The sequence below is a fragment of the Microbacterium sp. Mcb102 genome, from assembly GCF_024519805.1.
Classification (GTDB): domain Bacteria; phylum Actinomycetota; class Actinomycetes; order Actinomycetales; family Microbacteriaceae; genus Microbacterium.
On sequence record NZ_JALJRG010000006.1, the window covers coordinates 170830 to 282825 of the forward strand.

General features: G+C 69.0%; 115 protein-coding genes, 1 tRNA gene and 1 riboswitch (2 of these 117 cut by a window edge). Of the genes, 74 read left to right on the plus strand and 42 right to left on the minus strand.

Annotated elements, in window-relative coordinates; genetic code table 11:
• Both gndA and OC372_RS15195 read right to left on the minus strand, forming a co-directional pair.
• Positions 1–373: the start of an NADP-dependent phosphogluconate dehydrogenase gene (gene gndA, locus OC372_RS15190; protein WP_105710899.1), read on the minus strand. 1076 nt of this gene lie to the left of the window's left edge; 373 of the gene's 1449 nt are visible here — the first part of the coding sequence; the start codon lies at positions 371–373; its stop codon lies off the left edge, out of view.
• A gap of 56 nt (positions 374–429) precedes the next feature.
• A complete protein-coding gene (locus tag OC372_RS15195; protein WP_105710898.1) occupies positions 430–1320 on the minus strand; it encodes an NAD(P)-dependent oxidoreductase in 891 nt (296 codons plus the stop codon).
• A 99-nt stretch (positions 1321–1419) separates the two neighbouring features.
• Here OC372_RS15195 and OC372_RS15200 point away from each other — a divergent pair, with 99 nt between their 5' ends.
• The 7 genes from OC372_RS15200 to OC372_RS15230 all read left to right on the plus strand — a co-directional run bounded on the left by OC372_RS15200 (position 1420) and on the right by OC372_RS15230 (position 7933).
• Entirely contained in the window at positions 1420–2478 is a 1059-nt protein-coding gene (locus OC372_RS15200) for a D-2-hydroxyacid dehydrogenase (protein ID WP_262002581.1), read from the plus strand.
• Between the two features lie 55 nt (positions 2479–2533).
• On the plus strand, positions 2534–3322 hold the full coding sequence (locus OC372_RS15205; protein ID WP_105710896.1) for an IclR family transcriptional regulator: 789 nt from the start codon (positions 2534–2536) through the stop codon (positions 3320–3322).
• 131 nt (positions 3323–3453) lie between these two features.
• On the plus strand, positions 3454–4872 hold the full coding sequence (locus OC372_RS15210) for an MFS transporter (RefSeq protein ID WP_105710895.1): 1419 nt from the start codon (positions 3454–3456) through the stop codon (positions 4870–4872).
• Positions 4869–5654: an SDR family NAD(P)-dependent oxidoreductase gene (locus OC372_RS15215; RefSeq protein WP_262002582.1), complete on the plus strand. Its 786-nt coding sequence runs from the start codon at positions 4869–4871 to the stop codon at positions 5652–5654. The genes OC372_RS15210 and OC372_RS15215 overlap by 4 nt, the downstream gene beginning before the upstream one ends.
• Before the next feature lie 41 nt (positions 5655–5695).
• Positions 5696–6385 carry a fumarylacetoacetate hydrolase family protein gene (locus tag OC372_RS15220; protein WP_262002583.1) on the plus strand — a complete coding sequence of 230 codons (690 nt, stop codon included), beginning with the start codon at positions 5696–5698 and terminating at the stop codon, positions 6383–6385.
• Between the two features lie 13 nt (positions 6386–6398).
• Positions 6399–7439: an alcohol dehydrogenase catalytic domain-containing protein gene (locus tag OC372_RS15225; RefSeq protein ID WP_262002584.1), complete on the plus strand. Its 1041-nt coding sequence runs from the start codon at positions 6399–6401 to the stop codon at positions 7437–7439.
• Complete coding sequence (locus tag OC372_RS15230) at positions 7436–7933, plus strand: gluconokinase (RefSeq protein WP_262002585.1); 498 nt, start codon at positions 7436–7438, stop codon at positions 7931–7933. The genes OC372_RS15225 and OC372_RS15230 overlap by 4 nt, the downstream gene beginning before the upstream one ends.
• 23 nt (positions 7934–7956) lie before the next feature.
• Here the strand turns inward: OC372_RS15230 and OC372_RS15235 are convergent, their stop codons facing one another.
• A complete protein-coding gene (locus tag OC372_RS15235) occupies positions 7957–8082 on the minus strand; it encodes a hypothetical protein (protein ID WP_258134167.1) in 126 nt (41 codons plus the stop codon).
• A 224-nt stretch (positions 8083–8306) separates the two neighbouring features.
• Between OC372_RS15235 and OC372_RS15240 the strand changes: the two genes are divergently transcribed.
• Both OC372_RS15240 and pth read left to right on the plus strand, forming a co-directional pair.
• Positions 8307–8918, plus strand: a complete 612-nt coding sequence (locus OC372_RS15240) for a 50S ribosomal protein L25/general stress protein Ctc (RefSeq protein ID WP_029262568.1) — start codon at positions 8307–8309, stop codon at positions 8916–8918.
• A gap of 97 nt (positions 8919–9015) precedes the next feature.
• A complete protein-coding gene (pth, locus tag OC372_RS15245) occupies positions 9016–9597 on the plus strand; it encodes an aminoacyl-tRNA hydrolase (RefSeq protein WP_262002586.1) in 582 nt (193 codons plus the stop codon).
• A gap of 36 nt (positions 9598–9633) precedes the next feature.
• Here pth and OC372_RS15250 read toward each other — a convergent pair whose 3' ends face one another.
• Positions 9634–10215, minus strand: coding sequence for a hypothetical protein (locus tag OC372_RS15250; RefSeq protein WP_105710889.1), 582 nt, complete (start codon positions 10213–10215; stop codon positions 9634–9636).
• A gap of 22 nt (positions 10216–10237) precedes the next feature.
• Positions 10238–11242 carry a tryptophan--tRNA ligase gene (gene trpS / locus OC372_RS15255; protein WP_081859884.1) on the minus strand — a complete coding sequence of 335 codons (1005 nt, stop codon included), beginning with the start codon at positions 11240–11242 and terminating at the stop codon, positions 10238–10240.
• Between the two features lie 45 nt (positions 11243–11287).
• On the opposite strand from trpS, the gene OC372_RS15260 reads away from it, so the two are divergent.
• Genes OC372_RS15260 through OC372_RS15270 form a run of 3 tightly spaced genes read left to right on the plus strand, consistent with a single transcriptional unit; the run spans position 11288 to position 13274 of the window.
• Positions 11288–11932: an SRPBCC family protein gene (locus OC372_RS15260; RefSeq protein ID WP_262002587.1), complete on the plus strand. Its 645-nt coding sequence runs from the start codon at positions 11288–11290 to the stop codon at positions 11930–11932.
• Positions 11929–12612 carry a DUF4166 domain-containing protein gene (locus OC372_RS15265; RefSeq protein WP_105710888.1) on the plus strand — a complete coding sequence of 228 codons (684 nt, stop codon included), beginning with the start codon at positions 11929–11931 and terminating at the stop codon, positions 12610–12612. Before OC372_RS15260 ends, OC372_RS15265 begins: the two co-directional genes overlap by 4 nt.
• Positions 12609–13274 carry a DUF4166 domain-containing protein gene (locus OC372_RS15270; RefSeq protein WP_262002588.1) on the plus strand — a complete coding sequence of 222 codons (666 nt, stop codon included), beginning with the start codon at positions 12609–12611 and terminating at the stop codon, positions 13272–13274. The genes OC372_RS15265 and OC372_RS15270 overlap by 4 nt, the downstream gene beginning before the upstream one ends.
• Here the strand turns inward: OC372_RS15270 and OC372_RS15275 are convergent.
• The 6 genes from OC372_RS15275 to sdhC form a co-directional block, all read right to left on the minus strand.
• A complete protein-coding gene (locus OC372_RS15275; RefSeq protein ID WP_181156274.1) occupies positions 13262–14101 on the minus strand; it encodes an exodeoxyribonuclease III in 840 nt (279 codons plus the stop codon). The genes OC372_RS15270 and OC372_RS15275 overlap by 13 nt on opposite strands.
• A 10-nt stretch (positions 14102–14111) precedes the next feature.
• Positions 14112–15320, minus strand: a complete 1209-nt coding sequence (locus OC372_RS15280) for a YihY/virulence factor BrkB family protein (RefSeq protein WP_262002589.1) — start codon at positions 15318–15320, stop codon at positions 14112–14114.
• A 144-nt stretch (positions 15321–15464) separates the two neighbouring features.
• Positions 15465–16232, minus strand: coding sequence for a succinate dehydrogenase iron-sulfur subunit (locus OC372_RS15285; RefSeq protein WP_105710885.1), 768 nt, complete (start codon positions 16230–16232; stop codon positions 15465–15467).
• A gap of 2 nt (positions 16233–16234) precedes the next feature.
• Positions 16235–18061, minus strand: a complete 1827-nt coding sequence (sdhA, locus tag OC372_RS15290; protein ID WP_262002590.1) for a succinate dehydrogenase flavoprotein subunit — start codon at positions 18059–18061, stop codon at positions 16235–16237.
• An 18-nt stretch (positions 18062–18079) separates the two neighbouring features.
• Positions 18080–18526, minus strand: coding sequence for a succinate dehydrogenase hydrophobic membrane anchor subunit (locus tag OC372_RS15295; RefSeq protein ID WP_029262557.1), 447 nt, complete (start codon positions 18524–18526; stop codon positions 18080–18082).
• Positions 18526–18960: a succinate dehydrogenase, cytochrome b556 subunit gene (gene sdhC / locus OC372_RS15300; protein WP_072591539.1), complete on the minus strand. Its 435-nt coding sequence runs from the start codon at positions 18958–18960 to the stop codon at positions 18526–18528. The genes OC372_RS15295 and sdhC overlap by 1 nt, the downstream gene beginning before the upstream one ends.
• Positions 18961–19139: 179 nt before the next feature.
• On the opposite strand from sdhC, the gene OC372_RS15305 reads away from it, so the two are divergent.
• From OC372_RS15305 to OC372_RS15350, 10 genes are all read left to right on the plus strand, one after another.
• Positions 19140–20255: a mannose-1-phosphate guanylyltransferase gene (locus OC372_RS15305; RefSeq protein ID WP_029262556.1), complete on the plus strand. Its 1116-nt coding sequence runs from the start codon at positions 19140–19142 to the stop codon at positions 20253–20255.
• Between the two features lie 160 nt (positions 20256–20415).
• A complete protein-coding gene (locus OC372_RS15310) occupies positions 20416–21528 on the plus strand; it encodes a BMP family protein (protein WP_029262555.1) in 1113 nt (370 codons plus the stop codon).
• A 120-nt stretch (positions 21529–21648) separates the two neighbouring features.
• Entirely contained in the window at positions 21649–23163 is a 1515-nt protein-coding gene (locus OC372_RS15315) for an ABC transporter ATP-binding protein (RefSeq protein WP_029262554.1), read from the plus strand.
• Positions 23160–24479 (plus strand): ABC transporter permease, encoded by a 1320-nt coding sequence (locus OC372_RS15320; protein WP_029262553.1) that lies wholly within the window; start codon positions 23160–23162, stop codon positions 24477–24479. Before OC372_RS15315 ends, OC372_RS15320 begins: the two co-directional genes overlap by 4 nt.
• Positions 24479–25762 (plus strand): ABC transporter permease subunit, encoded by a 1284-nt coding sequence (locus tag OC372_RS15325; protein WP_029262552.1) that lies wholly within the window; start codon positions 24479–24481, stop codon positions 25760–25762. The genes OC372_RS15320 and OC372_RS15325 overlap by 1 nt, the downstream gene beginning before the upstream one ends.
• Before the next feature lie 26 nt (positions 25763–25788).
• A complete protein-coding gene (locus OC372_RS15330) occupies positions 25789–26187 on the plus strand; it encodes a cytidine deaminase (RefSeq protein WP_029262551.1) in 399 nt (132 codons plus the stop codon).
• Positions 26184–27476: a thymidine phosphorylase gene (locus tag OC372_RS15335; RefSeq protein ID WP_262002591.1), complete on the plus strand. Its 1293-nt coding sequence runs from the start codon at positions 26184–26186 to the stop codon at positions 27474–27476. The genes OC372_RS15330 and OC372_RS15335 overlap by 4 nt, the downstream gene beginning before the upstream one ends.
• Before the next feature lie 50 nt (positions 27477–27526).
• Positions 27527–28642 (plus strand): adenosine deaminase, encoded by a 1116-nt coding sequence (locus OC372_RS15340; RefSeq protein ID WP_029262549.1) that lies wholly within the window; start codon positions 27527–27529, stop codon positions 28640–28642.
• Positions 28643–28698: 56 nt separating this feature from the next.
• Positions 28699–29760, plus strand: coding sequence for a polysaccharide deacetylase family protein (locus OC372_RS15345; protein ID WP_262002592.1), 1062 nt, complete (start codon positions 28699–28701; stop codon positions 29758–29760).
• Positions 29761–29786: 26 nt separating this feature from the next.
• Positions 29787–30650 carry a carbohydrate kinase family protein gene (locus tag OC372_RS15350; protein WP_262002593.1) on the plus strand — a complete coding sequence of 288 codons (864 nt, stop codon included), beginning with the start codon at positions 29787–29789 and terminating at the stop codon, positions 30648–30650.
• A 3-nt stretch (positions 30651–30653) separates the two neighbouring features.
• Here the strand turns inward: OC372_RS15350 and OC372_RS15355 are convergent, their stop codons facing one another.
• From OC372_RS15355 to OC372_RS15400, 10 genes are all read right to left on the minus strand, one after another.
• A complete protein-coding gene (locus OC372_RS15355; RefSeq protein WP_262002594.1) occupies positions 30654–31400 on the minus strand; it encodes an alpha/beta hydrolase in 747 nt (248 codons plus the stop codon).
• Positions 31401–31409: 9 nt separating this feature from the next.
• Positions 31410–32375 (minus strand): SDR family oxidoreductase, encoded by a 966-nt coding sequence (locus tag OC372_RS15360; RefSeq protein WP_262002595.1) that lies wholly within the window; start codon positions 32373–32375, stop codon positions 31410–31412.
• Positions 32375–33325, minus strand: coding sequence for a bile acid:sodium symporter family protein (locus OC372_RS15365; protein WP_105710878.1), 951 nt, complete (start codon positions 33323–33325; stop codon positions 32375–32377). Before OC372_RS15365 ends, OC372_RS15360 begins: the two co-directional genes overlap by 1 nt.
• On the minus strand, positions 33322–34614 hold the full coding sequence (locus OC372_RS15370; protein WP_262002596.1) for a flavin-containing monooxygenase: 1293 nt from the start codon (positions 34612–34614) through the stop codon (positions 33322–33324). Before OC372_RS15370 ends, OC372_RS15365 begins: the two co-directional genes overlap by 4 nt.
• A gap of 86 nt (positions 34615–34700) precedes the next feature.
• Positions 34701–35858, minus strand: coding sequence for a mannitol-1-phosphate 5-dehydrogenase (locus OC372_RS15375; RefSeq protein WP_262002597.1), 1158 nt, complete (start codon positions 35856–35858; stop codon positions 34701–34703).
• Positions 35855–36289 (minus strand): PTS sugar transporter subunit IIA, encoded by a 435-nt coding sequence (locus OC372_RS15380; protein ID WP_262002598.1) that lies wholly within the window; start codon positions 36287–36289, stop codon positions 35855–35857. Before OC372_RS15380 ends, OC372_RS15375 begins: the two co-directional genes overlap by 4 nt.
• Positions 36286–37914: a PTS mannitol transporter subunit IICB gene (locus OC372_RS15385; RefSeq protein ID WP_105710874.1), complete on the minus strand. Its 1629-nt coding sequence runs from the start codon at positions 37912–37914 to the stop codon at positions 36286–36288. Before OC372_RS15385 ends, OC372_RS15380 begins: the two co-directional genes overlap by 4 nt.
• Positions 37911–39596 carry a phosphoenolpyruvate--protein phosphotransferase gene (ptsP, locus tag OC372_RS15390; protein WP_262002599.1) on the minus strand — a complete coding sequence of 562 codons (1686 nt, stop codon included), beginning with the start codon at positions 39594–39596 and terminating at the stop codon, positions 37911–37913. The genes OC372_RS15385 and ptsP overlap by 4 nt, the downstream gene beginning before the upstream one ends.
• Positions 39593–39874, minus strand: a complete 282-nt coding sequence (locus OC372_RS15395; protein WP_262002600.1) for an HPr family phosphocarrier protein — start codon at positions 39872–39874, stop codon at positions 39593–39595. Before OC372_RS15395 ends, ptsP begins: the two co-directional genes overlap by 4 nt.
• Complete coding sequence (locus tag OC372_RS15400; protein ID WP_262002601.1) at positions 39871–40188, minus strand: PTS sugar transporter subunit IIB; 318 nt, start codon at positions 40186–40188, stop codon at positions 39871–39873. Before OC372_RS15400 ends, OC372_RS15395 begins: the two co-directional genes overlap by 4 nt.
• Positions 40189–40354: 166 nt before the next feature.
• Between OC372_RS15400 and OC372_RS15405 the strand changes: the two genes are divergently transcribed.
• Positions 40355–42277 carry a BglG family transcription antiterminator gene (locus OC372_RS15405; RefSeq protein ID WP_262002602.1) on the plus strand — a complete coding sequence of 641 codons (1923 nt, stop codon included), beginning with the start codon at positions 40355–40357 and terminating at the stop codon, positions 42275–42277.
• Between the two features lie 8 nt (positions 42278–42285).
• On the opposite strand, the gene OC372_RS15410 is transcribed toward OC372_RS15405, so the two are convergent.
• The 3 genes from OC372_RS15410 to OC372_RS15420 are packed head-to-tail and all read right to left on the minus strand — an operon-like array spanning position 42286 to position 45055.
• Positions 42286–42549 carry an HPr family phosphocarrier protein gene (locus OC372_RS15410; RefSeq protein WP_029262535.1) on the minus strand — a complete coding sequence of 88 codons (264 nt, stop codon included), beginning with the start codon at positions 42547–42549 and terminating at the stop codon, positions 42286–42288.
• Positions 42550–42551: 2 nt separating this feature from the next.
• On the minus strand, positions 42552–44225 hold the full coding sequence (locus OC372_RS15415; RefSeq protein WP_262002603.1) for a phospho-sugar mutase: 1674 nt from the start codon (positions 44223–44225) through the stop codon (positions 42552–42554).
• Positions 44222–45055, minus strand: a complete 834-nt coding sequence (locus OC372_RS15420) for a purine-nucleoside phosphorylase (RefSeq protein ID WP_029262533.1) — start codon at positions 45053–45055, stop codon at positions 44222–44224. Before OC372_RS15420 ends, OC372_RS15415 begins: the two co-directional genes overlap by 4 nt.
• Positions 45056–45103: 48 nt before the next feature.
• On the opposite strand from OC372_RS15420, the gene OC372_RS15425 reads away from it, so the two are divergent.
• Positions 45104–46552, plus strand: a complete 1449-nt coding sequence (locus OC372_RS15425) for an NAD(P)H-quinone dehydrogenase (protein ID WP_029262532.1) — start codon at positions 45104–45106, stop codon at positions 46550–46552.
• A gap of 70 nt (positions 46553–46622) precedes the next feature.
• On the opposite strand, the gene OC372_RS15430 is transcribed toward OC372_RS15425, so the two are convergent.
• Both OC372_RS15430 and OC372_RS15435 read right to left on the minus strand, forming a co-directional pair.
• Positions 46623–48389 carry an acetyl/propionyl/methylcrotonyl-CoA carboxylase subunit alpha gene (locus tag OC372_RS15430; RefSeq protein WP_105710870.1) on the minus strand — a complete coding sequence of 589 codons (1767 nt, stop codon included), beginning with the start codon at positions 48387–48389 and terminating at the stop codon, positions 46623–46625.
• Between the two features lie 78 nt (positions 48390–48467).
• Complete coding sequence (locus OC372_RS15435; protein ID WP_262002674.1) at positions 48468–49106, minus strand: Maf family protein; 639 nt, start codon at positions 49104–49106, stop codon at positions 48468–48470.
• Positions 49107–49129: 23 nt separating this feature from the next.
• Here OC372_RS15435 and OC372_RS15440 point away from each other — a divergent pair, with 23 nt between their 5' ends.
• The 5 genes from OC372_RS15440 to OC372_RS15460 all read left to right on the plus strand — a co-directional run bounded on the left by OC372_RS15440 (position 49130) and on the right by OC372_RS15460 (position 54815).
• Positions 49130–50374: a class I SAM-dependent RNA methyltransferase gene (locus OC372_RS15440; RefSeq protein WP_262002604.1), complete on the plus strand. Its 1245-nt coding sequence runs from the start codon at positions 49130–49132 to the stop codon at positions 50372–50374.
• A gap of 40 nt (positions 50375–50414) precedes the next feature.
• Positions 50415–51074, plus strand: a complete 660-nt coding sequence (locus tag OC372_RS15445; RefSeq protein ID WP_029262528.1) for a response regulator transcription factor — start codon at positions 50415–50417, stop codon at positions 51072–51074.
• On the plus strand, positions 51064–52299 hold the full coding sequence (locus OC372_RS15450; protein ID WP_029273921.1) for a hypothetical protein: 1236 nt from the start codon (positions 51064–51066) through the stop codon (positions 52297–52299). Before OC372_RS15445 ends, OC372_RS15450 begins: the two co-directional genes overlap by 11 nt.
• Positions 52296–53303, plus strand: a complete 1008-nt coding sequence (locus tag OC372_RS15455; RefSeq protein ID WP_262002605.1) for a hypothetical protein — start codon at positions 52296–52298, stop codon at positions 53301–53303. The genes OC372_RS15450 and OC372_RS15455 overlap by 4 nt, the downstream gene beginning before the upstream one ends.
• A gap of 312 nt (positions 53304–53615) precedes the next feature.
• The gene (locus OC372_RS15460; RefSeq protein WP_262002676.1) at positions 53616–54815 is read left to right on the plus strand and encodes an ROK family transcriptional regulator; all 1200 of its coding nucleotides are present in this window, start codon (positions 53616–53618) and stop codon (positions 54813–54815) included.
• 6 nt (positions 54816–54821) lie between these two features.
• Here the strand turns inward: OC372_RS15460 and OC372_RS15465 are convergent, their stop codons facing one another.
• The 4 genes from OC372_RS15465 to OC372_RS15480 form a co-directional block, all read right to left on the minus strand.
• Positions 54822–55064, minus strand: coding sequence for an acyl-CoA carboxylase subunit epsilon (locus OC372_RS15465; RefSeq protein WP_029262524.1), 243 nt, complete (start codon positions 55062–55064; stop codon positions 54822–54824).
• Positions 55061–56650 (minus strand): acyl-CoA carboxylase subunit beta, encoded by a 1590-nt coding sequence (locus OC372_RS15470; RefSeq protein ID WP_372466447.1) that lies wholly within the window; start codon positions 56648–56650, stop codon positions 55061–55063. The genes OC372_RS15465 and OC372_RS15470 overlap by 4 nt, the downstream gene beginning before the upstream one ends.
• 87 nt (positions 56651–56737) lie before the next feature.
• Positions 56738–57697 carry a hypothetical protein gene (locus OC372_RS15475; RefSeq protein ID WP_262002606.1) on the minus strand — a complete coding sequence of 320 codons (960 nt, stop codon included), beginning with the start codon at positions 57695–57697 and terminating at the stop codon, positions 56738–56740.
• 79 nt (positions 57698–57776) lie between these two features.
• Positions 57777–58469 (minus strand): NTP transferase domain-containing protein, encoded by a 693-nt coding sequence (locus OC372_RS15480; RefSeq protein WP_029262521.1) that lies wholly within the window; start codon positions 58467–58469, stop codon positions 57777–57779.
• Between the two features lie 247 nt (positions 58470–58716).
• Here OC372_RS15480 and OC372_RS15485 point away from each other — a divergent pair, with 247 nt between their 5' ends.
• From OC372_RS15485 to OC372_RS15495, 3 genes are read left to right on the plus strand one after another with little or no spacing between them, the layout of a single operon-like run.
• Positions 58717–60489 carry an ABC transporter ATP-binding protein gene (locus OC372_RS15485; protein ID WP_262002607.1) on the plus strand — a complete coding sequence of 591 codons (1773 nt, stop codon included), beginning with the start codon at positions 58717–58719 and terminating at the stop codon, positions 60487–60489.
• Positions 60465–62030, plus strand: coding sequence for a hypothetical protein (locus tag OC372_RS15490; RefSeq protein WP_262002608.1), 1566 nt, complete (start codon positions 60465–60467; stop codon positions 62028–62030). The genes OC372_RS15485 and OC372_RS15490 overlap by 25 nt, the downstream gene beginning before the upstream one ends.
• Positions 62031–62070: 40 nt before the next feature.
• Complete coding sequence (locus OC372_RS15495; RefSeq protein WP_026049764.1) at positions 62071–62337, plus strand: DUF3039 domain-containing protein; 267 nt, start codon at positions 62071–62073, stop codon at positions 62335–62337.
• A 2-nt stretch (positions 62338–62339) separates the two neighbouring features.
• Here OC372_RS15495 and OC372_RS15500 read toward each other — a convergent pair whose 3' ends face one another.
• Positions 62340–63665 (minus strand): nicotinate phosphoribosyltransferase, encoded by a 1326-nt coding sequence (locus OC372_RS15500; protein ID WP_262002609.1) that lies wholly within the window; start codon positions 63663–63665, stop codon positions 62340–62342.
• A gap of 63 nt (positions 63666–63728) precedes the next feature.
• On the opposite strand from OC372_RS15500, the gene murI reads away from it, so the two are divergent.
• The 4 genes from murI to OC372_RS15520 all read left to right on the plus strand — a co-directional run bounded on the left by murI (position 63729) and on the right by OC372_RS15520 (position 66973).
• Positions 63729–64559 carry a glutamate racemase gene (gene murI, locus OC372_RS15505; RefSeq protein ID WP_029262517.1) on the plus strand — a complete coding sequence of 277 codons (831 nt, stop codon included), beginning with the start codon at positions 63729–63731 and terminating at the stop codon, positions 64557–64559.
• Between the two features lie 53 nt (positions 64560–64612).
• A complete protein-coding gene (gene rph / locus OC372_RS15510) occupies positions 64613–65350 on the plus strand; it encodes a ribonuclease PH (protein ID WP_029262516.1) in 738 nt (245 codons plus the stop codon).
• A 2-nt stretch (positions 65351–65352) separates the two neighbouring features.
• Positions 65353–65946, plus strand: a complete 594-nt coding sequence (rdgB, locus tag OC372_RS15515; protein WP_029262515.1) for an RdgB/HAM1 family non-canonical purine NTP pyrophosphatase — start codon at positions 65353–65355, stop codon at positions 65944–65946.
• 106 nt (positions 65947–66052) lie between these two features.
• The gene (locus OC372_RS15520; RefSeq protein ID WP_262002610.1) at positions 66053–66973 is read left to right on the plus strand and encodes a cation diffusion facilitator family transporter; all 921 of its coding nucleotides are present in this window, start codon (positions 66053–66055) and stop codon (positions 66971–66973) included.
• Between the two features lie 21 nt (positions 66974–66994).
• Here OC372_RS15520 and ligD read toward each other — a convergent pair whose 3' ends face one another.
• On the minus strand, positions 66995–68971 hold the full coding sequence (gene ligD / locus OC372_RS15525; protein WP_262002611.1) for a non-homologous end-joining DNA ligase: 1977 nt from the start codon (positions 68969–68971) through the stop codon (positions 66995–66997).
• Positions 68972–69029: 58 nt separating this feature from the next.
• Here ligD and OC372_RS15530 point away from each other — a divergent pair, with 58 nt between their 5' ends.
• Positions 69030–69839: a Ku protein gene (locus OC372_RS15530; protein ID WP_029262512.1), complete on the plus strand. Its 810-nt coding sequence runs from the start codon at positions 69030–69032 to the stop codon at positions 69837–69839.
• Positions 69840–69871: 32 nt separating this feature from the next.
• Here OC372_RS15530 and OC372_RS15535 read toward each other — a convergent pair whose 3' ends face one another.
• From OC372_RS15535 to OC372_RS15545, 3 genes are all read right to left on the minus strand, one after another.
• Positions 69872–70636 carry a DedA family protein gene (locus OC372_RS15535; protein WP_262002680.1) on the minus strand — a complete coding sequence of 255 codons (765 nt, stop codon included), beginning with the start codon at positions 70634–70636 and terminating at the stop codon, positions 69872–69874.
• Between the two features lie 96 nt (positions 70637–70732).
• Positions 70733–70814, minus strand: a tRNA-Leu gene (locus OC372_RS15540).
• Between the two features lie 85 nt (positions 70815–70899).
• Complete coding sequence (locus OC372_RS15545) at positions 70900–71115, minus strand: hypothetical protein (protein ID WP_262002612.1); 216 nt, start codon at positions 71113–71115, stop codon at positions 70900–70902.
• Between the two features lie 189 nt (positions 71116–71304).
• Here OC372_RS15545 and OC372_RS15550 point away from each other — a divergent pair, with 189 nt between their 5' ends.
• The 7 genes from OC372_RS15550 to OC372_RS15580 are packed head-to-tail and all read left to right on the plus strand — an operon-like array spanning position 71305 to position 75764.
• Complete coding sequence (locus OC372_RS15550; protein ID WP_262002613.1) at positions 71305–72447, plus strand: CpaF family protein; 1143 nt, start codon at positions 71305–71307, stop codon at positions 72445–72447.
• Positions 72444–73301 (plus strand): type II secretion system F family protein, encoded by an 858-nt coding sequence (locus OC372_RS15555; RefSeq protein ID WP_262002614.1) that lies wholly within the window; start codon positions 72444–72446, stop codon positions 73299–73301. The genes OC372_RS15550 and OC372_RS15555 overlap by 4 nt, the downstream gene beginning before the upstream one ends.
• Positions 73298–74236 carry a type II secretion system F family protein gene (locus tag OC372_RS15560; protein WP_029262507.1) on the plus strand — a complete coding sequence of 313 codons (939 nt, stop codon included), beginning with the start codon at positions 73298–73300 and terminating at the stop codon, positions 74234–74236. The genes OC372_RS15555 and OC372_RS15560 overlap by 4 nt, the downstream gene beginning before the upstream one ends.
• Before the next feature lie 33 nt (positions 74237–74269).
• Positions 74270–74500 carry a hypothetical protein gene (locus tag OC372_RS15565; protein WP_262002615.1) on the plus strand — a complete coding sequence of 77 codons (231 nt, stop codon included), beginning with the start codon at positions 74270–74272 and terminating at the stop codon, positions 74498–74500.
• Between the two features lies 1 nt (position 74501).
• Positions 74502–74903, plus strand: coding sequence for a TadE/TadG family type IV pilus assembly protein (locus OC372_RS15570; RefSeq protein ID WP_262002616.1), 402 nt, complete (start codon positions 74502–74504; stop codon positions 74901–74903).
• A complete protein-coding gene (locus OC372_RS15575; protein ID WP_262002617.1) occupies positions 74872–75327 on the plus strand; it encodes a TadE family protein in 456 nt (151 codons plus the stop codon). The genes OC372_RS15570 and OC372_RS15575 overlap by 32 nt, the downstream gene beginning before the upstream one ends.
• Positions 75324–75764, plus strand: coding sequence for a pilus assembly protein TadG-related protein (locus OC372_RS15580; RefSeq protein WP_315985401.1), 441 nt, complete (start codon positions 75324–75326; stop codon positions 75762–75764). Before OC372_RS15575 ends, OC372_RS15580 begins: the two co-directional genes overlap by 4 nt.
• Positions 75765–75777: 13 nt before the next feature.
• Here OC372_RS15580 and OC372_RS15585 read toward each other — a convergent pair whose 3' ends face one another.
• Positions 75778–76338 carry an NUDIX hydrolase gene (locus tag OC372_RS15585; RefSeq protein WP_262002618.1) on the minus strand — a complete coding sequence of 187 codons (561 nt, stop codon included), beginning with the start codon at positions 76336–76338 and terminating at the stop codon, positions 75778–75780.
• On the minus strand, positions 76335–77588 hold the full coding sequence (locus OC372_RS15590) for an MFS transporter (protein WP_105710853.1): 1254 nt from the start codon (positions 77586–77588) through the stop codon (positions 76335–76337). The genes OC372_RS15585 and OC372_RS15590 overlap by 4 nt, the downstream gene beginning before the upstream one ends.
• 118 nt (positions 77589–77706) lie before the next feature.
• Here OC372_RS15590 and prfB point away from each other — a divergent pair, with 118 nt between their 5' ends.
• A complete protein-coding gene (prfB, locus tag OC372_RS15595) occupies positions 77707–78816 on the plus strand; it encodes a peptide chain release factor 2 (RefSeq protein WP_029262501.1) in 1110 nt (369 codons plus the stop codon).
• Between the two features lie 50 nt (positions 78817–78866).
• Here the strand turns inward: prfB and OC372_RS15600 are convergent, their stop codons facing one another.
• Positions 78867–79823 carry a DUF2510 domain-containing protein gene (locus tag OC372_RS15600; protein ID WP_262002619.1) on the minus strand — a complete coding sequence of 319 codons (957 nt, stop codon included), beginning with the start codon at positions 79821–79823 and terminating at the stop codon, positions 78867–78869.
• 25 nt (positions 79824–79848) lie between these two features.
• A complete protein-coding gene (locus OC372_RS15605; protein WP_262002620.1) occupies positions 79849–80901 on the minus strand; it encodes a DUF2510 domain-containing protein in 1053 nt (350 codons plus the stop codon).
• 184 nt (positions 80902–81085) lie between these two features.
• Between OC372_RS15605 and ftsE the strand changes: the two genes are divergently transcribed.
• From ftsE to smpB, 3 genes are all read left to right on the plus strand, one after another.
• A complete protein-coding gene (ftsE, locus tag OC372_RS15610; protein ID WP_105710850.1) occupies positions 81086–82228 on the plus strand; it encodes a cell division ATP-binding protein FtsE in 1143 nt (380 codons plus the stop codon).
• Positions 82225–83139, plus strand: a complete 915-nt coding sequence (gene ftsX / locus OC372_RS15615; protein WP_262002621.1) for a permease-like cell division protein FtsX — start codon at positions 82225–82227, stop codon at positions 83137–83139. The genes ftsE and ftsX overlap by 4 nt, the downstream gene beginning before the upstream one ends.
• Before the next feature lie 63 nt (positions 83140–83202).
• On the plus strand, positions 83203–83679 hold the full coding sequence (gene smpB, locus OC372_RS15620) for an SsrA-binding protein SmpB (protein WP_021199784.1): 477 nt from the start codon (positions 83203–83205) through the stop codon (positions 83677–83679).
• Between the two features lie 10 nt (positions 83680–83689).
• Here smpB and OC372_RS15625 read toward each other — a convergent pair whose 3' ends face one another.
• Together OC372_RS15625 and lexA are read right to left on the minus strand one after the other, a co-directional pair.
• Positions 83690–85555 carry a prolyl oligopeptidase family serine peptidase gene (locus OC372_RS15625; RefSeq protein ID WP_262002622.1) on the minus strand — a complete coding sequence of 622 codons (1866 nt, stop codon included), beginning with the start codon at positions 85553–85555 and terminating at the stop codon, positions 83690–83692.
• 22 nt (positions 85556–85577) lie between these two features.
• The gene (gene lexA / locus OC372_RS15630; RefSeq protein WP_029262496.1) at positions 85578–86264 is read right to left on the minus strand and encodes a transcriptional repressor LexA; all 687 of its coding nucleotides are present in this window, start codon (positions 86262–86264) and stop codon (positions 85578–85580) included.
• Between the two features lie 290 nt (positions 86265–86554).
• On the opposite strand from lexA, the gene OC372_RS15635 reads away from it, so the two are divergent.
• From OC372_RS15635 to OC372_RS15665, 7 genes are all read left to right on the plus strand, one after another.
• Positions 86555–86923, plus strand: coding sequence for a LysM peptidoglycan-binding domain-containing protein (locus OC372_RS15635; protein ID WP_029262495.1), 369 nt, complete (start codon positions 86555–86557; stop codon positions 86921–86923).
• A 57-nt stretch (positions 86924–86980) separates the two neighbouring features.
• On the plus strand, positions 86981–88063 hold the full coding sequence (locus tag OC372_RS15640) for a histidinol-phosphate transaminase (RefSeq protein WP_262002623.1): 1083 nt from the start codon (positions 86981–86983) through the stop codon (positions 88061–88063).
• A gap of 8 nt (positions 88064–88071) precedes the next feature.
• A complete protein-coding gene (gene hisB / locus OC372_RS15645) occupies positions 88072–88689 on the plus strand; it encodes an imidazoleglycerol-phosphate dehydratase HisB (protein WP_029262493.1) in 618 nt (205 codons plus the stop codon).
• Positions 88686–89321: an imidazole glycerol phosphate synthase subunit HisH gene (gene hisH / locus OC372_RS15650; RefSeq protein WP_262002624.1), complete on the plus strand. Its 636-nt coding sequence runs from the start codon at positions 88686–88688 to the stop codon at positions 89319–89321. Before hisB ends, hisH begins: the two co-directional genes overlap by 4 nt.
• Positions 89322–89424: 103 nt before the next feature.
• Positions 89425–90171, plus strand: a complete 747-nt coding sequence (gene priA / locus OC372_RS15655) for a bifunctional 1-(5-phosphoribosyl)-5-((5-phosphoribosylamino)methylideneamino)imidazole-4-carboxamide isomerase/phosphoribosylanthranilate isomerase PriA (RefSeq protein WP_029262491.1) — start codon at positions 89425–89427, stop codon at positions 90169–90171.
• Positions 90155–90952 carry an SseB family protein gene (locus OC372_RS15660; protein ID WP_029262490.1) on the plus strand — a complete coding sequence of 266 codons (798 nt, stop codon included), beginning with the start codon at positions 90155–90157 and terminating at the stop codon, positions 90950–90952. Before priA ends, OC372_RS15660 begins: the two co-directional genes overlap by 17 nt.
• 23 nt (positions 90953–90975) lie before the next feature.
• Positions 90976–91389, plus strand: a complete 414-nt coding sequence (locus OC372_RS15665; protein WP_262002625.1) for a hypothetical protein — start codon at positions 90976–90978, stop codon at positions 91387–91389.
• Position 91390: 1 nt separating this feature from the next.
• Here the strand turns inward: OC372_RS15665 and OC372_RS15670 are convergent, their stop codons facing one another.
• Positions 91391–91789: a DUF1844 domain-containing protein gene (locus OC372_RS15670; protein WP_029262488.1), complete on the minus strand. Its 399-nt coding sequence runs from the start codon at positions 91787–91789 to the stop codon at positions 91391–91393.
• 231 nt (positions 91790–92020) lie between these two features.
• Between OC372_RS15670 and infC the strand changes: the two genes are divergently transcribed.
• From infC to argB, 19 genes are all read left to right on the plus strand, one after another.
• Positions 92021–92671: a translation initiation factor IF-3 gene (infC, locus tag OC372_RS15675; protein WP_081860006.1), complete on the plus strand. Its 651-nt coding sequence runs from the start codon at positions 92021–92023 to the stop codon at positions 92669–92671.
• 71 nt (positions 92672–92742) lie between these two features.
• Entirely contained in the window at positions 92743–92937 is a 195-nt protein-coding gene (gene rpmI, locus OC372_RS15680; RefSeq protein ID WP_017828564.1) for a 50S ribosomal protein L35, read from the plus strand.
• Between the two features lie 35 nt (positions 92938–92972).
• On the plus strand, positions 92973–93359 hold the full coding sequence (gene rplT, locus OC372_RS15685; protein WP_029262486.1) for a 50S ribosomal protein L20: 387 nt from the start codon (positions 92973–92975) through the stop codon (positions 93357–93359).
• 84 nt (positions 93360–93443) lie between these two features.
• On the plus strand, positions 93444–94256 hold the full coding sequence (locus OC372_RS15690; protein ID WP_262002626.1) for a TrmH family RNA methyltransferase: 813 nt from the start codon (positions 93444–93446) through the stop codon (positions 94254–94256).
• Between the two features lie 35 nt (positions 94257–94291).
• Positions 94292–94963: a response regulator transcription factor gene (locus OC372_RS15695; protein WP_105710843.1), complete on the plus strand. Its 672-nt coding sequence runs from the start codon at positions 94292–94294 to the stop codon at positions 94961–94963.
• Between the two features lie 3 nt (positions 94964–94966).
• The gene (locus OC372_RS15700; RefSeq protein ID WP_262002627.1) at positions 94967–96343 is read left to right on the plus strand and encodes a sensor histidine kinase; all 1377 of its coding nucleotides are present in this window, start codon (positions 94967–94969) and stop codon (positions 96341–96343) included.
• A complete protein-coding gene (locus OC372_RS15705; protein ID WP_262002628.1) occupies positions 96340–97302 on the plus strand; it encodes a TAXI family TRAP transporter solute-binding subunit in 963 nt (320 codons plus the stop codon). The genes OC372_RS15700 and OC372_RS15705 overlap by 4 nt, the downstream gene beginning before the upstream one ends.
• Before the next feature lie 253 nt (positions 97303–97555).
• The gene (locus OC372_RS15710) at positions 97556–98305 is read left to right on the plus strand and encodes an amino acid ABC transporter ATP-binding protein (protein ID WP_372466466.1); all 750 of its coding nucleotides are present in this window, start codon (positions 97556–97558) and stop codon (positions 98303–98305) included.
• Positions 98306–98369: 64 nt separating this feature from the next.
• Entirely contained in the window at positions 98370–99284 is a 915-nt protein-coding gene (locus OC372_RS15715; protein WP_029262480.1) for a glutamate ABC transporter substrate-binding protein, read from the plus strand.
• Positions 99285–99366: 82 nt separating this feature from the next.
• A complete protein-coding gene (locus OC372_RS15720; protein WP_029262479.1) occupies positions 99367–100014 on the plus strand; it encodes an amino acid ABC transporter permease in 648 nt (215 codons plus the stop codon).
• On the plus strand, positions 100011–100913 hold the full coding sequence (locus OC372_RS15725; protein WP_029262478.1) for an amino acid ABC transporter permease: 903 nt from the start codon (positions 100011–100013) through the stop codon (positions 100911–100913). Before OC372_RS15720 ends, OC372_RS15725 begins: the two co-directional genes overlap by 4 nt.
• A gap of 42 nt (positions 100914–100955) precedes the next feature.
• On the plus strand, positions 100956–101996 hold the full coding sequence (pheS, locus tag OC372_RS15730) for a phenylalanine--tRNA ligase subunit alpha (protein ID WP_262002629.1): 1041 nt from the start codon (positions 100956–100958) through the stop codon (positions 101994–101996).
• Positions 101996–104506: a phenylalanine--tRNA ligase subunit beta gene (gene pheT / locus OC372_RS15735; protein ID WP_262002631.1), complete on the plus strand. Its 2511-nt coding sequence runs from the start codon at positions 101996–101998 to the stop codon at positions 104504–104506. Before pheS ends, pheT begins: the two co-directional genes overlap by 1 nt.
• A 77-nt stretch (positions 104507–104583) precedes the next feature.
• Entirely contained in the window at positions 104584–105546 is a 963-nt protein-coding gene (locus tag OC372_RS15740) for an NAD-dependent epimerase/dehydratase family protein (protein WP_262002633.1), read from the plus strand.
• A gap of 27 nt (positions 105547–105573) precedes the next feature.
• A riboswitch (TPP riboswitch) is annotated at positions 105574–105667 on the plus strand.
• Positions 105658–106506, plus strand: coding sequence for a hydroxyethylthiazole kinase (gene thiM / locus OC372_RS15745; RefSeq protein WP_262002635.1), 849 nt, complete (start codon positions 105658–105660; stop codon positions 106504–106506). Its footprint overlaps the riboswitch before it by 10 nt.
• Entirely contained in the window at positions 106503–108653 is a 2151-nt protein-coding gene (locus OC372_RS15750) for a bifunctional hydroxymethylpyrimidine kinase/phosphomethylpyrimidine kinase (protein ID WP_262002637.1), read from the plus strand. The genes thiM and OC372_RS15750 overlap by 4 nt, the downstream gene beginning before the upstream one ends.
• Before the next feature lie 240 nt (positions 108654–108893).
• Positions 108894–109946, plus strand: coding sequence for an N-acetyl-gamma-glutamyl-phosphate reductase (gene argC / locus OC372_RS15755; RefSeq protein WP_262002639.1), 1053 nt, complete (start codon positions 108894–108896; stop codon positions 109944–109946).
• A complete protein-coding gene (argJ, locus tag OC372_RS15760) occupies positions 109943–111100 on the plus strand; it encodes a bifunctional glutamate N-acetyltransferase/amino-acid acetyltransferase ArgJ (protein ID WP_262002641.1) in 1158 nt (385 codons plus the stop codon). The genes argC and argJ overlap by 4 nt, the downstream gene beginning before the upstream one ends.
• Positions 111097–111996 carry the 5' portion of an acetylglutamate kinase gene (gene argB / locus OC372_RS15765; protein ID WP_262002643.1) on the plus strand. Its footprint extends 18 nt past the window's final position, so 900 of the gene's 918 nt are visible here — the first part of the coding sequence; the start codon lies at positions 111097–111099; its stop codon lies beyond the right edge, outside the window. The genes argJ and argB overlap by 4 nt, the downstream gene beginning before the upstream one ends.

Consider the following 111996-nt stretch of genomic DNA (forward strand, 5'->3'; position numbering starts at 1 on the left):
AGTTGATGCCGGTCTCGCGGACCGCCTTCTCGCGGCGGATCGTGTCGGGGAAGTACGCGTTGCCGCCGTCGACGATGATGTCGCCCGGCTCGAAGACCTCGACCAGGGAGTCGATCACGGCGTCCGTCGGGCCGCCGGCCTTGACCATGATGATCGCGGTGCGCGGCTTCTGCAGCGAGTCCGCGAACTCCTGGTAGGTGCGGGCCGGGACGAAGCCGGCTTCGGGGTGCTCGTCGAGGAGCGTCTGGGTCTTCTCGTAGCTGCGGTTGAAGATCGCCACGGTGTTCCCCTCGCGGCTGGCGAGGTTGCGGGCGAGGTTCGATCCCATGACGGCGAGTCCGACGACTCCGATGTTCGCTGATGCTTCGGGCACAGAAGGCTCCTCGAGGGTGAAGAAGGGGTGGTTTCAGCGTATCGCTGTCCGGGAGGTCAGTGCTCGCCTGTGTCACGCGACGCGATGAACCGCCGGGACACGGCGATGTCGCGGTCTCCGAGGCCCGCGGCCACCAGCTCGTCGAACGCGGCGCGCAGGGTGGGAAGGAGCACGGGGGAGGTGCCGGTGGCCTCGGCGATGTCGGCGGCGAAGCCGAGATCCTTCACCATGTACTGCGCGACGCCACTAGGGGAGTCGTCGCCCGTGACGAGCTTCTCGCGTCGGCTGTCGAGCAGTCGCGAACCCGCATAGCCGCCGGAGAGCAGGGACCAGAGGGCATCGAGGTCGAGTCCGGAGCGGTCGGCGAGCACCGTGGCCTCTCCGAGGGCCAGGATCGTCGCGGACACCACCAGCTGGTTGCAGGCCTTCGCGACCTCGCCGGCGCCCAGCGGCCCGAGCAGGACGGGGGTGCCGCACGGGGCCAGCACCTCGGCCGCGAGGGCCGCATCCTCGGGATCGCCGCCGAGCATGATCGAGAGGGTCCCGGCGATGGCCCCGTCCTCGCCGCCCGAGACCGGGCAGTCCACGACTCGCACCCGTCCGTCGGTCTGCGCGCCGATGCGCTGCGCGAGCGCACGGACGGCCGGTGCCGACGAGGTGGATCCGATCATGATGAGCAGCTCGCCGGCGTCCGCGAGGAGTCCATCCGGGCCGTCGAGCATCGCCTCGAACGGGGGAAGATCCGGCAGCATCATCAGGAGGACGTCTACTCTGGAGGCGAGTTCGCGCGGCGTCTCCGCCCAGTCGGCTCCAGCTGTCAGCAGTTCCGGCTGCGGGCGGCGGGCGTGGATCACCAGTCGGCCGTGCGCGGCGAGCAGATGGTCGGCCATCGGGCGGCCCATGGCGCCGAGTCCGACGGCTCCGACGGTGACGGATGAGATGTCCATGGGCACACCGTAGCAACAATCCAACGGAGAGAACAGTGTCCAACGGGATGGATCTGAGCTAAAGTGAGGGATTCCAGATTTCCCGAGGAAGGGATCAGCATGACGGGGACCGAGAAGAAGCTGCGCGCCGTCGTGACGGTACCGCTGCGCGAAGACCTCTGCCGGCTCATCGAAGAGCTCGAGCCTCGCGTCGAGGTGGTCCGCGATCACTCGCTCCTCCCGCCGATGCGGGGGCCTGCGGATTGGTCCGGCGACCCGGACTTCGCACGCACCGCGAGCGAGCAGCAGGCCTTCGACGAACTGGTCGACTCCGCCGACGTGCTCTTCGGCATCCCCGATGTGGACGCCGCGGCGCTCGCCCGCACAGTGGCGGCGAACCCGCGACTGCGCTGGGTCATGACGACGGCGGCGGGCGGCGGGGCGGCGGTCAAGGCCGCAGGGCTCGACCGCGCAGACCTCGATCGGGTCGTCTTCACCACCAGTGCGGGCGTGCACGGCGGGCCGCTGGCCGAGTTCGCGGTGTTCGGCGTGATGGCGGGAGCGAAGAACCTCCCTCGCCTCCTCGCGGATCAGAGCACCCGCACCTGGCCCGACCGCTGGGAGATGCGGCAGCTCGACGAGATGACCGTGCTGATCGTCGGCCTCGGCGGCATCGGCGCGGAATGCGCGCGGCGCTTCCATGCCCTCGGTGCGAGGGTGTGGGGCACGACGAGGTCGGGCGAGCCGGTCGCCGGCGTCGATCGCCTGGTGCGGCTCGACGAGCTGCGCGACGCGGTGGCCCACGTCGATGCGATCGTGGTGACGCTGCCCGGCACCGCCCAGACCCATCACCTGATCGGTGCCGACGTCCTCGCTGCGGTGAAGCCGGGGGCGATCATCACCAACGTCGGTCGCGGCTCGGTCGTCGACGAGACCGCCCTGCTCGCGGCTCTCGACGACGGTCGGATCGCGTTCGCCGCTCTCGATGTCTTCGAGCAGGAACCGCTCGACGACGCGTCGCCGCTGTGGACGCACCCGCACGTGCTGGTGAGCCCTCACACCGCGGCGCTCAACTCGAAGGAGGAGGAGCGGATCGCCCGACGCTTCGCGGAGAACGCGGCGCGCCTGCTCGATGGCGAGCCGCTGACCGCCGTGGTCGATACGGTCGAGTTCTACTGATCCGCAGGCGGGTGCGCGTGCACCCGCGGCCCCACCGACGGCGGAAGGCGCAGCCATGGACGACGACACCCGCGAGGGGCGCGATCCCGCGCCTGCCGTCACCCGCAGCATCCGCCTGCTCGGCCTCCTCGCCGACGCCGGTGGCCCCCGGACACTGACCGAACTCGCCGGCGAACTCGGGCTGGCGAAGTCGTCGACCGCGAATCTGTGCCTCGCTCTCGAGGCCGGGGGCATGGTCGACCGCACGCCGCAGGGCTATCGTCTGGGAGTGCGCACCGCCGAGCTCGGGGGTGCGTTCGCGGCGCAGTTCAACCAGGTGCGCGAGTTCTACAGCGTGTGCGAGGCTTCGCCGCAGCTGGCTTCCGAGCTCGTGCAGGTCGCCATGCTCGACGGCACGGATGCGCTCTACCTCGCCAGGCACGAGGGGTCACGGTCGCTGCGACTGGGAACCCCGCTGGGCTCGCGGCTCCCCGCGCCGCTCTCGGCCACCGGGCGCGCGCTGCTCGCCGCCATGACCGATGCCGAGGTCATCGAGCTCCTCGGCGAGGACGCGGTCTTTCCGTCGCTGACGGAGCGGAGCGCGACGACCATGGCGGGGCTGCTGGAAGTGCTCGCCACCGCCCGTCGGCGGGGCTGGGCGCTGGATGCGGAGGAGTCCTTCCGCGGCATCGTCGGCGTCGCCGTCCCGCTCGAGGGCTGGGCGCCGACCGATCCGCCGCTGGCTCTCGGCGTCGCCATCCGCGCCGCCGAGGCGGACTACGAGCGCATCGAGCGCGTGGGCGAGGCGCTGCGCGCGGCTGCCGCGGCGTTGACGAACCCCTTCAGCACCGCCGTTCGTCGCTGACTCGTTCCGCGCTGCCGCGTCCTGCGCGCGGTCTGTCCTTCCGTGCGTCGAAACTCGGTCCAAAGGGTTGAACGCAATCCAACGGGCTGGTACAGTCGGGGTCACGCCGCAGGCGAAGCCGATCGAAGGAGATGGCAGTGACCGACCACCGCACCTCAGCACGCGCAGTGTCCGATGACCCGGAGTACGCGGCGAATCTGCGCCGCGCGACGCTCGCGTCCAGCATCGGCAGCGCGCTCGAATACTTCGACTTCGCGCTCTACGGGCTCTCGACGGCATTGATCTTCAACGTCCTGTTCTTCCCTCAGGACGACCCCGCCATGGCCACGGTCGCCGCGTTCGCGACCTTCGGCGTCGGCTTCCTCGCGCGACCGTTCGGAGGCCTATTCTTCGGCGTCCTGGGCGACAAGCTCGGGCGCAAGTGGGTCCTGGTCGCCACGATCGTCCTGATGGGCGGGGCATCGACCGCGATCGGTCTGCTGCCCACCTACGAGGCGATCGGGCTCTGGGCCCCGATCCTGCTGGTGCTGATGCGCCTCCTCCAGGGCTTCGGTGCCGGTGCCGAGCAGGCAGGCGCGACGGTGCTGATGGCCGAGTACGCGCCGGTCAAGCGACGTGGGTTCTTCTCGGCCCTGCCGTTCGTCGGCATCCAGGCCGGAACCCTGCTCGCCGCGGTCGTCTTCGGGCTGATCACGCTGCTCCCCGAGGACCAGCTGCTGAGCTGGGGATGGCGCGTGCCGTTCCTCGCCTCGTTCGCGCTGATCCTCCTCGCCCTGTTCATCCGGATGCGGTTGCGCGAGACGCCGACCTTCGTCGAGCTCGAGAAGCACGAGCAGATCGCCGATCGCCCCATCAAGGAGATCTTCACGCACGGCCTCCCCGGCGTCATCGTCGGCATCGGTCTGCGGATGGCCGAGAACGGCGGCTCCTACATGTTCCAGACCCTCGGTCTCGCCTTCTTCGTCACGGTGGTCGGGGACAGTGCCGACAAGAGCCTGCTCACGTGGGGCGTCACCCTCGGATCGCTGATCGGCGTCTTCTCCGTGCCGTTCACCGGACACCTCTCCGACCGCTTCGGGCGCCGTACGGTGTACCGGTTCGGAGCCGTCTTCATGCTCGTCTACACGTTCCCCGCGTGGTGGCTGCTGTCGCTCGGGAACTACGCCGTCGCCATCGGCGTGATCGCGATCGGCATCGGCGTCGCCGTGAACAGCATGCTCGGACCGCAGTGCGCCATGCTCCCCGAGCTCTTCGGCAACCGTCACCGCTACCTCGGCGTCGCGATGGCTCGTGAGATCTCGGCCGTGCTCGCCGGCGGCCTCGCCGGTGTCCTCGGTGCGTACCTGATCGCGGTGAGCGACGGGAACTGGGTGCTCCTGGCGATCTACATGGCCGTGCTCGCCATCATCACGACCGCCTCGACGTTCCTCGCTCCGGAGACGCTCCGCCGCGATCTCACCCGCATCGACGACGCGATCAAGGTCTCCCGCGAAGAGGGCGGCGACGACGTCTTCGCCACGACGGTCTCGATCAAGGCCGTCGGACGGTGAGCGCCGTGCCTGCGGGCCTCGCCCTCTTCGACCTCCGCGGCCGCACGGCGCTCGTGACCGGATCGAGCCAGGGCATCGGCCGGACCCTCGCGGAGGGACTCGCCGGAGCGGGTGCGACCGTCGTGGTCCACGGACGCGATGCCGCGAAGGCCGCGGCGGTCGCGGCCGAGATCACGCAGGGCACGGGGGTCGTGGCCCACAGCGTCGTCTTCGACGTGACCGACGCCGCGGCGGTGGATGCCGGGATGCGCGAGGTCGAGCAGCTCATCGGCACGCCGGACATCCTCGTGAACAACGCGGGAGTCCAGCGCCGGGCGCCGATCGCGGAGTTCGCGGACGAGGACTGGGATGCGCTCGTGCAGACCAACCTCTCCAGCGTCTTCCACCTGTCGCGCCGTGTCGCCGCCGGCATGATCGCCCGCGGTTCGGGGAAGATCATCCAGATCGGCAGCGTGCAGTCGCAGCTCGCGCGCCCCTCGATCGCCGCGTACTCGGCGACCAAGGGCGCGATCGTGATGTTCACGAAGGGGCTCTGCGCCGATCTCGCCCCGCACGGCATCCAGGCCAACGCCATCGCTCCCGGTTACTTCGCGACCGCTCTCACGCAGCCGCTCGTCGATGATGAGGAGTTCTCGGCATGGGTCCGCGGACGCACTCCGGCCGGACGCTGGGGCGACACCCGAGACCTCGTCGGCGCTCTGCTCTTCCTTGCCGGCGGGGCGAGTGACTTCGTCAACGGCCAGACGCTCTTCGTCGACGGCGGCATGACGGCGGTCGTCTGATGAGGCTCGGTCGAGTCGCGTCCGCCGCAGGCCCCCGGTGGGTGCGTGAGACGGACCACGGGCACATCCCGATCTCGGACCCGTTCCTCGCGTTCGCCGAGGGTCGCGCCCCGGATGACGAGGGTGACGCCGTCGAAGGAACCGTCGTCGCGCCGGTCGACCCCCTCGTCATCGTCGGGATCGCCCAGAACGGCCCCGACCACACCTCGCCGGTGCAGGCGTGGCTCAAGAGCCCGCGGACCGTGATCGGAAGCGGAGCGGAGGTCGCCCTGCGGCGCGATGCGGGCGCCCCGGTGGCCGAGGGCGAGATCGCCGTCGTGATCGGCCGGGCGACCCACGGATTGACGGCTCAGAATGCCCACGAGTATGTGCTCGGCGTCACGGCCGTGAACGATCTCTCCAGCCCCGACCGCGCGCACAGCGATCCCCGCAACTTCGAATCCAAGTCGGGGGAGGGATACACGCCACTCGGCCCGTGGATCGATACCGCGGTGGGGATCGACGACGTCGACCTCGACGTCGAGGTCGACGGGCTCCTCGTCGCCCGGACCGGGAGCCGGCAGCTGCCGATGCCGATCCGAGACTGCCTCGCGTATGTCGCGGCGTGGTCCGTGCTGGGGCCCGGCGACGTCGTGATGACCGGCGCCCCGCATTCGCAGGCGCCGGTGCATCCCGGCCAGCGCGTGACGATCAGGGTGGCCGGAGTCGAGCTCGTCACGGCGTTCGTCTGACCGAGGAGGAGACATGGTGGACAATCTCGCCGTGGTGGCCCACGCCGCCGACGATCTGCGGATCGAAGACATCGGTGCTCCCGCGCCCCGCTCCGACGAGGCGGTCGTCGACGTCGCCTACGGGGGCATCTGCGGCTCCGACCTGCACTACTTCCGGCACGGTGCAGCCGGGGCCTCCGTGCTGCGCGAGCCGATGGTCCTGGGGCACGAGGTCGCGGGCGTCGTGGCCGTCGCGGCGGCGGACGGGTCGGGTCCCGTCGTCGGAACGGCTGTCGCCGTGCATCCCCTCACCGCGCACGGCGACGGACGCACGCCCTGGCCGTCGGATCAGCCGAATCTCGCCCCGGCTTCGACGTACCTCGGCTCGGCGATGCACCTGCCGCACACGCAGGGAGCGTTCGCACGCCGGGTCGCGATGCCCACGCGCATGCTGCACCCCCTGCCCGCCGGACTCGATCTGAGAACCGCCGCGCTGGCCGAGCCTGCAGCCGTCGCCTGGCACGCCCTGCAGCGCGCCGGCGATGTGCGCGGGCGTCGTGTCGTGGTCATCGGCGCAGGGCCCATCGGTCAGCTGGTTGCCGCGGTCGCCCAGCGCGGCGGGGCGGCGTCCGTCACCGTCACCGACCTGCAGCAGCGTCCGCGCGAGATCGCCGAGGCGCGCGGCATCCGGTCGCTCGATGCGAGGGCCGAGGCGGAGATCGCTGAGCTCCACGCCGATGTCGTGGTCGAGTCCAGCGGCACCGTGCCCGGTCTCTCGGCCGCGGTCTCGGCGGCGATCCGTGGCGGAACCGTCGTGCTGCTCGGCCTGCAGCGCGGGGGAGACGTTCCGGCACCCCTGGCCACGGCGATCACCCGTGAACTGACGCTCCGCGGCTCGTTCCGCTTCGGTGACGAGTTCGACGACGTCATCGCCGCCCTCGCCGACGGCAGCCTCGACGTGCGCGGTATCATCAGCGAGGTGCTGCCGGTGGAGGATGCTCACGATGCCTTCGCGCTGGCGGCCGATCCCGCGAGCTCCTGCAAGGTGCTCATCGACTTCGGCCTGGAGATATGAGTGTGCGCATCGTCGTGATGGGTCCCAGCGGCTGCGGCAAGTCCACCGTCGGCAGTGCGCTCGCGGAGAGCATGGGGGCGCGCTTCATCGACGGCGATGACCTGCATCCGCTGACGAACGTCGAGAAGATGGCCGCCGGCATCCCGCTCGATGACGCCGATCGGATGCCGTGGCTTCGCACGGTCGGAGCGACGCTCCACGGCGAGGACCGGATCGTCATCGCCTGCTCCGCGCTGCGTCGTCGCTATCGGGATGCGATCCGCGAAGAGTCGCCGGATACGTTCTTCGTGGAGTTGGTGGTGGATCGCGCCACTCTGGAGGCGCGGCTGACGCAGCGCGCAGAGCACTTCATGCCCGCATCCCTGCTGGATTCCCAGCTGGAGACTCTGGAGTCGCTGCAGGACGGTGAAGTCGGAGTCCGCGTGTCTGCGTCACTCGCTCTGGATGAGGAGCTCCGCCTCATCCGCGATGCGGTGCAGGCGTCGGCTCTCTGAAACCGCGGCGGTCTGAGCCGCGTTCAGTCCTTGCGGTAGCTCGAGCGGCCCATGGCGAACAGTGCGATGAACGACGTGACGGCCGCGCACACGGTCATGGCGCCGATCAGCCAGAGGATTGCGTGCGAGAGGAAGGCGCCGTCGAGCATGGGGGTTCTCCGTGTTCTGCAGAAAAGGACCGGGTGTCCTCAGCCTATCGGGTCATCCGGTACCATTGAGGCTGTACCTCGGCGAGGGATGCTTCTGCGCGTGCGCGTTCATCCGTTATCGACGCGGCGAAGCAAGCCCGGTGGCTTTCCTCCTGCGTCAGCGAGTTCGACAATTCCAAGACCACCGCGCGGCGCCTTCGCTGCGTGCCCCGAAGGAGAACCCCATGTCTGAAGACACCAAGGTCCAGGCCGAGCTCCGCGAGAGCTTCGGCAAGGGCTTCGCCCGCCGCCTCCGCGCCGCCGGCAAGATCCCCGCCGTCATCTACGGCCACGGCACCGAGCCGGTGCACGTCGCGCTGCCGGGCCACCAGGTCTCGCTCATCATCCGCCGCGCCAACGCGCTGCTCGAGCTCGACATCGAGGGCAAGGGCCAGCTCGCCCTCGTCAAGGACGTCCAGCGCGACCCGGTGCACCAGATCATCGAGCACATCGACCTGCTCGTCGTGAAGAAGGGCGAGAAGGTCGCGATCGACGTGCCGATCATCGTCACCGGTGAGTCGGCTTCCGGCACCATCGTGAACCTCGACGCGACCACGCTCTCGATCGAGGCCGAGGCCACGCACATCCCGCAGAACATCGAGGTCTCGGTCGAGGGCCTGGAAGAGGGCGCGCACATCACCGGCGCCGACGTGAAGCTCCCCAAGGGCTCCACGCTGCTCTCCGATCCCGAGGTCCTCGTCGTCGCGATCTCCGTCCCGGCCGCACCCACCGAGGATGACGCCGAGGGCGAGAGCACCGAGGCCGCCGAGGCTGCCGAAGAGGCTGCCGCGGAGTGATCTCCGACTGATTCATCACAGAGGGGACGCGATCCGATCGCGTCCCCTCTGTCGTATCCTGACCGGGGCTCGCACCGGGCGGGGAGAGGACGACGACATGGCATCGACCTGGCTCGTGGTGGGACTCGGCAACCCGGGCCCGCGATATGAGACCACCCGGCACAACATCGGTCAGATGGTGGTCGATGAGCTGGCCTCGCGACGCAGCGAGGCGTTCCGGGAGCACAAGGGGGGAGCGCGCGTCGTCGAGACGTGGCTGCGTCCTGGCTCGGACAAGCTCGTCCTGGCCAAGCCGAACACCTTCATGAACGTCTCGGGCACCCCGGTCGCGGCATTGGCGCGCTTCTACTCGGTGCCCGCAGAGCAGGTCATCGTCGTGCACGACGAGCTCGACATCCCCTTCGACACGGTCAAGCTCAAGATCGGTGGGGGGCACGGGGGCCACAACGGCGTGCGCGACATCGCTCGGGCTCTCGGGACGGCAGAGTTCCCGCGTGTGCGCGTGGGGATCGGCCGTCCGGTCGGCCGCCAGGATCCGGCTGACTGGGTGCTCTCACCCTTCGGCAAAGAGGAACGGCCGAACCTGCCGATCCTCGTCGACGATGCGGCCGACGCGGTCGAGCTCCTCGTCGGTGAAGGACTTCTCGCGGCGCAGCAGAAGCACCACGCACCGCGCTGACGCCGCGGTGGCGCTCCCGCTGCTCCGAGAGCGTCGTCAGGACGTGTAGGTCGCGAAGCCTGCGGCGCTTCCTGCCGCGAGCGCGGCGACCAGCACGGTGAAGAAGATGACCGCGCCGAGCACGGCGACGACGACGGCCGCGATACCGGCGCCACGGCCCCTGCGCTTGGCGATGGCGATGATGCCGATCACGATCGCGGCGATCCCGAGGACCGTGCCGATCCAGAAGGACAGCTCGGCCCAGAGGACCTGATCCCGTGCAGGGGAGAGCACGCTGAGGTCTTCGGTGGTCGACGTCGTCACGCCCTGCGGGAGGACGCGCCCGATCTCGAAGGCCGCGATGCCGGCGATGATGGGGGTGACGACCGCGGCGAGGAGCGCGAGGATCAGCGCGATCGTCCCGAACAGGCCGGACGGGCGGACCGTGGTGTCGGGGGCCGTGTAGGCGCCTGCCGGGGAGGCGTAGCCGCCGACGGGAACCTGGTACGCGCCCGGAGGGGCTGCCGGATACGCGGCAGCCGGAGCATTCGGAATCGTTGCGTACGGCGGTGCGGCGGGCGGTGCCGGCGGCGCGAAGGGCTCGGCGCCGGAAGGGGGAGGCAGCTGTGGATCAGTCACGTCCCCCATCCTAGGGCGCGGCTCAGACGCGCCGGAGGAGCCCCACGCGGTCGTACACGTTCGAGAGGGTCGCATCGGCGACGGCGTCCGCGCGGCCGGCGTTCTCTGCCAGGATGCGGTCGAGTTCTGCAGGATCGTCGAGCAGTTCGAGTGCACGCGCGCGCACGGGCTCGAACTCGTTCACGACCACCTCGGCGAGGCCCTTCTTGAAGTCGCCGTAGCCGCGACCCGCGTACTCGTCCTCGATCGCGGCGACCTGGCGGCCGCTGAGGGCCGCGTAGATCGTGAGGAGGTTCGAGACACCGGGCTTGTTCTCCCGGTCGAAGCGCACGGAGCCCTCGTTGTCGGTCACCGCTCGCATGATCTTCTTCGCCGACTTCGCCGGGTCGTCGAGCATCCACAGGACTCCCGCGTCGCTCTCCGCCGACTTCGACATCTTGGCGGTCGGGTTCTGCAGGTCGTAGATGCGCGCGGTCTCCTTCTGGATGACCGGCATCGGCACCGTGAAGGTCTCGCCGAAGCGGGAGTTGAAGCGTTCGGCGAGATCACGGGTGAGCTCGACGTGCTGCTTCTGGTCGTCGCCCACCGGCACCACATCGGTCTGGTAGAGCAGGATGTCGGCGGCCATGAGGACCGGATACGTGAACAGGCCGACGCTGGTGGCATCGGCTCCGTACCGCGTCGACTTGTCCTTGAACTGCGTCATGCGGCCGGCTTCGCCGAAACCGGTGATCGTGCTGAGGATCCAAGCGAGCTCGGCGTGCGCGCGCACATGGGACTGCACGTACAGGGTCGACAGCGACGGCTCGATGCCCGCGGCGATGTACTGCGCGGCGGTGCGACGTGTCTTCTCACGGAGTTCTGCCGGGTCCTGTGCGACGGTGAGCGCGTGCAGGTCGACGACCGAGAAGTAGGCATCGTAGGAGCTCTGCAGGTCTCGCCACTGGAGCAGCGCGCCGATGTAGTTGCCGATCTGGAGGGAGTCGGCGGAGGGCTGCATTCCGGAGTAAAGGCGCGGTTTCGTCACATCCTCAATCCTATGGGGTGTGTGCGGGGCCCATACGATGGGCGCATGACGCCCGAATCCCCTCTCCGCCGCAGACGAGGGGACGAAGCCCTCTACGTCGAGGTCCTCATCCGCGCGCCGCTGGAGGAGGTCTGGCGGCTGACGCAGGATCCCGCCTCTCACGTGCGCTGGGATGCGCGATTCAGCGACATCGTTCCGCAGCGCACGCGATCGGACGGCGCACGGGAGTTCCGATACGAGCTCGACCTCGGGGTGCACACGATCCGCGGCACGGGAGTCTCCCTCGCCACCCGCGAGGGACCTGCCGGGGAGCGGACTTCGGCTCTGCTGTTCGACACGGAGGACGCCCTGTCCCCGCTGGGCGCGGGTCGCGGGTACTGGCGCTACATCCCGACGCCGGAGGGCGTGCGATTCCTGACCGGCTACGACTACGTGCCGGGATGGGGATGGCTCGGGCGCCTGTGCGACCCGCTCCTCATCCGCCCGTTCGTGTGGTGGCTGACCGCGCGGAGTTTCGACCGCCTGCGGATGTGGGCGGAAGAGGGGACCTCCCCGGAGCAAGCCAGCGGATGGCGGTCGCTGCGCCGCGGATATCGGCCCCGTGCGCGGAACTGTCGATCGCGACCTGCCCGCCGCGCCGGGCGCACGATCATGGACGACGCACCGAGATCGCTCGAGGAGATCGCATGACGACGTCGACCGGTATCTTCGAGCGCGCGCTCGGAGACGATTTCGCCCGGCTCCACCCGCAGCTCCAGCGTCGCTTCGGGGTCGGCGTCGAGGCCGGATACGGCTGCATCGGACGCGGCACGATGACGGAGGTGCGTCGTGGCCCCTGGTGGACGCTGCCCTTCCTGCTGATCGGGACGTTCCGGAACATCCTCTTCCCGGAGCGCGGACGCGATGTCCCGTTCCGGATAGACAACCATGCGTACCTCGATGATTTCGGCCGTGAGACCGTGACGTTCGTCCGGACGATGGAAGTGCGCCCCGGTCGTCGCCGACGCTTCGACGCCACCATGATCTACAGCGACGCCCGCCGTCGAGTGGTCGACTATCTGGGCACGCATCAGCACCTGGCGGTCGACCTCGACCTGGCCGTCACCGACGACGGCGCTCTGCAGCTGACCTCCGGCGAGCAGCGGTTCTACGAGGGGCCTCTCGCCTTCCGATTCCCGATGCTGTTCAGCGGGCGGGCGCGGCTGCGGGAGAGATACGACGATGAGCAGCAGCGGTTCCTGATCGATCTCGAGATCCACAACGACATCCTCGGATTCCTGTTCGGCTACCGCGGCGCGTTCACGTGCGAGTTCGTCGAAGGGCCGGCGCCTGCGACCGTCAAGCCCTATCGTGAGGAGCTTCGCGAATGACGGCCAGGGGCGCCGTCTTCCTCGCCGCGCTCGGCGACGACGCGGAGCGGCTGCACCCGGAGATCCTCGCGCAGATGCGGGTGGAGGCCGAGAGCGACAGCGCGGCCGGCGTGTTCTCGGTCGCCGGCAGCCGGTTCGGGCGGCTGACCGCTCTGGGGTACCCGGTGGTGGGCCCCGGACTGCTCGTCACACGTTTCGCCCGCGATGTCCCGTTCCGGATCGACACGGTGGCCGGCCGATCGAGATCGGGCCGGGCGACCCTCGCCGCCCGGCGGGAGTTCCGGTTTCCCGGGGCGATCGAGGACATCTCCGATCGCCTCACGGTGACCGAGCGCCCCGGGATCCTCCACAACGTACTGGGCGTTCGCGGACGCGTGGAGATGCTCGAGGAGTGCTCCGTCACGTCGGAGGGTGCCCTGCGGATGCGCTCCCGCGTGGTGGCCCTGCGGGTCGGCAGACACCGGATCACACTTCGCGGCATCCTGCGCCTCGATGTCGACCTCGTCGACGGCTGGGACGACGCCGAGCAGCGTCGCACCATCGCGATGCGCGCCACGAACCCCGTGCTCGGAACAGTCCTCGAGTACCGCGGTTGGTACCGTCATGCGGAGCGCACCGACCGCGACGCCGAGGCCGCCCCCGGATCGGGTCAGTACGAGTAGTCGACGACGACCGGAGCGTGATCGCTCCAGCGCTGGTCGTAGGCCGCCGCGCGGGCGACGTGATAGGTCGCGACGCGCTCGGCGAGTGCCGGCGTGGCGAGGTGGTAGTCGATGCGCCACCCCGAGTCGTTGTCGAATGCCTGACCGCGCATCGACCACCATGTGTACGGCCCGTCGATCTCGCCGTGGAAGCGGCGGCCGACGTCGACCCACCCGAGGCCCGTGCCGATCGTGCCGTCGACGGCGGTGATCTCTGCGCCCGACTCGCCGAGGAAGCGGTCGAAGTAGGCACGCTCACGGGGCAGGAATCCGGCCTTCTTGCGGTTGCCACGCCAGTTCTTGATGTCGAGCTCACGGTGCCCGACGTTGAGGTCCCCGGTGACGAGGGCGAGCGCACCGTCGGCGCCGAGTTCGCCGAGCCGCGTGCCGAACGCGTCGAGGAACTTCCACTTCTCGTCCTGCTTCGGGGTGTCGGCCTCGCCGGAGTGCACGTACGCGCTCACGACGGTGAGCGGACGGTCTCCGAGCAGGTAGTCAGCCTCGATCCAGCGGCCCTTCGAGTCGAAGTCCGCAGCACCGAACTCGGTGCGCGACGCGATGGCCGGCGTACGACTCGCGATGGCGACGCCCGCGCGACCCTTGGCGGTGGCCTCGTCGTGCACGAACGACCAGCCGGGCAGCGCGGCTTCGAGGTGCTCGTCCTGCCCGCGCACCTCCTGGAGCGTGAGGATGTCGATTCCGGCCTCGTCGAGCCAGCTGCTCATCCCGTTGCGAGCTGCGGCTCGGATTCCGTTGACATTGACCGTGGCGATACGCAGATGAGGCATGCTCACAAGCCTAACGAGCGCCGCCGACATCCCGATCCGGCCGGTGCAGGTCGGCGATGAGTCGCTGCGCGAAGGGGGTGGGGGAATCCACGGGCGGGGGAGGGGACGCCTCGAGAGCCGCGAGCTCGTTCTCCGCGGCGCGCAGCGCTCGTCCCGCCGTCCATGCCTGGAACCACGGGGCGGCGTCGCGGGCCTCGCGAGCCTCCCGCACACGGATCCGCGCCGCGGTGAGCAGGGTCTCGTACTCGATCAGGCGGCGCTCCGCCTCGGTCTGCTCCAGCAGGGGCTGATCCCGGTCCTGCGCGGCGACCGCGATCCACGACGAGGCCACCAGCATCACGACGCCGTTGACGCGGAACCACAGCAGGAGGCCGATGAAGATGGCGAAGGTCGCGAGCAGCGGATTCGACGGGGTATAGCTCAAAAGGAAACCGGCTCCGTACTGGAGAACGGTCATCGCGCCGCCGCCGAGAAGGGCACCGGGCCAGATGGTCCGCCACTGCAGGGACGTCCCTGTGAGGAAGCGGACCATGGCGGCCAGCGCCGTCGACATGATGGCGAACGACACGATGACGGTCGCGATGCGGATGCCGAGGTTCAGCCCGTCCGATCCGGAATCCCAGCCCAGCAGACTGAGGAGCCAGCTCAACACGGCGGCGCTGGCGGAGCTGAGGAGGGAGCCGACGATCAACGAGACGCCGAAGATCAGTGCGGCGAGCAGGTCCCGGGCCTTCAGGATGACGTAGCTGCGCCGGTCCGGAGGAAGGCCGAAGATGTCCCTGGTCGCTCGCCGCGAGAACGTCACCCAGCCGATGGCCGTCCAGATGACGGTTCCGAGGGCGATCAGGCCCGTGACGCCGAGGACATTGGCCGTGCTCGCGGCGACGTCCTGCACCTGTTCCGGCGTGAAGACGCCCCCCTCGGGGAGGATCAGGTTGGGGATGTACCTGTTGATCATGTCGATCAGACCGTTGACGGCTTCCTCGCTGCCGCCGAGCCAGAGCCCGGCGATGGCGAAGGCGAGGTAGATCGCCGCGAAGATCGCGAAGAGCGCCTGATAGCTCACGCCCGCAGCGAGCAGGAACCCGTTGCGCTGCAGGAAGTGTCGCCAGACGCGGACGGGAAACAGGCCGAGAGTGCGCTGCGTGAGTGCGGTCGCGCGCTCGACGGCCGCATCGAGGCGACCGGGCTCGGCCGCGGAGCCATCGGGTTCAGACACGTCCCCACCCTATCCAAGGGCCGCGCGATGCGAGAGCAGCCGGGGACGTGAGAACAGCCGGAGACGCGTGAACAGGCGGAGACATGAGAACAGGCGGCCCCGGAAGGGAACCGCCTGTTCTCGGATGATGGCCTGCGGGGCGCGTCAGGGACGGCCGCGAAGAACCGCCTGCTTGACCTCGGCGATGGCCTTGGTGACCTCGATGCCGCGCGGGCAGGCCTCGGAGCAGTTGAAGGTCGTGCGGCAGCGCCATACGCCTTCCTTGTCGTTGAGGATGTCCAGACGCACGGCCGCGTTGTCGTCGCGGGAGTCGAAGATGAAGCGGTGCGCGTTCACGATCGCGGCAGGGCCGAAGTACTGGCCGTCGGTCCAGAACACGGGGCAGGACGAGGTGCACGCGGCGCACAGGATGCACTTGGTGGTGTCGTCGAAGATCTCGCGGTCGGCGATCGTCTGGACGCGCTCCTTGCCCTTCTCCGGGACGGAGCTGGCGACGAGGAACGGCTGCACCTCGCGGTACGAGGCGAAGAACGGCTCCATGTCGACGACGAGGTCCTTCTCCAGCGGCAGGCCCTTGATGGCCTCGACGTAGATCGGCTTCGAGATGTCGAGGTCCTTGATCAGCGTCTTGCAGGCCAGGCGGTTCCGGCCGTTGATGCGCATGGCATCGGAACCGCAGATGCCGTGCGCGCAGGAGCGGCGGAAGGTAAGCGAGCCGTCGACCTCCCACTTGATCTTGTGCAGCGCGTCGAGGACACGATCGGTGGAGTACAGCTCCACGTCGTAGTCGACCCAGTGCGGCTCGGCATCGACCTCGGGGTCGAACCGGCGGATGTTGAACGTGACGATGAAGGACTGGATGCCGGTCTCTGCGGTCGTGTCCGCGGGTGCTTCGGCGATGGCGTTCGACATGCTCAGTACTTCCTCTCCATCGGCGGGTAGTTCAATTCGCCCTGATCGTTCTTCGTGAAGACGACGGGCTTCCAGTCGAGCTTGATGTGGTCGCTCGGGGTCGACGAGTGCGGGTCACCGGTGAGGTAGGCCATGGTGTGCTTCATGTACTTCTCGTCGTCGCGCGTCGGGAAGTCGTCGCGCATGTGGCCGCCGCGGCTCTCCTCGCGGTTCTGCGCGGCGTAGACCACGACCTCGGCGATGTCGAGAAGGAAGCCCAGCTCGACGGCCTCGAGCAGATCGGTGTTGAACCGCTTGCCCTTGTCGTCGACGTGCACGTTCTTGTAGCGCTCACGCAGCTCGGCGATCACTCCCAGCACGTGCTGCAGCGAGTCGTGCGTGCGGAACACCTGCGCGCCCTTGTCCATCTCGTCCTGCAGCGTCTTGCGCAGCACGGCGATGCGTTCGGTGCCCTGGTTGTTGCGCAGGTCCTCGAGCATGCCGGAGACGAAGCCGGCGGGGTTCTCGGGGAGGGGCACGAACTCGGCCGTCTTGACGTACTCCACGGCGTTGCGGCCGCTGCGCTTGCCGAACACGTTGATGTCGAGCAGGGAGTTGGTGCCGAGACGGTTGGCACCGTGCACCGAGACGCAGGCACACTCGCCGGCGGCGTACAGGCCGGGGACGATCGTGTCGTTGTCGGCCAGGACCTCGCCGTTGTTGTTGGTCGGGATGCCGCCCATGGCGTAGTGCGCCGTCGGCATCACCGGCACCGGCTCGACGACCGGGTCCACGCCCAGGTACGTGCGGGCGAACTCCGTGATGTCGGGCAACTTGGTCTCGAGGACCTCGGCGCCCAGGTGCGTGCAATCCAGCAGCACGTAGTCCTTGTGCGGGCCGGCGCCACGGCCTTCCGCGACCTCCTGCACCATGCAGCGGGCGACGATGTCACGTGGAGCGAGGTCCTTGATCGTCGGGGCGTAGCGCTCCATGAAGCGCTCTCCCGAGGCGTTGCGCAGGATCGCGCCCTCGCCTCGTGCGCCCTCGGTGAGGAGGATGCCGAGGCCGGCGAGCCCGGTCGGGTGGAACTGGAAGAACTCCAGGTCCTCGAGGGGGAGGCCCTTGCGCCAGACGATGCCGACGCCGTCGCCCGTGAGGGTGTGCGCGTTGGAGGTCGTCTTGAAGATCTTGCCGAAGCCGCCGGTCGCGAAGATCACGGCCTTGGCCTGGAACACGTGCAGCTCGCCGGTCGAGAGGTCGTAGGCGACGACTCCCGAGACCTGGGTCCTGCCGTCGGCGTCCTTCACCGTCAGCAGGTCGAGCACGTAGAACTCGTTGAAGAAGTTGATGCCGAGCTTGACGCAGTTCTGGAAGAGCGTCTGCAGGATCATGTGGCCGGTGCGGTCTGCGGCGTAGCAGGCGCGGCGGACCGGGGTCTTGCCGTGCTCTGCAGTGTGCCCGCCGAAACGGCGCTGGTCGATCTTGCCCTCGGGCGTGCGGTTGAAGGGGAGGCCCATGTTCTCGAGGTCGATGACCGCCTCGATGGCCTCCTTCGCGAGGATCTCCGCCGCGTCCTGGTCGACGAGGTAGTCGCCGCCCTTGACGGTGTCGAAGGTGTGCCACTCCCAGGAGTCCTCCTCGACGTTCGCGAGGGCTGCCGCCATGCCGCCCTGCGCCGCACCGGTGTGCGAGCGCGTGGGGTACAGCTTGGAGATCACGGCGGTCTTCGCGCCGGGGCCGGCCTCGATGGCCGCCCGCATGCCGGCGCCACCGGCACCAACGATCACGATGTCGAACTGGTGGTAATGCACGCCGTCACGGACGACGGAATCCTGCGTCTCGGTAGTCACTTCTTCTTAGCCTTCTTCTCAGTTCCCGACCAGTGCGGCGCATTCGCTCCACAGGACGCTGTCCTCGGTCACACCCAGGCACGGGTCGAACGTGAAGACGACGAGCGTGCCCAGGATGATGAGCAGACCGGCGGCGAGCCCGAGGGCCCAGGTGAGGGCCTTCCGGGCGGTGGTGTTCGTGACGTAGTCGTTCACGATCGTGCGCATGCCGTTGGCGCCGTGGATCAGTGCGAGCCACAGCATCAGCACGTCCCACCACTGCCAGAACGGCGTGGCGAACTTGCCGGCGATGAATGCGAAGTCGAGGGCGTGGATGCCCTCGCCGACCATGAGGTTGACGAAGAGGTGGCCGAAGATCAGCACGACGAGCACGACGCCCGAGGCGCGCATGAAGACCCAGCCCCACTTCTCGAGGTTGACTCCGCGCCGGCGGCGAGCCGGGGCTGCGATGGTCTGCGCGGTCATCAGTGTCCCCCTCCGAATCCGGCGAACGCGAGCATCAGGTGGCGGGGCACGAAGCCGGCCATGATGATGCCCCAGACCAGCAGCACGCCCCAGAAGAGCTGACGCTGGTACTTGGCGCCCTTCGACCAGAAGTCGACGGCGATGATGCGCAGCCCGTTCATCGCGTGGAACACGATGCCGGCCACGAGCACGACCTCGCCGAGCGCCATGATGGGGTTCTTGTACGTGCCGATCACGGCGTTGTACGCCTCCGGCGAGACCCTGATCAGTGCCGTGTCGAGCACGTGCACCAACAGGAAGAAGAAGATGGCGACTCCGGTGATGCGGTGAAGCACCCACGACCACATGCCTTCGCGGCCCCGATAGAGGGTGCCGCGGGGGGTCTTGGACGTGGTTTCCGAAATCGACGGTGTCAAGCGAGCGCTCGTGGACACGGTCGTCCTCCCTGATCGATGTGCGTCGGTCGCATGCGCTGCTCTCGTTCAAGTGTGAGCCTGTCGAAGTCAGGCACGCCCGATCGCTGTCCATCCTATTCCTGTCAGAAGACTGGGAGCGACGAAGGGGAGCCTAAGTATCTCGATGTCGAGAGGTCTCCTCGGGCTACCCTGGCAGGGTGAGCGCACCCATCAAGGATTTCTACGCAGTGATTCCCGCCGGCGGCATCGGCAGCAGGCTCTGGCCGCTCTCCCGGGCGGACGCGCCCAAGTTCCTGCACGACCTCACGGGTTCGGGGCATTCGCTGCTCCGCGACACCTGGGACCGCCTGGAACCGCTCAGCGGATCCGACCGGATCGCCGTGGTCACCGGACGCGCCCACCGCGCCGCGGTCGAGGCCGAGCTGCCGGGCATCGCGGACCTCAACGTCTTCCTCGAGTCGGAGCCGCGGGAGTCGGCCGCCGCGATCGGCCTCGCCGCAGCCATCCTGCACCGACGCGAGCCCGACGTGATCATCGGCTCATTCAGCGCGGACCATGTGATCCGTAGCACGCGCGTGTTCGAGTTCGCGGTGCGCGACGCCGTCGAGGTCGCCCGCGAGGGGTACATCTGCACGATAGGCATCTCACCCACCGAGCCGGCGATCGGCTTCGGCTACATCAAGAAGGGCCCGGAGCTCGTGGTCGACGGCGCGCGCGAGGCCGCGCTCGTGGAGAGCTTCGTCGAGAAGCCCGACCTGGAGACGGCGAAGGAGTACCTCGCCGATCGCGACTACCTGTGGAACGCCGGCATGTTCATCGCGAAGGCGAGCGTGCTGTTGGACGAGCTCGCCGCGAACGAGCCCGAGCTGCACGCCGGGCTCCTCGAACTCGCGGAGGCCTGGGACGACCGGGAGCTGCGCGGACCGGCGGTCGACCGCATCTGGCCGCGCCTGAAGAAGATCGCCATCGACTACGCGGTCGCGGAGCCCGCCGCCCGCCGCGGACGGCTCGCGGTGGTCCCCGGCCATTTCGACTGGGATGACGTGGGTGACTTCGCCTCGCTGACCAAGCTCATCAACAACGGACGTAAGAACGACCTCGCCGTCCTCGGGCCGAATGCCCGGGTGCTGACCGACGGCGCGAGCGGGATCCTCGTGAGTCAGACGTCTCGGGTGATCAGCCTGGTGGGCGTCCAGGACATCGTCGTCGTGGACACCCCCGACGCGCTCCTGGTCACCACGGTCGAGCACGCGCAGCGCGTGAAGGGCGTCGTCGAGTCCCTCAAGCTCACCGGCCGCGGAGACGTGCTCTGAACCCTGCGCCGATGAGCAGGCGTTCACGCTCATCGGGTGGCTTGATTTCAGCTTTGTAACCTTTGGCCAGCGCATCCGCCGCGCACGTGCGCAAAAGGCGAAACAGTAGGTAACTTTGATCGATCCGCGATGGCCGCGGTTTCGTTGAGGGAGGCATCAGTTGACCATCTCCACCACCAAGAAGCTGCTCGGCGCGACGGTCGCCGCGGGCGTCATCTTCGCGCTCGCCGGCTGCGGTCAGGCACCGACCGACAAGCCCGCGGGCTCCGAGAAGCCGGTCGACTCCGACTTCCTTCCCTGCCTCATCTCCGACGCGGGCGGCTGGAACGACAAGTCGTTCAACCAGTCGGCCAAGGAGGGTATGGACAGCGCGGCTGACGAGCTCGGCATCAAGCCCCTCGAGTTCGAGTCGGCGAACGACAACGACTACGCGCCGAACCTCGAGACCGCGGTCTCCGAAGGCTGCTCGCTCATCGTCGCCGTCGGCTTCAAGCTCTCCGCAGCCACGGTCGAGTCCGCGCTCGCGAACCCCGAGATCGACTACGCGATCATCGACGACTACGCCGACAACGACTTCGACGGCACCACCGATGCCCCGAACATCAAGCCCCTCGTCTTCGACACCGCGCAGGCGGCCTACCTCGGCGGTTACGCCGCGGCAGCCTGGTCCGCGCAGAGCGGCGTGAACAAGGTCGGCACCTTCGGCGGCATGCAGATTCCGTCGGTCGCCGTGTTCATGGACGGCTACCAGCTCGGCGTCGACAAGTACAACGAGGACAAGTCGGCTGCGGTCGAGGTCTTCGGGTGGGACGCCGCGACGCAGAAGGGCTCGTTCACGGGCGGCTTCGACGCGAACGACACCGCCAAGCAGACCGCACAGGGCGTGCTCGACCAGGGCGTCGACGTGATCCTCCCGGTCGGCGGTCCCGTCTACCAGAGCGCTGCTGCGGCGATCACCGACAGCGGCAAGGACACGCTGATGCTCGGCGTCGACAGCGACCTGGCCGTGGCCGACCCGAACGTGGCCGGCATGACGCTGGTCTCGATCATGAAGGCGATCGATGTCGCCGTGCATGACGCTACCGTCGCGGCCGCCGCCGGCGAGTTCGACGCAGCGCCGTACGTCGGCACGCTCGAGAACGAGGGCGTCAAGCTCTCCGGCTTCGGCGACTTCGAGGGTGAGCTGCCCGACGGCCTGCTCGATGAGCTGGCCGAGCTGCAGAAGCAGATCATCGCCGGTGACATCACGGTGGAGTCCGAGAACTCCCCGTAAGTCGTAACCGGTCCAGCACGGGGCGAGTGGTGAGCAGGCTGCCACTCGCCCCGTGCCGTGGACGGACGACGATTCTCCTGGATGACTCTTCTGGATAACTCTTCTGGATAAGGTGCAGATATGAAGCTCGAACTTCGCGGCATCACCAAGCGATTCGGTAGCCTCGTGGCCAACGACCACATCGATCTGGTGGTCGAGCCGGGGGAGATCCACGCGCTCCTCGGCGAGAACGGCGCGGGCAAGTCCACGCTCATGAACGTCCTCTACGGCCTGTACCAGGCCGATGAGGGAGAGATCCTCCTCGATGACGAGGTGCAGCGCTTCCGCGGTCCTGGCGACGCGATGGCTGCGGGGATCGGCATGGTCCACCAGCACTTCATGCTCGTCCCGGTCTTCACCGTGGCCGAGAACGTGATGCTCGGTCACGAGCAGACCAAGGCGCTCGGCAGGCTCGACATCGCGAAGGCGCGAGAGCACGTGCGCTCGGTCGCCGCCCGCTTCGGATTCGACATCGACCCGGATGCGCTCGTGGGCGACCTGCCCGTCGGCGTGCAGCAGCGCGTCGAGATCATCAAGGCCCTGTCGCGCGACGCGAAGGTGCTCGTCTTCGACGAGCCGACCGCGGTGCTCACCCCGCAGGAGACCGACGAGCTGATGAACATCATGCGTCAGCTGCGCGACGAGGGCACGGCGATCGTGTTCATCACGCACAAGCTGCGCGAGGTGCGCGAGGTGGCCGACAAGATCACCATCATCCGTCTGGGCAAGGTCGTCGGCGAGGCGTCTCCCACCGCGACGAACGCGGAGCTCGCCTCCCTCATGGTCGGTCGCGCGGTCGAGCTGACCGTGCACAAGGATCCGCCCCGCCTCGGCGAGGGCGGCTTCGAAGTCAAGGGACTGCGCGTCCTCACCGCCACGGGCGCGATCGTCGTCGACGGCGTCGACCTCGCCGTCCGTCCCGGCGAGGTCCTCGCGATCGCCGGTGTGCAGGGCAACGGCCAGACCGAACTGGTGGAGGCCATCGTCGGCCTCGCCGCCCGCGTCGAAGGCAGCATCGTGCTCGACGGGAAGGAACTCGTCGGCAAGAGCGTGCGCGCCATCCTCGACGCCGGCGTCGGCTTCGTCCCCGAGGACCGCACGGAGGACGGGCTGGTCGCCGGCTTCTCCGTCGCGGAGAACCTCATCCTCGACCGCTCGGACGACCCGGCGTTCAGCCGCGCCGGCACGCTGCGCCGTTCGGCTCTCGACGAGTTCGCCCGTGCGCGCATCACCGAGTACGACATCCGCACGCAGGGGCCGGAGACGCCGGCGGGCACGCTGTCGGGCGGCAACCAGCAGAAGGTCGTCATCGCCCGGGAGATGAGCCGCGACCTGCGGCTCCTCGTCGCCGCGCAGCCGACCCGTGGCGTGGACGTCGGCTCGATCGAGTTCATCCACAAGCGGATCATCGAGACGCGCGATGCGGGCATCCCCGTGATCGTCGTCTCCACGGAGCTCGACGAGGTCGCGGCTCTCGCCGACCGGATCGCGGTCATGTACCGCGGCACGATCGTCGGCATCGTCCCCGGAGACACGCCTCGGGAGACACTCGGACTCATGATGGCCGGAGCGGCCGAAGGGGAGGTGGCCGCGTGAGCGGAGCGACGCCCGGCGCAGGAGATGTGACCAAGGGGATCCCGCCGCAGGAGCTCGCCACGAGCACCGGCACCGTCCCGCGCGACCCCTCCGACGTGCCGCCGCCTCCGCGCGGAAACCTCATCCTCAAGGAGATCCTCCGCGGTAACGCCGTCACGACGATCCTCGCGATCGTCCTGGCACTGATCGTGGGCGGCATCCTCATCGCCTTCACGAATGAAGACGTGCAGACGGCCTCGGTGTATTTCTTCGCGCAGCCGGGCGACACGTTCGTCGCCGCCTGGAACGCCGTGTACAACGGCTACGAGGCGCTGTTCCGCGGAGCGATCTTCAACGCCCGTGGCGCGGACTTCGCGGCCCAGATCCGGCCGCTGACGAACACCCTCGGCTTCGCGGCTCCGCTGATCGCGGCCGGCCTCGGTGTCGCTCTGGCATTCCGCGTCGGCCTGTTCAACATCGGTGCCCGTGGGCAGATGCTCATCGGTGTCGCCGTCGCGGCGCTGCTGACCTTCTCGCTCGATCTGCCGATCTGGCTGCACATCCCGGTGACGCTGATCGCCGGTATCGCCGGCGGTGCTCTCTGGGGCGCCATCGCGGGGCTCATCAAGGCGCGCACCGGTGCGCACGAGGTGATCCTCACGATCATGCTCAACTACATCGCGTACTACCTGCTGCTGTGGATGATCCGCACGCCGGGCCTGCTGCAGAAGCCGGGCACCAACCAGGCACTCGGCTCGGCGACGCCGCAGAGCGCGCAGTTCCCGACCCTGCTCGGTCCGCAGTTCCCGCTGCTCGATCTCGGCTTCGTGATCGTGATCGTCGCGACGCTGTTCGTCTGGTGGCTGATCGAGCGCTCGTCGCTCGGCATGCGGATGCGCGCGGTGGGGGAGAACCCCCATGCGGCACGCGCCGCCGGCATCAGCGTGCAGCGCATCTACGTCTACGCGATGCTGTTCGCCGGAGGCCTGGCGGGTCTCGCCGGCATGAATCAGATCCAGGGCGCCGTCACCACCGGCGTGACCGAGACGATCGACGCCGGCATCGGCTTCGACGCGATCACGGTCGCGCTCCTCGGCCGCAGCCGTGCGTGGGGCACGTTCGCCGCCGGCATCCTGTTCGGGGCGCTCAAGGCGGGCTCGTTCTCGATGCAGGCGCAGGACATCCCGGTCGACATCGTGCTCGTGGTGCAGTCGCTCGTGGTGCTGTTCATCGCGGCGCCGCCGCTGCTGCGGACGGTGTTCTTCCTTCCGAAGACCGATGCGGAGAAGGCTGCCAAGGCAAGAGCCAAGGCCGCGAAGAAGGCGGTGATGGCATGATGTCCCTCGTTCAGACCCAGGCCGCCGACGGCACGGTGCAGCTCGCGACGGTCAAGGAGCGGCACCTCAAGGCGCCGATCGTCCTCGCCGCGGCGACCGCGCTGCTCGCGCTGCTGTTCCTCGCGGTGCCACGGTCGGGCACCAGCACCTTCCGTCTCTCCGACCAGTCCTCGGCGCTCTCGCTTCCCGATGTGGCGCTGCCGACCGCATCGACCTTCTGGGTCGTGTTCGGCATCCTCGTGGTCTTGACCGTCGGCGCCTTCCTCCGGGCGTGGACCTACCGCAAGCCCTCGCTGTGGCTGGTCGTGGCCTATGGCGTGCTCGCCGTCTTCGCTTTCCTCGTCTGGGCATCCGCGGGTGGACTCGTGCCGGTCACGAGCCTGCTGTTCGGAGCGGTGTCGCTGTCGGTACCGCTCGTGTTCGGTGCTCTGGGCGGCGTCATCGGCGAGCGTGCCGGTGTCGTGAACGTCGCGATCGAGGGTCAGCTCCTGCTCGGTGCCTTCTCCGCCGCCCTGCTCTCGAGCATCACCGGCAACCCGTTCGTCGGTCTGATCGGCGCGATGGTGGGTGGCGTGCTGGTGGCCAGCGTGCTGGCCGCGTTCGCGATCAAGTACCTCGTCGAGCAGGTCATCGTCGGTGTCGTGCTCAACGTGCTCGTCACGGGTCTCACCGGCTTCCTCTACGGCGCACTCCTCGCACCGAACGAGACGACCTTGAACACCCCCGTCCGGTTCCCGCGCGTCGAGATCCCGGTGCTCAGCGACATCCCGATCATCGGGCCCGTCCTGTTCAACCAGACGTTCATCGGATACCTGATGTTCATCACCGTCGCCGTGGTCGCGTGGGGGCTGTACCGCACCCGCTGGGGTCTGCGGCTCCGTGCCGTGGGTGAGCACCCGCAGGCCGCGGACACCGTCGGCATCAAGGTGAACCCGACCCGATTCTGGAACGTGCTGCTCGCGGGGGCGATCGCCGGCATGGGTGGTGCGTACTTCACGCTCGTCTCGGTGCCGCAGTTCGGCAAGGACATGACGGCGGGACTCGGCTTCATCGCCCTCGCCGCCGTGATCTTCGGCCGCTGGGACCCGATCCGTGCCACGCTCGCCGCGCTGCTGTTCGGCTTCGCGACCAACCTGCAGAACCTGCTGTCGATCCTGAAGACGCCGATCCCGGGTGAGTTCATGCTCATGCTGCCGTACCTGGTCACGCTGCTCGCCGTGGCCGGATTCGCCGGGCAGATCAAGGCGCCCGCCGCCGACGGCAAGCCCTACATAAAGTCCTAGCCCGGTCGGAAGAGGAAAGCATCGCAATGACAGACATCGACTGGGATGAACTGCGCCAGGTCGCCACGGATGCCATGACGAAGGCGTACGCGCCGTATTCGCGTTATCGCGTGGGGGCGGCGGCCCTCGTCGGTGACGGCCGCATCGTCGCCGGCTGCAACGTCGAGAACGCCTCCTACGGCGTGACCCTGTGCGCCGAGTGCGCCCTCGTCGGCGATCTGCACATGTCGGGCGGCGGCCAGCTCGTCGCCTTCGTGTGCGTGAACAACGACGGACAGACGATCATGCCGTGCGGACGCTGCCGGCAGCTGCTGTTCGAGCACGCGATGCCGGGCATGCTGCTGGAGACTGTCTCCGGCATCCGCACGATCGACGAGGTGCTGCCCGACGCGTTCGGGCCGCGCGACCTGGAGGAAGCACGATGACTGTTGAGCCCTTCGACGCGGTGGACGTGATCCGCTCCAAGCGCGACGGCGGTGCGGTCCCCGAGGCGGCGCTGCGGTGGATGATCGACGCGTACACCCGCGGCTACGTCTCCGACGCGCAGATGGCCTCGTTCGCGATGGCGATCTTCCAGCGCGGGATGGAGCGCGATGAGATCCGCGTACTGACCGACGCGATGATCGCATCGGGGGAGCGGATGAGCTTCGCCTCGCTCGGCAAGAAGACCGTCGACAAGCATTCCACCGGCGGCGTCGGCGACAAGATCACCCTGCCGCTCGCCCCGCTGGTCGCGTCGTTCGGCGTCGCCGTCCCGCAGCTCAGCGGTCGCGGACTCGGCCACACCGGCGGCACGCTCGACAAGCTCGAGTCGATCCCCGGCTGGCGCGCCGCCCTCAGCAACGAGGAGATGTTCGCGCAGATGCAGGGCGATGTCGGCGCGGTCATCTGCGCCGCGGGCTCGGGTCTCGCGCCTGCCGACAAGAAGCTGTACGCCCTCCGTGACGTCACCGGCACGGTCGAGGCGATCCCGCTGATCGCGTCGAGCATCATGTCGAAGAAGATCGCCGAGGGCACCGATGCGCTCGTGCTCGACGTGAAATTCGGCTCCGGCGCCTTCATGCAGGACATCGACCGCGCCCGCGAACTCGCGCGCACGATGGTCGCGCTCGGCACCGATTCCGGAGTGGCGACCACCGCGCTCCTCACTGACATGAACGTGCCTCTCGGGCTCGCGATCGGCAACGCCAACGAGGTCCGCGAATCCGTCGAGATCCTCGCCGGCGGCGGCCCGTCCGATGTGCGCGAACTCACCCTCGCCCTGGCACGGGAGATGCTCGCCCTCGCCGGACAGCCGGATGCCGACGTGGAGGCCGCGCTCGACGACGGCCGCGCGATGGACACCTGGAAGGCGATGATCCGCGCCCAGGACGGCGACCCCGATGCGGCGCTGCCGACCGCGCGGGAGACACATGTCGTGACCGCCCCGGCCGACGGCGTGATCACACGTATGGATGCGCTGCCCTTCGGCATCGCCGCGTGGCGGCTCGGAGCCGGTCGCGCCAGGGCCGAGGATCCGGTGATCTTCGAGGCGGGGATCGACCTGCACGCCAAGCCCGGTGACCGCGTCGTCGCGGGGCAGCCGCTGTTCACCCTCTCCGCTGCCGACGACGCACGCTTCGGCCGGGCTCTCGATGCTCTCGAGGGCTCGTGGGAGATCGGCGACGAGGCTCCGGCGGCCGGTCCCATCGTGCGCGAGCGCATCACGGCGTGACCCACGACCGCTAGCCTGAACTGAGCACATCCGCGACCGAGAGGATCACCATGTCGATCGATGCGAACGGCGACGTCACGCTGCAGGGCGTCTCCCTGCGGAGCCTCCCGAAGGTGTCGCTGCACGACCACCTCGACGGCGCTCTGCGCCCCTCGACGATCCTCGAGCTCGCGGACTCCATCGGCCTCGAGGTCCCGGAATCCACGCCCGCAGCCCTCGGGAAATGGTTCGCGAAGCAGAGTGACTCCGGTTCGCTGGTCGAGTACCTCAAGACGTTCGACCTGACCACCGCCGTGATGCAGACCCAGGAAGGGCTCACCCGCGTCGCGCGCGAGTTCGTCCAGGATCTCGCAGCCGACGGCGTGGTCTACGGCGAGGTGCGCTGGGCTCCGGAGCAGCATCAGGCGCAGGGCCTCACGCTCGAGCAGACCGTCGAAGCCGTGCAGCAGGGCATCGAGGAGGGCGAGGACGCGGCGGATCGCGATGGTCGCAGCATCCGCGTCGGCCAGCTCATCACGGCGATGCGCCACACCGACCGTGCACGGGAGATCGCGGAGCTCGCGGTCGCCTTCCGCGGTCGTGGCGCCGTCGGCTTCGACATCGCCGGCCCGGAAGACGGCTTCCCGCCGTCGAACCACCGCGCGGCGTTCGACTACCTCGCCGACAACTTCTTCCCCGTGACCGTGCACGCGGGTGAGGCCGCAGGGCTCGCGTCCATCCGCTCGGCGCTGATCGACGGTCGCGCGCTGCGCCTCGGCCACGGTGTGCGCATCGCCGAAGACCTCCAGGTCGTCACGCAGGAGGGCGACGAGGTGCAGGTGCAGTTCGGCGACCTGGCCCGTTGGGTGCGCGACCGCGAGATCCCGCTCGAGCTGTCGCCGTCGTCGAACCTGCAGACCGGTGCGATCGCCGCGTGGGGCGACACCCTGGCCGACCACCCGTTCGATCTGCTGTACCAGCTCGGGTTCTCGGTGACGGTGAACGTCGACAACCGCACGATGAGCGCCACCTCGCTGACCCGCGAGCTCGCCCTGCTCGTCGAGACCTTCGAGTACGACCTCGACGATCTCGAGACGTTCCAGTTCAATGCGGCTGCGGCCGCGTTCCTCCCCGTCGAGGAGCGGGAGGAGCTCGTCGAGTTGATCGCCGAGGGATTCGACATCTGACCGTGGCCTCCGGGGGGAGACGGCGCGGGGGCGTCGCGGGAATCATCATCGCTGCGGTGATCGTCGTCGTGGGCGGTGGCTTCACAACATACGTCTGGCTGAACCATGCACCGGCCGAGGCCGAAGCGAAGCCGACACGGACACCGACTCCGGTCGAGACCGCGGTCCCGCTGACACCGGCGGAGCAGCTCATCGCGGATGCCGATGATCCGCTCGCCTGCGCGGTGACGTTCACGGGCGAAGGGGTTCCGGCCGACCCCCAGCTGCAGCGGCAGGACGGTCTGTACCAGGCGCTCCCGATCCCGGCACTCGCCGGCCGCGTGTTCGCCGGCTGGTACGCGACGGCGGCGGATGCCGCGGCCTACACCGTCGCCGCACGGGTGAACGGCGCGGACCCCGTCGTCTGCGACCAGCAGCAGGTCGAGCTCTTCGCCGCCTGGAAGACGCCGGAGCAGAACGCGGCCGAGGGCGTGCAGGTCCCGATCCTCATGTACCACCAGTTCACGGCGAATCCCGAGGGGGAGTCCGGCTGGCTGCGCGGCAACTACGCCTACATCGGCGACTTCGACGCGCACATGAACCACATCGCGACGACGGGCTTCTACCTGCCCACCTGGGACGAGCTGAGCGCCTTCATCGACGGTCGGCTCTCGCTGCCCGCGCGGAGCGTGATCATCACGGATGACGATGCCGACCAGACCTGGTTCGACCTCGGGGCCCCCGTCGTGGCGAAGCAGAAGCTGCTCGCGACGTCGTTCATGGTGACCGCCTACCGCTCCGACCCGCCGCCGTCGATCCACGTGCTGCGCCGTTCGCACACGCACGACATGCACAAGGCGGGCGATAACGGTGACGGGCTGATGGTGAACTGGACCGCGGATCAGATCGCCGCCGACCTCAACCTCTCCGGCGACACTCTGGGCGTTCGCGAGGTCATCGCCTATCCGTTCGGGCACTACAACGACACCGCCAAGCAGGGCGTCCGGCAGGCCGGCTACGAGATGGCACGGACGATCGAACCCGGGTTCGTCACCATCGGCACCGACAAGCTCGCCCTCCCCGTGGTGCGCATCGACTACGGCATGGGCCTGGACGCCCTGGTGTCGCGCATCGGCTGACGGCGTCGAAGCGGCAGGATGGTCGCATGCCCGACTCCGTCTTCATCGCCGGTCCCGCCTCGTGGAACACGATCGTCGTTCTCGACCGGCTTCCCGAGCCGGTGCCCCACATGCAGTTCGCCGACGAGACGTGGGCGACCGTCGGCGGCACGAGCGCCGGTAAGGCCCTGACCCTCACCGGGCTCGGACGTGCGGCGCAGCTCTATGCCCTCGCCGGACCCGACGAGGAGGGCGGCCGCGTGCGTGCGGCCCTCGACCGTGCAGAAGTACGGGTGCGCTGGGGCGAAGGAGCCACCGAGCGGCATCTGAACCTCATGACCCGCGCGGGAGCCCGGGTCTCGCTGTACCTGTCGTCGCCGGAGGCGACCGCGGGCGAGGACGATGCCTGGGTGCGCGAGCGGATGGGGGAGGCGGCGGTGATCGTGCTCGACCTCGCCGCCGAACCGCTGCGGCTCCTGCCGATGGCGCGCGAGACCGGAGTCCCGATCTGGGTCGACGTGCACGACTACGACGGTGAGGCCGAGTTCCACCGCCCGTTCCTGGCGGCGGCGGACGCGGTGTTCTGCAATGCGGATCGCCTCCCGGACCCGGTCGCATTCCTGCACTCCCGCATCGCCGCCGGTGCCTCACTCGCCGTGTGCACGCTCGGGGCCGAGGGCGCAGTGGCCGTGGATGCGGAGGGGGTCGAGTATCGGGTGGCGGCCGTGCCCGTCGAGGTCGTCGACACGAACGGTGCGGGCGACGCTTTCCTCGCGGGCGTGCTCGACGCGCGCCTGGACGGCGCGGGAGTCGGCGCGGCACTCGAGGTGGGCGCCCGGACAGCCGCTACCGTCCTCCGTTCGCGACACCTGCATCCGCTGTTGGATGCGGTCATCGACGCGGGGGAGTGAGTCTCAGGGCGCGAGCGGCGCGAGGAACTCCTCGGTGAGTCGCGTGACCTCGTCGTGCATCTCGTCCGTCGAGATCGTCGGGGTGCCGTCGCCGTCCTGCGGGCCGTAATCCCCGAAAGATGCGTGCGACGCGCCGTCGATCTCCACCATCTCGGCGTCAGCGGGCAGCAGGTCGCGCGCGTCTGCGATCTTCTCCGGAGTGGAGAGGCCGTCTTCGCTGCCCGAGATGCTGAGGACCGGAAGGCCGCTGTCCGACACGTCGGTCGCGCAGTACGAGCCGAACAGCACCAGCGCGTCGGCATCCGCTGCGAGCTGGCAGGCACGGACGCCCCCGAGCGAGTGCCCGCCGACACCCCAGACATCGATATCCGGGGCGACCGAGGTGAAGGCGCCGAGTCCGCGCGGGTCGAAGAAGGCCAGGTTCAGCCAGGGGCGGGTGATCACGACCGTGGTTCCCTCCTCGGCGAGCCCTTGGAGGATGGCCGCGTAGGCCCACGGGTCGACCTTGGCGCCGGGGATGAAGACCAGGCCGAGATCCGAGTCGCCGTCGGCGGGGGCGAGCACGATGCCCTCGTCCGCGTCGGTGACGGTGATCGCGGGGTTCTCCCGTACGCTCGCGAGCGGCTCCGGCTCGGCGGCCATGACACCGATCTGCGTGTACGCGAGGACGCCGACCACCGCCAGCACCAGCACGATCGCGAGACTCCACAGCACACGTTTCAGGACCCGGCGGCCACGCTTCTTCTGCACGGATCAACGCTACCCCGCGTCACCACGCTTCCGGGCGACGGCCGGGTGCGTGCGGAGATACTCCTCGAAGGCCTCCCGCGTCGTGCGACGCGGGGTGTAGCCGAACTCCTCCTTCAGCCGACGGTTCGCCAGCACCGGGCGGTACCGGAGGAACGGGACCTTCTCCGGTCCGTGTGGGGTGAGGCGCAGCGTCCGTCCGATCCGCAGTGCCGTCGACAGCGCCCACGCGGGCAGCACGAGCTGCGGCTTGCCGAGACGAGCGGCGATCTCCGGCACCGTCATCCGCCCGTCACCCGCGACGTTGAAGATGCCGGCCGGGCCGTCGGTCGCCGCCCGCACCATCGCGGCCGCCACGTCGTCGACCCAGACGAAGACGAAGGGCGACTCCGAGCCGGCGATGCGAAGGATCCGCCGCCCGTGCCAGAGCGCGGTGATCTGGTTGCGCACGGTCGGACCGAGGATCGTGCCGATGCGGAAGATCACCTGGGCGAGCTCGGGGTGGGTACGCCGGTGCTCGGCCAGCATCTCCTCGACCAGCCGCTTGTGCCGGGCGTACGGGAACGCGTCGTTGCCGCGAAGCGGCTGGTTCTCGTCGATCCACTCCGGGTTGTCGGAGTGATAGCCGTACGCGGCGCCCGAGCTGGAGACCACGATGCGGCGGACTCCCGCCTCGACGCACGCGGCGAGGACGTTGGCGGAACCGGTCACATCGACGCGGTACTCCAGATCGACGTCGTGGCCGGGATTCACGATCGCCGCGAGGTGCACGACCGTGTCGATGCGGTGCTGCCGCAGCACCGGGGCGATCGCCGCCGCATCCGTCACATCCAGCGCGGCATCGATGATGCCCGCGCGGGGTGCGCCCGCTCGCAGATCCGCGGCGACCACGATATCGACGTCGTCTCGCGCAGCGAGCGCCAGCGCCACGTGCGAGCCGAGGAAGCCGCTGCCGCCCGTGATCAGAACCCGGGGCATCAGGCGGCCTCGACGGTCGTGCGGCCGCTCGCATCGCCGGTGCTCGATCCCGTGCGCTTCCTGGTGTGCCGAGCCCAGAGTCCGGCGAGGACGAGGCCGGCGACGATGTCCCAGATGCCCCACCACCCGGCCACGATCGCCATGCCGCCGAGGCCGTCGAAGAACAGGAACACCAGGCCCAGCCCGAGGCCGGCGTTGCGGATGCCGACTTCGAAGGTCATGGCCTTGCGCTCGCGGGTGCCGAGCCCGCCCACCACAGCAGTGCCGTAGCCGAGCGCGAGCGCCACCGCGTCGTGCACCGCGACCACCAGCAGGATGATGCCGAGCACCTGCACGAACACCGCCCAGTTGCCGACGAGGGCGGCGATGATGAAGCCGAGCAGGGCGATCAGGCTGAACCACTTCACGAACGGCTGCACGCGGGCGCTGAACCGGGGTGCCTTCGCACTGAGGAGCAGGCCGAGAGCGAAGGGGAGACCGACGATGAGGAGGATCTCCAGGAGCATCCGCCACGGGTCGAGCGTGATGTCGCGCAGCAGAGTGCGAGCGGTCGGATGCAGCGAGGCCCAGAAGGTGATGCTCAGCGGCATCGCGACGATGTAGATGAGGTTCCCCACCGCGGTGAGCGACACCGAGAGGGCGACGTTGCCCCCGGCGCGATGCGTCAGCACCTGGGAGATGTTCCCCGGCGGGCAGCAGGCCACGAGCAGCATCCCGAGCGCCATCGACGGCGGCACGGGGAGCACGAGCGTCAGCAGGAACGTCGCGATCGGCAGCAGGAGCAGCTGGGCGAGGATCGCGATCGCGAACGGCTTCGGATGCTTCGCCACGACGCGGAAGTCGCTCGGTGAGGTGTCCAGCGCGATGCCGAACATGATGAGGCCGAGGACCACGTTGAGGATCGTCAGCGTGCCGGGCGTGAACGAGAGGACGACGTCGTCGACGTTCATGCCGAGGCCTCCAGTGCACTCTTCTCGCGCCGCACGGCGCCCCGGTAGGCGTCTTTGTTGACGTAGTACGCCATCCGGTCGAGGCCCAGGTAGTGATAGCCGCCCGTGACATCGGGCCACGCCGTTCCCGTGACCCGGTCGCGGAAGCGGGCGGCGCGGGTGGGATCGATCTCCACCGCGTCGAGGTAGGCGGCGAGCAGCTCCGCCTGTTCGTAGCGACCCTGCCAGCCGATGCCGGACGCCTCGATCATGCCCATCACGTAGAGGCCGTTGAACGAGGCGGGGAAGACGTTCAGGAAGAGCCGTGGCGAGGCTCCCTGCCAGTGCAGGTGCTCCCGGTCGACGAACGGATAGTCCAGGGTGTAGCCGGTGGCGAGCAGCACGAGGTCGTACTCGTCGGCGCTGCCGCCGCGGAAGTGCACCGTCTGCCCGTCGAAGCGGTCGATGCCCGAGCGGATGCGCAGGTCGCCCTGGCCCAGGTGGTTGAGGATCAGGGTGTTCACGATCGGATGAGACTCGTAGATGCGGTAGTTCGGCTTCGGGAACCCGAACCGCACGGGGTCTCCCGTGAACGCCCGCAGGACGCGGCTGTCGACCGCCTGCTTGATGCGCGCCGGCAGCGGGCGGCCCTGGTTGAGGGTGTCGCTGGGCTTGCCGAACAGGTAGCGGGGCACGAAGTAGTACCCGCGTCGCACGCTCATGTCGACGGACACGGCGTGATGCACGGCATCCACAGCGATGTCGCAGCCCGAGTTCCCGGCGCCGATCAGGAGCACCCGCTTGCCGCGCAGCTGTTCCGGGGACTTGTACGCGCTGGTGTGCAGCAGTTCGCCCGAGAACTCCCCACGGAACGTCGGTACGTTCGGCTCGGCGAGGGTCCCGTTGGCGAGGACGACGCCGGCGTACCAGCGCGTTTCTGTGCCGTCGGGGCCCGAACTGGTCAGCTCCCAACCGCCGTCGCGAGGCTCGAGGCGGGTGACGCGCGTGTCGAACCGGAACAGCCCGGCGAGCCCGAAGTGATCGGCGAAGTCGTCGAAGTACTCCTTCAGCACCCGGTGCCCGGGGTAGTCGACCCGCGAGCGCATCGGGAACTCGGCGAACTCCGTCGTGGTGCGCGAGGAGATCAGGTGCGCGGACTCGTACATCGTGCTGCGGGGATTGGTGATGTCCCAGAGCCCACCCACGCCGTGCGAGGCCTCGTAGCCGTCGACCACGATTCCGCGCTTCTGCAGCGCACGCGCCGCGGCCAACCCCGATGGACCCGCGCCGATCACGGCGTATCTGTTCATGCTGCTCCCCGCACGTCAGTGTGCTCGAAAAAACGCCCCCGCCCACCGATCGTAACGGGTGAGCGGGGGCGTCGAGTTCCGAGGGGTCAGGCGGTCCCGAGGTGCTGCTGACGCGCTGCGACGGCCTCCCGGATGGCGGGGAACAGCGGATGCTCGGGATCCAGGCCCGTGGTGCGGGAGGTGAACGCGGCGGGCTCCTCCATGCGCAGCAGCTCCTGCATCTCGACCGACTGCTCGTCGGCCGGATCGTCGAACTCCAGTGCTGCCGACACGGCCGCCACGAGAGCCACGATCGGCAGGCCGCGCTCCGCAGCCATCGCCGCGGGTCCCACGAAGCGCTCGTGCCGCGAGATCTTGCGCAGCGGCTGCCTTCCCACGCGCTGCACCGTGTCGACGAGTGCGGGATTGCGGAACCGCTCGAGGATCGTGGCGCGGTACGCCGCGAGGTCGGCCGGATCCAGCCCGTGCTCGGCGACCAGCACGGCCGACGTCTCCTCCAGCGCGGCCGACACGCTCGCCGCGATGGTGGGATCGGCCAGCGCGTCCGAGATGCGGTCGATCCCGGCGCGGGCCCCGAAATACGCGGTGGCGGCGTGCCCCGTGTTCACCGTGAAGAGCTTGCGCTCGATGTACGGCGCCAGGTCGTCCACGAAGTGCGCGCCGGGGATGGTCGGCAGCGTGCCGCCGAACGGACCCGATTCGATCGCCCACTCGTAGTACGGCTCGACCGTGACGTCGACGCCGCCGTCTGCGGGCTGTGCCGGCACGATGCGGTCGACCGCGGTGTTCGCGAAGACCGCGCGGGCCAGCAGCGTCTCGGCATCCGCCCCTGCCGCCGTCGCGATCTCGTGGCGGAGCAGATCGGTGGCGCCGATCGCGTTCTCGCAAGCCATGACCTGCAGAGGCGCGGAATCGGGGGAACGAAGGGCGAGTCCGGCCACGATCGACGGCGCCACGAACCGCAGCACCGTCGGTCCGACCGCGGTCGTGACGACATCGGCCGTCGCGACCTCCTCCGCCACGGCGGCGGGATCGGTGCGGCTGTTGACGGCTCGGAAACCGGTGACGACATGGTCGGTCCCTCCGGGGCCGGCCTCGTGCACGGTGTACGAGTCGACCGCGTTGATCGCGTCCACCAGAGCATCGGCGACGTCGGAGAACACGACCTCGTATCCGCCCTGGCGGAGCAGCAGCCCGACGAAACCGCGCCCGATGTTGCCCGCCCCGAAGTGGACCGCCTTCATCCCTCGTTCACCTCCGAGAGGAGGGCGTAGAGCTCCTCCGGGGTCTGTGCTGCGGAGAGCCGGGCCACGTCGTCCTCCTCGGAGAACAGGATCGCGATCCGGGAGAGGATCTCCAGGTGCTCGTCACCGATCCCGGCGATGCCGATCACGAAGGTCGCGGGATCGCCTGCCCAGTCCACACCGCCGTCGTAGCGGACGACCGACAGGGCCGAGGCGAGGATGGCGTCCTTCGCGTCGTTGGTGCCGTGCGGAATCGCCAGGCCGTTGCCCATGAAGGTCGAGACCGTCTCCTCGCGCTGCCGCATCGCGTCGACGTAGGTGGGGGTCACGGCTCCGGCGGTGACGAGGATGTCCGTGGCCTCCTGGAGCGCCTCGTCCCGCGTCGCCCCGCCGGGGTGGATGCGGACCTGCTCGGGGGTGAGAACGCTCATTCTGTGTCCTTTCGCTGTGCCCGCACCATCTCGACGACCTCTTCGTAGCGGGGCGAGTTCATGAAGTTGTCCACCGACACATGGACCGAGTTCGGCGACTTCGCCGTGGCGCGCTCGGTGAGCTGCTGCTGCGTGATCACCACGTCGGCCGTTCCGTCGAGGTTCGCGATGGCCTGGTTGGTGACGTTCACGTCCTCGATGCCGGCCTTCTTGAGCTTGTTGCGGAGGACGCTGGCGCCCATCGCCGATGAGCCCATACCGGCGTCGCACGCGAACACGATCCGCTCGATCGGTGCGGCGGCGACGGCGGTCGCGCTCGGCACCGCATCCGTCGCAGCGGGCGCGGCCGATGCCGTCGAGGTTCGCAGCGCATCCATCGCCGCGGACGACTTGCCCTTGTTCGCCTCGGTCTGTGCGATCGCGTCGCCGAAGGTGTCGCCCTCGGCCTCGAGGTCGCGCTTGTGGGAGGCCCGCAGGAACGCGGCTGTGAGCAGGAAGGTCACGGTCGCGGCCAGCACGACCGACAGGTAGACCACCAGCAGGTTCGCGAATCCGCCCGCAGCCGGTGCGACGGCCGCGGCGGTGACCGCGATGATGCTGCCCGGCGCCGCGGGGAAGGCGAGTCCGCCGTTCAGCAGCATGTTCGTCGTCACGCCGGTGGCCCCACCCGCGATGAGCGCGATGATGGTGATCGGCTTGCTCAGCGCATACGGGAAGTAGATCTCGTGGATGCCGCCGAAGAACTGGATGATCGCCGCTCCCGGAGCGGACGCCTTCGCCGCACCGACGCCGAAGAAGCTGAACGCCAGCAGCAGTCCGATGCCGGGGCCGGGGTTCGCCTCGATGAGGAACAGGATCGACTTGCCGGTCTCCTCGACCTGCTGGAGACCGAGGGGGGTGAACACTCCGTGGTTGATGGCGTTGTTGAGGAACAGCACCTTGGCCGGCTCGACGACGACCGAGAGCAGCGGCAGCAGCTGAGCGTCGACGAGCCAATCGACGACCTTGCCCAGGAAGGTGCTCACACCGAGGATCACCGGACCGAACACGAAGAAGCCGATGATCGCGAGCAGCATTCCGAGGATGCCGGCGGAGAAGTTGTTCACCAGCATCTCGAAGCCCGGGCGGATCTTCCCTTCCCACAGCTTGTCCATCTGCTTGGTGATCCAGGCCGCGAGCGGGCCCATGATCATGGCGCCGAGGAACATCGGGATGTTGGTGCCGACGATCACGCCCATCGTGGCGATGACGGCGACCACGCCGCCGCGCTCGCCGTAGATCATGCGTCCGCCGGTGTTGGCGATCAGCAGGGGCAGCAGGTACGTGACCATCGGCCCGACCAGGCCCACGTACTGCGGGAAGGTGGCGCCGTCCTCGGTCTGTGCCAGGGTCGTCATCGCACCCTCCCAGCCGACGAGATCGGCGTTGCCGAAGCCGCCGAGCAGGTCGGAGACCGGGTGCCACCACCCGAGCCAGCCGACGGCGATGAAGAGCATCGTGATGAAGCCCCAGGCGATGAAGGCCGCGATGTTCGGCATGATCATGCCGGAGAGGAAGGTGCCGAAACGCTGCACTCCTACGCGGAGGCCACCGGGTTTGGTGGCGGCAGGTGACGTCGTCGTCATGATGTCGTCTCTTTCTTGTGAAGGGGGAGTTCCGCGGCGAGCATCGCCACGGCGGTTCGGGCGGAGGAGGCATCGTCGGCGGCCAGGGCGGCCTCGGCGAGGCTCCGCGCCTCGGACGGGGTGCGTTCGGAGAGCGCGTGTCGCACATCGGCCAGCGCTGGGGGCGCCATCGAGAGACTCGTGGCGCCGAGACCGACCAGCACGACGGCGAGGAGCGGATCGGCGGCGGCCTCGCCGCAGATGCCGATCGGCTTGCCCAGGCGGGCACCGGCATCGCCGACCTCGCGCACCAGGCGGAGCACGGCCGGATGCCAGGGGTCCTGGAAACCGGCGACCGAGCCGAGCATCCGGTCGGCCGCCATGGTGTACTGCGTGAGGTCGTTCGTGCCGATCGAGGCGAAGTCGGCATGCGCGAGCACCCGGTCGGCGAGCAGGGCGCTCGCCGGGATCTCGACCATGACGCCCGCGGTCTGCAGCCCGTACTCGCGGGCGAGACCGGTGAAGTAGATGGTCTCCTCGACGGTGGCCACCATCGGAGCCATCACCCAGAGATCGGCCTCGGTCTCGGCGTCGGCTTCGGCCAGCGCCGTCAGTTGCTCGCGCAGGATGTCTTCGCTCGCGCGCAGCGCCCGAAGACCCCGCAGCCCCAGCGCCGGGTTCTCCTCGTGCGCGTCGTTGAGGAATGCCAGCGGCTTGTCGGCGCCGGCATCGAGCATCCGGACCACGACCTTCTTGCCGGGAAAGGCCGCCAACAGTTCGCGGTACGACTCGCGTTGCTGGGCGATGGTCGGCGCCTGTGCCGAGGAGAGGAACAGGAACTCGGTGCGGAACAGCCCGACGCCCTCGGCCCCCCGAACGACCGCATCGGCCGCATCTGCGGGCTTCCCCAGGTTCGCGAGCAGCGCGACAGGTGTGCCGTCGGCGAGGGCGCCGGGAGTGGGAGGAGCGGTGTCGGCCGACTGGCGGGCGGCGGCGCGCTGAGCTGCGCGGTCCTTCTCGTCCTCCGTCGGCTCGCGGGTGACCACGCCGCTGGCGGCATCGACGATCACCGTCTCGCCCGTGACGAGCTGCGTGCCGACTCCGACGCCGACGATCGCGACGATGCCCTTCTCCCTCGCGAGGATCGCGGTGTGGGAGGTCGGCCCGCCGTCGGTCGTGATCAGGGCGAGCACCTGATCCAGGTCCAGGAGTGCGGTGTCGGCCGGGGCGAGGTCGCGGGCGACCAGGACGAACGGGTGTCCCGGGTTCGGGACGCCGGGCGCATCGACGCCGCGCAGGTGCGCCAGGACGCGCTGCGCGATGTCGTCGAGATCGGCGGCGCGCTCGCCGAGGTACCCTCCGACGGCCTCGAGTGTGGCGCGGAAGCCTGCGAACGCATCGTGTACCGCCCATTCGGCGGTCGCCCCGGCGTCGATCCGCTCGTCGACCTCCTCCTGGAGCGTCGGATCCTCGGCGATCATCGCCTGCGCTTCCAACACATCCTGTGCGGCACCGCCTGCCGCCTCACCGCGCTCGTTCAGTTCGCGGGCGACCGTCGCGACCGCCTCGCGTACTCGCGCGCGTTCGGTTTCGGCGCCCACCGTGCTCGGGGTGTTCTCCGGAGCCGGCATCGCCTCGGCCATGCGGACGACCGGTCCCTGGGCCACACCCAGACCGATGCCCACCCCGCGCAGCTCGCTCATCCGGCGGCGTCCTGGTCATGGTCGGTGGTGAGGAGCTCGGTGAGCGTGTCCAGCACGCCTTCGGCCCCGTCGCCGTCGGCCGTCAGGGTCACGTAGTCGCCGTACTCGATCGCGAGCGAGATCACGCCGAGGATGCTGGCGGCGTTGACCGGCTTGCCCGAGTCCTTCGCGATCGTCACGGCGAGGCGCGAGTCCTTGGCCGCCTGCGCGAAGAGCTTCGCGGGGCGGGCGTGCAGTCCGTGGGAGGAGCCGATCCGTACGGTGCGGGTGGCGGTCATGATGTTCCTTTCGGGGTGTCGCCGGCGGCGGCGAGGATCGATCGGGCGAAGTCGAGGGTGCGGGATCCGTCACGGTCGGAGAAGACGTCATCAGGAAGCACGGCGACGGGCGCTTCCACGCTGCGGCGTATCGCCTCGAGCCGGTCACCGAGATGCGGACCGACGAGGACGAGGTCGTGGTCGGAGCCGGCGACGGAACTCTCGGTGCCCGCCACGGCATCCCAGCCGAGACCGGCCGCTGTCGCGGCAGTGCGGAGCCGCAGCGCGACGAACGTGCTCGACGCGCCGGCGCCGCACACCACGAGGATCCTCATCGATTCCCACCTTCCTGAGAACAGTCTGGGAACCAGGAGGGGTGCCGCACCAACAGGTTCCTTTCCGCCCGGGCGGAACCCCGGTTTCCGCCCGGGGATGCCGGCATGCTGACATCATGGAGACCACGTCGAGACAGTGCGGTCACCAAGCGGGAAGGGGAGGATCATGTCGCGCCAGCGCCAGGACCAGCTCCTCACCGCTCTGCTGCGCCAGGAGGGGTGGGCGACGGCGGCCAGCCTCGCCGATCTGCTCGGCGTCACGCCCCGCAGCATCCGGTCGTACGTGGCAGCGCTGAACGCACGGACCCCGGGGGCCGGCGTGATCGAATCCGGCCCGGCCGGGTATCGCGCAGGATCCGGTGCCCGTGGTGCGCTCCGGATGCGCCAGACCGGCGAGTCCGCGCCCCGCGATCGTCTGCACACGCTGGTGCGGCTGCTGCTCGACGAGCCCGCCGGGATCGACGTGTTCGACACGGCTGACGAGCTGCACGTGAGTGAGGCGACTCTCGAGGCGGACCTGGTCAGGGTGCGCAGTCTGCTCGACGGCACCGAACTCGCGCTCGAGCGCGACCGCGAGAGGGTGCGACTGCGAGGGAACGAAGCCGCCCAGCGGCGCCTGCTCAGCAGACTCGCGCACGACGAGATGGATGACGCCTCCTTCCATCCGGAGACCTTCCGGCGTGCCCTGTCGAGGTCTGCGGTGGCCGCCAGCGCGGTCGGTCCGTTCAAGACGTCACTGGTGCGGGAACTCGGCGAGCTCGGCTACTACGTGAACGAGCTCGCGATCGCCGACGTGCTGCTGCACATCGCGATCGCCGCCGAGCGGGTGGCCGCGGGGTACGCCCTCGAGTCGTCGCCGGCGGGTGCCCGGGAGGAGATCCCGCGGGTGGGTGCCGTCATCGCCCGGCTCGCCGCCGAGCACTTCGACGTGGTCCTCGGCGACGGCGACAGCGGTCACCTCGCCTCCCTGGTCCTGACCCGGATCGTCGCGCCGGGGGAGGACGCGACGAGAGAGGTCGCGCGCAGCGGTGTGGACCCGGCCGTCGAAGCCGCGGTCCGGGCGGAGATCGCCCGCGCCGCCGAAGACTTCCAGGTCGATCTCGTGGACGAGACCTTCGTCCTCCGACTCGCCCTGCACGTGCAGAACCTGCTGCGGCGGGCCGAGGAGAGCGCACTGACGCGCAACCCGCTCACCCGCTCGCTCAAGACGACGTATCCGATGATCTTCGAGGTGGCGGTCTCGATTGCGAGCGGGCTCCACGACCGCGTCGGCACACCCATCCACGACGATGAGATCGCCTACATCGCCATGCACGTCGGCGGGCGACTCGAGCGCAGTCGCAAGGCGGAGTCGATCCTGACGGCCACGATCGTCTGCCCCGGCTACCAGGAGCTGCACGAGCTGCTGCGCTCGAGCGTCGACCGCTCACTCGGCTCGGCGATCGAGGTCACGACCGTCGTCACCAACGTCGATCCCGACTGGACCTCCTTCGACACCGATCTCGTCCTGAGCACGATCGAACCGGGGGATGCGGGCGACCGATTCGTCCGCATCCAGCCGTTCCTGACGGACGCCGACGTCGACCGCATCCAGCAGGCCGCCGCCCGCGTCCGACGCGGGCGACGCCTCACCCGCCTACGCGGCGAACTCGCGCGCTACTTCCTGGCCGACGCCTACGTCTTCCCGTTGCCGGATGAGGGGGAGGAGGCGATCATCAGGCGTCTCGGTGGTCTCCTGGTGCGGGCGGGACTGATCGGCGAGGACTACGTCGAGAACACGATCGTGCGCGAGCGGATGTCGTCGACCGCCTTCACGGATGCGCTCGCGGTGCCGCACGCGCTGCAGATGACGGCGACCCGCACGGCCATCGCGATCGGTGTGGCGGACGGCTCGGACGCGTGGGGCGGCGGACGCGTGCAGGTCGTCGCGCTCGCCGCGTTCAGCGAGAGCGATCGGGCGGCGTTCCAGACGGTTTTCGAGCAGCTGGTCGAGGTGTTCAGCGAGCGCGAGAGCGTGCAGCGCATCGTCCGCAGGGGCACCACGTTCGAGGCCTTCCTCGACGAGCTCGTCGCGGTGATCGACGGCTGATCCGCGTCTCACGCCCGAGGCGCGAGCACCTCGGCGAGCTGATCCAGCACGTCGTCCGCGGTGTCGGACGCCGCCGTCTCGAGCACGACCGCGTCACCGGACGAGATCCCGAGGTCCATGACCGCCAGCACGCTGCTCAGGTCGACGGTCGTGCCGTCGGCGGTGCGCAGGGTCACCGGGGCTCCGTGCGACTGCGCGAGTCGCACGAGCTCGGCCACCGGCCGGGCGTGCGCGCCGTTGTGCGCGCTGACGATCAGGCGTCGGGTGGGCATGCTCAGGAGCGCTCGTCGAGCAGGGCGCGCACTCCCGCCTCGAGCTCGGCCACGGCACCGCGTGCGGCGTCGGCGGAGTCCGCTCTGGCGTCGATGTAGACCTTGAGCTTCGGTTCGGTGCCGCTCGGCCGGACGATGACACGCGAGCCGTCGCCGAGGCGATACCGCAGCACGTCGCCGGAGGGCTGTCCCGGTGCCGCCTGCAGCAGGTCTTCGGCCGAGGTGATGCTGCGTCCGGCGATCTGGGTCGGCGGCAGCGAGCGCAGCGCGAGCATGACATTGCCGATGACGGCGAGATCCTCGACGCGCACCGAGACCTGGCCGCTGGCGAAGTGCCCGTACGTCTCGCCCAACTCATCGAGCAGATCGACGAGCGTGGCCCCGCGGTCTCGCGCCTCGGCGGCGAGTCCGAGCACGGCGACCGCCGCGGACACTCCGTCCTTGTCGCGCACGGTCTCGGGGTTCACGAGGTACCCGAGCGCCTCCTCGAATCCGAAGACGATGCCGGGGGCGCGGGAGATCCACTTGAATCCGGTCAGGGTCTCGTGGAAGTCGAGTCCGTGGTGCGCGGCGACGGCACCCAGTCCGGGCGACGACACGAGCGAGCAGGCGAGCGAGGCTCCGGGGGTGCCGGCCGCGGCGCGGGCGGCCCTCGCACCGAGCAGAAGTCCCACCTCGTTGCCCGTCAGGCGACGCCAGCCGTCCGCGGCGGAGTCGTCGGGAACAGCGACCGCCAGGCGGTCGGCGTCGGGGTCGTTGGCGAGGATGAAGTCCGCTTTCACACGGCGGGCCCGCGCGAAGGCGAGGTCCATCGCCCCCGGCTCCTCGGGATTCGGGAACGAGACGGTGCGGAAGGTCGCATCGGGCGTGAGCTGCTCGTCGACGACGAACGGCTGGGGGTAGCCGGCTTCCCGGACGATGCGCGACAGTGTCTCCCAGCCCACCCCGTGCATGGCGGTGTAGACCCACCGCATGCCGGAGGATCCGGCGGGTGCGGGAGCGACGGCGGCGGTGGCCGCGATGTAGGCCTCGACGACGTCCTCGCCGGCGGTCTCGTAGGCCGTGGAGCGGGGCAGCGCCGCCACGGAGCCGGTGTCGGCCGTGCGCTGGATGTGCGCGGCGATCTCGGCATCCGCGGGGGAGACGATCTGCGAGCCCTGGTCGGCGCCGCCGAGATACACCTTGTAGCCGTTGTCGTTCGGCGGGTTGTGGCTCGCCGTCACCATGACGCCGGCGTCGGCGCCGAAGTGGCGCACGGCGAAGGCGAGCACGGGGGTCGGCAGCAGGCGGGGCAGCAGGATCGCACGCAGACCGGCACCGGCGAAGAGTTCGGCGGAGTCCGTCGCGAACACCCGGGAGTTCCGGCGGCCGTCGTAGCCGATCACGACGGTCGCGGTGCGCCCTTCCGCCGCCTTCTCGCGCAAGTACGCGGCGAATCCCGCGGCCGCCTGCGCCACGAGGACGCGGTTCATCCGGTTGCTTCCCGCGCCGAGCTCGCCGCGGAGGCCGGCGGTTCCGAACTCGAGGCGCGCGCGGAACCGGTCGTCGAGTTCCGCGACAGCGGCGCCGTCCCCGCCGGAGGCTCGAGTGATCAGACCGGCGAGCTCGTCGCGGGTCTCGTGATCGGGGTCCTGTCGCAGCCAGGCGCGCGCCTGTGCGAGCCGCTCCTCGCTCACAGGGCCTCGACCACCCTGGCCAGGAGCGCCGAGATCACCGGTTCGGCCTCGCGGCCCGCCTCGATCACCTCGGCATGGCTGAGCGGGGTCTGCTGGATCCCGGCAGCCAGGTTCGTGATGAGGGAGAACCCGAGGATCTCCATGCCGGCCTCGCGGGCGGCGATCGCCTCGAGAGCGGTCGACATGCCGACGATGTGTCCACCGATGTGCTTCGCCATCTGCACCTCGGCCGGGGTCTCGTAGTGCGGGCCGCGGAACTGGGTGTACACGCCCTCGTCGAGCATCGGGTCGATGCTGCGCGCGATGTCGCGGAGGCGCTTCGCGTACAGGTCCGTCAGGTCGACGAAGGTCGCTCCCTCGAGCGGGGAGTCGGCGGTGAGGTTGATGTGGTCGCTGATCAGCACCGGCTGGCCGGGCGTCCACGTCTCGCGGATGCCTCCGGCGCCGTTCGTGAGCACCATGATCTTGGCCCCCGTGGCGGCGGCGGTGCGGACGCTGTGCACGACGCGACGGACGCCGTGGGCCTCGTAGTAGTGGGTGCGGGCGCCGATGACGAGGACGTTCTTGCCCCCGGGCGTGCGGATGCTGCGGAGCGTGCCGACGTGTCCCTCCAGCGCGGGCTTCGAGAACCCGGTCACCTCGGTGGCGGGGATCGTCGCGACGGTCTCGCCGATGATGTCGGCGGCCTTGCCCCAGCCGCTGCCGAGGGTGAGGGCGATGTCGTGATTCTCGACTCCGGTCAGACGCGCGATGTCGGCGGCGGCCTGGGCGGCGACCTCGAACGGGTTCGCGGTCGGGTCATCGAGAGGATTGCTGTGCGTTTCGGGCATGGATCCACTCTAGGAAGGTGCAGGCTCCGGGGCCAGGATTGCGGAAGAATGGGTTGCATGTCTTCCACCACTTTCGAGCGCACTCAGCGCGTCGCCGTCCTCGGCGGCGGTCCCGGCGGTTACGAGGCGGCTCTCGCGGCCGCTCAGCTCGGGGCGGAGGTGACCCTGGTCGAGCGGGTGGGAGTCGGCGGATCGGCCGTCCTCACCGACGTCGTGCCCTCCAAGAGCCTGATCGCGACGGCTGATGCCGCGGTGGCCATCTCCGAGGCGAGCGACCTCGGGGTGAACTTCTACGCGAAGGGGGAGAACGGCAAGCCGCTCAAGCCCGAGATCGCGATCAACCTCGCCGCCGTCAACAAGCGTCTCATCGCGCTCGCCGGGCAGCAGTCCGAGGACATGCGGGCGACTCTGCTCGAAGCCGGCGTCCGGATCCTCTCCGGGCACGGGCGCCTCGAGGGTCCCACCGCGATCGTGGTGTCGACGGGCGAGAAGGGCACCGACTTCGACCGCGTCGAGGCCGACACCATCGTCGTGGCCGTGGGGGCGTCGCCCCGTGAGCTCGATTCCGCGAAGCCCGACGGCAAGCGCATCCTCACGTGGACGCAGCTGTACGACATGAAAGCGCTGCCGGAACACCTCATCGTCGTGGGCTCCGGCGTGACCGGCGCGGAGTTCGCCTCCGCCTACATGAACCTCGGCGCCAAGGTCACGCTCATCTCCAGCCGCGAGCAGGTGCTTCCCGGTGAGGACAAGGATGCAGCGAGCGTCCTGGAGAAGGTGTTCAAGCGCGGCGGGATGCAGGTGCTCTCGAAGTCCCGTGCCGACAAGGTCGAGGCCACGAAGGAGGGCGTGACCGTCACGCTGTCCGACGGTCGCACGGTCGAGGGGAGCCACTGCCTCATGGCGGTGGGCTCGATCCCGAACACCGCGGGGATCGGCCTGGAGGAGGCCGGTGTCGAGCTCGACGACTCGGGTCACGTGCGGGTGAACAAGGTCGCGCGCACCTCGGTGCCCAACGTCTACGCGGTCGGGGACTGCACGAACTTCTTCCCGCTCGCCTCGGTCGCATCCATGCAGGGGCGCACGGCCGTCTTCCACGCGCTCGGTGACATCGTGATCCCGCTGGAACTCATCAAGATCACCTCGAACATCTTCACCGCTCCGGAGATCGCGACGGTCGGATACGGGGTGAAGGACGTCGAGGACGGCGTCGCGGACGGCATGGTCTACAAGCTCCCGCTCGCGGCCAACCCCCGCGCCAAGATGATGGGCATCAAGGACGGCTTCGTCAAGCTCATCGCCCGCAAGGGATCCGGCACCGTCATCGGCGGCGTGATCGTGGCCCCGAAGGCCTCCGAGCTGATCTATCCGATCGCTGTGGCGGTCGAGCGCCGCCTCACGGTCGACCAGGTCTCGCGGGTGTTCGCGGCATACCCGTCGCTCTCGAGCAGCATCACCGATGCCAGCCGGGCGATGCACCTCGTGAACATCTCCTGAGACACCGGACGACGAGAAAGGCGCCCCACCTCGGTGGGGCGCCTTTCTCGTAGGCGGGGGTAGGCGGGGATCAGCTGATCGTGAGCAGCTGGTGTCCGGCGGAGACCGTCAAACCGGCATCCGCGTTGATGTTGCCGATGATGCCGTCCTTGTGCGCCTGCAGCGGCTGCTCCATCTTCATCGCCTCGAGCACGACGACGAGATCGCCCTTGACGACCTGCTGACCGTCTTCGACGGCGATCTTGACGACCGTGGCCTGCATGGGCGACTTCACCGCGTCGCCCGATGCGCCCGCGTTGGCCGTGGTGGCGTGGCTGCGCCGCGACGGCGGCACGACGGCGGGGCGACCCGCGGTGCCCGGAGCGACCGCCACGCGGTCGGGCAGGCTCACCTCGAGGCGCTTGCCGGAGACCTCGACGACGACGGTGTGGCGCGACTCGCCGGCGGCCGGCGACTCGAGCTCGCCGTCCCACGCGGGGATGTCGTTGACGAACTCGGTCTCGATCCAGCGGGTGAAGATGCCGAACTCGCCGTTCTCGGCCGTGAATGCCGGGTCGCGGACGACCTTGCGGTGGAACGGGATGACGGTGGGGAGACCGGCGACCTCGAACTCGTCGAGTGCGCGGCGGGAGCGCTCCAGCGCCTCCGCCCTGTCCTTGCCCGTCACGATGATCTTCGCGAGCAGCGAGTCGAACGCGCCCGAGACCGAGTCGCCGGCGGTGACGCCGGAGTCGAGGCGGATGCCGGGACCCCCGAAGGTCTTGAAGACGTGGATCGGACCGGGCTGGGGGAGGAACCCGCGACCGGGGTCCTCACCGTTGATGCGGAACTCGATGGAGTGGCCCTGCGGCTTCGGGTCTTCGTAGTCGATGGTGCCGCCGGCCGCGATGCGGAACTGCTCGCGCACCAGGTCGATGCCGGTGACCTCTTCGGAGACCGGGTGCTCGACCTGCAGGCGGGTGTTCACCTCGAGGAATGAGACCGTGCCGTCGGCGCCGATCAGGAACTCGCAGGTGCCCGCGCCGACGTATCCGACCTCCTTGAGGATGGCCTTCGACGCCGAGTAGAGCAGGTCGTTCTGCTCCTCGGTCAGGAACGGTGCAGGAGCCTCTTCGACGAGCTTCTGGTGGCGGCGCTGCAGCGAGCAGTCGCGCGTGGAGATGACGACGACGTTGCCCTCGGCATCGGCCAGGCACTGCGTCTCGACGTGGCGCGGCTTGTCGAGGTACTTCTCGACGAAGCACTCGCCGCGACCGAAGGCGGCGACGGCCTCGCGGGTGGCCGACTCGAACAGCTCGGCGACCTCGTCGAGCTCGCGGGCGACCTTGAGGCCACGTCCGCCGCCGCCGTATGCCGCCTTGATGGCGATCGGGAGGCCGAACTCCTTCGCGAAGGCGATGACCTCGTCGGCTCCGGCCACGGGACCGGGGGTTCCGGGCGCGAGGGGAGCACCGACCTTCTCGGCGACGTGACGCGCGGTCACCTTGTCGCCGAGGGCCTCGATCGCCTCGGGCGACGGGCCGATCCAGGTCATCCCCGCGTCGATGATGGCGCGGGCGAACTCGGCGTTCTCGGCGAGGAACCCGTAGCCGGGGTGCACGGCGTCGGCACCGGCGCGGCGGGCGATGGAGAGGATCTTCTCGATCTGCAGGTACGTCTCGGCGCTGGTCGAGCCGCCGAGCGCGTACGCCTCGTCTGCGAGACGGGAGTGCAGGGCATCACGATCCTGGTCGGCGTAGACGGCGACCGACGCGATCCCGGAGTCTCGAGCGGCGCGGATGATGCGTACGGCGATCTCGCCGCGGTTGGCGACGAGCACCTTGGCGATAGCAGGCATGGTTGCCAGCCTAGCGAGAAGGCCCTCGATCCCTTTGACGACTCCCCACAAGAAAGTGGGGGAAACGTGGAGGGGAGTCTACGACCACAGATCCGTCCATCGGACGCCGAGCTCCGCGGCCAGGCGCCGCACGGTCGACAGGGACATGCCCACGACGGTCGAGGGATCGCCGTCGACCCGGGTGATGAAGGCGCCGCCCAGACTGTCCACGGTGAAGGCTCCGGCCACGTGCAGCGGCTCGCCCGAGGCCACGTAGGCCGCGATCTCCGCGTCGCTCACGTCTTCGGCGAAGGTCACCGCCGCCTCGGCGACGGCGGTCGCCTCGACGGGCTCCGCGCCGGGAACGACCCGGAACACCGAGTGCCCGGAGTGCAGGATGCCCGTCGCTCCGCGCATCTCCTCCCACCGCCGGGTGGCCTCCTCCGCGGTGTACGGCTTGCCGTAGACCCGCCCGCCGAGCGCGAACATCGAGTCACCGCCGATCACGAGACCGTCGAACTCGCCCTCCTCTGCGAGACTGCGGGCGACCGCTGCGGCCTTGGCGCGGGCGAGGAGCAGCACCAGCTCGGCGGGGGCGAGCGCGGCGCCGCGTTCGGCCTCGGCGGCTGCGGCGACGGCATCCTCGTCGACATCGGGAGAGAGGGTGAGCGGCTCGATCCCCGCCTGCCTCAGCAGCATCAGTCGGGCGGGAGAGGTGGAGGCGAGGCAGACGCGCATGTCCACCACCGTATCCTCGAAGAATGACTTCCTCCGCAGCCGACGTGCTCGAACTCGACATCACCGGCATCGCACACGGGGGCACCTTCGTCGCCCGCCATGAGGGCCGCGTGGTCTTCGTCTCCGATGCGATCCCCGGGGAGCGCGTGCGGGCCAGGGTGATCGCCCCGCAGGAAGGCGCGGACGCCTCCACCCGCAGCTTCTGGCGGGCCGAGACGATCGAGGTGCTCGACGCCTCGGAGCACCGCCGCCCGCACATCTGGGCCGAGGCCGATCTCTCCCGTGATCCGGACCGCCCGGGCGGAGCCGATCTCGGCCACATCGACCTCGGGCATCAGCGGGTGCTCAAGCGCCAGGTGCTGACGGAGGCGCTCGACCGATTCGCGGGCTCAGGTCTCGTCGCTCCCGAGATCGAGGCCGTCGACTCCGGTGACGGCACCGGCTGGCGCACCCGCGTCACCCTGCACGTCGACGAGTCGGGTGAGGTCGGTCCGTTCGCTGCGCGCAGCCACCGCGTCATCCCCGTCACCCGCTATCCACTCTCGCGTCCCGCCATCGCCGAGGCCGCACTCGCCCTCCACGGCGAGGCGCCGGGACGCATCGAACTCGTCGAACCGGCCGACGGTCGAGTCCGCGTCATCCGACGGGAAGAGACCGAGCGACCGGCGAAGGTCGCTCGCGGCTTCCGTCGCCGCCCGACACCGGAAGTGATCGAGGAGGTCGTCGGCGACCGCCGCTTCCAGGTCGATGCGACGGGCTTCTGGCAGGTGCACCCGCGCGCGGCGTCCGTGCTCGACGCCGCGGTCTACGGCGTGCTCGAGGGACACGTCGACGAGCAGAAGACGCACTACGACCTCTACGGCGGTGTCGGACTCTTCGCTGCGACCCTCGCCGACCTCGGCGGTTCCGACATCGTCACGGTCGAGTCGAGTGCGCGGGCCACCCAGCACGCAGCCGCCAACCTCGCCCCGCTCGATGTGAAGGCCGTGACCGCGCGCGTGGATCGCTTCCTCTCCACGCAGAAGAGCGGTGGGCGCACCGGAGCCGTCATCCTCGACCCGCCGCGTGCCGGGGCAGGGCGCCAGGTCGTCGACGCGGTGCACGCCCTCGCGCCGGAGGCCATCGCGTACGTCGCGTGCGACCCGGTGGCCCTCGCCAGAGACCTCGGGACGTTCCGGACCCTCGGGTGGAAGGTCGACCGGCTGCGCGGCTTCGACCTCTTCCCGCACTCGCACCACTTCGAGGTCGTCGCGCTCCTCACCCGGTGACCGATCCCGGCCGCCGCCGGGTACTCACTGGGCTGGGTGGATGAGCAGGGTCGCACTCATCGACGATCACGAGTCCGTTCGCCTCGGCCTCGAGGCCGCGTGCGCGCGTGATTCGCAGACGGTGGTGTTCTCCGGCAGCACGGTCGTCTCCTACCTCGAGTGGCGAGTGGCCTCCGCGTCCGCTCCGGCCGACGTGGTCGTGCTCGACCTCACTCTCGGTGACGGGTCGACCGTGACGGAGAACGTGACCTCGCTCGTGAACGACGGGGCGAGCGTCGTGATCCACAGCGTGGCCGACCGTCCCGCAGCAGTGCGCGAGGCGCTCTCGGCCGGCGCCGCCGGCGTCGTCAGCAAGTCATCCGCTCTCGACGACGTGTTGGATGCGATCCGCACCGTCGCCCAGGGCGAAGCGCTCAACAACGTCGAATGGGCCAGCGCCGTCGACGGCGATCGGGCGTTCGCCGACGCGCAGCTCTCCACTCGCGAGCGCGAGGTGCTCCGGCTCTATGCCACGGGACTGCCGCTGAAGGCGGTCGCCGAACGTCTCGGCGTCGCCTACTCCACGGCCAAGGAGAACATCACCCGCGTCCGCGTGAAGTACGTCGAGGTCGGTCGTCCGGCACCCACCAAGGTCGACCTCCTCCGTCGGGCGATGGAAGACGGGATCGTCGCGGCCGACGGGGCGGCGAGTGCCCGCTGATCCGCTCAGCATCCGCGATGCCTGGAGCAAGATCCCCTCGCCCGGCAGTGCGGACACCGAGTTCGAGCGCTTCACCGGCAAGCGAATGGAGCGGATCCTCGCGATCGTCGTGGCGATCGGCTCTGCTGCGCTCGGCGTGCAGGCTCTGATCGCCGCGCTGAGCTCTCCGTTGCGTACCGATGCGGCGGATGCCGTGATCCTGGCCGCGGTCTTCGTGCCCCTGGCGGCGATGCTCGCCGCGTGTCTGATCGGGCGCGGTGTCCGCCTCTTCTCCGGCGTCTTCGCCGTGATCTACGTCCTGGCCCTGGCCGCATGGCCGACCGTCGTCGATCCGACCGACAAGAGTGCGGGGGATCAGCCGTGGATATTCTTCCTCGTCAACGTCGGCGTGGTCGCGGCGATGCTCGCGTTCCCCCTGCGACTCCAGTTCGCCTGGGCGGCGGGGATGCCGTTCGTCTACGGGTACGTCCGACTCGTCCAGGGCGAGTTCTCGCGGGAGTTCTGGGTGACGACCGCGTTCGATGTGTCGTTCACGCTGATCCTGGGCGTGGTCATGATCTCGCTCGGCTGGATGTTCCGCTCGGTCGCGGCCGGCGTGGACGAGGCCAGAGGTCAGGCGGTCTCGTCGTACTCGACCGCCGCCGCTGCTGCTGCCGCAGAGGAGGAGCGGGTGGCCATGTCGGCACTCATGCACGACAGCGTCCTGGCTGCGCTGATCGCCGCGGAGCGCGCCGAAGGCGATCGGGCGAAGGAGCTCGCTGTCGCGATGGCGCGCGAAGCGCTCACCCGGCTGGCGAACACCGAAGCCGCGGTGGCGCAGGAGGGGAGTGATGAGCCGATCGGGACGGCGCAGATCGTGGTGGAGCTGCGTCGAGCGCTCTCCGAACTCGGCGCCGACGCGATCGTCGAGGAGCGGGGCGGGATCGGGCTGATTCCCGGTCGCGCGGCCCGGGCCCTGGTGCTCGCCGCGCGTCAGGCCATCGGCAACGCCGTCGCACATGCCGGCGGGCGCGGCCTGCACATCGTCGCCGAGGGGCACGGCGACGAGGGGATCGCCGTCACGGTGTCCGACGCCGGGCCGGGTTTCGACGTCGAGAGCATCGGGGCGGATCGTCTCGGCATCCGGGCGTCCATCCTCGCTCGCATGGCCGGCGTCGCGGGCACCGCGGAGATCCGATCCGACGAGCACGGCACGATCGTGGTCCTGGGCTGGGAGCGCTCGTGAACCGCACCGTCCGCAGCGTCGCCACCTCGCTCGCCGTCGGGTTCGCGCTGTACTTCGTCGCGCGCGGTATCTGGTGGATCGAGCAGCCGACCGCACCGCTGGCGATGGTCCTCGCGATCGGTCTCTACCTCGTCGTCGTCAACATCGCGATCCTCGGCAGCGCCACTACGGTGCGGATGCCGTTGTGGTCGGCCGTGCTCGCGCTGCTGGCCAGTGCCGTCATCCCGGCGCTGGTGACGTTCGCGCTCGACCCCGCCGACCGCACTGCACCGTTCGCCACCTGGTACATCGGCGCACTCGGCCTGCTCGGGGTCGTGTGCGTCGTCCGTCGTCGGTTCCTCGTCGGCTGGGCGACGCTGGCGGTCCTGGTGGCGGCGACGTCCGCCTATCTCGGCCTCGGTGTCGCGTTGAGCCTCGGTCTGGTGGGCTCGATCATGTGGGTCGTCGTCGCCCGTCTGCTCGTGATGTTCTGGGATCGCGCGGTCCGCGACACGGAACGCCTCGCCGAGATCCAGCAGGCGGTCTCGGCCTGGCACGCCACGCAACGGGTGCGTCAGCGTGAACGGCGCCTGCGCACGCAGTTCGCTCTGGCTGTCGCGGGGCCCGTCCTGAGCCGTGTGGTGGCGTCTCGCGGGTCGTTGGACGATCAGGAGCGCCTGGATGCCCGTCTGGCCGAGGGGCGACTGCGGGATGAGCTGCGCGGTGCGGATCTGCTCAACGATGCGGTGCGGAATGCGATCGACAGCGCGCGTCGACGGGGCGCGGTCGTGACGGTGTTCGACGAAGGCGGCTTCGACGGCATCGACGAGGCGCGACGGGTCGAGATCCGGGATGAGCTGGCCGCCGTGCTCATCCGTGCCCGGAGCGCTCGCCTCATCATCCGTTCGGCTCGTGATCCTCGCGTCGCCGTGACCGTGGTCGGCCGCGCCGGCACTCGCTCCTCCGGCGACGATGATTCCGTCGACCTGTGGCACGAGATCCTGCGGGACGCCGCCGCGGTCTGACCCCCACCGACGCGGCGCGCCGCCCCTCGGCTCCGGTGGGGGAGGAGACCGGAGTCGAGGCGGTAGAGAGTGGGCGAGGGGCGGCGTATCCGCCTGCCCCTCGCCGTGCGGACAGTTACCCGAAAACCGTCCGCTGGTGGCCGATCAGCGTCTGTCTACCCTGGGACAGAGAGACCAGCCGAACGCGAAGCGTCTCATTCAGTCTGAGGGTTCTTCCAATCGTTGTCTGTAGGTATTTTGGGGGACACGATTTCCCCGCCGATGGGGGATCATTGGACGATGGGAACGCGCCGGGGCACGAATCTTCCGCGGATGGGCGACTTCAATCAGTCCGTCGTGTTGGAGGCCATCCGTCAGTCCGGTGAGGGGTCGAGCCGGATCGAGCTCGCCGCAGCGACGGGTCTGTCGGCGCAGACCGTCACCAACATCACGCGGCGGCTGCTCGATGAAGGCCTCATCCGCGAGGCCGGGCGCACGATCAACGGACCGGGCAAGCCGCGCGTCACGCTGCGGCTCGTCGCGGACAGCCGCTTCTCGGTCGGTGTGCATCTGGATCCCGCCCTCATGACTTTCGTGCTCCTCGACCTGTCCGGTGCGGTCGTGCGGCGTGTCGGCGTGCGCACCCCGGCCATGGAACCTCCTCGGATCGTCCAGGCCATGGCGGCGACGGTCGACGCGCTCATCACGGTCTCGGGCATCGACAGGGCATCGATCGCCGGTGTCGGGGTCGCGGCGCCCGGCCCCCTCGATGCGGAGAAGGGCACCGTGATCGACCCGCCGAAGCTGCTCGGCTGGAAACGCGTGCCGCTTCGCTCCGTGCTGGCCGAGGCGATCGGCCTCCCGGTGGTACTCGAGAAGGACACGACCGCCGCCGCGGTGGGCGAGCTCTGGACGCGGAGGGCGTCGGCCGACGACTCCTTCGTGTTCGTGTATCTGGGCACGGGTATCGGGGCGGCGCTGGCCAGAGACGGGGAAGCCGTCCCCGGAAGCACCCGCAACATCGGAGAGATCGGACACCTCATCGTCGATCCGGACGGACCGCCGTGCACGTGCGGCTCCCGTGGGTGCGTCGAGGTCGTCTGCACGCCGCAGGCGATCGTCGCGCAGGCGGAGCGGGCGGGAGTGTTCCGCGACGATCGTGAGCTCAGCGATGTCGAGGCGGTGGACGCGCGTTTCACGGAGCTGTGTCAGCGGGCGGCTGACGGCGATGAGCTCGCCGACGGTGTGCTGACGCGGGCCGCGGCGCACATGGCGGTGCTGACGGCCGGGCTGACGAACATGCTCGACGTGGACCGTGTGGTCTTCGGTGGCCCATTCTGGTCGCGGCTGGCCGAGGTCTACCTGCGGGAGATCCCCGACCGGCTCGAACGGGCGAGCGCCACACGTGCGGTGCGCTCGCTGCCCGTGGACGGGACGGTCGTCGGTGACGATGTCGCCGCTGTGGGGGCCGGCTGCGTGGTACTCGACTCCGTGCTCAGCCCGCGAGCATCGGCGCTGCTGCTCGACCACTGATCCCGATCAGCCGGAGAATCGTCCCCAGGGGATGTCTCGACGCAGCGGACGACGGAGCGGGCGCTGCGTGCGGGTCCAGGCCGAGACCGACGGCTCCTCGACGACGGCGTCCGCCGCCTCGGCGGCGTACGCCTCGCTGATCACCGCGATGAGTGCGGCGAGTTCCTCTTCGGTGGCGGCTCCACGGGTGATCTCGAGCATCGGCGCGACGTCCCCTGATGCTGCGTCCTGCGTGTCGTGCGCGGTCACAGCGGGATGTTCCCGTGCTTCTTCGGCGGCAGCTCCGCACGCTTGCCGCGCAGAGCACGCAGCGCCTTCGCGATCGAGACGCGGGTGTTCGCGGGCTCGATGATGCCGTCGAGCTCGCCGCGCTCCGCCGCGAGGAACGGCGACGCCACGTCGTAGGTGTACTCGTTCGCGAGGCGGGTGCGCACGGCGGCGACGTCTTCGCCGGCCTCCTCCGCCCTCTTGATCTCACCGCGGTACAGGATGTTGACGGCACCCTGGCCGCCCATGACCGCGATCTCGGCGGTGGGCCAGGCGAGGTTCACGTCGGCGCCGAGCTGCTTGGATCCCATCACGATGTAGGCGCCGCCGTAGGCCTTGCGCAGGATGACGGTGACCAGCGGCACGGTGGCCTCGGCGTACGCGTAGAGGAGCTTCGCACCGCGCCGGATGACGCCTTCCCATTCCTGGTCGGTGCCCGGCAGGTATCCGGGCACATCGACGAGGGTGACGATCGGGATCGAGAACGCGTCGCAGAAGCGCACGAACCGGCTGGCCTTCTCTCCGGCCTCGATGTTGAGCGTTCCGGCCATCTGCGACGGCTGGTTGGCGATGATGCCGACCGAACGTCCCTCGATGCGGCCGAAGCCGATCACGATGTTCGGGGCGAACAGCGGCTGCACCTCGAGGAAGTCGCCTTCGTCGACGATGTGCTCGATCACCGTGTGGATGTCGTAGGGCTGGTTCGTCGAGTCCGGCACGATCGTGTTCAGCGTGCGGTCCGCGTCGGTGGTCTCGAACTCGAAGGTGCTCTCGTACGAGGGCAGCTCCGCCATGTTGTTGTCGGGGAGGAAGCTGAGGAGCGTGCGCGCGTAGTCGATCGCATCGTCCTCATCCTCGGCGAGATAGTGCGAGACGCCGGAGCGGGTGTTGTGCGTGTACGCGCCGCCGAGCTCCTCCATACCCACGTCCTCGCCGGTGACGGTCTTGATCACGTCGGGTCCGGTGACGAACATCTGGCTGGTCTTGTCGACCATGATGACGAAGTCGGTGAGTGCCGGCGAGTACACAGCTCCTCCGGCGGCCGGGCCCATGATGATGGAGATCTGCGGGATGACTCCGGAAGCGCGGGTGTTCAGGCGGAAGATCTCGCCGTACTTGCCGAGCGCGACGACGCCCTCCTGGATGCGTGCGCCGCCCGAATCGAGGATGCCGATGCACGGCATGCCTCCGGAGAGCGCGAACTCCATGATCTTGATGATCTTCTCGCCGGCGACCTCGCCAAGCGATCCGCCGAATGTCGAGAAGTCCTGGGAGTACACCGCGACGGTGCGTCCGTTGATCGTGCCGACGCCGGTGACGACCGAGTCGCCGTACGGACGGGAGCGGTCCATGCCGAACGCGGTCGTGCGGTGGCGCACATACTCGTCGAACTCGACGAAGCTCCCGGGGTCGACGAGCAGTTCGATGCGCTCGCGGGCGGTCATCTTGCCCTTGGCGTGCTGCTTCTCCTTCGCCTTCGCTTCCGCGTCGACGACGGCTTCCGTATAGCGAGCGCGCAGATCCGCGATCTTGCCGGCGGTGGTAAAGAGGTCGGGCTTGTCCGTCACGGATTCCACCCTAGCGTCGGGGCGACGCGCTCCGTTGGATGCTCGGCACAACGGGTCGGTCGATCCTTTGGCGATGAACGCGCGAGCTCAGTGCCCGCCGGGGTCCGGTTCCTGCTCGTGGTCGGTCTCCTCCAGTGCCGGATCGTTTTTGGGCGAGCGGCCGAGGGAGAGCGCTTTGCGACCGACCCACTCGACACCGCGGACTGTCGTCCCGGCAGCACCGGCCACCGCCGTGCCGGCGTACCGGGCGCCGCGCAGCACGCGCAGTTCGACCTTCTCGGCGCCGGGAACGGGCTCCAGCTCGAACGGGAGATCGATCGGAGCTGCACCGAACGCCCGATGCGATGTGGTGAGCACGCGACGACCGAGGATGTGGTTTCCGGCCCCGCCGATCGCCGCCCCGATGCCGAACGGCAACGCTTTGCCGATGATCGACGCTCCGCCCTTCGCGGCGAACTGCTTCACGAACATGCTCTTGAGCTGGTCGACCAGGGGGCCGACGGCGGCGCGGGGCAGCGACTTCGTGACCAGCTCGCCCCAGTAGGACGATCTGCTCCCGCCGCGCCCGGCCATCTGCCCCGCCAGTTGCCCGACCAGGTCGACGCCCTCCTTGCCCAGCATCAGGGTCATCACGAGAGCGCGTGCGCGATCGGGGTTGGCGACCGCGATGCCGTGCACCTCGGCGACCGACTGCGCGAAGAGCGCCGTCGACTCCACGAAACCCACGGTCTCGACGCCCGAGAGTGCCAGGGTCACGCCGGTACCGATGCCGGGGACGACCGCGGTCGCTCCCACTGCCGCCCCGCCCGTGGTCACGGCAGCGAGGTAGCGTCGCTCGAGGATGCGGATGATCTCGGCGGGCGTCGCGTGCGGGTTGCGCAGGCGGATGCTGCGGATGTGCGCGAGCACGAGCGGGCGCTGGATCGACAGCACGCGGTCGAGCCCCCGCACCATCATCGGATGCTCCGGGGATCCGGCGGGAGGCACGCCCTTGTCCCACGGAGCATCGTCCGGCAGGGAGTGGATCTTGTGCACCTTGGGGGTCATGCGGCGATCCTAGGGAGTCAGCCCGCGAAAACGCCGAAAGCCCGGCCCCACGACGGGGGCCGGGCTTTCGGGAACCGGGTCAGACGAAGAGGTTCGCCCGCTCGAGGTCTTCTGCGAAGTCGACCTCGACCGCGTACAGGTCAGAGACGTCCATCGGCTCGAGGAGGAGACCGTCCTCGGCGATGGCCAGCTCGAGACCGCGCTCGAAGTAGTCCTGATCCTCGACGCGCTGCAGCTGGCGCATGAACGCCTTCTTGTGCGCGGAGGAGATGTAGTTGATGCCCACGGCCTCGCCCAGACCGCCCTTGACGGTCTTGGACAGCTCGTTGATGAAGCCCTCGGCGGTGACCGTGTACTTCACCTCTTCGTCGCTGACCTTGGAGGTGTTGACGGTGACGAACGACTGATCGCGCTCGATGAAGGCGGCGGCACGACCGAGGATCATCGGGTCGAACACCACGTCGCCGTTCATCCACAGCACGCCACCCTTGCCGGTCGCGCCGAGGGCGCGCAGCAGGCTCTTCGACGTATTGGTCTCGTCGTAGCGCTCGTTGTGGACGTAGTTGACGGCGGGGAAGGCGTCGATGATGGTCTCGGCGCGATAGCCGACCACTGTGGTGATGCGCGCGTCCGAACCGAAGGCTGCGCGGATGTTGTCGTGCTGCTGGCCCATGATCGTGCGGCCGTCGCTCAGTTCGGTGAGCGGCTTCGGCAGCGCTCGGCCGAGGCGCGAGCCCATGCCGGCGGCGAGGATGACGGTCTGAAGAGTCACGAGTGCTCCTAAAGGAAGTTGTGTTCACGGTCGATTCACCGACCAGACACTTCGTCGTGCCGAGTTCATGGTAGCGAGGCAGCCTGGGAAGCCCCGGGTCGGGGAGCCTCCCGTTGTCATTTCGTGATCGAGTACACACCGGACGCACAGGCTCGCCCTCCGGGCCCATTGTGTCGGATCTGAGGGTTCGTCGGTGAATGTTGCGCGGCGGCCTTGGCATGCGGCTCCCCATTGATACCGTAGGACGGTGACTTCCTCCCCTGACGACCGCGCCGCCCAGGTGGACGAGACCGAGACCGCGCCGCCGAAGGCATCGACGAAGCCTGTGGCGAAGACGACTGCCGCGAAAACGACGCCCGCGAAGAGCGCTGCTGCGAAGTCGACTGCTGCGAAGTCGACTGCTGCGAAGACCGCTGCTGCGAAGTCGACCGCCGCTGCGAAGTCGACCGCCGCTGCGAAGACCAGTGCCGCGAAGAAGCCCGCCGGGAACCGCGCTCCGGCGAAACCGGCCGCCTCGAAGAGGGCTCCTGCCAAGAGGCCCGCCGCCACGACGGCGAGATCGGCTGCAGAGCAGGCGGCACCGACCGCTGAGGTCGTCGTGGAGCCTCTGAAGAACGCCATGCTCGATCGATCCGCGTCGAACGCCACTCCGAAGCGCACGTCTGCGACGGCCCGCACGGCCGCGGCGAAGAACACGGCCGCACGTGCCGCGGCGACGAAGCCCGCCGCGGGGACGACGGCATCGGCGAAGTCCGCGGCAGCCAAGACCGCCGCAGCCAAGACCGCCGCAGCGAAGACGGCCGCAGCGAAGACGGCGGCGGCCAAGACTGCGGCCGCGAAGACCACGGCCCGGTCGACGACCGCGAAGACGGCGGCAGCGAAGACGGCGGCGGCGAAGGCTGCCGCGGAGAAGGCTGCCGCGGAGAAGGCGGCCGCGGAGAAGGCTGCCGCGGCCGCCGCGGAGGCCGAGACGGTTGCCGCCACCGCAACGCCCGTCGTCGAGCCGGCGCCGGCTGGCGACCAGACGGCTCCCGTCGAGTCCGCTTCGGCGATCGAACCCGCCCCCGCATCCGAGGAACCGGTGCGCGGTGAGGTAGCGGCACCCGCGGTGACGGCGGCAGACGACGTCGCTGTACCGACCGAGGTCGAGGTCGAGGTCGAGTCGGAGCGCGAAGCGACGTCGGTCGAGGTCGTCGAAGCCGTGGTCGACTCCGACGACGCGGCCTCCGACGCAGTCGGCGCATCCGACAGCACGTCCGGCGGCGAGGCCATCAGCATCCGCGGTCTCGTCAAGCAGTTCGGCGACAATCGTGCCGTCTCCGGGATCGACCTGACCGTGCCTGCCGGGTCGTTCTACGGGGTCGTCGGCCCCAACGGTGCCGGCAAGACCACCACGCTCTCCATCGTCGCCGGTCTGCTGCGCGCCGATGAGGGCAGCGTCGTGATCTGCGGAATTGATCAGGCGGTGCAGCCGCAGGCGGCGAAGCGAATGATGGGCGTGCTGCCCGACCGGCTGCGCACGTTCGACCGGCTCACCGGCCGCCAGCTCCTCTACTACTACGGGCTTCTGCGCGGGCTCACGGCCGATGTCATCGAGAAGCGTGCGGCTGACCTCGCTCGTGCCTTCGATCTCGGCGACGCGCTCAGCCGAGTGGTCTCGGACTATTCAGCGGGCATGACGAAGAAGATCATGCTCGCGGGGGCCATGATCCATTCGCCGCGCGTCCTCGTGCTCGACGAGCCGTTCGAATCGGTCGATCCGGTCTCGTCCGCGGTCATCCTCGACATCCTGCGCGCCTACGTCTCACACGGCGGCACCGTCATCCTCTCCAGCCACGGCATGGATCTGGTCGAGCGCGTCTGCTCGCGTGTGGCCATCATCGTCAACGGCGAGGTGCTCGCAGAAGGAACGATCGACGAGGTGCGCGCAGGTCAGACCCTCGAAGCGCGCTTCGTGGAGCTCGCCGGATCCAGCGGAGAGGTGGAGGGGCTCGAGTGGCTGCACACGTTCTCCGACTGAGGTTCGCGCTCCTCTTCGGGGCGCTGCGCAGCGATCGTCGGGTTCGGATGCTCGTGATGCTCGCAGCGGTCGTCGCCGTCACGGTCATCGTCTGCCTCGCGATCTTCAGCCTTGCCGATGCTCCTGTTCCCGTCGCCCGCGCGGTCACGGTGCTCGGCGGGGCCGCCCTGCTCGTCGGCTTCCTCGTGGGCCCGATCCTCGTCGGCGCGGTCGACCAGCTGGATCCCCGTCGGTTCGCGGTCTTCGGCGTGGACGAACGCCAGATGCCCTGGGTGCTCACGCTGGCGGCCTTCGTCAGTGTGCCCAGCCTGGCGCTGCTCGCCGTCTACATCAGCGTCTGCATCGTCGCGGTCCAGGCGGGAACACCGTGGCCGCTCGCCATCCTGATGACGCTCCTCGGCGTCGTGACGACCGTGCTCGTCTCCCGGATCGGTATGGCGGTCAACGCCCTGCTGCTCCCCGAGCGTCGCTCGCGCGAGCTCACCGCGCTGTTCGCGCTCGCGCTGCTGGTGATCGCGTTCCCCGTCGCGGTGTTCCTCGGGTCCCTGCGCTGGGACGGTCTCGTCCCCGACTCTCTGGCGACGCTGTCGACGGTGCTCGGGTTCAGTCCGTTCGCCGCGGCGCCTGCCTTCCTCTTCTCGTCCGCTGCAGGAGGGACGGCATCGGCGTGGGTGAGCGGCATCGTGGCGATCCTCACCGTCGGCCTCCTGTGGGTCGCCTGGTCGTGGCTCGTGCGTCGCCTGCTCACGACGACCGAGCGCCCCGTCACCTCGCGAGAGCGCACCGGGCTCGGTTGGTTCGGTCTCCTGCCGTCCAACGCGTTCGGCGCGATCGCCGCCCGCAGTCTCGTGTACTGGCTCCGGGATCGCCGGTACATCATGAACATCATCGTCGTGCCGGTCGCCGGGGTGCTGACGGTGCTTCCTCTCATCGTCGCGGGCGTGCCCGTCGAGGTCGCCGCCCTGGTGCCCGTCCCGGTGATGGCGCTCTTCTTCGGCTGGCTGCCGCACAACGACGTCGCCTACGACTCGACGGCTCTGTGGACCCACGTGGCGAGCGGGGTGCGCGGGCTTCCCGATCGCCTCGGTCGCCTGGTTCCGGTTCTGCTGGTGGCTGTTCCCGTCCTCGCGATCGCCACGCCGCTGTCGCTCCTCCTCATCGGCGACTGGAGCCTCCTGCTGCCGCTCGGGGGGCTTGCGGCGAGTCTGCTGTTCTCGGCGCTCGGCATCTCGAGCATCGTCTCGGTCGTGGCCCCGTACGCGGTCTCCCGGCCCGGTGACAGCCCTTTCCAGCAGCCGCAGCGGCCCAGCTCGCGAGGCACGTACGGCCCGGCGGCCGCTTTCCTCGGAGCGATCGTGGTCAGCATCCCGACCGCCTGGCTGTTCGCGGCCACGGTCCTCGAGGGGTCGGCCTATGCGCCGGCGACGTTCTGGGTCGGGCTCCTCGTCGGGCTCACCGTGCTGGCAGCGGGAGCGGTCATCGGCGGCCGCATCTTCGAGCGCAGCGGCGAGAGGCTGATGGAGTTCGTCGAGACCGCGTGACGACCGCCCGCGGCGTCTTCGACGCCGCTAGACTCTCGGGATGAGTACTCCGCTGGACAGCCCCGATCAGGGCGGCGTGGCAACGCTTGATCGCGAACTGGAAGAGCTCCTCCGCGAGGAGAATCTCGAGCCGGGCGACCACGAGCGCTTCTCGCACTATGTGAAGAAGGACAAGATCCTCGAGTCCGCGATCACCGGGAAACCGGTGCGGGCACTGTGCGGCAAGAAGTGGACGCCGGGTCGCGACCCGGAGAAGTTCCCGATCTGCCCCACGTGCAAGGAGATCTACGAGTCGATGATCGGCTGACGTCAGTCGGCTTCGACGTACACGGTGGGAATCGCCGGGTCGGACTTGCTGAGCGCGAGAGCGCGCACCGGCAGCTCCTCGCGCACGCGCAGGTGGTGTGCTCGTGCGGCCGCCGTCCCCTCCGCGCCCTCGTGGGCGGTGTCGATGTCGCCCGCCTCGACGAAGGTCACCTGAAGCGCACGGCCGTCGGGGTGCTCGTCGGGCGTGTCCAGTTCCTCGAAGCCGTCGGAGACGACGACCGTCTCTGCGGTCGCGACGCCGTCGACCACGGTGCGGAACGCCGCCTTGCGGCCGCCGTACGAGGCCTTGTCGGCAGACGCCTTCGCCACGCCGATCCACGACCCGTCGGCATCCTGCCGTGCGACGAGCTTGTAGACCATGCTCGCCGTGGGGTATCCGGAGCCGGTGACCACGGATGTGCCGACACCGTAGGCATCGACCGGTGATGCGGCGAGAGCCGCGATGGCGTACTCGTCGAGGTCGCTGGTCACGGTGATGCGTGTGTGGGCGGCACCGAGCTCGTCGAGCTGTGCGCGCACATCCGCGGCGACGATCGGAAGGTCGCCGGAGTCGATGCGCACACCGCCGAGACGGGGGCCGGCGACGCGGATCGCCGTCTCGACGCCGGTGCGGATGTCGTACGTGTCGACGAGCAGCGTGGTGTCGGCGCCCATGCTCTCCACCTGGGCGCGGAACGCCTCCTCCTCGGTGTCGTGCAGCAGCGTCCACGAGTGGGCGGCCGTGCCCATCGTGGGAATGCCCCAGCTCCGCCCGGCTTCGAGGTTGCTCGTCGCGCCGAACCCCGCGATGTAGGCGGCGCGGGCTGCGGCCACGGCTGAGCGCTCGGCCGCACGTCGCGAACCCATCTCCGCCAGCGGACGCTCGCCCGCCGCGATGCTCATCCGCGCGGCGGCGGTCGCGACTGCTGAGTCGTGGTTGAGCACGCTGAGCGCCAGCGTCTCCAGGACCACCGCGTCGGCGAACGTCCCCTCGACGGTGAGGATGGGGGAGCCGGGGAAGTACAGTTCACCCTCGCGGTAACCGCGGATCGATCCGGTGAACCGGTAGTCCTCGAGGTACTTCAGCGACTCGGCGTCCACGACCTGCGCGTCACGCAGGAAGCGCAGCTCCTCCTCACCGAAGCGGAACTCGCGCAGCAGCCCGAGAAGGCGACCGGTGCCGGCCACCACGCCGAACCGGCGACCGCCGGACAAGCGGCGGGAGAACAGTTCGAAGACGCTGGGACGGAAGGCCGTGCCGTCCCGGAGGGAAGCGGCGAGCATCGTCAGCTCGTAGCGGTCGGTGAGCAGCGCCGTCGACGTGGTCATGCGCTCAGCTTACTGAGCGTGCTGATGCGCGCGTCGGGCCGCGCGCGGGTAGGCTGGGGAGTCATGAACGACGCGCCGATCGGGATCTTCGACTCCGGTGTCGGCGGGCTCACGGTGGCGCGGGCCATCCGCGCCCAGCTGCCCCGAGAGTCCTTCGTCTACATCGGCGACACCGCGCACTCCCCGTACGGCCCCAAGCCGATCGCCGACGTCCGCCGCTACTCGCTCGAGGTGCTCGACACACTTGTCGACCAGGGTGTGAAGATGCTCGTGATCGCGTGCAACACGGCGTCGGCGGCGATGCTCCGTGACGCGCGCGAGCGATACGACATCCCCGTCGTCGAGGTCATCGGCCCCGCCGTGCGCCGAGCCGTCTCCACGACGCGCAACGGGCGGGTCGGCGTCATCGGCACGGTGGGCACCATCGGATCCCGGGCCTACCAGGACATGCTCGAGGTGAACGAGAGACTGCGGGTCTTCACGGCGGCCTGTCCGCGGTTCGTCGAGTTCGTCGAAGCGGGGATCACGGGTACGCCCGAGGTCCTCGCGGTCGCCGAGGAGTACCTCGCCCCGTTGCGGAACGCGGACGTGGACACGCTCGTGCTCGGGTGCACGCACTATCCGTTCCTCCGCGGTGCCATCAGCTATGTCATGGGAGAGGGCGTCACCCTCGTCTCCAGCGACGACGAGACCGCAGGCGACGTGTACCGCCAACTGGTCAGAGGCGACCTCCTGGCGTCGCCCGACGCGACGGCGACCTACGTCTACGAGGCCACCGGAGCCTCGGCCGATGAATTCACGGCATTGGCCAACCGGCTCATGGGTCGTGAGGTCCGCGACGTGCAGCTCGTGCAGACCGGCGTGATCCCCCTTCCCCGCATCGCCTTCGAGTAAGGCCTCCTCGAATCGTCCTGACTCGATTCGTCCACCCCGACCGAGAGAAGCACATGACCGAAATCGTCCGCGTCGACGGCCGTTCCACCGACCAGCTGCGAGAGATCACCATCGAGCGCAACTGGAGCGCGCACGCCGAGGGGTCCGCCCTGATCAGCTTCGGCGGCACGAAGGTGCTGTGCACCGCCTCCTTCACCAACGGCGTCCCGCGCTGGCTGACCGGGAAGGGCAAGGGATGGGTGACGGCCGAGTACTCGATGCTCCCGCGTGCGACGAACAGCCGCAACGACCGCGAGAGCGTCAAGGGGCGTATCGGCGGTCGCACACACGAGATCTCCCGCCTCATCGGCCGCGCGCTGCGCGCCGTCGTCGACACCAAGGCACTCGGTGAGAACACGATCGTGATCGACTGCGATGTGCTGCAGGCAGACGGTGGCACGCGCACCGCAGCCATCACGGGCGCGTACGTAGCGCTGGCCGACGCGATCGAGTGGGGTCGGGAGAAGAAGTTCATCGGCAAGAACTCCACCCCGCTGCTCGACTCCGTGGCCGCCGTGTCGGTGGGGATCATCGACGGCGAGCCCATGCTCGATCTGGCATACACCGAGGATGTCCGGGCCGAGACCGACATGAACGTCGTGGTCACCGGGCGCGGGCTCTTCGTCGAGGTGCAGGGCACCGCGGAGGGAGCGCCGTTCGACAAGCGCGAACTCGATGCGCTGCTCGAGCTCGGCGTGGCCGGCTGCGAGGACCTGAAGGGCAAGCAGCTCGCCGCGCTGGCGGGCGAGTGACGATGCAGGTCGTCCTCGCGACCCACAACGCCCACAAGGTCGCGGAGTTCCAGCAGATCGTGGCGCAGGCGCGTCCTGACCTCGAGGTCGTCGGCTACGACGGACCCGAACCGGTCGAAGACGGAGTCACCTTCGCCGAGAACGCGCTGATCAAGGCGCGGGCGGCGTCCGCGCACACCGGACTCGCTGCCCTGGCTGACGACTCCGGGATCTGCGTCGACGTGCTCGGCGGCTCTCCCGGAGTCTTCTCCGCCTACTGGGCAGGACAGAAGAAGGATGCTTCGGCCAACCTCGAGCTGCTGCTCGACCAGCTGCGCGATATCGCTGACCCGCACCGGGCCGCGCACTTCACCTCGACGATCGCTCTGGTTCTGCCGGATGGACGCGAGCATGTCGTGGAGGGGCGCTGGCCTGGGCGCCTCGCGCACGCGTCGTCGGGCGACGGCGGCTTCGGATACGACCCGATCTTCATCCCCGATGGTCAGCCGGAAGGGCAGGAGCGGACCGTGGGCGGCTTCTCCGCGGACGAGAAGCAGTCGCAGTCGCATCGGGCCCGCGCTTTCGCCGAACTGCTGCCGCTGCTCGGCGCGCTCTGACGTCGCACGGTCCTTCAGCGAACCGCAGATGACGGTGAGAATCGTTACCCTTCCCGACTAGCCGGAACCGGGCTTCCGGCCCGGTTTCCCGGTCTAGCCTGGGGGCATGCACGATCACGCACCCGCCGCCGGCGGCATTCGTTCAGCCAGTAGTCGACGCCTGCTGGCGATCTCGTTGTCGCTCACCGCGACCGTGATGGTCGTGCAGGTCGTCGGTGCGATCCTGACCGGATCGCTCGCGCTCCTCGCGGACGCCGCCCACATGTTCACGGATGCGTCCGCCCTCGTGATCGCGCTGATCGCGGCGACGGTGGCGGCACGCCCGGCCGATGACCGGCGCACCTTCGGCTATCAGCGCGCCGAGGTGTTCGGCGCGCTGATCAACGCGGTGATCCTGATCGCTCTGGCGACCTGGGTGGCGGTGGAGGGCATCGGTCGGCTCGTGAACCCGGGAGACGTCGAGGTCGCCGGCGGGCTCATGCTGGTCGTCGCCGTGGTGGGCCTGGTCGCCAACGCCATCTCGATGTGGTTGCTGAGCCGCGCGCAGCGCACGAGCATCAACGTGCGTGGGGCGTATCTCGAGGTGATGGGCGACCTGATCGGATCTGCGGCCGTCATCGTCGCGGCGATCGTCATCCTCCTCACCGGATGGATGCCGGCGGATGCCATCGCGTCCCTCTTCATCGCCGCCATGATCATCCCGCGGGCGGTCACACTCCTACGCGAGGTCTTCTCGGTCCTCGCCGAATCCGCGCCGAAGGGGACGGCCGTCAGCGACATCCGGACGCACCTGCTCGGATACGCGGGTGTGGTCGGAGTGCACGATGTGCATGTCTGGCAGCTGACCCGAGGGGCGCCCGTGTTCACGGCCCACGTGAGCGTCGATCCGCAGTTGCTCGCCGACGGACGGTCGACGCAGCTGCTCTCCGACATGCAGGCGTGTCTTGCCGATCACTTCGATGTCGCGCACTCGACGTTCCAGATCGAGCCGGCCGAGCAGTCCGACTGCGAACCGCATCACGCCTGAGGCGAGCCGACGAGTGGGTGTTCAGGGCTCGACGACGATGTCGTCCGGCTCCTTGTCCGGGCGCAGCCCCCGCCACCGGGCGTGGCGAAGGACGCCGTCCGGAGTCCAGTTCGCGAACTCCACCTCGCCGACGAGGTCGGGGCGCACCCAGAGCGCATCGGACGCATCGGGGGCCGGCACGCCGTCGAGGGGAGCGGTCTTCACGCGCAGCGGCTCCAGTCGCGTGAGGAGGTCGCGCAGGATACGGTCCGTGAACCCGGAGCCCACGCGTCCGACGTAACGGAGCCGTGGCGGTCCGTCGACACCGTCAGCAGGCTCCGGCACCGCGAGCAGCAGCGAGCCGAGGGTGCTCTCCCGATCCCCCTTCCCCGGGCGGATGCCGACGATCACGGCCTCCTGCATGCGCGTGTGCTTGAGTTTCAGCCAGGACGGGCTTCGTTGCCCCGGGCGATAGCGGGACTGCGGATCCTTGACCACGACCCCTTCGAGTCCGAACTCCCGGCTCGCGGCCAGGGCAGCGTCGACGTCGTCGAAGACCGGCGGGAGCTGGACGGGAGCGTCGAGGTCGGCGATCACGTCTTCGAGCAGTGTGCGCCTTTCCCGCAGCGGCATTCCGGTGAGGTCATGACCGTCGAGGCGCAGCAGATCGAACAGCATGTAGACGATCGGCGTGCGGATGACCTCACGCTCGATCTCACGCGGCCGCGTGAGGTGCATGCGGTTCTGCAGCAGCGAGAAGCTCGGTCGCCCGTGGCCGTCGAACGCCACGATCTCCCCGTCCACTACGGCGTCCGTGACCGGGAGGAACGGCGCACCATCCGCTGTCAGTTCGGGGTAGCGGGCGGTGATATCGGTGCCGCGACGTGCGTGCAGCAGCATCCGCCCGTCCGCCCACGTGCCCATCGCGCGGATGCCGTCCCACTTCACCTCGACCCAAGAGGGGTCGCTCAGCGCGCGCGCGACTCCGGGCGTGCCGTTCTCCGCGAGCATCGGTGCGAGCGTGGCGGCGGTGCTGTCGGTCGCCGGGATCGGTCCGCTACGCGGATGGCGCGAAGATCGACGCGGCGATGTCGTCGCCGCGGGCGGCGGCGTCGGCGTCGACTCGATGGCGAGGGGTCGAAGGCTCGCGAGAGGATCCATGCCCGAAGCCGACCTGTCCAGAACCTGTTCGAAGTCGAGCTGCGCCAGGGCGGGGTCGTCGAGCTCCTCCCAGGTGCGAGGGGCGGCGACCCAGGGGCGTGCGCGACCACGAAGGGAGTAGGGCGAGATGGTTGTCTTCTTGCCGTTGTTCTGGCTCCAGTCGAGGAAGACCTTCCCCCCGCGCACCGCCTTCGACATGACGCTGGTGGCGAGGTCGGGGTGATCGTTCTCGATCAGGCGCGCGAGCTCCTTCACGACGGCGGAGATCTCGTCGCTGGTCTGCTCGCCCGGCAGAGCCGCGTACAGGTGGATGCCCTTGCTCCCGCTCGTCACAGGGAACGGATCGAGTCCCATGTCGGTCAGGATGACGCGGGCGAACCGGGCGACCTCGGCGCACTGCGCAAGACCCACCCCGGGCCCGGGATCGAGATCGAGGACGAGACGATCGGGGCGACCGGGCAGCCCGTCCGGGGCGAAGCGCCATTGCGGCACGTGCAGTTCGATCGCCGCGACCTGGGCGAGCCACACCAGGGTGGGCACGTCCTCGACCAGCGGATACTCCTTCGTGCCGTCGGAATGCTGGATCGCCTGCCGCGGAATCCACTCGGGCGCCCCGGGTTCGAGCTGCTTCGTGAAGAACGCATCGGCCGGAGCATCCGCGGTTCCGACTCCGTCCACCCAGCGCTTGCGGGTCACCGGACGACCGTCCAGGAGAGGAAGGAGGAGGGGGGCGATCGTGCTGTAATAGGCGATGACCTCACCCTTGGTGGTGCCGGTCTCGGGGTACACGACCTTGTCGAGGTTCGTCACGCGCAGACGACGGCCGCCGACCTGCACGACCTGCCCCTGTCCGACCATGCAGCCAGCGTAGTCAAGGGTCTGGCCGCGACGGTGTCGGCTGGTGTTCACTGGTCACATGAGAACGATCTGGAAGGGCGCGCTGACGTTCGGCCTCGTGAACGTGCCGGTCAAGGTGTACTCCGCGACCGAGGACCACGACGTGCCGCTGCATCAGGTGCATGAGAAGGACGGCGGGCGCATCCGCTACCAGCGCACCTGCGAGGTGTGCGGTGAGACCGTGGCATACGCCGACATCGACCGCGCCTACGTCGAGGAGGGGCAGACCGTCGTGCTCACCAAGGACGACCTCGCAGCCCTCCCTGCGGAGAAGAGCCGGGAGATCGACGTGGTCGAGTTCGTCCCGTCCGACCAGGTCGATCTGCTCACGCTCGACAAGCCGTACTACCTCGAGCCCGACTCGAAGTCTCCCAAGGCGTACGTTCTGCTGCGGAAGACCCTGGAGCAGACCGACCGCACCGCGATCGTGCGGTTCACGCTACGACAGAAGACGAGGCTGGCGGCGCTCCGCGTGCGGGGCAAGGTGCTCGTGCTGCAGACGCTCCTGTGGGCCGACGAGGTGCGCGAAGCCGAGTTCCCCGCGCTGGACGAGGACGTGCGGATCTCGAAGAAGGAGCTCGAGCTCTCGGCATCGCTCGTCGACAGCTACTCGGCCGATTTCGATCCCGAGGAGTTCGTGGACGAGTACCAGAAGGAGCTGCGCACCCTCATCGATGCGAAGATCGAGGCAGGCGACACATTCGACGTGGCAGAGACCTTCGGCGAAGCCGAGAAGGCAGCCGAGGGCGGCGAGGTCATCGACTTGATGGAGGCGCTCCGCGCCAGCGTCGCGCGCACCAAGGAGGAACGCGCCAAGAACGCGGGCTGAGAGGTCGGCGCCGCGGTGACGGCGCCGGGAACTCAGTGCTTGCCGTCGCCGTCCAGGTCGGGCGCGCGGTCGAACACGTCGGCGTCCAGGACGAGCTCCTTCGCCTCTTCGGCATCCGTCACGACGTCTTCACCGGCCGCTGCAGCCTTCTTCGCCTTGTGGCGCTCGGAGAAGTAGTGCCAGAGCGTAACCAGAGCGGTGCCGCCGACCGCGATCAGCAGGATCACGTCGATGTACTCGACGACGAGATCGCGCACCCACGGGATGTAGGCGATCAGGTAGCCGACCATCGTGAGTCCGAAGCCCCAGATCATGGCGCCGATGAAGTTGTACAGCGAGTATCGACGCCACGGCATGTGTCCGACGCCCGCTGCGACCGGGGCGAAGGTGCGCACGATCGGGACGAAGCGCGCCAGGATGACCGTGAGACCGCCGAAGCGCTCGAAGAACGCGTTCGTCCGCTCCACGTTCTTCTTGCTGAAGAGCCCCGATTCCTTGCGCTCGAAGATCGCCGGGCCGCCCTTGTGGCCGATCAGATAGCCGACTTCGCCGCCGATGAACGCCGAGAGGGCGATCAGGAGCGAGACGACCCAGATGTTCACGCCGAACACGTTGCTGGTGTGCGTGAGCAGGCCCGCGATGATGAGCAGCGTGTCGCCGGGAAGCAGGAACCCGACCAGCAGACCCGTCTCGGCGAAGATGATGAAGCACACGACGAGAAGTGCCCACGGCCCGGCCGCGCCGATGATCGTCTGGGGGTCGAGCCAGGGGATGAGAGCGGTCGGCGCGTGCAGCATGGTTTCGAGCACTGGGGGAGTCCCGTCGGTCGTGATTGGTCGGCGGTAGAACAGAGCGATGTCGTGGCGGCCTGAGATGGCCGCCGTCGTCTCTCGTGCGGAAGGTGGGACTTGAACCCACACGCCCTGGGGCACAGGAACCTAAATCCTGCGTGTCTGCCAATTCCACCACTCCCGCGCGGTGGAATCAGTCTACTGACCGCTGAAACCGCGTGTCTGGGGATCAGCCCGCAGTTCGCCCCCGCCGACCGACGGGCCGCGCCTCACGCGTGAGGAGCCGAGGGTGGGATGCCGGGCTCCGACGGGTTCGGCGCGAGAGGTTCTTCGGGGTTGGGCGCCAGCGGCTCCTGGGGGTTCGGCGCCAGCGGCTCCTGGGGGTTCGGGGCCAGTGGCTCTTCCGGGTTGGGGGCGAGCGGCTCATCGGGGAAGAGCGGAGAGGGCTCGTCGGGGTTCGACGGGAACGGAGTGGTCTCGGTCATGTCGGTGTCCTTTCGCTGAAATCACGTCATGCATCGCCGAGTCGAGCAGGGTGCGGCCACGGTGTCTGCTCCCTTGCACGACGGCGACGGATGTGGTGAGGGTCGTGCTGAGGCGGCGCTCCCGGCGGTCCCCAAGCTGGCTGTGGATAACTTCGGACCCGCCTGGCGGATTGTTGCGAGGATGCCGGGGTGAGTCATCCTTCCGCCCTCGTCGCCGAACGCGTGAGGATGCGTCTCCGGTCCGAGGGCGTCGATCCCACCGTCGATCCGGACGCGGCCTGGCGGATCACTCACGCGGAGGTGCGTCGTCATGACGACCATGCCCTGGCGCGTGGGGAGGCCCTGATCGAGGATGAGGCGGCCTGCGTCCGCGAGGTGCTGGCATCCCTCAGCGGATTCGGGGCGCTGCAGCCCCTGCTCGACGATCCCGTGGTCGAGGAGATCTGGCTGAACGGCTCCGGCCACGTGCATGTGGCTCGTGAGGGCGTAGCGGAACGGACCCGGCTGCGACTCGACGAGATCGCGGTGCGCGATCTCGTCGAACGGATGCTGCAGTCCACCGGACGACGTGTGGACATCAGCCAGCCGTTCGTCGACGCGTCGCTGCCCGACGGCTCGCGTCTGCACGTGGCCATCGCCGATGTCGTGCGAGGGTCGTGGGCCGTCAACATCCGCAAGTTCCTGCCGAAGTACCGGTCTCTCGAGGCATTGACACGTCAGGGCATGATGCCCGCCACCGTCGCGGAGACCTTGCGGGGCGCGATGCACGACGGTCGCAGTGTGATCGTCTCAGGAGCGACGCATGCCGGCAAGACGACCGTGCTCGGGGCGCTGCTGGACTCGTGTGCCGGGTCGCAGCGCATCGTGACGGTCGAGGAGACCTTCGAGTTGGCCGTCGACGGCCCCGACCTCGTCGCGCTCCAAGGGCGTCAGGCCAGCCTGGAAGGCACAGGCGAGATCACCCTGCGCCGTCTGGTCAAAGAAGCGCTGCGCATGCGGCCGGATCGGCTGGTGGTCGGTGAGGTGCGCGACGCCGAGGCGCTCGATCTGGTGCTCGCGCTCAACACCGGCGTCCCCGGTGCCTGCACCGTACACGCGAGCTCCGCCACGGAGGCGCTCGAGAAGCTGAGCATCCTGCCGTTGCTGGCCGGCCGGAACATCGATCGCGGATTCATCGCTCCTGCGCTCGCGGCGTCGGTCGATCTCGTGGTGCACTGCGTCCGCGACCGTGCCGGGGAACGGCGGGTGCAGGAGATCATCGCTCCCACCGGCGACGTCGATGACGGACGCATCCGCACCACCCGGATCTATCAGGCCGAGGTCGCGTCGTGACGTTCCTCCTCGGGGCGGTTCTCGCGGCCGGAGTGCTCCTGTGCGCGTCTCCGTGGCTGTGGCCACCGAGACCGGATGCCGCCCCGACGGCCCCCAAGGCGCGACTGATCCGTTTGAACGCCGAGGCGGGGTTCGACAGTCTCTCGGCGCGCGCGCTCATCGCCGTGATCATGGCCGCCGGGCTCACCGCCGCCTCCACCGCATGGCTGCTGACCGGGCTCCCCATCCTCGTGCTGCTCGCCGCGTCGGCGGGAGCCTTGACGCCGATCATGTTCCTGCGCGGAAGGCGGCTGCGGCTGCGCCGGCTGCGTCGGCAGCTGTGGCCCGACGTCTGCGACCTTCTGATCGCGTCGATCCGGGTCGGGCTCTCCCTCCCCGATGCCGTGGCGAGCCTGGCCGAGTCCGCGCCCACGATGCTGCGACCCGCGTTCGGCGTGTTCGCCAGAGACCTGCAGTCGAGCGGTCGATTCGAGACGAGTCTCGACCGGCTGAAGTCGTCGTTGGCGGATCCGATCGGCGATCGCATCGTCGAGACGCTGCGGATGGCTCGTCAGGTCGGCGGTACCGAGCTGGTCGGCGTGCTTCGCGCGCTCTCCACCTCCGTGCGGGCGGATGCCGCGCTACGCGGAGAGGTCGAGGCGCGACAGTCGTGGATTCGTGGCGCAGCCGTCCTCGGCGCGATCGCGCCGTGGGTCATCCTCAGCCTGCTCGTCATGCGGCCGGAAGGGGCATCGGCGTACGGCACACCGGAAGGGGTGATCGTCATCTGCGTCGGTGCGGGGGTCTCGGTCATCGCCTTCCAGATCATGGTCCGCATCGGGCGGCTCCCGGAACCTCGGCGGTGGTTCGGGTGAGCGGGTTCTCGGCCCTCGCCTGTGCCGTTCTCGTCGGTGGCGGCTTCGCCGTCGGGGTGCTGAGCATCCTCGCCGGCCTCCCGCGCTGGCGGGCCGCTTCACTGAGCGTGCGGATCGGCCCCTACGTGCGAGAGGTGGTCCCGGATGAGGACCTCCCACGGGGTGTTCTCCCGCTCGCGGGCACACTGCCCGCGAACGCCCGAACTCTGTGGGGCGGGCTGCGGGACGTGTTCGAGCGCATACTCGGAGGCGGAGAGGTGCTTCGGCGGCGGCTCTCCCAGGCCGGTGTTTCGATGGAGCCGGCGACGTTCCGTGGCAGGCAGTTGGGCTGGGCGCTCGCCGGCATCGGGGCCGGCGCCGTCGTTCTGATCGTGCTCGCCCTGACCGGACGGCTGTCCGTTCCCACAGGCGTCATGCCCTTGCTGTGCGGCGCCGCCGCCGCGACCGCGTACGATCTGCAGCTGTCGGCACGGGCCAAGGCGCGCCGCGTGCGTCTCACCGATGAGCTTCCGACGACCCTGGAGTTCCTGGCCCTGTGCCTGTCGGCAGGCGAGGGGTTCCTCGATGCTCTGCGTCGTGTGGCCGCTGTCGGCTCCGGCGAGCTGACCGGCGAGCTCCGTGGCGTCGTGGTCGCGGTCGGCACCGGGTCGCCGCTCGCCGATGCGCTGACCGAGATGGCGAGACGCCTCGACCTGACCGCGCTGTCACGTGCCGTCGACCAGGTGATCGCCGCCCTCGAGCACGGGGCACCGCTCGCCGCCGTGCTGCATGCGCAGGCGGGAGACGCACGGGAAGACGCGAAGCGAACGCTCATCGAACAGGCAGGGCGCAAGGAGATCCTGATGCTGCTGCCGCTCGTCTTCCTCATCCTCCCGCTGTCGGTGTTGTTCGCCGTCTACCCGGGACTTTTCATCCTCCGACTCGGTATCGGCTGATCGGCCATGATGATCGGCCATGAAAGGACGACCATGTTTGCACCTTCACTGGACACCCGTCACCGACAGGGCACCCGGCGACGCTGGTGGCGCTCTGCAGCGAGCCGCGTCGACGCGTTCGCCCGCGACGAGACCGGAGACGTACCCGGCTGGGTGCTCGTCACGCTGATGACCGCCGGATTGGTCGTCTTGATCTGGGCTGTCGCCGGCCCCGCGCTGACCGCACTGTTCGAACAGGCCATCCAGCGCGTCTCCGGGCTCTGACATGCGCGTCGCGCGGGCACTGGCCGACGAACGCGGATCCAGCCCTGTCGAGTTCCTCCTGGTCGGCACGCTCCTGACCGCACTGACGCTCGGAGTCCTCCAGCTCGCGCTCGCCGTGTACGTGCGCAACGTGGTCCACGACGCGGCGGTGGAGGGCGCGTATCACGCGGCCCTCGCCGACACGACTCAGGAGGAGGGGATCGAGCGCACCCAGGAGGTCATCACCCGCGCGATCGGTGCGTCGTATGCCGAGGACGTCCGGATCGGTGCCTCGGGTGCTACGGGGCAGGAGACCGTGGACGTGCGAGTGCGCTCGACCTTTCCCCTCCTCGGATTGATCGGCGTGCCGTTCGCGATGGAGGTGGAGGCGCATGCACCGGTGGAGGCGTTCGGCGATCGATGACGCCGGTTCCGCGGCGCTCGAGTTCATCACCGTCGGCGTGATCCTGCTGGTGCCGCTGATCTACCTCGTCGTCGCGCTGGGAACGATTCAGGAGCAGATGCTCGGCGCGGAGGCGGCCTCACGCCACATCGCCCGCGCTATCGCGCAGGCCCCCGACGTCGCGTCGGCGGCGAGGCGCGGCGACCTCGTGCTCGCCGAGGTGATCGAGGAATACGGGCTCGATGCCGGCGCGGTCGACCTCACGCTCTCATGTCGCCCCACGGGCACCGAATGCCCTTCTGCCGGAGCGACGATCATCGTCACCGTCGCCACGCGGGCGCGACTCCCGCTGGTGCCGGAGATCCTCGCCTTGGATCGATCCACCGCGGTGCCCGTGCAGGCGCAATCCGTGCAGAAGATGTCGAGGCTGTGGGGCTCGGAGTGAGCGGCCGCAGTATGCGCGGAGCGCGGGCGGCCGGCATGGGCGATGACGGCAGCACGCTTCCGTTGATCCTCGGCTATGTGCTCCTCACCCTGGTGGTGATCTTCGTGTGTGTCTGCGCCACCGATCTCTATCTCGCGCAGAAGCGACTGGACGCGCTCGCCGACTCCGCCGCGCTCGCCGGGGCGGACGGATTCACCGTGCAGGCGATCGATGGTGCGGTCCGGGCCGAGCTGACGGATGCCGCGGTGACGGAGCAGGCGGCCGAGTTGGTGAGTGCATTGCCGGGGGAGGCGTCACTCGTCTCGGCCAGGACTCCGGACGGGGTGTCTGCGCGAGTGACCGTGGCGGCCTCGTGGCATCCGCCCCTGTTGTCCCCGTTCGTGCCCGACGGCGTCCGCCTGGAGTCCACGGCGACCAGTCGCACCGCGCTGCGTTGACGAGCGAGTCGGTTCAGCGGGGATCGCGCAGCTGCGTGAGCAGGCCGTCGAGCCGGGGTTCGAGCTGTGGTGGTATCGCGGTAGGCAGCGCGTCGACCGGCCACCAGCGCAGATCCTCGGATTCGTCGCTGACGGTGAGCACTGCATCTCGATCGACCACGACGGCGATCCCGATGTCGAGGTGCGAGACGCAGGCACCGAAGCGGGAGGACAGCGCATGGTGGTCGAGGTCGTACGCGAGGGGAGCGGCCGGTGGGTCCGTCACGATACCGGTCTCCTCACGCAGCTCCCGCAGTGCTGCGCTCACGACAGAGTCGTCGCCGCGCTCGACGTGACCCCCCGGCTGCACCCAGAACTGTCCCTTGCGGTGGAAGACGAGCAGCGTGTGTTGCAGCGAGGCGTCGAAGACCACGCACGAGGCGGTCAGATGATCCGGACCTGAGCCGCGATGCACCGGCCCCCGGGCCTCCCCGAAGAACGAGGCGAAGTCCGCGTGTGCGCGGCGGTCACGCTCGGAGCGGGGCACGAACGTCGAGACCAGACGATGGGCATCGGCCGTCAGATTCGTGATCATTCCGCACCCTCGTCGGTCGGGTTGTCGTTCGGTCGCTCCCGCGGTACGAACCTCGGTATCCAGCGCACGAACCCTGCCGCGCCGACGAGACCGATCACACCCATGGCGGCTGCGGCGAACGGCAGTGCGGCGACGGCGGTTATCGCCGAGACCAGCAACGGCGCGAGCGCACCGCCGGCATCGGTCAGCGTCCGCCAGGAGCCCAGGAAGGCGGCCGGCTCGCGCTTCGGGGCCACGTCCGCGCCGAGAGTCAGCAGGATGCCGCTGGACAGGCCGTTGCCGACGCCCAGCACCGCCGCGAACATCCCGAACCACAGCACCGCGGCGTCGACATCGTGCGTGAACGACAGGGCGAGGAAGCCAGCACCCATCAGCACCATCGCGGGCATCGCCGCCCACAACCGCCCGAAGCGGTCCATCACCTGGCCACTCGCATAGAACAGCGCGAAGTCGATCGCGCCGGAGACGCCGACCACGAGGGCGATCGTCGAGGCATCCAGTCCCAGCGAGAGTCCCCACAGAGGGAGCACGACCTGTCGGGCGGATCGGACGGCGGAGAGTGAGGCGGCGGCCAGTCCGAGGCGCCCGAGCACCGCGCGCTGTCGCCACATGGTCTGGAAGATCCCCAGCCGTTCGATCGTCGGGATGGATCCGCTCACGGCCTCACCGGAGTCCTCCAGATAGCGCTCGTGAGTGGTCGACGGAAGGGGAGCGATCGCTTTCTCGGGGTCGGGCCCGAAGAGGACCAGCACGACCATCACGACGAGGCAGCCCAGGAAGAACCAGATCGCCGCACTCTCGCTGCCGAAGAGCTGCAGGAGCCCGGCGGCGACGAACGGCCCGATGAAGATTCCAAGGCGGAAGCTGCCGCCGAGCAGCGAGAGGGAGCGCGCACGGAAGGCGACCGGCACGCGGGTGGTCATGAACGCGTGACGGGCGAGGCCGAAGGCCGCCGCGCAGATGCCGAGCAGGAACACCGACGCCGCGAGCACACCGAGCGAGGGCGCGAACACCATCCCGATCCCTGCGATGATCGCGATCACGCCGGCGATTACCATCGTGTACCGCTCGCCGATCCTGCCCACCGCCCATCCGGCAGGGAGGTTGCCGCACAGCTGGCCGATCACCAACGCCGACGCCACGAGCGCGGCGAACGCCACGTCCGCGCCCATGGATGCCGCCAGCACCGGGATGAGCGGGATCACGGCGCCCTCGCCGAGCGCGAACAGGACCGTCGGCAGGTACACCATGGGCCCGAACTGTCGAAGGACCGCCGATGCACTGCTCACGTCTTCACGCTACTCCGGCCGATGTGCCGTCGAAGACGAGGTCCCCGTGCGTGCGGGCGGCACGTTAGGCTGAGGTGTCATGCTCGAACTAGATCTCTCCGCCGAAATCCAGGCGCTCAGGCACACCTTCGGCGACATCAGCGAGGTCGTCGATGTCTCCCGTCTCCGCGACGACATCGCGCGTCTCAGCGAGGAGGCGGGTGCCCCCGACCTCTGGGACGACACCGAGAACGCGCAGAAGGTCACCAGCGCACTCAGCCACCGTCAGTCCGAGCTCGCCCGCATCACCGGCATCGCGCAGCGTCTCGACGACCTCGAGGTGCTCGTGGGTCTCGCGAACGAGATGGGGGATGAGGAGTCCGCGCAGGAGGCTCGCACCGAACTCGCCTCGCTCACCGACCTGATCAACCAGCTCGAGGTGCAGACTCTGCTCGACGGCGAGTACGACGAGCGCAGCGCCATCATCACCATCCGCTCCGGTGCGGGCGGCGACGACGCCACCGACTTCGCCGAGATGCTGATGCGCATGTACCTGCGCTGGGCCGAGCGCCACAAGTACCCGGTCAAGGTCATGGACACCTCCTACGCGGAGGGCGCCGGCATCAAGTCGGCGACGTTCGAGATCGACGCGCCCTACGCGTTCGGCACCATCTCGGTCGAGGCCGGCACCCACCGTCTGGCCCGCATCAGCCCGTTCGGATCAGCCGACAAGCGTCAGACGTCGTTCGCCGCGGTCGAGGTCATCCCGCTGATGGAGGAGGCGACCGAGGTCGACATCCCCGAGAACGACATCCGCGTCGATGTGTTCCGGTCCTCCGGCCCCGGCGGTCAGTCGGTCAACACGACCGACTCCGCTGTGCGCCTGACGCACCTTCCGACCGGCATCGTCGTGTCGATGCAGAACGAGAAGTCGCAGATTCAGAACCGCGCCGCCGCCATGCGCGTGCTGCAGACCCGACTGCTGCTGTTGCAGAAGGAACAGGAAGCAGCGAAGAAGAAGGAGCTCGCGGGCAACATCACCGCGAGCTGGGGTGACCAGATGCGCTCGTACTTCCTCTACGGCCAGCAGCTGGTGAAGGATCTGCGCACCGGCCAGGAGTCGGGCAACCCGGCTGCCGTGTTCGACGGAGACCTGGATGACTTCATCTCCGCGGGCATCCGCTGGCGCAAGCGCAAGATCGAAGACTGAATCCATGAAGAAGGCCCCGGATCACTCCGGGGCCTTCTTCGTGTGACTCGTCAGTATTTCGCACCCTCGAGAGTGCCGGTCACGTCTTCATAGCTGTACAGGATGCACTGGACGGTGCGATCGTCCGCGCGGGCCCAGGAGGTCTCCGTCGGCTGATAGGTGTAGAAATCCAGCACCGAGTCTTCGTAGGCGATGCCGACGTATGCGTCGAAGTGCGAGGCGCAGCCGTCCCATGCCGCTTCGCCGAGAGCATCGTCGCCGGGGAACGCCTCCTCATCGACCTCGAAGATGAAGTACACCTCATCCGTATGCGGCCGCTCGCACGGGACGACGGGCAACTCGTAGATCTGACCCGTGTCCTCGTAGTCGACGAACGGCAGGCAGTCGCCGACCTCGAGCTCGGCGAAGGGCACCATCTCGGCACCCTCGATCGACGCGGGGTCCGTGCGCTCCTCGGCGCTCGCAGCGGCGTCGGCCGGGGCCGAGACGGTCGCGAGCAGCAGCAGCGACACGGCGAACGCCAGGAGCGCTCCGATCGCCGACACCACCAGCCCCGTGATCCCCGGCCACTTGCGGCCGCGGAGGAACAGGGACACGAGCGACAGCACGAATCCGACGCCGAGAAGCGCCCAGCCGACGATCGAGATCACCGGGATGCAGGCGCACACGACGCCGACGACCACCACGGCGAGACCGATGATTCCGAGCACCGACACTCCGGGCGCGGGTGGCTGCGGTGCCGGCGCACCCCACGCTCCGCCGGGTGCTCCGACGAGGTCGGGCGCGATCACCCGCTCGGTCGACACCCCCGACGAGGGCAGCGTGTAGGGCGGGGTGAACGGCGCTGTGGCGGGCGACGGCACGGCGGAGGCAACCGGCTCGACCGGCGGTCGTTCCGGGGCCACCGGCGCATCGTCGGAGGTCCGCACGTGCGCGGTCCACTGCGTGCCGTCCCACCACCGCAGGCTGCCGGAGCCGTCGTCATACCAGCCGGCAGGCGTCGTCATCAGATGGTTCCGCTCGTCCGACGGCTCAGGGGACGAAGCACGCGGTGATGGCTTCGGTGTCGCCCAGTACCTCGGCGAAACCGTACGCGGCGTCGACATCCGTCAGCGTGCCGTCGCTCTCCGCGATCGCGCGCAGCGTCGAGTTGTCGAGCTCGGACTCGACGAGAAGGTCCGAGAGGCACGTGATCTGCGGCTCGGTGTAGCCCTCCGTGCCTTCGGCGGCCAGGATCGCGGTCAGTCCGACCGCCACCTCGGCCGAGGTGGGACGCGTGCCGTCGTCGGCGCCGTCCGTCCCGTCGGTCTCGCCCGGCTCGGTGGCTTCGATCGACGGCGAGGAGCTGGGCAGGTTGTTCATCTCTTCACTCGCGTTCTGGGCGATAGCGAAGAAGAAGACGAAGAACATCACGGCGCTGATGATGCCGCCGACCACGGAGAGGATCAGGCCGGCGATCCCCGGCCACTTCTTCCCCTTCAGGAAGAGCGAGATGAGGGAGACGATGAAGCCCGCGCCGAGGAGGATGAAGCCGATGAAGCCGATCAGCGGGATGAACGCCAGGATCGTGCCGACGGCCGACAGTCCGAGTCCGACGAGTCCGAGCACCGACGGCTTCTTCGGAGCTTCCGGCTCGGTCTGCACGTACGGGGCAGCTGCGGGATAGCCGGAGGCTGCTCCCGCGCCGGGGTATGCCGGAGCCGCGCCCGGGTAGCTCGAGACGGGCTGTTCCGGCGTGGCCGTGGGGGAGTAGTCGGGCGCGGCCGGGGCCGCGTAGGCGGCCACGTCGTCGCCGAGCGGTGTGGTCGCCGCGTTCGGCGCCTCGGCGGAGGTGCGGATCACGGTGTCATCGGTGGACGGTGCCTCCGGTGCGTCATAAGAGGGCTCCTCGTCGACGGCGGGAGCGTCGGTCGCCGGTGTCTCGATTCCGATCGACGCCTCGGCGGCATCCGGTGCCACCGGTGCCGACTCCGCATCGGCTGCGGCGGTCGCGTCCGGAGCGAAGTGCTCCGTCCACTGCTCACCGTCCCACCACCGCTGGCGTCCGCTGCCGTCGTCGTACCAACCTGCAGGTGTCGTGCTCATGGGTCCCCCTCGAAGACGATTCGGCCGCTCCATGGTGCGACCGCACCCTTATGTATAGCAGTGGCCGGTGACTTCGCAGGGAGTTCCTGATGGGGAGCAATCCCCATGCTCTCCGGATGCGGACGCGCCGGTGCGGGGTGTCGCTCGCGGTCAGCAGGAGGGGCGCGCTTAGGCTCGAACCGTCATGATTCGGTTCGAGAACGTCACGAAACGCTACCGCGGGACGTCGAAGCCCGCCCTCTCCGGTGTCGACTTCGAAGTGCAACGCGGGGAGTTCGTCTTCCTCGTCGGCGCCTCGGGCTCCGGCAAGTCCTCCTGTCTTCGTCTGATCCTGCGCGAAGACGTACCCACGGCAGGCCGCGTCGCCGTGCTCGGCCGGGACCTCCGCTCGCTCGCCAACCGCAAGGTGCCCTATTTCCGGCGCCACATCGGTTCGGTGTTCCAGGACTTCCGCCTCCTGCCGTCGAAGACGGTCTACCAGAACGTCGCCTTCACCCTGCAGGTGACCGGCTCTTCGCGCGGATTCATCCAGCAGGCAGTGCCCGAGGCACTCGCGCTCGTGGGACTCGACGGCAAGCAGAAGCGCATGCCGCATGAGCTGTCCGGCGGCGAGCAGCAGCGCGTCGCGATCGCTCGTGCCCTCGTCAATCGTCCGCAGGTGCTGCTCGCCGACGAGCCCACAGGCAACCTCGACCCTGCGACCTCCGTCGACATCATGCAGCTTCTCGCTCGCATCAACGCCGGCGGCACGACCGTGCTGATGGCTACGCACGAGGCCGGCTTCGTCGACCAGATGCAGCGCCGGGTGATCGAGCTGCGCGACGGCGAGATGGTGCGTGACGAGGTTCACGGCGGATACGGCGACACCTCCAACATCCCGCGCCTCGTGCCGGAGAAGGTGCGCGGTGCTGCCGCCGCAGCGGCGTTGACGGCGGTGCAGGAGGTCCAGCGTCAGACGGCGGACCTCTCCTCGGTCCGCGCTGCCTTGGCCGAGGAGCTCAGCTCCCAGCGGAAGGCCGCCGCAGACGAGCGCGCCTCGGATGCTCCGGCAGGTGCTCCGCAGAAGGCCGAACCCCCGCGCACGGTCGAGCCACCGGAGTCGAGCGCCGTCCCGGCGACCGGCGCCATCGCCGCTGTCGTGGAGCCGCCGACCGTCGCGGAATCACCGGCCGTCGTCGAGCCGCCGACCGTGACGGAGCCGCCCGCGGTCGTCCGACCGCGCACGCACCCGATCACCCTGCCCACCGTCGATGTCGCCGAGCTCGGAGTCGCAGATCGCCTCGGGCTCTCCGACGAAGACGACGAGGAAGTGGGCCCGACCTCATGAGAATCGGACTCATCCTGACCGAGGCCCTGGGCGGTCTCCGACGGAACATCTCGATGGTCATCTCGGTGATCCTCGTCACCTTCGTCTCCCTCACCTTCGTCGGCGCGGCGATCCTGATGCAGTCGCAGATCGGCGTCATGCGGGGTTACTGGGCCGAGCGTGCCCAGGTCGCCGTGTACATGTGCTCCGCGGTCTCGGAATCCGACACCTGCATCGACGGAGCCGCGAGCGAGGAGCAGGTGGCCGCGGTCCGGGCGCAGCTCGAAGGCGACGCGCTGGCACCGCTCATCAGCTCGCTGACCTTCGATACCAAGGAGGACACGTACGCCAAGCTCGTCGAGCAGCTCGGCGAGGACCAGGCGAGTGTGCTCACGCCCGACCAGGCATTCGAGGTCTTCTTCGTGACGATGAAAGACCCGGGGCAGTCGCAGGTGCTCGCCGAGGCATTCAGCGGCCAGGCCGGAGTGGAGCAGGTCAAGGATCAGCTCCAATACCTCGAACCGCTGTTCTCCGCTTTGACCGTCGCGACGTATATCGCCGTCGGCATAGCGGTGCTCATGCTGATAGCGGCGACCCTGCTGATCGGGACGACGATCCGGTTGTCGGCGTATGCGCGTCGCAAGGAGATCGGCATCATGCGCCTGGTCGGCGCCTCGAACCGGTTCATCCAGACACCGTTCGTGCTCGAAGGCGTGTTCGCGGCGTTCCTCGGCTCGGCGCTGGCCAGTGCCGCGGTCGTCGCCGGCATGCATTTCGGGGTGAACGGCTACCCGCGAGGTCGCGTCCCGTTCATCACGACCTGGGTGACGATGCAGGACGCGATGCTCGTCGTCCCGGTGCTGATCGGCATCGGCATCGTCCTGGCCGCGTTGTCCGCCGGCTTCGCGATCAGGCGTTGGCTCCGTACCTGATATCCTGAAAGGCTGCTCGGTCGGAACGATCGATCGGGCTCATCACGGCAACAGGAGAGCATCATGCCCAGGGAACGCGGAGAGAAGGTCGTCGCGACCAATCGTCGCGCACGTCACGACTACACGATCGAGAAGTCGTACGAGGCGGGGATGGTGCTCACCGGCACCGAGGTCAAGTCACTGCGTCAGGGGCGCGCCAACCTCAGCGACGGTTACGCGTTCGTGAAGGGCAACGAGGTCTTCCTCGATTCGGTGCACATCCCGGAGTACTCCCAGGGGCATTGGACCAATCACTCGGCGAAGCGGATCCGCAAGCTGCTGCTGCATCGCGAGGAGATCGCCAAGATCGCGCATGCCGTCTCGGCAGGTGGATACACCCTGATCCCGCTGAAACTGTACTTCTCCGATGGGCGGGCGAAGGTCGAGATCGCCCTCGCCAAGGGAAAGCGCGAGTACGACAAGCGGCAGACCCTGCGCGAACGTCAGGACACCCGCGAGGCGGATCGTGCCATGCGCCTGCGCAATCGCGTGGGCGAGTAGCGACCGGTCGTCACAGCGTCGGCTCGAAGCCGAACGCGCGGCCGAGGAAGATCAGTTCACGCTCGAGCGCGTCGATGATCGTGTCGGCACTGCGGAATCCGTGCCCCTCAGCGGGGTAGAGGACATACTCGTGGTCGACGCCTCGGGCGGCCAGCGCGTCTCTGATCGCCTCGGACTGCGAGGGCGGGACCACTCGATCTTCTCCGCCCTGCAGCAGCAGCACGGGGACTCCGATGCGATCCGCGTGGGTGAGTGGTGATCGTTCGACGTAGATGTGCTCGTACTCGGGGAGAGGCCCCACGAGACCGTCGATGTACGACGCCTCGAAGTCGTGCGTGTCGGCGACCAGCATCCGCAGATCGGCCACGCCGTAGCGGCTGATCCCCGCGGCGAAGGCCCCGCCGTGCACGAGCGCGGACAGCACCGTCCAGCCGCCTGCGGATCCACCGCGGATGGCGATGCGGGACGGGTCGGCGAGGCCGGCATCCGCGAGGCCCTGTGCGGCGGCGATCACGTCGTCGACGTCCACGACGCCCCATCGGCGGTCCAGGCGTTCGCGGTAGGCGCGTCCGTAGCCGGTGGAGCCGCCGTAGTTGACGTCGAGCACGCCGATTCCCCTGCTCGTGTAGAACGCGTTGGCGGCGGAAGCCGCGCCGGTGACGTGCGCGGTCGGTCCGCCGTGCACCAGCACCACGTACGGGGGGAGCTCGTCGGCGGGGGCTGTCGCGTCGGGGTTCGCCGGGGGGTAGGCGAAGGCGTGCACGACTCCGTGCCTTCCGTCGACCTCGATCGGCACAGCGCGCGGCATCCATTCGGCATCGACGGGCTCACCTCCGCGCACGGCGACGGTCGCGCCGGAGTCCACATCGATGCACCACAGGCCGGCGGTCACGCCGGAGCCACTGCCGGAGAGCAGCACGCGCGACCCGTCCACATCGTCGATGCTCACATGGCCGTCGGCCGGGATATCGATCGGGCGTGCGGCACCGTCCGGTGAGATCAGGACGACCTCGTCGCGCCCGTTCGTGCGGGTCGCGACGATGCGTCCGTCGGTGAGCGGCCGATACCAGCGGTTGCCGAGCACCCAGAGTCCGTAGCCGGTGTCGGCATCGGTCGGGCTGAGCGCGCGCGGTGCGCCGACCGGCGAGACTCCGTCGAGCTCGATGCGATGCAGGCCCCAGCGGTCGTCCGGATCATCGGCGAACATCAGCTCCGTCTCGCTGAGCCACTCGGGCTGCAACGCCGCTCGAGTGGGGATCTCGTGCACGTCGCTGCCGTCGCTCTGCGCGATCTGCAGCTGCGAGGCCTCCCAGGGCATCCGTCCGCGGTTCCAGGTGATCCAGGCGACGCGGCCGCCGTCGGGCGAGAGTGCGGGGTGAGCGAAGAAGCCGTCGCCCTCGACGATGACTCGAATTCCGGACGCGTCCTCCGCGGCGGAGCCGTCGATCGGGATCTCGACGATCGCGCGGGTATGCGGGGCGGCCGACAGATCTTCGCGCACGGCGAGCAGACGGCCGTCTTGCACGCGGAGGCCTCCGTGCGATGGCCCCGCCGGTGTCAGCGGGACGGGCTCGGCACCGGCGACCAGTCGATGGACGCGCTGATCGCCGGCATCGACGAAGTACAGGATGCCCGTGGAATCGGCGGTCCATGCCCCGCCGCCGTACTCGTGTACACGGGAGCGAGCACTCCAGGGCGCCGGGAGCATCTCGGCTCCCGAGGAGCTTCGCACCGTGACCCGCCCCTTCTCGGCGGGCACGGATTCTCCCCACCAGATCTCGGAGCCGACGAAGCGCGCCCCGTCGATGCGCGGGGAGGATGCCGCGACGGAGGCTGCGGAGAACGGAGAGGGCCAGGAACCGTGAGGCGACGACATGCTCCGAGCCTATGGTCTGAACTCAGACGGCGCGCAGCACCGCCACGACCTTACCGAGCACCACGGACTCGTCGCCGAGGATGGGTTCGAAGGAGGAGTTTCGGGGGAGGAGCCAGGTGTGGCCGTCGCGACGGCGCAGCACCTTGACCGTGGCCTCGCCGTCGAGCATCGCGGCCACGATCTCGCCGTTCTCCGCATTGTTCTGCGAGCGCACGACGACCCAGTCGCCGTCGCAGATCGCGGCGTCGATCATCGACTCGCCCGAGACCTTGAGCATGAAGAGGTCTCCTTTGCCCACCAGTTGACGGGGGAGAGGGAAGATCTCCTCCACCTGCTGATCGGCGGTGATCGGCACGCCGGCGGCGATGCGACCGACCAGGGGCACGAGCGCCGCGTCGCCGACCGGAGTCGCCACGTCGGCGGGGTTCTCGCCGCTGGCGCCGGGGAGATCGATCAGGACCTCCATGGCACGTGTCTTGCCGGGGTCGCGTCGCAAGTAGCCGCTCAGTTCGAGTTGACCGAGTTGGTGGGTCACGCTCGACAGGGACTTCAGGCCGACGGCGTCTCCGATCTCCCGCATGCTCGGCGGGTAGCCGTGATGAGCGATGGAGTTCTGGATGACCTCGAGGATCGCCATCTGCTTGGGGCTCAGGCTCTTGCGGCGTCGCGTCCGCGGTGCCTCCGACTCGGGGGCCGAGTTCTCGCTCATGGTGCTCCTTAAGTGCGGTGTTCCGACGTCGCTCTTCGAATGTCGGAGGCCCGTGGTGTGGTGTTCTCATCGAAACCGTATCCGAGAAACGGCCCGATCTGGAAGATCTGTTCGAGCGTGTCGGCAGAATCGTGCATCCGGTTTCGAAGACAACTTGACAGATGTTCGAACTCGAAGATATCTTCGGTACGTAGCTTCGCATTCACGGCTCCCGGCCGAGACGGGAATGCGAACGCTACGCCAACTTCCCCGGCAGCTTCACCGCTCCGGGACAGGCTAAGGAGCACCACATGAGCAGCATCGGCTTCAGCACCGCGGCAGTCATTCCGGCGTCGACCCGTCCTACGACGCGACTCCGTCTGACCACGCGCGGTCGCGCCGTGCTGCTGGGGTTCGCCTCCGTGCCGCTCGCGATCGGCATCGCCTTCGCCGCACTCAGCGGTGGCAGTGCGATCGCCTCGGGCGCAGACACGGCAGCCGTCAGTGTCGAGACCGTGACCGTCATGCCCGGTGACACTCTCTGGTCGATCGCCACCGGTGTCGCCCCCGGCGCCGACCCGCGCGACGTCATCGGTGAGATCAGCCGTATGAACCTGCTGCGTGGCGGTGAGCTCCAGATCGGCCAGACGCTCGCCATCCCGGCCCAGTACGTGGACTGATCCCGTCGCGCCCGAGCTGCAGCAACTTTGCGTCATCGACTCGGGGCGCCGCTTAACATGGGAAGGGTGACCCTCTCCCTCAACGATCTCCCGCTACGCGACGATCTTCGCGGACTGACTCCGTACGGCGCTCCTCAGGCACCGCTCCCGATCGCCCTCAACGTGAACGAGAACACGCATCCCATTCCGGACGCGGTGGCGAGCGACATCCTCGACGACATCGCGCTCGCGATCCGTGATGTGAACCGTTATCCCGACCGGGAGTTCACCACTCTTCGCGAGTCGTTCGCAGAGTATCTGGGTCACGGCCTCACCCCGGAGCAGATCTGGGCGGGCAACGGCTCGAACGAGGTGCTCCAGCACATCCTGCAGGCCTTCGGCGGCCCCGGGCGCACGGCCTTCGGTTTCGCGCCGACCTACTCGATGTACCCGCTCATCGCGCAGGGCACGGGCGCGCAGTGGATCCCCGGGACGAGGCAGCCCGACTACACGATCACACCGGAGGAGGCAGCGGAGCAGGTGCGCACCGCGGACCCCGACGTGATCATCCTGTGCACCCCGAACAATCCCACCGGCACCCCGCTCGGCCTGGACGTCGTCGAAGCCGTCTACGAGGCGGCGCGGGGCATCGTGATCGTCGACGAGGCCTACCAGGAGTTCGCACCGCACGACGCGCCTTCCGCGCTGACACTCCTCGAGGGGCGCCCGCGCCTGGCGGTCTCGCGCACGATGAGCAAGGCCTTCGCCTTCGCCGGTGCGCGAGTCGGGTATCTGGCGGCAGATCCGACGTTCATCGATGCGTTGCGTCTGGTGCGCCTGCCCTATCACCTGAGCACGCTCACCCAGGCTGCGGCCGTCGCCGCTCTGCGCAACTCCGACGTGATGCTCGGCATGGTCGAGGAGATCGTCGAACAGCGCGACCGCATCACAGCGACCCTCGAGGCGCTCGGATATACGCCCCACGAATCCTGGTCGAACTTCGTCCTCTTCGGCGGCATCGCCGATCCGCGTGCGACGTGGCAGCAGCTCTTCGACCGCGGCGTGCTGGTGCGTGATGTCGGCATCCCCGGTCATCTCAGGGTCAGCGCGGGCACCGAGGCCGAGACCACCGCGTTCCTCGATGCTCTGGCCTCGATATGATCGGCATCATGAGCACCCCGTCATCGACCCCGCGCACCGCGAGCCGCGTGCGCAGCACGTCGGAGTCCACCGTCGAACTCGAGCTGAACCTCGACGGCACGGGGGCGAGCCGCATCGACACGTCGGTGCCGTTCTTCGACCACATGCTCACCGCTTTCGCGAAGCACTCGCTGACCGACCTGACCGTGCGCGCTTCGGGCGACACGGACATCGATGCGCACCACACCGTCGAAGACGTGTCGATCGTGCTCGGACAGGCGATCCTCGAGGCGCTGGGCGACAAGTCCGGCATCTCCCGCTACGGCGATGCGCTCGTGCCGCTCGACGAGGCGCTCGCGCAGGCGGTCGTCGACATCTCGGGTCGTCCGTACCTCGTGCACACCGGCGAGCCCGCCGGATTCGAGCACCACCTCATCGGTGGGCACTTCACCGGCTCGTTGGTGCGTCACTCTTTCGAGGCGATCACCTTCAACGCCGCGCTGACCGTCCACGTGCGTGTGCTGGGCGGCCGCGACCCGCACCACATCGCCGAGGCGGAGTACAAGGCTTTCGCCCGCGCGTTCCGCCAGGCAAAAGCACTCGATCCGCTGGTCGACGGGATCCCGTCCACCAAGGGTGCACTGTGAGCGCGAGTCCCCGCGTCGCCGTCTTCGACTACGAGTCGGGCAACGTCCACTCGGCTGTCAAGGCGCTGGCCGCTGCCGGCGCGGATGCCGTGCTGACGCGCGACCGCAAGGCCGCCCTGGAGGCCGACGGTCTCCTGGTTCCGGGCGTCGGCGCGTTCCAGGCGGTCCGTGACGCGCTCCACGCACACGGCGGCGACGAGATCATCGACCGGCGTCTGGCCGGCGGACGACCGGTGCTCGGGATCTGCGTCGGCATGCAGGTGCTCTTCGAGCACGGGGTCGAGCGCGGGCACGACACCGCGGGCCTCGGCGAGTGGCCCGGAGCGGTCACCGAGCTCAACGCACCCGTGCTGCCGCACATGGGCTGGAACACCGTCGAGCCCGGCGCGGACAGCGTGCTCTTCCGGGGCCTGGAACATGAGCGTTTCTACTTCGTGCACTCCTACGCCGCCCAGTCCTGGGAGCTCGACGTCATCCCGCCGTTCCCCGAGCCCGTGCTGACCTGGACGACCTACGGCGACCCCTTCCTCGCCGCCGTCGAGAACGGTCCGCTCTCGGCAACCCAGTTCCACCCCGAGAAGTCGGGCGAAGCGGGCATCCAGCTCCTGCGCAACTGGGTCGGGAGTCTCTGACACCCATCGTGGACGTCATCCGTTTTGTCACCCGCTCTCCGGCGGACTACCCTCGGTTCTCGTGCCCGCTCCGGGCTGCAGACCTTCCCTAGCCAAGGACCCCATGAACGACTTCGCGCAGTCTCCCTCGCTCACGCTCCTTCCCGCGGTCGATGTCGCCGGTGGCAAGGCCGTCCGCCTCACCCAGGGCGAGGCCGGAACCGAGACGAGCTACGGCGACCCGCTCGACGCGGCAGGGGAGTGGGCCGCACAGGGCGCGAAGTGGATCCACCTCGTCGACCTCGACGCCGCTTTCGGCCGCGGGAGCAACGCGCCGATCCTGCGCAAGGTCATCAAGCAGTTCAAGGGCGTCAGCATCGAGCTCTCGGGCGGCATCCGCGACGACGCGACCCTCGAGGCGGCGCTCGAGAGCGGCGCCACCCGGATCAACCTCGGCACGGCCGCACTGGAGAACCCCGAGTGGGCCGCCGATGTGATCGGTCGTTACGGCGAAGCGATCGCGGTCGGCCTCGACGTGCGCGGCACCACGCTCGCCGCACGTGGTTGGACCAAGGAGGGCGGCGACCTCTGGGAGGTCCTCGAGCGCCTGGAAGACGCCGGATGCAGCCGCTACGTCGTCACGGACGTGACGAAGGACGGCACGCTTCGCGGCCCGAACCTCGAGCTCCTTCGCGAGGTGACCTCGCGCACACCGAAGCCGGTCGTCGCATCCGGGGGGATCTCCAACCTCGACGACATCGCCGCGCTCCGTGAACTCGTGCCGCTGGGCGTCGAGGGTGCGATCGTCGGCAAGGCCCTGTACGCCGGTGCGTTCACGCTGGCTGAGGCACTGGATGTCGCAGGAGACTGACGGCCACGCCTGCGGGCCCGAGTCGCACAACCACGGAGACTCGGCCGGTGTCCCCTGGGAGGGACGCAGCTTCGAGTCGAATCCGCACGCGGCGGACGACGGCTCGGCCGACCCGGCGCTGCTGGCCGCACTGCTGCGCTTCCGCGCCGGCGAAGGCAGTCAGGTGGAAGTCGTCGACGCTTTCCGCTCGGCTCGCGTGCTGATCCCTCTGATCGCCGAGAAGGGTGAGGAAGGCGTCGCGCCGAGCGGCCTCGCCGTCGACAAGACGCAGGAGCTGTCGATCGTCACGGTCGCGGCTCCCGACGGGCGACGGGTGCAGCCGGTTTTCTCCTCCGTCGAGGCGATGCAGAAGTGGGATCCCACGGCACGCCCGATTCCCGTGGAGGCGCTCCGGGCGGCGCTGGCGGCGTCAGCCGAAGACACCGACCTGATCGTGCTCGACCCGACGGCCGACACGGAGTTCGTGATCCGGCGGCCGGCCGTCTGGGCGATCGCCCAGGAGCATGCCTGGGAGCCGAGCTTCCTCTCCACCGAGGTCTACACCGCGCTCCAGGAGAGTGTGGCCCACGAACTGGCCGTGATCGACGTGGCGGTGGCGTCCGGCGACCCCGACGCACGTCTGCGCGGCCCGGAGCTGATCGTGGTCCTGGAACTCGTCGACGGTCTGGAGCGCGAGGTGCTCGACGCCGTGCTCTCGCGTCTGGCTCAGCGCTGGGCGTCGGACGACCGCATCGCCGTCCTGGCGGACTCGCTCACGGTGAAGCTCCGCCGCAGCGTCTGAGCGCGCTTCGCTACGATCGGGGCATGTCCCGAGGTCTCCTGCGCGCCATCGCCGTCGTTGCTCTCCTCGGGGGCGCCGTTACCGGCAGCTCGGGCTGCGCGCTGGCTTGCCCCGCGATCGGATGGACGAACGCCGTCGCACTCGAGACCACCGCCGTAGCGGGGGTGGTGGCGGTCCAGTTCTGCGTCGCGGGGGAGTGCTCACCGACGCCGGGTACCGAGCCGACCTCATCGACCAACCTGTTCATGGTGACGCCTCAGGGTGACGGGACGTGGGTTCTCGGGTTCGACATGTCGACGCCCGACGGCGTCGACATCCGCCTGTTCGACGCCCAGAACACGCTCATCCACGAGTCCGAGGAATCGATCTCGTGGACGCACTCGGATGAACCGTGCGGCGGCCCCTCGACCGCGGATCCGATCGTCCTCGAATCCTGAACTAGTTGACCGGCCCGGTCCACTTCTCGCCCGGACCCTTGCCGATGGGGTCGGGGATCGTCGATGCCTCGCGGAACGCGAGCTGCAGGGAGCGGAGCCCGTCGCGGAGCGAGCGTGCGTGCATGTCGCTGATCTCGGGGGCGCCGGCGGTGATGAGCCCGGCGAGGGCGTTGATGAGCTTGCGAGCCTCGTCGAGGTCGAGCTGTGCCGCCGCGTCGGGGTCGTCGGCGAGGCCGAGCTTGACGGCGCCGGCGCTCATGAGGTGCACGGCCGCCGTGGTGATCACCTCGACCGCGGGTACGTCGGCGATGTCTCGAGTGGCCGACGACGCAGCCTCCTCCTGACGTGCCCAGCGCTCTTCGCGCTCGCGTGCAGCCTCGTCCGGTGCCTGGTTCGTCACTTCGCCTTGCTTTCTGTTAGACTTTGGCGGGCTCCGGAGCGTCATGCTCCGGATCGAAAGAGGATTCACTTCCCACCCGCGCTTGCCGTTCAAGGCTACCGGGTCTTGCACTCCACCGGCTCCGTTCGCAAGACGGACCCGGCAGGCAGGGTGCGGAGCCGGCGTCTGAATGCCGGTGGGTGGGGACGATTCCGATTTCGCCCGTGATGCAGACAGCGTCGCGGTGGCCGAATCACATCGTCTAAGGAGTTCCGCATCAGCGATCCCCGTACCAATGAGCGCATCCGCGTCCCCGAGGTCCGCCTCGTCGGCCCCGCGGGTGAGCAGATCGGCGTCGTCCGCATCGAGGCAGCGCTGCGCCTCGCGCAGGAAGCCGATCTCGACCTCGTCGAGGTCGCCCCCAACTCGAAGCCGCCCGTCGTCAAGATCATGGACTACGGCAAGTTCAAGTACGAGGCCGCCCAGAAGGAAAAGGAAGCGCGCCGCAACCAGGCGAACACGATCCTCAAGGAAGTCCGCTTCCGTCTGAAGATCGAGGCTCATGACTACACGACCAAGCTGAAGCGCGCCGAGGGCTTCCTCAAGGCCGGCGACAAGGTCAAGGCCATGATCCTGTTCCGTGGTCGTGAGCAGTCGCGTCCCGAGCAGGGTGTGCGTCTGCTGCGCAAGTTCGCCGAAGACGTGGCCGAGCTCGGAACGGTCGAGTCGAACCCGACCATCGACGGTCGCAACATGGTCATGATCGTGGCTCCGCTGAAGAGCAAGTCCGAGGCCAAGCAGGAGCAGAACGCGGTTCGCGACGCACAGCGCGCGGCGAACAAGCAGGCATCCCGCGACGCCAAGAGCGATGCCGACGCACCGGCAGAAGCTGCCGCGGAGTAGATCCGCCCCAGAACTCCCGCACCGCGGGTTGACACCGTCGCCTGAGAAGGCGCCATACGAAGGAAGAGAAGATGCCGAAGCAGAAGACCCACTCGGGTGCTAAGAAGCGCTTCAAGATCACCGGCAGCGGCAAGCTGAAGAAGCAGCAGGCCGGGATGCGCCACAACCTCGAGCACAAGTCGAGCCGTCGCACCCGTCGTCTGAACCAGGACCAGGTGCTCTCGAAGGCTGACACCAAGGTCGCGAAGAAGCTTCTCGGCCGCTGACGCGCGCCCGAACGCACGAATAGGAACACAGGAAAATGGCAAGAGTCAAGCGGGCAGTAAACGCCCACAAGAAGCGCCGGGTCATCCTCGAGCGCGCAAAGGGTTACCGCGGTCAGCGTTCGCGCCTCTACCGCAAGGCCAAAGAGCAGGTCATCCACTCGCTGGTCTACTCGTACCGTGACCGTCGCAAGCGCAAGGGTGACTTCCGTCGCCTCTGGATCCAGCGCATCAACGCTGCGGCTCGCCAGAACGGCATCACGTACAACCGCTTCATCCAGGGCCTCGGCCTCGCGGGTGTCACCGTCGACCGTCGCATGCTCGCCGACCTCGCGGTCAACGACGCTGCCACGTTCACGACGCTGGTCGAGACGGCGAAGAAGGCTCTGCCCTCCGACGTCAACGCACCGAAGTCGGCTGCGTAAGCATCTCGCTTCAAACGGGCGCCTCCCTTCGGGGAGGCGCCCGTTTCGCGTATCCGGCGTCCGCGGTGACCCTAGACTGTGAACGTGCTGGAGAACCCCCGTTCGCCCCGAGTCCGTGCTGTCGCGAAGCTGACCAAGCGCAGCGCGCGAACCGAGACGGGCCTGTTCCTTCTGGAAGGTCCGCAGTCGGTGCGTGAAGCGCTCACGTATCGCCCGGAGGCGATCGTCGAGCTGTTCGCGACGCCGAGCGGGTGGGAGAAGCACCCGGACATCCGTGCCAAGGCCGCCGACGCCGACATCGACGTCGAGTACGTCACCGAGTACGTATTGAACGCGATGGCCGACACGGTCACTCCGCAGGGATTGGTCGCCGTCGTCCAGCAGACTCCGACCTCGGTGCGTGACATCTTCGATGCCTCGCCTCGTCTCGTGGCGATCTGCGAAGAGGTGCGCGACCCCGGGAACCTGGGCACGATCATCCGCGCGGCCGATGCGGCGGGCGCGGATGCCGTCGTGCTGACCGGCCGGACCGTCGATCCGTACAACCCGAAGGTCGTGCGCGCCACGACCGGGTCGCTGTTCCACCTCCCGGTCTCGGTCGGGGGAGACCTCGCCGACGTCGTGAAGCGCGCGCACGCCGCGGGTCTGCGCATCCTCGCCGCCGACGTGAAGGGCGCCGATCTGCTGGAAGCCCGCGCGGACGGAGTGCTCGCCGAGCCGACCGGATGGCTGTTCGGAAACGAGGCGCGGGGTCTGGAAGACGATGCTCTCGCCTTGGCCGACCAGGTGCTGCGGCTGCCGATCTTCGGCAAGGCCGAATCCCTCAATCTGGCGACCGCAGCGAGCGTCTGCCTGTACGAGAGCGCCTTCGCACAGCGGGCGACCTCTGTCGGCTGACGTCCGGCCGACGAAGGAAGCGGGTCACAGGGTCGATGAGGATTCTGATCGTCGAAGACGACGACCGTGTCGCTGGGGCGCTCGAAGCATTCCTTGCGCGGTCGGGCTACGCGACCGTGCGCGCCTCCGATGGGGCGTCGGCGCTGGCTCTCCTCGGCGCTGACACCGAGGTCGTGCTCCTCGATCTGGGACTCCCCGACATGGACGGCGTCGACCTGTGCCGCCGCATCCGCGGACGCTCCGAGGTTCCGATCATGATCGTGACCGCGCGCAACCAGGTCGCCGAGCGCATCAAGGGACTGCGTGCCGGCGCCGATGACTTCGTGGTGAAGCCCTATGACGTGCATGAGCTTCTGGCCAGGATCGAGGCCGTGACCCGGCGTTCTCGGCCGATGCGCCCGGATTCCGACGCGCGAGTGCTGCTCCTCGGGGGCTCGCTGGAGATCGACCTCGTCGGGCGGCAGGTCCTGGTCGACGGTGCGCCGATCGAGCTCACCCGCAAGGAGTTCGACATCATCGCGGTGCTCGCACGCTATCCGGGTGTGGCGGTTCCGAAGGAGCGTCTCATCCGTGAGGTGTGGAACACGGACTGGCGGGGGTTCGGGCATTCCCTCGAGGTGCACGTCGGGGCGATCAGGAAGAAGACCCGATCCCGCGGTGTGATCGAGACCGTCCGCGGCGTCGGCTACCGTCTCGTGGGGTCCTGAGCCGTGCGTCGACGTCTGGTGATCGTCTTCCTCGTCCCGCTCGTGGCGATCCTGGTCGCTCTGGGCGGTGCGGCCGGATGGAGTGCGGCCCGGAGCGTCCAGCAGTCGTTCTACACGCAGCAGCTCGGCGACCTCGGCTACTTCATCACCAGCGCGCGTCAAGCGCTTCGATCGGGCAGCGCGGCGGTGATCGATGCCGAGGTCGTCCGTTTCGAGGAGGTGTACGGCATCGAGGTGACGGTCTTCGATCTCGGCGGTGTCCCCTGGGCGGCGGGGGAGCATGGCTCGACCGTGCTCGCGGAGGAGGACGCGGAACGGGTGCGGCTGGCGCTGTCCGGGCGACGCGCCGAGCAGCCGGCGGCCGTTTTCCCCTGGACGGTGGTGGATGCCGCGCTGGCGGAGCCGGTCTTCGACGACGGCGACGTGATCGGGGCCGTGCTGGTCGCCGGAGATGTCGACGCCCCCCGGGCCGCGATCGTGCAGCAGCTTCTGATCATCTCCGCCATCGCGCTGGTGCTGATCGCGCTGGGCGTGCTGCTCGTCTTCCGGCTCGCCCGATGGGTGCTGTCCCCGGTGAGGCGGTTGGACGAGGCGATGGTGGCCATCGAGCGGGGCGAGATGGACGCGCGTGTCCCCGAGGATGCCGGGCCACCGGAGCTCCGCCGCATGGCGCAGGTGTTCAACGGCATGGCCGACGAGATCGAGCGCGTCATGACGCGACAGCAGGAGTTCGCGCTGAACGCCTCCCACGAGTTGCGCAACCCGCTCAATGCGCTGCTCCTGCGCGTGGAGCACCTCGCGACCGGGCTCGGGCGGGAGTGGCGCGACGACGTGGAGGAGACGAGGGAGGAGGGGCGTCGGATGACGCGGATCCTCGAGACACTGCTCGGCCTCGCACGCGGCGGGCGCGTGGACACCACGATCTCCGCCGTCGACCTCGCGACTCTGTCCGCCCGCCGTCTCGAGGCCTGGCGCGACGTCGCCGGGCAGCGGGGGATCGCCCTGCGTTCGGCGGGGGACCCGTCGGTGATGAGCGTGACCGACCGGACGGTCGTGGAGAGCGCGCTGGACGCCGTGATCGACAACGCCGTGAAGTTCTCGCCGGACGGTGCGTGGATCGGCATCGGAGCGCATCGCGAGGGAGACGTCTGTCGGATCACGGTCCGCGATCATGGTCCGGGGCTGTCCGCCGAGCAGGCGGCGGCGGCGACGGACAGGTTCTGGCGGAGCGCCGAGAGCGCGGACACGCCGGGCTCCGGACTCGGACTCGCGATCGCGAGCGACCTGCTGGCGACGGTCGGCGGCGAGGTGGCGGTGGCAGCGGCCGACGGCGGTGGACTCGAGGTCGTGCTGCTGCTCCCCGACAGGACGACCCCATGATGGCCGTTGGGCGGCGGGTGGTCGCCGGAATCCTCTCGGTCCTGCTGCTCGGGGCGCTCACCGCATGCAGCCAGCGCGCGAGCGAGTGGACCGACGCCGAGTACGCGATCGCGGCGGGCGGCCCCAGGGGGGTCTACTACGACTACGGGAGCCATCTCGCCGAGGCGCTCTCTGCAGACCTGGACATCAGGATCGTCGGGCAGGAGACGGCCGGGTCCGTGGACAACCTGCTGCGCGTGGACTCCGGTGAGGCGCTGCTGGGCTTCGCGCAGGGCGATGCGGCAGCCGATGCCGTGGCGGGAACCGGCGCCTTCGACGCGCCCCTCCAGGTGCGGGCTCTGGCGCGTCTCTACGACGAGTACGTGCAGGTCGTCGTGCGCGGAGACTCCGACATATCGAGTCTCCCGGAGCTGGAGGGGCGCACCGTGTCGCTCGGTGCGGAGAACTCCGGGGTGAACGTGATCGCCTCACGCGTCCTCGACACCGCCGGCGTCGGCATCGGGTCCGTCCGCGATCCCCAGCTCGACCTCGGGGAGTCGATCGCCGCGATGGAGCGCGGCGAGATAGACGGGTTCTTCTGGGTGGGTGGGCTGCCGACACCGGGAATCGCGGCGCTCTCGCAGACCACGTCCGTGCGCCTGCTCCCGATCGAGCAGGATTGGGTGAACGAGGTGAACGACCGCTACTCGGATGCCTATCGACCCGCCGATGTCCCCGCCGGCACCTACGGCATCGCTGCCTCGGCACCGACCATGGCCGTGCCGAACTACCTCGTCACGAGTTCCTCTACCCCGGACGGCGTCGCGCGCGACATCCTGACCGGACTGTTCGATGCCCGCTTGCGGATCGCGGGGGAGGTCCCGACCGCCGCGCTGCTGGATCGTCGATCGGCGATCTTCACCGGCCCGGTTCCGTTGCATCCGGGCGCGGTCGAGTACTACCGGGACCTGCGCGGCTGACTGCTCAAGAAATCCTCAAGAAGTCTGACACCGGGCCCTCGGCTCTGCCAGTGTGAGGTCGATCGCGCGCGATCGGATCCTGCAGCTCCGCTGTCGCTGGGGGGCGAGGCCGCAGGACGATCCCGCGGCCCGTGGGGGCGGGCCGTGGGGTACCCGTGCAAAGCAGCATTGGTACCGCGATCAGGTGATTACGAACGTGTAAATCTCACCGAGGCGCCTGGAGACCCGCGTCCGACGTGGCTAGTTTGGAGAAATGATGACCTCTGATACACCCCTCGTCGTGGTCGAGAACGTCCAGAAGCACTACGGAGATTTCCAAGCTCTCGCCGACATCGACCTCACGGTCAACTCGGGAGAGGTCGTCGTCGTGATCGGCCCGTCCGGGTCCGGCAAGTCGACTCTGTGTCGCACGATCAACCGACTCGAGACGATCACCAGCGGCACGATCCGCATCGACGGCAAGGAGCTCCCCGCCGAGGGCAAGGGCCTCGCACACCTCCGTGCGGACGTCGGCATGGTGTTCCAGTCGTTCAACCTGTTCGCCCACCTCACGATCCTCGAGAACGTGACCCTGGGGCCGATGAAGGTCCGGGGCCTCAAGAAGGCGGACGCCGAGAAAGAGGCGATGATCCTGCTCGAGCGCGTCGGCGTCGCACAGCAGGCATCCAAGCTTCCCGCGCAGCTCTCCGGCGGCCAGCAGCAGCGTGTGGCGATCGCCCGGGCGCTCGCGATGCAGCCCAAGGTGATGCTCTTCGACGAGCCGACCAGCGCGCTCGACCCCGAGATGATCAACGAGGTCCTCGACGTCATGGTCGAGCTGGCTCACGAGGGAATGACCATGATCGTCGTCACGCACGAGATGGGCTTCGCTCGGAAGGCGGCCGACCGTGTCGTCTTCATGGCCGACGGGCGGATCGTGGAGGAGGCGACTCCGGAGGAGTTCTTCACGCACCCGAAGAGCGACCGTGCCAAGGACTTCCTCTCGAAGCTCCTCACGCACTGACGCCCGACCACACTGACGCCCGACCACACAGACCCTGCACACACAGCACACGAAGGAGACGCACATGCGACGCACACGGACACTGGCAGGCATCGGAATCGCAGCGGTGGCACTGCTCGCGCTCACGGCCTGCAACAGCGGCACGCCGTCGAGCTCGGGGGCCCCGGAAGACGGCGGCGAGGAGGAGACCTCCGGCACGCCGTGGACGGTCCTCGAGGATGTCAGCATCGACGGGAGCCCGACGTTCGATCGGATCTCGTCCTCCGGCACGATCAAGGTCGGAGTGAAGGAAGACCAGCCCGGCCTCGGCTACCTCGACCCGGTGACCGGAGACCGCACCGGTTTCGACGTCGACATCGCCCGCTGGATGGCGGCATCGCTCGGCGTCGACCCGGAGACGATCGAATTCACGGCGATCGCCTCGGCGAACCGCGAGCAGGCGATCGTGAACGGCGACATCGACTACTACGTCGGCACCTACTCGATCACCGACAAGCGCAAGGAGCAGATCTCCTTCGCCGGTCCGTACTTCCTGACCGGACAGGGCCTCCTCGTCGGAGCCGACAGCGACATCGCGAGCGTCGACGACCTGAGCGACTCGACCACGGTGTGCTCGGCGACCGGCTCGACGCCGATCCAGAACATCAAGGAGAACTACCCCGACGTCCCGACCAAGGAGTACGACACGTACTCGAAGTGCGTCGAGGACCTCAAGAACGGGCAGGTCGACGCCGTCACCACCGACGAGGCGATCCTCATCGGTTACGCGGCGCAGGACCCGGAGAAGCTGAAGGTCGTCGGCGAGCCGTTCAGCGAGGAGCGCTACGGCATCGGACTCGCCAAGGGCGATGACGCGCTGGCCGAGTACTTCAACACCCAGCTGACCGACGGTGGCGACATCTGGCAGCAGATCTTCGACAACAACCTCGGTGCCTCCGGCGTCAAGGCGACGCAGCCTGAGGTCGACCCGATCGGTTGATCGCATGGGGGCGGCCGACACCATCGGCCGCCCCCATCCGTCAGCAGGGCCATCGCGAGAACACGAATCGACAGGAGCAGCCGTGGGAGTCATCAGCGACCACCTCGATCTCTGGGGTGAAGCACTGTGGGGAACGATCGTGCTGTTCCTGGGCGGCGGCCTCATCGCCCTGGTGCTGGGACTGATCGTGGGAGCGGCACGGGTGTCCCCGGTGCCGATCGCCCGCGCAGTCGGGGGCATCTACGTCAACTGGATCCGTAACACCCCGCTCACCCTCGTGATGTTCTTCTTCGCGTTCTGCCTGCCGATCCTTCTCGGCGAGCGGGTCAACTCCCTGCTGCTCGCAGTCATCGCACTCGGGCTCTACACCGCGACCTACGTCGCCGAGGCTCTGCGCGCCGGCATCAACACGGTGCCGGTCGGGCAGGCCGAGGCAGCGCGAGCGATCGGTCTCAACTTCGGTCAGGTCATGCGCTACGTCGTCCTGCCGCAGGCCACGCGCTCGGTGGTCCCGCCGATGATGAGCGTCCTCATCGCCCTCATGAAGAACACCACGGTGGCGGCCGGCTTCTCGGTCGTCAATCTCGGCACCATCCGCGCGGCACTCAGTGAGCGCGGCGAGAACGCGCTCGTCGTCCTGCTGTGGGTCATGGTCATCTTCGTGGTCCTGGTGCTGCTGCTTGCCTGGGTGCAGCGAACGCTCGAGAACAAGTGGAGGATCGCGCGATGAGTTCCGTCCTGTTCGACGTCCCCGGCCCCCGTGCCATCGCCCGCAATCGCCTCATCGGAGTCGCGACGGTGCTCGTCGTCCTCGCCGTGCTCGGCTGGGTCGTGTGGCGGCTGTTCGCCACCGGGCAGTTCACCGCAGAGAAGTGGAACATCTTCACGTTCTCCGCCGTCTGGGTCCGTTTCGGCGAAGGCCTGCTGGCCACGCTGGCCGCCTTCGGGGCCGCCGGCGTCGGTTCGATCATCCTCGGCTTCGTGCTCGGCATCGGTCGTCTCTCGGAGCATGCCTGGGTGCGTGAGCCGGTCCGCTGGATCATCGAGGTGCTGCGGGCCGTGCCCGTCCTCGTGCTCATGATGCTGCTGTACTACGGCCTTCCCGTGCTCGGCGTGAAGATGCCGCCCTACTGGGCGGTCGTGATCGCGCTCATCGTCTACAACGGGTCGGTGCTCGCCGAGGTGCTGCGGGCCGGCATCGAGTCGCTGCCCCGCGGACAGTCCGAGGCGGGATACGCGATCGGACTGCGCAAGACCGGGGTGATGTACTTCATCCTGATCCCGCAGGCCGTGCGGGCCATGATGCCCGTGATCATCGCGCAGCTCGTCGTCGCGCTGAAGGACACGGCGCTCGGGTTCATCATCACGTACCAGGAACTCCTCTACGTGATCAACCAGATCGGCAACCAGGCGCCCTACGGCTCCCCGTTGATCCCCGCCGCGATCATCGGCGGATCGATGTACGTGGCCGTGTGTCTCCTGCTCTCCTACGTCGCCTACCGCCTGCAGCGTCGCGCCAAGCGCTCGCCGAAGGCCGGACCCGCAGTGCCCGATCCCCGTCAGCACGGCGGCGAGACGAACACCTCGCTCATCGTGCTGCAGGGGGACGGGGCCGAGCCGACGCGCTGATCAGCGAAAGGGACCCACGCGCCCCCGGTAGACTCGATTCTCGTGTCAGAGTCTCCTGAAATCACCCCGGAAGCGGTCGAAGCCGCTGTCGCCGACGCCCTCGCGGCGATCGCCGCAGCCGCCGACACCGCCGAGCTGAAGGCGGCTCGCGCCGCACACGTCGCGGAGGGTTCGCCGCTCGCGGTCTTGAACGCCTCGATGCGCCAGGTCGCCCCCGAGAACAAGGCCTCGTTCGGCAAGCTCGTGGGGCAGGGGCGCGGGCAGGTGACGCAGGCGCTCGCATCCAAGGAGGCCGAGCTGGCCGCAGCTGAGGTCGCTGCGCGTCTCGAGTCCGAGCGCGTCGACATCACGGCGGTGCCCTCGCGCACGCGGGTCGGCGCCCGGCACCCGCTCATGCTGCTCCAGGACCAGGTCTGCGACATCTTCGTCGGCATGGGCTGGGAGATCGCGGAGGGACCGGAGCTCGAGCACGAGTGGTTCAACTTCGACGCCCTGAACTTCGACGTCGACCACCCTGCCCGCCAGGAGCAGGACACGTTCTACGTCGACCCGCCCTCGCGCCACCTCGTCATGCGCACGCACACGAGCCCGGTGCAGGTGCGCTCGATGCTCGACCGCGACGTGCCGATCTACGTGCTGTGCCCGGGGCGCGTGTACCGCACCGACGAGTTCGACGCCACGCACCTGCCGGTGTTCACCCAGTTCGAGGGTCTCGTGATCGACAAGGGCATCACGATGGCGCACCTCAAGGGCACGCTCGACCACTTCGCGAAGCAGCTGTTCGGCCCCGAGGCCGAGACGCGCTTCCGCACCAACTACTTCCCCTTCACCGAGCCCTCCGCCGAGCTCGACCTGTGGCACCCGACCTTCAAGGGCGGCGCGCGCTGGATCGAGTGGGGCGGCTGCGGCATGGTCAACCCGAACGTGCTGCGCGCCGCCGGGATCGACCCCGAGGTATACAGCGGCTTCGCGTTCGGCATGGGCATCGAGCGGGGACTGATGTTCCGCAGCGATGTGCAGGACATGCGCGACATGGCCGAGGGTGATGTCCGTTTCAGCGAGCAGTTCGGGATGGTGGTGTGATGCGCGTCCCGCTTTCGTGGTTGCGTGAGTACGTCGATCTGGCAGCGGATGCCACGCCCGAGGATGTCCTCGCGGCACTGGTGACCGTCGGCTTCGAAGAGGAGGACGTGCATCGGTTCGAGATCTCCGGTCCCGTCGTCGTCGGGCAGGTCGTCTCGATCGAGGCCGAGCCGCAGTCCAACGGCAAGACCATCAACTGGTGCCAGGTCGACGTGGGCGAGGCGAACGGCGGCATCCGCGGGATCGTCTGCGGTGCGCACAACTTCGTCGCCGGCGACAAGGTCGTAGTCACCCTCCCCGGCGCCGTGCTGCCGGGGCCGTTCCCGATCGCCGCCCGCAAGACCTACGGTCACGTCTCCGACGGCATGATCGCCTCGGCGCGCGAACTGGGCCTGGGCGACGAGCACAACGGCATCGTCGTGCTCTCCGACCTCGGCATCGACGCGCCCGTCGGCGCCGACGCGATCGCGCTGCTGGGCCTCGACGATGTCGCGGTGGAGATCAACGTCACCCCCGACCGCGGCTACGCCTTCTCCCTGCGCGGGGTGGCCCGCGAGTACGCGCACGCCACGGGGGCGGCCTTCCGCGACCCGGCGGAGCGCGACTTCGCGGAGCTGCAGCCCGGCACCGGACACACGATCGTGGTCGATGACGTCGCCCCCGTGCGTGGCCGCGTCGGCGCGAGCGAGTTCGTGACCCGCGTCGTGCGCGACGTCGACCCCTCACGTCCGACTCCGCCGTGGATGATCGCGCGGCTCAGTCTCGCGGGCATGCGCTCGCTGGGCATCCTGATCGACATCACCAACTACGTGATGCTCGAACTGGGGCAGCCGCTGCACGGCTACGACCTCGACAAGCTCGCGGGCGGCATCACAGTCCGCCGCGCCGCCCCCGGCGAGAAGATGACCACCCTCGACGGCGTCGAGCGCGCGCTGCACGTCGAAGACCTGCTCATCACCGACGGGTCCGGCCCGATCGGCCTCGCCGGCGTCATGGGCGGCGGAACGACCGAGATGAGCGAGACCACGCGCAACGTGCTCATCGAGGCGGCGAACTTCGACCCGATCACGATCGCCCGCACCGCGCGTCGACACAAGCTGCCGAGTGAGGCCTCCAAGCGCTTCGAGCGCGGTGTGGACCCGCTCATCCCGTTCGTCGCCGCGCGCCGTGCAGCCGACCTGATGGTCGAGCTCGCCGGGGGCACGCTGACCGAAGAGGGCGGTGCGCTCTTCGCCGAGGTCTTCGTCGAAGCGATCGAGCTCCCCGCGGGCTTCGTGCAGGGACTCATCGGCGTCGACTACACCGACGACGAGATCACCGGTGCGCTCACCACGATCGGCGCGGATGTCACCGCCTCGGAGGAGGGCTCCGGCTGGACCGTGATCCCGCCGACCTGGCGCCCCGACCTCACCGACAAGTGGACGCTGGCCGAGGAGGTCGCCCGCATCCACGGGCTCGACCGCATCCCCTCCGTGCTGCCGACCCCGCCGTCCGGCCGGGGCCTCACCGCGCACCAGCAGGGCCGTCGCCGCGTGGCCGACGCACTCGCCGCCGCCGGCCTGGTGGAGACTCCGTCCTTCCCGTTCACCACGGAGGTGCAGAACGACCTCCACGGCTCCGCCTCGGGAGAGCACCTGCCGAGCATCCGCCTGGCGAACCCGCTCGACGGGCAGGCGCCGTTCCTGCGCCGCTCGCTCATCCCCGGTCTGCTGCAGACCGCGCACCGCAACATCTCGCGCGGACTCACCGACCTGGCGATCTTCGAGACGGGTGCCGTGTTCCTCCCGGAGCCGGGCGTCGAGTACGGCACCGATGAGGTGCCGCCGCTGGGTGAGCGCCCGTCCGATGCGACACTCGCGGCATTGAACGCCTCGATCCCGCCGCAGCACCGGTTCGTCTCGGCGCTGCTCACGGGCCACGTTGCACCGCGTCAGCCCGGACGCCCCGCAGAAGCCGCAGGTCTGGCCGAGGCGCTGGATGCCGTCCGTGTGATCGCGGCGGCCGCCGGCGTCGAGATCGACGTGGTCCAGGCTGAGCGTGCAGCTCTCCACCCGGGACGCACCGGGTCGCTGCGCGTCGCCGGCGAAGAGGTCGGCTATGTCGGCGAGCTGCACCCCAGCGTGGCTGAGGGGGCGGATCTGCCCGGGCGCGCGACCGTGTTCGAACTCGACCTCGACCGCATCCTGACGCTCGCGGGCGGTCGGGTCGTCGCGGCATCGCTGTCGACGTTCCCCGCGGCGACGCAGGACGTCTCGCTCACGCTCCCCGCGGACGTACCGGCCGCCGACGTGCAGGCCGCACTCGCCGAGGGCGCGGGTGCGCTGCTCGAATCGGTGCGACTGGTGGACGACTACCGCGGCGAAGGTGTGCCGGAAGGCTCGAAGAGCCTGACCTTCGCACTGCGCTTCCGCGCCGACGACCGCACGCTCACGGCAGCCGAGGCCACCGAGGCCAAGCTCGCCGGTGTGGAGGTCGCGGCCCAGCGCTTCGGAGCCGCACTGCGCGACTGAACCGTCTCCGCGGAAGCCCTGATCTGCTCTGAGCGGAAGGGCTTCCGCGGGTGCCGCGTTCCTGGTGACATGGGTCCATGACGGACGTGTTGATCCTCGGTGGAACGGGCTGGCTCTCCGGGCGCATCGCCCGCCGATGGCTGGATGCGGGGGCAACGGTGACCTGTCTCGCTCGCGGCGAGAGGCCCGCGCCCGACGGTGCCGAGCTCGTACGTGGAGACCGCGACGATCCCGTGGCGTACACCGCGCTCACCCGGCGGGACTGGGATCACGTGGTGGATATCTCGTCGCAGGCGTCGCAGGTCGAGGCGGCCGTCGATGCCCTCGGAGAGCGAGCCGCGCGATGGACCTACGTGTCCTCCCTGTCGGTCTACTCCGACGACGAGACGGTCGGTGCGGACGAGTCGGCACCGCGGCATCCGTCCGCCCGCCCCGGTGACGAGTACGAGTACGGGGCGCAGAAGGCGGCGGCCGAGGACGCCGTGGGCACCCTGGGCGATCGTGCGCTCATCGTGCGACCGGGACTCATCGTCGGCGAAGGCGACCCCAGCGATCGATTCGGTTACTGGGCAGCGGCGTTCGCGCGGGCGGGTGCGGAACCGGTCCTGTCACCGCCGCTCGAGGGGAAGAGCGCCCAGGTGATCGACGTGGACGATCTCGCCGAATTCATCGTCGCGGCGACCGTGAGCGGGCCGGTCAACGCCATCGGCGACGTGCAGCCCTTCGACGAGGTACTGCGCGAGATCCGGACCGCCGCGGGTCATACCGGCGAGATCGTGGTCGCCGAGGAGGACTGGCTCGTCGCACACGGGGTCCAGCACTGGGCGGGGCCGAGATCCCTGCCGCTGTGGCTGCCCCCGGGGATGACGGGCTTCATGACCCGGTCTAACAGCGCGTACCGCGATGGAGGTGGTCGGCCGCGGCCGCTGACCGACACCATCCGTACCGTCGTCGCCGATGAGCGGGCGCGCGGGGTCGACCGCGACCGTCGTGCCGGACTCACCCGCGCGGAGGAGTTGACGCTCTTGGACGATCGCTAGACGTTCCTGGCCGATCGCTAGACTCTGAGCAGTGACACGGGGTGCCGCATCCGCGGCTGAGAACAGACCCGTCGAACCTGATCTAGTTCGTACTAGCGAAGGGATGTCGCGATGAGCGATCTTCTGCGTCCTGATTCCATCACCGATCTGCCCGGCGCCGCCGCCGCCCTGTGGGGGGTGCTGCGCGAGACGCCCCCACTGACGCACTGCATCACCAACACGGTCGTCGCCGGGTTCACCGCCAACGTGCTGCTCGCCCTGGGGGCTGCCCCGGCCATGGTCGACATCGTCGGAGAGGCCGAGATGTTCGCCGGTGTCGCCTCCGGCGTGCTGATCAACCTGGGAACGCCCACTCCCGAGCAGCGCGCGGCGAGCCTCGAGGCCGTCGCCGGGGCTGCGGCATCCGGAACCCCATGGGTGCTCGATCCGGTCGCGATCGGAGCTCTGCCGATCCGCACTGCCTTGGCGCACCGGCTGGCGGAGCAGCGTCCGACGGCGATCCGCGGCAACGCCTCGGAGATCCTCGCGCTCGCCGGCCTCAGCGCCGGTGGTCGCGGAGTGGATGCCACCGACAGCACGGATGCGGCAGCCGACGCGGCCGCTGCCCTCGCGCGACGGACGGGTGCCGTGATCGCCGTGTCCGGTCCGATCGACCTCGTCACCGACGGGGAGCGGGTGCTGCGCCTCGCGAACGGACACGAGCTGCTGACCAGGGTCACCGGCGGGGGCTGCGCTCTCGGGGCCGTGATGGCCGCATTCCTCGGTACCGCGCGCAATACCGGACACGATGCCCTCACGGCCGTCGCCGCCGCGAGCCTCGTGTACACGATCGCGGCCGAGCGCGCCGCCACGATCTCGACCGGCCCCGGCAGCTTCGCCGTGGCGCTGTTGGACGCCCTCGCCTCCGTGGGCCCCGCCGACGTGATCGCGGACGCCCGTGTGCAGGCGGGTGCGCGGTGAACGCCGACCTCTCCCTCTACCTCGTCACCGATCCCACGTTGTGCGGCGACCGCGGTGTCGTCGATACCGTGCGCCGTGCCGTCGACGGGGGCGTGCGCATCGTGCAGCTTCGCGACAAGACCGCGTCCGATGCCGAGACGGTCGAGCAGCTGCTCGCGCTGTCGCAGGCGATCGACGGTCGTGCGCTGCTCATCGTGAACGATCGGCTGGATGCCGCAATCGCCGCCCGCGCCCGCGGTGCACGCGTCGACGGCGTGCACCTGGGGCAGGGGGACGCGTCGGTGCTGCGGGCCCGCGAGGTTCTCGGGCCGGATGCGCTGATCGGTCTCACCGTGAACAGTGCAGCGCACCTCGACGCGGTTCTCGCATTGCCCGACGGAACGGTCGACTACCTCGGCGTCGGGGTGATCCGTCCGACCTCGACCAAGCCGGATCATCCTGAGCCCCTCGGCGTGGAAGGGTTCCGCGACTTCGTGACCCGCAGCCCGCTTCCGTGCGTGGCGATCGGCGGCGTCGGCATCGACGACACCGAGGCGCTTCGCGATGCCGGTTCCGCCGGGCTCGCCGTGGTCTCGGCGCTGTGTGCGGCCGATGATCCCGCCGCGACCGCCCGGGAGTTCCGGCGACGCTGGCTCGCGGGGTCCGTGCCACGGGTGCTCAGCATCGCGGGGAGTGATCCTTCGGGAGGGGCGGGTATCCAGGCCGACCTCAAGTCCATCGCCGCGAACGGCGGCTACGGCATGGCCGTCCTCACCGCGCTGACCGCGCAGAACACGCAGGGTGTCCGGGCGGTGCATGTGCCGCCGGCGGACTTCCTCCGTGCCCAGCTCGACGCGGTGTCGGACGACGTCGTGATCGATGCGGTGAAGATCGGGATGCTGGCCGAGACGGAGGTGATCCGCGCGGTGGGCGAGTGGCTCGATCGGGTGCGTCCGCCCGTCGTCGTGCTCGACCCGGTCATGGTCGCGACGTCGGGGGACAGGCTCCTCTCTCCGGATGCCGAGGCGGAGCTGCGGAGTCTGCTCGGTCGCGCGACGCTGGTCACCCCAAATCTCGCCGAGCTCGCGGTGCTGACCGGTCGTGACATCGTCGATTGGGCCGACGGCATCACCGCCGCCGAGGAGCTGTCGGCCGAGATCGGTGCCGCCGTGCTCGTCAAGGGCGGTCATCTCACCGGCGACGAAGCTCCGGATGCGCTGGTCGACAGGCGTCGCGGCCTTCGCCAGGAGTTCACCGGCCCGCGCATCGTGACGTCGAGCACGCACGGCACGGGCTGCTCGCTCTCTTCGGCCCTGGCCACGCTGCTGGCACAGGGGAGTGATCCCGAGGAGGCGGTACGCGCGGCACGCGCCTGGCTCCGCGAGTCCCTCCGCGCGGGGGACGGGCTGCGCGTGGGGCGCGGACACGGCCCGATCAGCCACTTCGCCGGGCTCTGGGAGCGTGGTGGCACGGCGACGCGACCGGGGTCGACCGACATCGCCGCGGACTGGTGGCAGGAGATCGCCGGTATCCGCGCGGGGATCGACGAGCTGCCGTTCATCCGCGCGCTCGCCGACGGCTCTCTCGAGCGCGCGCCGTTCCTGTCGTACCTCGCCCAGGACGCGCTGTATCTGCGCGACTATGCCCGCGTGCTGGCCGAAGCCGCCCGCCTCGCGCCGACCTCGGCCGAGCAGGCGTTCTGGGCGGACTCCGCCCACGGTTCGATCGTCGGCGAGCTCGAACTGCACGCGTCCTGGCTGACCCCGTCGGAGGGGGTGGGCGCGGCGACCTTCGCGGCGGAACCCTCCGCGGTGACGACGGCATACCTCGACCACCTGCGGTCCGTCGCCTTCGGCGGTGACTACGCCGAGATCGTCGCCGCGGTACTCCCGTGCTTCTGGCTCTACACGGATCTCGGTCGGCGTCTGCACGCGGGAGAGTTCGGTGAATACGCGACCGATCCGCAACATCCTTTCGCTTCCTGGCTCGCGACATATGCCGACCCCGCGTTCGAGGAGGCGACCCGGACGGCGATCGAGCACGCGTCCGCCGCCGCTGCGGCGGCCGACGCCGACACCAGGGCGCGGATGCGGCGGGCATTCGTGTCATCGAGTGAGCACGAGCTCGCCTTCTTCGCCGCTCCGCTGGAGTCGCCGCCGGGCAGATGACGGTCCGGATTTGCGGTGGCTGCCGGGGCCGCGCTACTGTCGCGACATGCCTTCGGCCGCCACCGCTTCTTCGACGCTCGCTCCGAGCGTCATCGCTGTGCGCCGACGCCGCGGCCGCCGACTGTAGGCGACCCCGCCCTCCTGCCTGCGCCCGCGCGGCGGTCGAGAGCCGGTGTCGCCGCCTCCGGCCCCGCCCCCGGTCCTCCTTTCGAGGAAGGACCCGACCGTTAAGGTAGAAGCATGACGTATTCCGTCGCCGTCTCCGGCGCATCCGGCTACGCAGGCGGCGAGATCCTACGCCTCCTGGCCGACCATCCCGACATGGAGATCCGCACCGTCACGGCGCACTCGAACGCCGGACAGCCTCTCGTCGACCACCAGCCGCATCTGCGTTCACTCGCGCACCTCACCCTGCAGGACACGACGCCGGAGATCCTCGCAGGTCACGACATCGTGTTCCTCGCGCTTCCGCACGGGCAGTCGGGGCAATACACCGACGCCCTGGGCGACGCGCCGCTCGTGATCGACGCGGGTGCCGATCACCGACTCACGTCGGCGTCGGCTTGGGATGCGTTCTACGGCGGCACCTTCCACGAACCGTGGACATACGGTGTCCCCGAGCTCCTCGTCGATGGAGTGAAGCAGCGCGAGCACCTCCGCGGGGCGACGCGCATCGCTGCCCCGGGCTGCAACGCCTCCACGGTGAGTCTCAGCCTCGCCCCGGGTGTCGCGGCCGGAGTGATCGACCCCTCCGACATCGTCTCGGTGCTGGCCGTCGGCCCGTCGGGAGCGGGAAAGAGCCTCAAGTCGAACCTGCTGGGCAGCGAGATCCTCGGCACCGCGAATCCCTATGCGGTCGGCGGAACCCACCGGCACATCCCCGAGATCCGTCAGGCGCTCGCCGCGGCGTCCGGGGCGGATGCCGCGGGCATCCGCATCTCGTTCACCCCGGTGCTCGTCCCCATGTCGCGGGGCATCCTCGCCACCTCGACGGCGCCGATCGTCGACGGCGCGACCGATGCGCAGATCCGCGATGCCTGGCAGAGCGCCTACGGCGACGAGACGTTCGTGCAGTTGCTGCCGGAGGGGCGCTTCCCCCGAACGGCCGACGTACTCGGAGCCAACACCGCGCTCATCGGTCTCGCGATCGATCGCGCCGCCAACCGGGTCACGGTGGTCACCGCCGTCGACAACCTCGTCAAGGGCACCGCCGGCGCTGCCATCCAGTCCATGAACATCGCGCTGGGTCTTCCCGAGAACCGCGCCCTCTCAGTGAACGGAGTCGCGCCGTGAGCGTCACCGCCCCCGCAGGATTCGAGGCGGCCGGTGTCGCCGCAGGCCTGAAGTCCACCGGCAAGCCCGATGTCGCCGTCGTCGTCAACCGGGGGCCGCGCAAGGTCGGTGCCGCCGTCTTCACGAGCAACCGCGCGAAGGCGAACCCGATCATCTGGTCGCAGCAGGCGGTCGCCGACCGCATCGTCGAGGCCGTGGTGCTCAACTCCGGCGGGGCGAACTGCTTCACCGGGGCCTTCGGGTTCCAGACCACACACCAGACCGCCGAGAAAGCCGCCGAGCTCCTCGGAGTGAGCGCCGGTGACGTGCTGATCTGCTCCACCGGACTCATCGGCACCGGCGACGAGACCTTCCGGCAGCGGGTGCTCTCCGGCACGGAGCAGGCGATCGCCGCGCTCAGTGCCGACGGGGGCGACGCCGCCGCGCAGGCGATCATGACCACCGACACCGTGGCGAAGACCGCCGTGATCAGCCGTGACGGATGGACGATCGGCGGCATGGCGAAGGGCGCGGGCATGCTCGCACCGGGTCTCGCCACGATGCTCGTGGTGATCACGACCGACGCGGTCCTCGAGCCGCTGCAGGCCGACGAGGTGCTGCGCCGCGCGACGGGGCAGACGTTCGACCGGCTCGACTCCGACGGGTGCATGTCGACGAACGACCAGGTCACGCTGCTCGCCAACGGCGCATCCGGAGTCGTCCCCGACCTCGACGACTTCGCCGCCGCACTGACCGAGCTGTCGCAGGAGCTTGCGGTGAAGCTGCAGGGCGATGCCGAAGGCGCCAGCCACGACATCACCATCGAGGTGCAGCACGCGGTGTCCGAGCAGGATGCGGTCGAGGTCGGCCGATCCGTCGCGCGCAACAACCTCTTCAAGGCCGCGATCTTCGGGAACGACCCGAACTGGGGCCGCGTGCTCGCCGCGATCGGCACCACGAACGCGCAGTTCGACCCCTACGACGTGGACGTCTGGATGAACGGCGTCCGCGTCTGCACCGAGGGCGGCCCGGATCGCCCCCGGGAAGAGGTCGATCTGACGCCGCGCGCCACGCACCTCGTGATCGATCTCAAGGTGGGGGAGTCGACGGCCACCGTGCTCACGAACGACCTCACCCACGATTACGTGCACGAGAACAGCGCATACGCCTCATGACCGACATCCAGGACACTCCCGCCGAGGTCGCCGCGCAGAAGGCCACCACTCTCATCGAGTCGCTGCCGTGGCTGAAGGAGTTCCGCGACCAGATCGTCGTCATCAAGTACGGCGGGAACGCGATGGTGTCGGAGGAGCTGCAGGATGCCTTCGCCCAGGACATCGCCTACCTCCGTTACGTCGGCGTGCTGCCGGTCGTCGTGCACGGCGGTGGTCCGCAGATCTCGAACATGCTGCAGCGACTCGAGATCCCCAGCGAGTTCAAGGGCGGTTATCGCGTCACCAACACCGAGGCGATCAGCGTCGTGCGTATGGTGCTCACGGGGCAGGTCAACCCGCAGCTCGTGTCGAAGATCAACTCGCACGGTCCGATCGCAACGGGTCTCAGCGGTGAGGATGCGGGACTCTTCGGCGGACGCCGTCGCGGCGTCGTGATCGACGGGGAAGAGGTCGACCTCGGCCGCGTCGGCGACGTCGTGGAGGTCGATCCGACCCCCGTGCTCGATCACCTCGCCGCCGGACGCATCCCGGTCGTGTCGAGCATCGCGCCCGACCTCGACCACCCCGGTCAGTCGCTCAACGTCAACGCCGATGCTGCGGCCGCCGCTCTCGCGGTGTCGTTGCACGCGCGCAAGCTCGTGATCCTCACGGATGTGCCTGGGCTCTACGCGGATTGGCCGAACCGCGACTCGCTCGTCTCGCACCTGACGTCGGAAGCCCTCGTCGAGATGCTGCCGAAGCTCGAATCGGGGATGATCCCGAAGATGCGGGCGTGCCTCGATGCGGTCGAGGGCGGCGTGGACGCGGCAGCGATCATCGACGGCCGCGTGCCGCATTCGGTGCTCGTCGAACTTTTCACCAGCAAGGGAATCGGGACCGAAGTGGTCCTGGGAAAG

Bases quoted from the DNA above. Each gene is read 5' to 3' on its own strand.
- OC372_RS15195 (WP_105710898.1), bottom strand. From the start codon at position 1,320: ATGGACATCTCATCCGTCACCGTCGGAGCCGTCGGACTCGGCGCCATG.
- OC372_RS15200 (WP_262002581.1), top strand. From the start codon at position 1,420: ATGACGGGGACCGAGAAGAAGCTGCGCGCCGTCGTGACGGTACCGCTG.
- OC372_RS15205 (WP_105710896.1), top strand. From the start codon at position 2,534: ATGGACGACGACACCCGCGAGGGGCGCGATCCCGCGCCTGCCGTCACC.
- OC372_RS15210 (WP_105710895.1), top strand. From the start codon at position 3,454: ATGGCAGTGACCGACCACCGCACCTCAGCACGCGCAGTGTCCGATGAC.
- OC372_RS15225 (WP_262002584.1), top strand. From the start codon at position 6,399: ATGGTGGACAATCTCGCCGTGGTGGCCCACGCCGCCGACGATCTGCGG.
- OC372_RS15230 (WP_262002585.1), top strand. From the start codon at position 7,436: ATGAGTGTGCGCATCGTCGTGATGGGTCCCAGCGGCTGCGGCAAGTCC.
- OC372_RS15235 (WP_258134167.1), bottom strand. From the start codon at position 8,082: ATGCTCGACGGCGCCTTCCTCTCGCACGCAATCCTCTGGCTGATCGGC.
- OC372_RS15240 (WP_029262568.1), top strand. From the start codon at position 8,307: ATGTCTGAAGACACCAAGGTCCAGGCCGAGCTCCGCGAGAGCTTCGGC.
- pth (WP_262002586.1), top strand. From the start codon at position 9,016: ATGGCATCGACCTGGCTCGTGGTGGGACTCGGCAACCCGGGCCCGCGA.
- OC372_RS15260 (WP_262002587.1), top strand. From the start codon at position 11,288: ATGACGCCCGAATCCCCTCTCCGCCGCAGACGAGGGGACGAAGCCCTC.
- OC372_RS15265 (WP_105710888.1), top strand. From the start codon at position 11,929: ATGACGACGTCGACCGGTATCTTCGAGCGCGCGCTCGGAGACGATTTC.
- OC372_RS15270 (WP_262002588.1), top strand. From the start codon at position 12,609: ATGACGGCCAGGGGCGCCGTCTTCCTCGCCGCGCTCGGCGACGACGCG.
- OC372_RS15275 (WP_181156274.1), bottom strand. From the start codon at position 14,101: ATGCCTCATCTGCGTATCGCCACGGTCAATGTCAACGGAATCCGAGCC.
- OC372_RS15285 (WP_105710885.1), bottom strand. From the start codon at position 16,232: ATGTCGAACGCCATCGCCGAAGCACCCGCGGACACGACCGCAGAGACC.
- OC372_RS15295 (WP_029262557.1), bottom strand. From the start codon at position 18,526: ATGACCGCGCAGACCATCGCAGCCCCGGCTCGCCGCCGGCGCGGAGTC.
- OC372_RS15315 (WP_029262554.1), top strand. From the start codon at position 21,649: ATGAAGCTCGAACTTCGCGGCATCACCAAGCGATTCGGTAGCCTCGTG.
- OC372_RS15325 (WP_029262552.1), top strand. From the start codon at position 24,479: ATGTCCCTCGTTCAGACCCAGGCCGCCGACGGCACGGTGCAGCTCGCG.
- OC372_RS15330 (WP_029262551.1), top strand. From the start codon at position 25,789: ATGACAGACATCGACTGGGATGAACTGCGCCAGGTCGCCACGGATGCC.
- OC372_RS15335 (WP_262002591.1), top strand. From the start codon at position 26,184: ATGACTGTTGAGCCCTTCGACGCGGTGGACGTGATCCGCTCCAAGCGC.
- OC372_RS15340 (WP_029262549.1), top strand. From the start codon at position 27,527: ATGTCGATCGATGCGAACGGCGACGTCACGCTGCAGGGCGTCTCCCTG.
- OC372_RS15350 (WP_262002593.1), top strand. From the start codon at position 29,787: ATGCCCGACTCCGTCTTCATCGCCGGTCCCGCCTCGTGGAACACGATC.
- OC372_RS15360 (WP_262002595.1), bottom strand. From the start codon at position 32,375: ATGCCCCGGGTTCTGATCACGGGCGGCAGCGGCTTCCTCGGCTCGCAC.
- OC372_RS15365 (WP_105710878.1), bottom strand. From the start codon at position 33,325: ATGAACGTCGACGACGTCGTCCTCTCGTTCACGCCCGGCACGCTGACG.
- OC372_RS15370 (WP_262002596.1), bottom strand. From the start codon at position 34,614: ATGAACAGATACGCCGTGATCGGCGCGGGTCCATCGGGGTTGGCCGCG.
- OC372_RS15375 (WP_262002597.1), bottom strand. From the start codon at position 35,858: ATGAAGGCGGTCCACTTCGGGGCGGGCAACATCGGGCGCGGTTTCGTC.
- OC372_RS15380 (WP_262002598.1), bottom strand. From the start codon at position 36,289: ATGAGCGTTCTCACCCCCGAGCAGGTCCGCATCCACCCCGGCGGGGCG.
- OC372_RS15385 (WP_105710874.1), bottom strand. From the start codon at position 37,914: ATGACGACGACGTCACCTGCCGCCACCAAACCCGGTGGCCTCCGCGTA.
- ptsP (WP_262002599.1), bottom strand. From the start codon at position 39,596: ATGAGCGAGCTGCGCGGGGTGGGCATCGGTCTGGGTGTGGCCCAGGGA.
- OC372_RS15395 (WP_262002600.1), bottom strand. From the start codon at position 39,874: ATGACCGCCACCCGCACCGTACGGATCGGCTCCTCCCACGGACTGCAC.
- OC372_RS15400 (WP_262002601.1), bottom strand. From the start codon at position 40,188: ATGAGGATCCTCGTGGTGTGCGGCGCCGGCGCGTCGAGCACGTTCGTC.
- OC372_RS15405 (WP_262002602.1), top strand. From the start codon at position 40,355: ATGTCGCGCCAGCGCCAGGACCAGCTCCTCACCGCTCTGCTGCGCCAG.
- OC372_RS15410 (WP_029262535.1), bottom strand. From the start codon at position 42,549: ATGCCCACCCGACGCCTGATCGTCAGCGCGCACAACGGCGCGCACGCC.
- OC372_RS15420 (WP_029262533.1), bottom strand. From the start codon at position 45,055: ATGCCCGAAACGCACAGCAATCCTCTCGATGACCCGACCGCGAACCCG.
- OC372_RS15425 (WP_029262532.1), top strand. From the start codon at position 45,104: ATGGGTTGCATGTCTTCCACCACTTTCGAGCGCACTCAGCGCGTCGCC.
- OC372_RS15430 (WP_105710870.1), bottom strand. From the start codon at position 48,389: ATGCCTGCTATCGCCAAGGTGCTCGTCGCCAACCGCGGCGAGATCGCC.
- OC372_RS15435 (WP_262002674.1), bottom strand. From the start codon at position 49,106: ATGCGCGTCTGCCTCGCCTCCACCTCTCCCGCCCGACTGATGCTGCTG.
- OC372_RS15440 (WP_262002604.1), top strand. From the start codon at position 49,130: ATGACTTCCTCCGCAGCCGACGTGCTCGAACTCGACATCACCGGCATC.
- OC372_RS15445 (WP_029262528.1), top strand. From the start codon at position 50,415: ATGAGCAGGGTCGCACTCATCGACGATCACGAGTCCGTTCGCCTCGGC.
- OC372_RS15460 (WP_262002676.1), top strand. From the start codon at position 53,616: ATGGGCGACTTCAATCAGTCCGTCGTGTTGGAGGCCATCCGTCAGTCC.
- OC372_RS15475 (WP_262002606.1), bottom strand. From the start codon at position 57,697: ATGACCCCCAAGGTGCACAAGATCCACTCCCTGCCGGACGATGCTCCG.
- OC372_RS15495 (WP_026049764.1), top strand. From the start codon at position 62,071: ATGAGTACTCCGCTGGACAGCCCCGATCAGGGCGGCGTGGCAACGCTT.
- OC372_RS15500 (WP_262002609.1), bottom strand. From the start codon at position 63,665: ATGACCACGTCGACGGCGCTGCTCACCGACCGCTACGAGCTGACGATG.
- murI (WP_029262517.1), top strand. From the start codon at position 63,729: ATGAACGACGCGCCGATCGGGATCTTCGACTCCGGTGTCGGCGGGCTC.
- rph (WP_029262516.1), top strand. From the start codon at position 64,613: ATGACCGAAATCGTCCGCGTCGACGGCCGTTCCACCGACCAGCTGCGA.
- rdgB (WP_029262515.1), top strand. From the start codon at position 65,353: ATGCAGGTCGTCCTCGCGACCCACAACGCCCACAAGGTCGCGGAGTTC.
- OC372_RS15520 (WP_262002610.1), top strand. From the start codon at position 66,053: ATGCACGATCACGCACCCGCCGCCGGCGGCATTCGTTCAGCCAGTAGT.
- ligD (WP_262002611.1), bottom strand. From the start codon at position 68,971: ATGGTCGGACAGGGGCAGGTCGTGCAGGTCGGCGGCCGTCGTCTGCGC.
- OC372_RS15530 (WP_029262512.1), top strand. From the start codon at position 69,030: ATGAGAACGATCTGGAAGGGCGCGCTGACGTTCGGCCTCGTGAACGTG.
- OC372_RS15535 (WP_262002680.1), bottom strand. From the start codon at position 70,636: ATGCTGCACGCGCCGACCGCTCTCATCCCCTGGCTCGACCCCCAGACG.
- OC372_RS15545 (WP_262002612.1), bottom strand. From the start codon at position 71,115: ATGACCGAGACCACTCCGTTCCCGTCGAACCCCGACGAGCCCTCTCCG.
- OC372_RS15565 (WP_262002615.1), top strand. From the start codon at position 74,270: ATGTTTGCACCTTCACTGGACACCCGTCACCGACAGGGCACCCGGCGA.
- OC372_RS15570 (WP_262002616.1), top strand. From the start codon at position 74,502: ATGCGCGTCGCGCGGGCACTGGCCGACGAACGCGGATCCAGCCCTGTC.
- OC372_RS15575 (WP_262002617.1), top strand. From the start codon at position 74,872: ATGCACCGGTGGAGGCGTTCGGCGATCGATGACGCCGGTTCCGCGGCG.
- OC372_RS15585 (WP_262002618.1), bottom strand. From the start codon at position 76,338: ATGATCACGAATCTGACGGCCGATGCCCATCGTCTGGTCTCGACGTTC.
- OC372_RS15590 (WP_105710853.1), bottom strand. From the start codon at position 77,588: ATGGTGTACCTGCCGACGGTCCTGTTCGCGCTCGGCGAGGGCGCCGTG.
- prfB (WP_029262501.1), top strand. From the start codon at position 77,707: ATGCTCGAACTAGATCTCTCCGCCGAAATCCAGGCGCTCAGGCACACC.
- OC372_RS15600 (WP_262002619.1), bottom strand. From the start codon at position 79,823: ATGACGACGCCTGCCGGCTGGTATGACGACGGCTCCGGCAGCCTGCGG.
- OC372_RS15605 (WP_262002620.1), bottom strand. From the start codon at position 80,901: ATGAGCACGACACCTGCAGGTTGGTACGACGACGGCAGCGGACGCCAG.
- ftsE (WP_105710850.1), top strand. From the start codon at position 81,086: ATGATTCGGTTCGAGAACGTCACGAAACGCTACCGCGGGACGTCGAAG.
- ftsX (WP_262002621.1), top strand. From the start codon at position 82,225: ATGAGAATCGGACTCATCCTGACCGAGGCCCTGGGCGGTCTCCGACGG.
- smpB (WP_021199784.1), top strand. From the start codon at position 83,203: ATGCCCAGGGAACGCGGAGAGAAGGTCGTCGCGACCAATCGTCGCGCA.
- OC372_RS15625 (WP_262002622.1), bottom strand. From the start codon at position 85,555: ATGTCGTCGCCTCACGGTTCCTGGCCCTCTCCGTTCTCCGCAGCCTCC.
- lexA (WP_029262496.1), bottom strand. From the start codon at position 86,264: ATGAGCGAGAACTCGGCCCCCGAGTCGGAGGCACCGCGGACGCGACGC.
- OC372_RS15635 (WP_029262495.1), top strand. From the start codon at position 86,555: ATGAGCAGCATCGGCTTCAGCACCGCGGCAGTCATTCCGGCGTCGACC.
- OC372_RS15640 (WP_262002623.1), top strand. From the start codon at position 86,981: ATGGGAAGGGTGACCCTCTCCCTCAACGATCTCCCGCTACGCGACGAT.
- hisB (WP_029262493.1), top strand. From the start codon at position 88,072: ATGAGCACCCCGTCATCGACCCCGCGCACCGCGAGCCGCGTGCGCAGC.
- priA (WP_029262491.1), top strand. From the start codon at position 89,425: ATGAACGACTTCGCGCAGTCTCCCTCGCTCACGCTCCTTCCCGCGGTC.
- OC372_RS15660 (WP_029262490.1), top strand. From the start codon at position 90,155: ATGTCGCAGGAGACTGACGGCCACGCCTGCGGGCCCGAGTCGCACAAC.
- OC372_RS15665 (WP_262002625.1), top strand. From the start codon at position 90,976: ATGTCCCGAGGTCTCCTGCGCGCCATCGCCGTCGTTGCTCTCCTCGGG.
- rpmI (WP_017828564.1), top strand. From the start codon at position 92,743: ATGCCGAAGCAGAAGACCCACTCGGGTGCTAAGAAGCGCTTCAAGATC.
- rplT (WP_029262486.1), top strand. From the start codon at position 92,973: ATGGCAAGAGTCAAGCGGGCAGTAAACGCCCACAAGAAGCGCCGGGTC.
- OC372_RS15695 (WP_105710843.1), top strand. From the start codon at position 94,292: ATGAGGATTCTGATCGTCGAAGACGACGACCGTGTCGCTGGGGCGCTC.
- OC372_RS15705 (WP_262002628.1), top strand. From the start codon at position 96,340: ATGATGGCCGTTGGGCGGCGGGTGGTCGCCGGAATCCTCTCGGTCCTG.
- OC372_RS15710 (WP_372466466.1), top strand. From the start codon at position 97,556: ATGATGACCTCTGATACACCCCTCGTCGTGGTCGAGAACGTCCAGAAG.
- OC372_RS15715 (WP_029262480.1), top strand. From the start codon at position 98,370: ATGCGACGCACACGGACACTGGCAGGCATCGGAATCGCAGCGGTGGCA.
- OC372_RS15725 (WP_029262478.1), top strand. From the start codon at position 100,011: ATGAGTTCCGTCCTGTTCGACGTCCCCGGCCCCCGTGCCATCGCCCGC.
- pheT (WP_262002631.1), top strand. From the start codon at position 101,996: ATGCGCGTCCCGCTTTCGTGGTTGCGTGAGTACGTCGATCTGGCAGCG.
- OC372_RS15740 (WP_262002633.1), top strand. From the start codon at position 104,584: ATGACGGACGTGTTGATCCTCGGTGGAACGGGCTGGCTCTCCGGGCGC.
- thiM (WP_262002635.1), top strand. From the start codon at position 105,658: ATGAGCGATCTTCTGCGTCCTGATTCCATCACCGATCTGCCCGGCGCC.
- argC (WP_262002639.1), top strand. From the start codon at position 108,894: ATGACGTATTCCGTCGCCGTCTCCGGCGCATCCGGCTACGCAGGCGGC.